Annotated in this window: 104 protein-coding genes, 9 pseudogenes and 1 riboswitch (2 of these 114 only partly in view); of the genes and pseudogenes, 47 read left to right on the plus strand and 66 right to left on the minus strand. The window is 64.9% G+C overall.

Annotation, left to right across the window (positions count from 1 at the left end; genetic code table 11):
- From ACLIVD_RS38075 to ACLIVD_RS38095, 5 genes and pseudogenes are all read right to left on the minus strand, one after another.
- Positions 1-168 carry the 5' portion of a transposase gene (locus ACLIVD_RS38075; protein ID WP_491933516.1) on the minus strand. 102 nt of this gene lie to the left of the window's left edge, so only the first 168 of its 270 coding nucleotides appear in the window; its start codon is at positions 166-168; its stop codon lies beyond the left edge, outside the window.
- On the minus strand, positions 102-410 hold the full coding sequence (locus ACLIVD_RS38080; RefSeq protein ID WP_491933530.1) for a hypothetical protein: 309 nt from the start codon (positions 408-410) through the stop codon (positions 102-104). The genes ACLIVD_RS38075 and ACLIVD_RS38080 overlap by 67 nt, the downstream gene beginning before the upstream one ends.
- Before the next feature lie 100 nt (positions 411-510).
- Positions 511-696, minus strand: a pseudogene (locus ACLIVD_RS38085) (hypothetical protein); the annotation flags it as partial.
- Positions 697-939: 243 nt separating this feature from the next.
- Positions 940-1401, minus strand: coding sequence for a DUF3237 domain-containing protein (locus tag ACLIVD_RS38090; RefSeq protein WP_005255880.1), 462 nt, complete (start codon positions 1399-1401; stop codon positions 940-942).
- On the minus strand, positions 1398-1880 hold the full coding sequence (locus ACLIVD_RS38095; RefSeq protein WP_491933160.1) for a nuclear transport factor 2 family protein: 483 nt from the start codon (positions 1878-1880) through the stop codon (positions 1398-1400). The genes ACLIVD_RS38090 and ACLIVD_RS38095 overlap by 4 nt, the downstream gene beginning before the upstream one ends.
- A gap of 277 nt (positions 1881-2157) precedes the next feature.
- Here ACLIVD_RS38095 and ACLIVD_RS38100 point away from each other — a divergent pair, with 277 nt between their 5' ends.
- Both ACLIVD_RS38100 and ACLIVD_RS38105 read left to right on the plus strand, forming a co-directional pair.
- The gene (locus ACLIVD_RS38100) at positions 2158-3192 is read left to right on the plus strand and encodes an NADP-dependent oxidoreductase (RefSeq protein ID WP_491933161.1); all 1035 of its coding nucleotides are present in this window, start codon (positions 2158-2160) and stop codon (positions 3190-3192) included.
- 572 nt (positions 3193-3764) lie between these two features.
- Positions 3765-3992 carry a hypothetical protein gene (locus ACLIVD_RS38105; RefSeq protein ID WP_491933162.1) on the plus strand — a complete coding sequence of 76 codons (228 nt, stop codon included), beginning with the start codon at positions 3765-3767 and terminating at the stop codon, positions 3990-3992.
- Positions 3993-4562: 570 nt separating this feature from the next.
- On the opposite strand, the gene ACLIVD_RS38110 is transcribed toward ACLIVD_RS38105, so the two are convergent.
- From ACLIVD_RS38110 to ACLIVD_RS38165, 12 genes are all read right to left on the minus strand, one after another.
- A complete protein-coding gene (locus tag ACLIVD_RS38110) occupies positions 4563-4904 on the minus strand; it encodes a hypothetical protein (RefSeq protein ID WP_491933163.1) in 342 nt (113 codons plus the stop codon).
- Positions 4905-5309: 405 nt separating this feature from the next.
- Positions 5310-5606 (minus strand): hypothetical protein, encoded by a 297-nt coding sequence (locus tag ACLIVD_RS38115; protein WP_491933164.1) that lies wholly within the window; start codon positions 5604-5606, stop codon positions 5310-5312.
- Positions 5607-6076: 470 nt separating this feature from the next.
- The gene (locus ACLIVD_RS38120) at positions 6077-7753 is read right to left on the minus strand and encodes a ribbon-helix-helix domain-containing protein (RefSeq protein WP_491933165.1); all 1677 of its coding nucleotides are present in this window, start codon (positions 7751-7753) and stop codon (positions 6077-6079) included.
- Positions 7754-7916: 163 nt separating this feature from the next.
- The gene (locus tag ACLIVD_RS38125; protein ID WP_491933166.1) at positions 7917-8159 is read right to left on the minus strand and encodes a hypothetical protein; all 243 of its coding nucleotides are present in this window, start codon (positions 8157-8159) and stop codon (positions 7917-7919) included.
- A gap of 74 nt (positions 8160-8233) precedes the next feature.
- A complete protein-coding gene (locus tag ACLIVD_RS38130) occupies positions 8234-9304 on the minus strand; it encodes a PDDEXK nuclease domain-containing protein (protein ID WP_491933167.1) in 1071 nt (356 codons plus the stop codon).
- 91 nt (positions 9305-9395) lie between these two features.
- The gene (locus ACLIVD_RS38135; protein ID WP_491933168.1) at positions 9396-9938 is read right to left on the minus strand and encodes an RNA polymerase sigma factor; all 543 of its coding nucleotides are present in this window, start codon (positions 9936-9938) and stop codon (positions 9396-9398) included.
- A gap of 138 nt (positions 9939-10076) precedes the next feature.
- A complete protein-coding gene (locus ACLIVD_RS38140; RefSeq protein ID WP_491933169.1) occupies positions 10077-10490 on the minus strand; it encodes a hypothetical protein in 414 nt (137 codons plus the stop codon).
- 175 nt (positions 10491-10665) lie between these two features.
- Entirely contained in the window at positions 10666-11574 is a 909-nt protein-coding gene (locus ACLIVD_RS38145) for a C39 family peptidase (RefSeq protein WP_491933170.1), read from the minus strand.
- A gap of 119 nt (positions 11575-11693) precedes the next feature.
- Positions 11694-12563, minus strand: a complete 870-nt coding sequence (locus tag ACLIVD_RS38150) for a hypothetical protein (protein ID WP_491933171.1) — start codon at positions 12561-12563, stop codon at positions 11694-11696.
- Positions 12564-12768: 205 nt separating this feature from the next.
- Positions 12769-14667: an Hsp70 family protein gene (locus ACLIVD_RS38155; protein ID WP_491933172.1), complete on the minus strand. Its 1899-nt coding sequence runs from the start codon at positions 14665-14667 to the stop codon at positions 12769-12771.
- A gap of 240 nt (positions 14668-14907) precedes the next feature.
- On the minus strand, positions 14908-16335 hold the full coding sequence (locus tag ACLIVD_RS38160; RefSeq protein WP_491933173.1) for a GTPase: 1428 nt from the start codon (positions 16333-16335) through the stop codon (positions 14908-14910).
- Positions 16332-18224: a dynamin family protein gene (locus ACLIVD_RS38165; protein ID WP_491933174.1), complete on the minus strand. Its 1893-nt coding sequence runs from the start codon at positions 18222-18224 to the stop codon at positions 16332-16334. The genes ACLIVD_RS38160 and ACLIVD_RS38165 overlap by 4 nt, the downstream gene beginning before the upstream one ends.
- Before the next feature lie 250 nt (positions 18225-18474).
- On the opposite strand from ACLIVD_RS38165, the gene ACLIVD_RS38170 reads away from it, so the two are divergent.
- Positions 18475-19743, plus strand: a complete 1269-nt coding sequence (locus ACLIVD_RS38170) for a DUF7373 family lipoprotein (protein ID WP_491933175.1) — start codon at positions 18475-18477, stop codon at positions 19741-19743.
- Between the two features lie 369 nt (positions 19744-20112).
- On the plus strand, positions 20113-20367 hold the full coding sequence (locus ACLIVD_RS38175) for a hypothetical protein (RefSeq protein ID WP_491933176.1): 255 nt from the start codon (positions 20113-20115) through the stop codon (positions 20365-20367).
- 311 nt (positions 20368-20678) lie between these two features.
- Here ACLIVD_RS38175 and ACLIVD_RS38180 read toward each other — a convergent pair whose 3' ends face one another.
- Positions 20679-21827, minus strand: a complete 1149-nt coding sequence (locus ACLIVD_RS38180; RefSeq protein ID WP_491933177.1) for an RNA-guided endonuclease InsQ/TnpB family protein — start codon at positions 21825-21827, stop codon at positions 20679-20681.
- A gap of 22 nt (positions 21828-21849) precedes the next feature.
- Between ACLIVD_RS38180 and tnpA the strand changes: the two genes are divergently transcribed.
- Positions 21850-22296 carry an IS200/IS605 family transposase gene (tnpA, locus tag ACLIVD_RS38185; RefSeq protein ID WP_491933178.1) on the plus strand — a complete coding sequence of 149 codons (447 nt, stop codon included), beginning with the start codon at positions 21850-21852 and terminating at the stop codon, positions 22294-22296.
- 41 nt (positions 22297-22337) lie between these two features.
- Positions 22338-22645: pseudogene (locus ACLIVD_RS38190) on the plus strand (helicase associated domain-containing protein); the annotation flags it as partial.
- Positions 22646-22764: 119 nt separating this feature from the next.
- Here the strand turns inward: ACLIVD_RS38190 and ACLIVD_RS38195 are convergent.
- Positions 22765-23037: pseudogene (locus tag ACLIVD_RS38195) on the minus strand (HNH endonuclease family protein); the annotation flags it as partial.
- 238 nt (positions 23038-23275) lie between these two features.
- Between ACLIVD_RS38195 and ACLIVD_RS38200 the strand changes: the two are divergent.
- The 3 genes from ACLIVD_RS38200 (at position 23276) to ACLIVD_RS38210 (ending at position 26968) form a co-directional block, all read left to right on the plus strand.
- A complete protein-coding gene (locus ACLIVD_RS38200; RefSeq protein ID WP_491930897.1) occupies positions 23276-24397 on the plus strand; it encodes a tyrosine-type recombinase/integrase in 1122 nt (373 codons plus the stop codon).
- Between the two features lie 151 nt (positions 24398-24548).
- A complete protein-coding gene (locus ACLIVD_RS38205) occupies positions 24549-26555 on the plus strand; it encodes a tyrosine-type recombinase/integrase (protein ID WP_197487936.1) in 2007 nt (668 codons plus the stop codon).
- A gap of 11 nt (positions 26556-26566) precedes the next feature.
- The gene (locus tag ACLIVD_RS38210; protein WP_061042815.1) at positions 26567-26968 is read left to right on the plus strand and encodes a DUF6262 family protein; all 402 of its coding nucleotides are present in this window, start codon (positions 26567-26569) and stop codon (positions 26966-26968) included.
- Positions 26969-27099: 131 nt separating this feature from the next.
- On the opposite strand, the pseudogene ACLIVD_RS38215 reads toward ACLIVD_RS38210, so the two are convergent.
- From ACLIVD_RS38215 to ACLIVD_RS38225, 3 genes and pseudogenes are all read right to left on the minus strand, one after another.
- Positions 27100-27555 (minus strand): annotated as a pseudogene (locus ACLIVD_RS38215) (HNH endonuclease); the annotation flags it as partial.
- 723 nt (positions 27556-28278) lie between these two features.
- Positions 28279-28524 carry a helix-turn-helix transcriptional regulator gene (locus ACLIVD_RS38220; RefSeq protein ID WP_105422118.1) on the minus strand — a complete coding sequence of 82 codons (246 nt, stop codon included), beginning with the start codon at positions 28522-28524 and terminating at the stop codon, positions 28279-28281.
- Between the two features lie 828 nt (positions 28525-29352).
- Positions 29353-29673, minus strand: coding sequence for a hypothetical protein (locus ACLIVD_RS38225; RefSeq protein WP_164061854.1), 321 nt, complete (start codon positions 29671-29673; stop codon positions 29353-29355).
- Between the two features lie 109 nt (positions 29674-29782).
- On the opposite strand from ACLIVD_RS38225, the gene ACLIVD_RS38230 reads away from it, so the two are divergent.
- The 4 genes and pseudogenes from ACLIVD_RS38230 to ACLIVD_RS38245 form a co-directional block, all read left to right on the plus strand.
- The gene (locus ACLIVD_RS38230; RefSeq protein ID WP_491930712.1) at positions 29783-31018 is read left to right on the plus strand and encodes an ISL3 family transposase; all 1236 of its coding nucleotides are present in this window, start codon (positions 29783-29785) and stop codon (positions 31016-31018) included.
- A gap of 613 nt (positions 31019-31631) precedes the next feature.
- Positions 31632-31955: an IS3 family transposase gene (locus ACLIVD_RS38235; protein WP_005563490.1), complete on the plus strand. Its 324-nt coding sequence runs from the start codon at positions 31632-31634 to the stop codon at positions 31953-31955.
- Positions 31955-32872 (plus strand): IS3 family transposase, encoded by a 918-nt coding sequence (locus ACLIVD_RS38240; RefSeq protein WP_491933067.1) that lies wholly within the window; start codon positions 31955-31957, stop codon positions 32870-32872. The genes ACLIVD_RS38235 and ACLIVD_RS38240 overlap by 1 nt, the downstream gene beginning before the upstream one ends.
- A 314-nt stretch (positions 32873-33186) precedes the next feature.
- Positions 33187-33546, plus strand: a pseudogene (locus ACLIVD_RS38245) (IS21 family transposase); the annotation flags it as partial.
- 47 nt (positions 33547-33593) lie between these two features.
- Here ACLIVD_RS38245 and ACLIVD_RS38250 read toward each other — a convergent pair.
- The 3 genes from ACLIVD_RS38250 to ACLIVD_RS38260 are packed head-to-tail and all read right to left on the minus strand — an operon-like array spanning position 33594 to position 37353.
- On the minus strand, positions 33594-35258 hold the full coding sequence (locus ACLIVD_RS38250) for a tyrosine-type recombinase/integrase (protein ID WP_491933180.1): 1665 nt from the start codon (positions 35256-35258) through the stop codon (positions 33594-33596).
- Entirely contained in the window at positions 35210-36115 is a 906-nt protein-coding gene (locus tag ACLIVD_RS38255) for a hypothetical protein (protein WP_491933181.1), read from the minus strand. Before ACLIVD_RS38255 ends, ACLIVD_RS38250 begins: the two co-directional genes overlap by 49 nt.
- Entirely contained in the window at positions 36112-37353 is a 1242-nt protein-coding gene (locus ACLIVD_RS38260) for a tyrosine-type recombinase/integrase (protein WP_167121235.1), read from the minus strand. The genes ACLIVD_RS38255 and ACLIVD_RS38260 overlap by 4 nt, the downstream gene beginning before the upstream one ends.
- A gap of 1215 nt (positions 37354-38568) precedes the next feature.
- Here ACLIVD_RS38260 and istB point away from each other — a divergent pair.
- Complete coding sequence (gene istB / locus ACLIVD_RS38265; protein ID WP_029537648.1) at positions 38569-39342, plus strand: IS21-like element helper ATPase IstB; 774 nt, start codon at positions 38569-38571, stop codon at positions 39340-39342.
- 191 nt (positions 39343-39533) lie between these two features.
- On the opposite strand, the gene ACLIVD_RS38270 is transcribed toward istB, so the two are convergent.
- Positions 39534-39842 carry a hypothetical protein gene (locus ACLIVD_RS38270; protein WP_491933182.1) on the minus strand — a complete coding sequence of 103 codons (309 nt, stop codon included), beginning with the start codon at positions 39840-39842 and terminating at the stop codon, positions 39534-39536.
- 180 nt (positions 39843-40022) lie between these two features.
- Between ACLIVD_RS38270 and ACLIVD_RS38275 the strand changes: the two are divergent.
- A pseudogene (locus tag ACLIVD_RS38275) lies at positions 40023-40983 on the plus strand (ATP-dependent DNA ligase).
- Positions 40984-41445: 462 nt separating this feature from the next.
- Here ACLIVD_RS38275 and ACLIVD_RS38280 read toward each other — a convergent pair.
- The 3 genes from ACLIVD_RS38280 to ACLIVD_RS38290 all read right to left on the minus strand — a co-directional run bounded on the left by ACLIVD_RS38280 (position 41446) and on the right by ACLIVD_RS38290 (position 43448).
- A complete protein-coding gene (locus tag ACLIVD_RS38280) occupies positions 41446-41631 on the minus strand; it encodes a hypothetical protein (RefSeq protein ID WP_491933183.1) in 186 nt (61 codons plus the stop codon).
- Positions 41632-42576: 945 nt separating this feature from the next.
- A complete protein-coding gene (locus ACLIVD_RS38285; protein ID WP_491933185.1) occupies positions 42577-42987 on the minus strand; it encodes a hypothetical protein in 411 nt (136 codons plus the stop codon).
- Positions 42988-43238: 251 nt separating this feature from the next.
- Positions 43239-43448 (minus strand): hypothetical protein, encoded by a 210-nt coding sequence (locus tag ACLIVD_RS38290; RefSeq protein WP_491933187.1) that lies wholly within the window; start codon positions 43446-43448, stop codon positions 43239-43241.
- 415 nt (positions 43449-43863) lie between these two features.
- On the opposite strand from ACLIVD_RS38290, the gene ACLIVD_RS38295 reads away from it, so the two are divergent.
- The 3 genes from ACLIVD_RS38295 (at position 43864) to ACLIVD_RS38305 (ending at position 46031) form a co-directional block, all read left to right on the plus strand.
- Complete coding sequence (locus ACLIVD_RS38295; RefSeq protein WP_491933188.1) at positions 43864-44253, plus strand: GNAT family N-acetyltransferase; 390 nt, start codon at positions 43864-43866, stop codon at positions 44251-44253.
- A 631-nt stretch (positions 44254-44884) separates the two neighbouring features.
- Entirely contained in the window at positions 44885-45511 is a 627-nt protein-coding gene (locus ACLIVD_RS38300) for a hypothetical protein (RefSeq protein WP_491933190.1), read from the plus strand.
- Between the two features lie 340 nt (positions 45512-45851).
- Positions 45852-46031 carry a YegP family protein gene (locus ACLIVD_RS38305; protein ID WP_005572760.1) on the plus strand — a complete coding sequence of 60 codons (180 nt, stop codon included), beginning with the start codon at positions 45852-45854 and terminating at the stop codon, positions 46029-46031.
- A 267-nt stretch (positions 46032-46298) separates the two neighbouring features.
- On the opposite strand, the gene ACLIVD_RS38310 is transcribed toward ACLIVD_RS38305, so the two are convergent.
- The 3 genes from ACLIVD_RS38310 to ACLIVD_RS38320 form a co-directional block, all read right to left on the minus strand.
- Positions 46299-46487: a hypothetical protein gene (locus ACLIVD_RS38310; protein ID WP_491933191.1), complete on the minus strand. Its 189-nt coding sequence runs from the start codon at positions 46485-46487 to the stop codon at positions 46299-46301.
- Positions 46488-46573: 86 nt separating this feature from the next.
- Entirely contained in the window at positions 46574-47155 is a 582-nt protein-coding gene (locus ACLIVD_RS38315; protein WP_491933192.1) for a transglycosylase family protein, read from the minus strand.
- Between the two features lie 8 nt (positions 47156-47163).
- A riboswitch (cyclic di-AMP (ydaO/yuaA leader) is annotated at positions 47164-47377 on the minus strand.
- Positions 47378-47985: 608 nt separating this feature from the next.
- Positions 47986-48144 (minus strand): hypothetical protein, encoded by a 159-nt coding sequence (locus tag ACLIVD_RS38320; RefSeq protein WP_166680860.1) that lies wholly within the window; start codon positions 48142-48144, stop codon positions 47986-47988.
- Positions 48145-48296: 152 nt separating this feature from the next.
- Between ACLIVD_RS38320 and ACLIVD_RS38325 the strand changes: the two genes are divergently transcribed.
- Both ACLIVD_RS38325 and ACLIVD_RS38330 read left to right on the plus strand, forming a co-directional pair.
- The gene (locus ACLIVD_RS38325; protein WP_491933194.1) at positions 48297-48956 is read left to right on the plus strand and encodes a pyridoxamine 5'-phosphate oxidase family protein; all 660 of its coding nucleotides are present in this window, start codon (positions 48297-48299) and stop codon (positions 48954-48956) included.
- 287 nt (positions 48957-49243) lie between these two features.
- A complete protein-coding gene (locus tag ACLIVD_RS38330) occupies positions 49244-49696 on the plus strand; it encodes a TetR/AcrR family transcriptional regulator (protein ID WP_491933195.1) in 453 nt (150 codons plus the stop codon).
- A 294-nt stretch (positions 49697-49990) separates the two neighbouring features.
- Here the strand turns inward: ACLIVD_RS38330 and ACLIVD_RS38335 are convergent, their stop codons facing one another.
- From ACLIVD_RS38335 to ACLIVD_RS38345, 3 genes are read right to left on the minus strand one after another with little or no spacing between them, the layout of a single operon-like run.
- Complete coding sequence (locus ACLIVD_RS38335) at positions 49991-50815, minus strand: GvpL/GvpF family gas vesicle protein (protein WP_491933196.1); 825 nt, start codon at positions 50813-50815, stop codon at positions 49991-49993.
- Entirely contained in the window at positions 50812-51177 is a 366-nt protein-coding gene (gene gvpJ / locus ACLIVD_RS38340; RefSeq protein WP_491933197.1) for a gas vesicle protein GvpJ, read from the minus strand. The genes ACLIVD_RS38335 and gvpJ (ACLIVD_RS38340) overlap by 4 nt, the downstream gene beginning before the upstream one ends.
- The gene (locus ACLIVD_RS38345) at positions 51174-51386 is read right to left on the minus strand and encodes a hypothetical protein (protein ID WP_491933199.1); all 213 of its coding nucleotides are present in this window, start codon (positions 51384-51386) and stop codon (positions 51174-51176) included. Before ACLIVD_RS38345 ends, gvpJ (ACLIVD_RS38340) begins: the two co-directional genes overlap by 4 nt.
- 347 nt (positions 51387-51733) lie before the next feature.
- Between ACLIVD_RS38345 and ACLIVD_RS38350 the strand changes: the two genes are divergently transcribed.
- The 3 genes from ACLIVD_RS38350 (at position 51734) to ACLIVD_RS38360 (ending at position 55443) form a co-directional block, all read left to right on the plus strand.
- Complete coding sequence (locus ACLIVD_RS38350) at positions 51734-52831, plus strand: ferredoxin reductase (protein ID WP_491933200.1); 1098 nt, start codon at positions 51734-51736, stop codon at positions 52829-52831.
- Positions 52832-52849: 18 nt separating this feature from the next.
- Entirely contained in the window at positions 52850-54244 is a 1395-nt protein-coding gene (locus ACLIVD_RS38355) for a fatty acid desaturase family protein (protein ID WP_491933202.1), read from the plus strand.
- Positions 54245-55110: 866 nt separating this feature from the next.
- A complete protein-coding gene (locus tag ACLIVD_RS38360) occupies positions 55111-55443 on the plus strand; it encodes a hypothetical protein (protein ID WP_491933203.1) in 333 nt (110 codons plus the stop codon).
- Between the two features lie 552 nt (positions 55444-55995).
- Here ACLIVD_RS38360 and ACLIVD_RS38365 read toward each other — a convergent pair.
- The 3 genes from ACLIVD_RS38365 to ACLIVD_RS38375 all read right to left on the minus strand — a co-directional run bounded on the left by ACLIVD_RS38365 (position 55996) and on the right by ACLIVD_RS38375 (position 57066).
- Positions 55996-56271 (minus strand): hypothetical protein, encoded by a 276-nt coding sequence (locus ACLIVD_RS38365; protein WP_491933204.1) that lies wholly within the window; start codon positions 56269-56271, stop codon positions 55996-55998.
- A gap of 255 nt (positions 56272-56526) precedes the next feature.
- Positions 56527-56919 (minus strand): hypothetical protein, encoded by a 393-nt coding sequence (locus ACLIVD_RS38370; protein WP_491933205.1) that lies wholly within the window; start codon positions 56917-56919, stop codon positions 56527-56529.
- Positions 56920-56934: 15 nt separating this feature from the next.
- Positions 56935-57066 (minus strand): hypothetical protein, encoded by a 132-nt coding sequence (locus ACLIVD_RS38375; RefSeq protein WP_491933206.1) that lies wholly within the window; start codon positions 57064-57066, stop codon positions 56935-56937.
- Positions 57067-57835: 769 nt separating this feature from the next.
- Between ACLIVD_RS38375 and ACLIVD_RS38380 the strand changes: the two genes are divergently transcribed.
- A complete protein-coding gene (locus ACLIVD_RS38380) occupies positions 57836-58084 on the plus strand; it encodes a hypothetical protein (protein ID WP_491933207.1) in 249 nt (82 codons plus the stop codon).
- Between the two features lie 48 nt (positions 58085-58132).
- Here the strand turns inward: ACLIVD_RS38380 and ACLIVD_RS38385 are convergent, their stop codons facing one another.
- The gene (locus tag ACLIVD_RS38385) at positions 58133-58444 is read right to left on the minus strand and encodes a hypothetical protein (protein ID WP_491933517.1); all 312 of its coding nucleotides are present in this window, start codon (positions 58442-58444) and stop codon (positions 58133-58135) included.
- A gap of 248 nt (positions 58445-58692) precedes the next feature.
- Between ACLIVD_RS38385 and ACLIVD_RS38390 the strand changes: the two genes are divergently transcribed.
- Both ACLIVD_RS38390 and ACLIVD_RS38395 read left to right on the plus strand, forming a co-directional pair.
- A complete protein-coding gene (locus ACLIVD_RS38390) occupies positions 58693-59340 on the plus strand; it encodes a TetR/AcrR family transcriptional regulator (protein ID WP_491933208.1) in 648 nt (215 codons plus the stop codon).
- A 202-nt stretch (positions 59341-59542) separates the two neighbouring features.
- Positions 59543-59839, plus strand: coding sequence for a hypothetical protein (locus ACLIVD_RS38395; protein ID WP_491933209.1), 297 nt, complete (start codon positions 59543-59545; stop codon positions 59837-59839).
- A gap of 87 nt (positions 59840-59926) precedes the next feature.
- On the opposite strand, the gene ACLIVD_RS38400 is transcribed toward ACLIVD_RS38395, so the two are convergent.
- The 8 genes from ACLIVD_RS38400 to ACLIVD_RS38435 form a co-directional block, all read right to left on the minus strand.
- Positions 59927-60337 (minus strand): PAS domain-containing protein, encoded by a 411-nt coding sequence (locus ACLIVD_RS38400; RefSeq protein ID WP_491933210.1) that lies wholly within the window; start codon positions 60335-60337, stop codon positions 59927-59929.
- Between the two features lie 318 nt (positions 60338-60655).
- Positions 60656-61105: a DUF4190 domain-containing protein gene (locus ACLIVD_RS38405; protein ID WP_491933211.1), complete on the minus strand. Its 450-nt coding sequence runs from the start codon at positions 61103-61105 to the stop codon at positions 60656-60658.
- Between the two features lie 338 nt (positions 61106-61443).
- Positions 61444-61671 (minus strand): gas vesicle protein GvpG, encoded by a 228-nt coding sequence (locus ACLIVD_RS38410; RefSeq protein WP_043791731.1) that lies wholly within the window; start codon positions 61669-61671, stop codon positions 61444-61446.
- A gap of 3 nt (positions 61672-61674) precedes the next feature.
- On the minus strand, positions 61675-62487 hold the full coding sequence (locus ACLIVD_RS38415; RefSeq protein WP_477955992.1) for a GvpL/GvpF family gas vesicle protein: 813 nt from the start codon (positions 62485-62487) through the stop codon (positions 61675-61677).
- Positions 62487-62852 carry a gas vesicle protein GvpJ gene (gene gvpJ / locus ACLIVD_RS38420; protein ID WP_005241539.1) on the minus strand — a complete coding sequence of 122 codons (366 nt, stop codon included), beginning with the start codon at positions 62850-62852 and terminating at the stop codon, positions 62487-62489. The genes ACLIVD_RS38415 and gvpJ (ACLIVD_RS38420) overlap by 1 nt, the downstream gene beginning before the upstream one ends.
- Before the next feature lie 311 nt (positions 62853-63163).
- The gene (gene gvpJ / locus ACLIVD_RS38425) at positions 63164-63580 is read right to left on the minus strand and encodes a gas vesicle protein GvpJ (protein WP_133988162.1); all 417 of its coding nucleotides are present in this window, start codon (positions 63578-63580) and stop codon (positions 63164-63166) included.
- Positions 63577-65049: an SRPBCC family protein gene (locus tag ACLIVD_RS38430; protein WP_491933212.1), complete on the minus strand. Its 1473-nt coding sequence runs from the start codon at positions 65047-65049 to the stop codon at positions 63577-63579. The genes gvpJ (ACLIVD_RS38425) and ACLIVD_RS38430 overlap by 4 nt, the downstream gene beginning before the upstream one ends.
- Positions 65050-65055: 6 nt before the next feature.
- On the minus strand, positions 65056-65652 hold the full coding sequence (locus tag ACLIVD_RS38435; RefSeq protein WP_133988164.1) for a hypothetical protein: 597 nt from the start codon (positions 65650-65652) through the stop codon (positions 65056-65058).
- A gap of 1386 nt (positions 65653-67038) precedes the next feature.
- On the opposite strand from ACLIVD_RS38435, the gene ACLIVD_RS38440 reads away from it, so the two are divergent.
- On the plus strand, positions 67039-67284 hold the full coding sequence (locus tag ACLIVD_RS38440) for a hypothetical protein (protein WP_491933213.1): 246 nt from the start codon (positions 67039-67041) through the stop codon (positions 67282-67284).
- Positions 67285-67452: 168 nt separating this feature from the next.
- Here the strand turns inward: ACLIVD_RS38440 and ACLIVD_RS38445 are convergent, their stop codons facing one another.
- Positions 67453-67935 (minus strand): SRPBCC family protein, encoded by a 483-nt coding sequence (locus ACLIVD_RS38445; RefSeq protein ID WP_491933214.1) that lies wholly within the window; start codon positions 67933-67935, stop codon positions 67453-67455.
- Positions 67936-67967: 32 nt separating this feature from the next.
- The gene (locus ACLIVD_RS38450) at positions 67968-68255 is read right to left on the minus strand and encodes a hypothetical protein (RefSeq protein WP_005562817.1); all 288 of its coding nucleotides are present in this window, start codon (positions 68253-68255) and stop codon (positions 67968-67970) included.
- Between the two features lie 144 nt (positions 68256-68399).
- On the opposite strand from ACLIVD_RS38450, the gene ACLIVD_RS38455 reads away from it, so the two are divergent.
- Positions 68400-68750 carry a hypothetical protein gene (locus tag ACLIVD_RS38455; RefSeq protein WP_491933215.1) on the plus strand — a complete coding sequence of 117 codons (351 nt, stop codon included), beginning with the start codon at positions 68400-68402 and terminating at the stop codon, positions 68748-68750.
- Positions 68751-69082: 332 nt separating this feature from the next.
- The gene (locus ACLIVD_RS38460) at positions 69083-69286 is read left to right on the plus strand and encodes a cold-shock protein (RefSeq protein WP_491933216.1); all 204 of its coding nucleotides are present in this window, start codon (positions 69083-69085) and stop codon (positions 69284-69286) included.
- A gap of 419 nt (positions 69287-69705) precedes the next feature.
- Here the strand turns inward: ACLIVD_RS38460 and ACLIVD_RS38465 are convergent, their stop codons facing one another.
- Positions 69706-69981, minus strand: coding sequence for a response regulator transcription factor (locus tag ACLIVD_RS38465; protein ID WP_491933217.1), 276 nt, complete (start codon positions 69979-69981; stop codon positions 69706-69708).
- Between the two features lie 264 nt (positions 69982-70245).
- Between ACLIVD_RS38465 and ACLIVD_RS38470 the strand changes: the two are divergent.
- Positions 70246-72122 (plus strand): annotated as a pseudogene (locus ACLIVD_RS38470) (RNB domain-containing ribonuclease).
- A 165-nt stretch (positions 72123-72287) separates the two neighbouring features.
- Here the strand turns inward: ACLIVD_RS38470 and ACLIVD_RS38475 are convergent.
- The 4 genes and pseudogenes from ACLIVD_RS38475 to ACLIVD_RS38490 all read right to left on the minus strand — a co-directional run bounded on the left by ACLIVD_RS38475 (position 72288) and on the right by ACLIVD_RS38490 (position 76183).
- Complete coding sequence (locus ACLIVD_RS38475) at positions 72288-73085, minus strand: hypothetical protein (RefSeq protein ID WP_491933218.1); 798 nt, start codon at positions 73083-73085, stop codon at positions 72288-72290.
- Positions 73085-74870 (minus strand): annotated as a pseudogene (locus ACLIVD_RS38480) (hypothetical protein). The gene ACLIVD_RS38475 and the pseudogene ACLIVD_RS38480 overlap by 1 nt, the downstream one beginning before the upstream one ends.
- Positions 74871-75140, minus strand: a complete 270-nt coding sequence (locus ACLIVD_RS38485) for a hypothetical protein (protein WP_491933219.1) — start codon at positions 75138-75140, stop codon at positions 74871-74873.
- A gap of 134 nt (positions 75141-75274) precedes the next feature.
- Positions 75275-76183 (minus strand): hypothetical protein, encoded by a 909-nt coding sequence (locus ACLIVD_RS38490; protein WP_491933221.1) that lies wholly within the window; start codon positions 76181-76183, stop codon positions 75275-75277.
- A 4424-nt stretch (positions 76184-80607) separates the two neighbouring features.
- On the opposite strand from ACLIVD_RS38490, the gene ACLIVD_RS38495 reads away from it, so the two are divergent.
- Positions 80608-80835: a hypothetical protein gene (locus ACLIVD_RS38495; protein ID WP_005262432.1), complete on the plus strand. Its 228-nt coding sequence runs from the start codon at positions 80608-80610 to the stop codon at positions 80833-80835.
- A 1535-nt stretch (positions 80836-82370) separates the two neighbouring features.
- Here the strand turns inward: ACLIVD_RS38495 and ACLIVD_RS38500 are convergent.
- Positions 82371-82541, minus strand: coding sequence for a hypothetical protein (locus tag ACLIVD_RS38500; RefSeq protein ID WP_317571566.1), 171 nt, complete (start codon positions 82539-82541; stop codon positions 82371-82373).
- Positions 82542-82875: 334 nt separating this feature from the next.
- Positions 82876-83905: pseudogene (locus ACLIVD_RS38505) on the minus strand (transposase).
- Positions 83906-86589: 2684 nt separating this feature from the next.
- On the opposite strand from ACLIVD_RS38505, the gene ACLIVD_RS38510 reads away from it, so the two are divergent.
- The 3 genes from ACLIVD_RS38510 (at position 86590) to ACLIVD_RS38520 (ending at position 89450) form a co-directional block, all read left to right on the plus strand.
- On the plus strand, positions 86590-88209 hold the full coding sequence (locus tag ACLIVD_RS38510) for a ParB/RepB/Spo0J family partition protein (RefSeq protein WP_491933222.1): 1620 nt from the start codon (positions 86590-86592) through the stop codon (positions 88207-88209).
- 115 nt (positions 88210-88324) lie between these two features.
- Complete coding sequence (locus ACLIVD_RS38515; protein WP_005571224.1) at positions 88325-89182, plus strand: ParA family protein; 858 nt, start codon at positions 88325-88327, stop codon at positions 89180-89182.
- Positions 89183-89255: 73 nt separating this feature from the next.
- Complete coding sequence (locus ACLIVD_RS38520) at positions 89256-89450, plus strand: hypothetical protein (RefSeq protein ID WP_005571223.1); 195 nt, start codon at positions 89256-89258, stop codon at positions 89448-89450.
- Positions 89451-89681: 231 nt separating this feature from the next.
- On the opposite strand, the gene ACLIVD_RS38525 is transcribed toward ACLIVD_RS38520, so the two are convergent.
- Complete coding sequence (locus ACLIVD_RS38525; RefSeq protein ID WP_491933223.1) at positions 89682-89918, minus strand: hypothetical protein; 237 nt, start codon at positions 89916-89918, stop codon at positions 89682-89684.
- Positions 89919-90843: 925 nt separating this feature from the next.
- Entirely contained in the window at positions 90844-91764 is a 921-nt protein-coding gene (locus tag ACLIVD_RS38530; RefSeq protein WP_043792356.1) for a ParA family protein, read from the minus strand.
- A gap of 213 nt (positions 91765-91977) precedes the next feature.
- On the opposite strand from ACLIVD_RS38530, the gene ACLIVD_RS38535 reads away from it, so the two are divergent.
- From ACLIVD_RS38535 to ACLIVD_RS38545, 3 genes are all read left to right on the plus strand, one after another.
- Positions 91978-92325 (plus strand): hypothetical protein, encoded by a 348-nt coding sequence (locus tag ACLIVD_RS38535; protein ID WP_491933224.1) that lies wholly within the window; start codon positions 91978-91980, stop codon positions 92323-92325.
- A gap of 1118 nt (positions 92326-93443) precedes the next feature.
- The gene (locus tag ACLIVD_RS38540) at positions 93444-94538 is read left to right on the plus strand and encodes an integrase (RefSeq protein ID WP_491933225.1); all 1095 of its coding nucleotides are present in this window, start codon (positions 93444-93446) and stop codon (positions 94536-94538) included.
- A gap of 254 nt (positions 94539-94792) precedes the next feature.
- Entirely contained in the window at positions 94793-95902 is a 1110-nt protein-coding gene (locus ACLIVD_RS38545; protein ID WP_491933226.1) for a site-specific integrase, read from the plus strand.
- A gap of 293 nt (positions 95903-96195) precedes the next feature.
- On the opposite strand, the gene ACLIVD_RS38550 is transcribed toward ACLIVD_RS38545, so the two are convergent.
- Entirely contained in the window at positions 96196-96702 is a 507-nt protein-coding gene (locus ACLIVD_RS38550) for a helicase associated domain-containing protein (protein WP_005564736.1), read from the minus strand.
- 648 nt (positions 96703-97350) lie between these two features.
- Between ACLIVD_RS38550 and ACLIVD_RS38555 the strand changes: the two genes are divergently transcribed.
- Positions 97351-97692, plus strand: a complete 342-nt coding sequence (locus ACLIVD_RS38555) for a histone-like nucleoid-structuring protein Lsr2 (protein WP_005564738.1) — start codon at positions 97351-97353, stop codon at positions 97690-97692.
- Positions 97693-97773: 81 nt separating this feature from the next.
- Here ACLIVD_RS38555 and mihF read toward each other — a convergent pair whose 3' ends face one another.
- Positions 97774-98091, minus strand: a complete 318-nt coding sequence (gene mihF, locus ACLIVD_RS38560) for an integration host factor, actinobacterial type (protein WP_005564740.1) — start codon at positions 98089-98091, stop codon at positions 97774-97776.
- Between the two features lie 397 nt (positions 98092-98488).
- On the opposite strand from mihF, the gene ACLIVD_RS38565 reads away from it, so the two are divergent.
- Positions 98489-98701 (plus strand): zinc finger domain-containing protein, encoded by a 213-nt coding sequence (locus ACLIVD_RS38565; RefSeq protein WP_477924802.1) that lies wholly within the window; start codon positions 98489-98491, stop codon positions 98699-98701.
- 540 nt (positions 98702-99241) lie between these two features.
- Here the strand turns inward: ACLIVD_RS38565 and ACLIVD_RS38570 are convergent.
- Positions 99242-99886 carry a ScbR family autoregulator-binding transcription factor gene (locus tag ACLIVD_RS38570; RefSeq protein WP_491933227.1) on the minus strand — a complete coding sequence of 215 codons (645 nt, stop codon included), beginning with the start codon at positions 99884-99886 and terminating at the stop codon, positions 99242-99244.
- 1071 nt (positions 99887-100957) lie between these two features.
- Between ACLIVD_RS38570 and ACLIVD_RS38575 the strand changes: the two genes are divergently transcribed.
- Positions 100958-102805 carry an RNB domain-containing ribonuclease gene (locus ACLIVD_RS38575; RefSeq protein ID WP_491933518.1) on the plus strand — a complete coding sequence of 616 codons (1848 nt, stop codon included), beginning with the start codon at positions 100958-100960 and terminating at the stop codon, positions 102803-102805.
- Positions 102806-103215: 410 nt separating this feature from the next.
- Positions 103216-103470: a hypothetical protein gene (locus tag ACLIVD_RS38580; protein ID WP_095869611.1), complete on the plus strand. Its 255-nt coding sequence runs from the start codon at positions 103216-103218 to the stop codon at positions 103468-103470.
- 506 nt (positions 103471-103976) lie between these two features.
- Here the strand turns inward: ACLIVD_RS38580 and ACLIVD_RS38585 are convergent.
- The 4 genes from ACLIVD_RS38585 to ACLIVD_RS38600 all read right to left on the minus strand — a co-directional run bounded on the left by ACLIVD_RS38585 (position 103977) and on the right by ACLIVD_RS38600 (position 108060).
- Positions 103977-104624, minus strand: coding sequence for an NUDIX hydrolase (locus ACLIVD_RS38585; RefSeq protein WP_491933228.1), 648 nt, complete (start codon positions 104622-104624; stop codon positions 103977-103979).
- Positions 104625-104631: 7 nt separating this feature from the next.
- On the minus strand, positions 104632-105924 hold the full coding sequence (locus tag ACLIVD_RS38590) for an adenylosuccinate synthetase (RefSeq protein WP_491933229.1): 1293 nt from the start codon (positions 105922-105924) through the stop codon (positions 104632-104634).
- 84 nt (positions 105925-106008) lie between these two features.
- Positions 106009-106995 (minus strand): hypothetical protein, encoded by a 987-nt coding sequence (locus tag ACLIVD_RS38595; RefSeq protein WP_491933231.1) that lies wholly within the window; start codon positions 106993-106995, stop codon positions 106009-106011.
- 6 nt (positions 106996-107001) lie between these two features.
- Positions 107002-108060 (minus strand): hypothetical protein, encoded by a 1059-nt coding sequence (locus ACLIVD_RS38600; protein WP_491933519.1) that lies wholly within the window; start codon positions 108058-108060, stop codon positions 107002-107004.
- 310 nt (positions 108061-108370) lie between these two features.
- Here ACLIVD_RS38600 and ACLIVD_RS38605 point away from each other — a divergent pair, with 310 nt between their 5' ends.
- A complete protein-coding gene (locus tag ACLIVD_RS38605; RefSeq protein WP_491933232.1) occupies positions 108371-108622 on the plus strand; it encodes a hypothetical protein in 252 nt (83 codons plus the stop codon).
- Positions 108577-109146 carry a carboxylesterase family protein gene (locus ACLIVD_RS38610; RefSeq protein ID WP_491933234.1) on the plus strand — a complete coding sequence of 190 codons (570 nt, stop codon included), beginning with the start codon at positions 108577-108579 and terminating at the stop codon, positions 109144-109146. Before ACLIVD_RS38605 ends, ACLIVD_RS38610 begins: the two co-directional genes overlap by 46 nt.
- A gap of 1049 nt (positions 109147-110195) precedes the next feature.
- Here ACLIVD_RS38610 and ACLIVD_RS38615 read toward each other — a convergent pair.
- A complete protein-coding gene (locus ACLIVD_RS38615) occupies positions 110196-110564 on the minus strand; it encodes a histone-like nucleoid-structuring protein Lsr2 (protein ID WP_491933235.1) in 369 nt (122 codons plus the stop codon).
- Positions 110565-111594: 1030 nt separating this feature from the next.
- On the opposite strand from ACLIVD_RS38615, the gene ACLIVD_RS38620 reads away from it, so the two are divergent.
- The 4 genes in view from ACLIVD_RS38620 to ACLIVD_RS38635 are tightly spaced (each overlapping or abutting the next) and all read left to right on the plus strand, a layout consistent with a single transcriptional unit that may run on beyond the window.
- Positions 111595-112710 (plus strand): thiolase family protein, encoded by a 1116-nt coding sequence (locus ACLIVD_RS38620; RefSeq protein WP_491933236.1) that lies wholly within the window; start codon positions 111595-111597, stop codon positions 112708-112710.
- Complete coding sequence (locus ACLIVD_RS38625) at positions 112700-113098, plus strand: Zn-ribbon domain-containing OB-fold protein (protein WP_491933237.1); 399 nt, start codon at positions 112700-112702, stop codon at positions 113096-113098. Before ACLIVD_RS38620 ends, ACLIVD_RS38625 begins: the two co-directional genes overlap by 11 nt.
- A complete protein-coding gene (locus tag ACLIVD_RS38630) occupies positions 113095-113883 on the plus strand; it encodes an enoyl-CoA hydratase-related protein (protein WP_491933238.1) in 789 nt (262 codons plus the stop codon). The genes ACLIVD_RS38625 and ACLIVD_RS38630 overlap by 4 nt, the downstream gene beginning before the upstream one ends.
- Positions 113868-114065: the 5' portion of an acetate--CoA ligase family protein gene (locus ACLIVD_RS38635; protein WP_491933239.1), read on the plus strand. 1956 nt of this gene lie beyond the right edge of the window; only the first 198 of its 2154 coding nucleotides appear in the window; the start codon lies at positions 113868-113870; its stop codon lies beyond the right edge, outside the window. Before ACLIVD_RS38630 ends, ACLIVD_RS38635 begins: the two co-directional genes overlap by 16 nt.

Raw genomic sequence — 114065 nt, forward strand, 5'->3', positions numbered from 1 at the left:
GCGGTCGGCCACCTGGACGGCGTCGGGGGCACCCGATCGTATGCCGTCGGCGTAGGCGCCGGCGCGGTCACGGCACACGATTTCGGTGCCGGGATGCTTCTTCAGCCAGGTAGCGACGGTCTCCGCGGTCCGATCGCCGAGCAGATCGATCGGTGTGCGGGTGGTGATATCGACACGACCGTTCCATAGATATGCCCGCGACGGATCGCGAAGTCGTCGATGCCCAGGACGCGGACGTCGCGGGCCTTCGAGTCCGGTATCGCCCGCACGGATCGGAGCAGGTGGTCACGGCCGACGCCGATCCCGCGCCGCGAGGCGAGGCGGGCCCCGGCCCGGCGAGCCCCGGCCAACCCGATCGCGGAGATCACCGCACCCAGCACCGGGGTTCTCCGCGCCCAGGGTTGGGTCAAACCGGGGATGTGCTCGGCGAAAGTCTTTTGTGCAGTCGGTGGTGTCGCAGAAGAATCGGCGGACTCGGATATCGATCGTGACCGGGTGCCCACCGATCGCGGTATCCGACAGCTGTCGGCGGTAGCGGGAATGCACCCGGGCGGACTCGCCGTCACAACGCGGGCACCGACCCCGCTCGCCTGTCGGTTCGGCAGCGACACGGATGGTCGAACCCACCCTCCGGACGCCGGCAATGACGACACCGACCAGACGGGGCCAACAATGCCTGCACACTCTCGAAATCACACGCCGATGATCCTCACCCGCCGCAGGTCAGCAGGCCGTGACGACACGCCCAGAATCTTCACGGAAAGTGCGCCAGATCCATCTTCAGCGAGCGCCGTCATCTGGGTCGAGCAACTAGTTCTAAGAGGCTGCGTGGCTTACTTGGAGGTCTCTGTCACGCCTTCCAACTTCGCCCGAAAAGCGGCGGGCCGCACATCACACTTACAGGCGATGTGCGGCCCGCCGGCTGCAGTCCAGATCCTCCTACTGCAGGGCCACGCGAAAGACCTGAAACTCGATGACGGGTCCGGGTGTCACTCGCCCTTGACCCACGAAGATGGTCTGGTTGACCCAGCCGTACCTAGCGTCCCCGCACTCGAGGCGCGGAGTAGTCACAAAGTAATGGTCGCCAAAGTTCGTGCTCGAGTCCGCGCCGGTCAAGGCGGCTGCAGCAGCTTCGGTCACCTCGACCAGGCCCTGGTAGCTCATGTAGATGACGGCACCGTCGTCGGTATTGAACTGAGCGCGCACATCTAGCCGCCCGAATCCGTCATCTCCAGCCAGGAGCCAGTCACCGCCGCCGATGGCTGCTGTACCGCTCAGTCGATCGCCCGTTACAGTGCCGCCAGTAACGGGGAGGACCTGCCGCACGCCGTACGGCCCAGGACCGACGACCTGCGGCGCAGCGAGTTCTGCGGTGTACGAGAATTCCGGGATGAGCTTCACTTGCTCACCTCCAGGCCTGCGGCTGCCATCACCTGGGACATACCCTCCGCAATGACTTCGACGCCGAAGGCTTGTTCGACGATGTTCGGATCGAAGTACTCGCGAATCATGACCACCTTGCCGCCTCTGATTCGCATGTGTGTGCAGTACGTGTTCGCGTACACGTTTCCGTTCTGCGTCACGGTCGCCTTCCCGTGTAGCTCGAGCACAAACAGCTCTGGATCAGTCGTGTCGTGCACAACCAAGGAGTCGATCCTCAGGTCGGGCACGGATTTGAAAAACCAGTCGATGAAGTGGCCGATGAGTTGGCGGCCGGGGACCGTCTTCGCGAGCGGCTCAGGGGCGAACGGCATCTCCCAAACAGCATCTTCGGCAAACCAGCCTTTCCAAGTCTCCAGCTCTTTCCCGGTCGGTGGCCCGCTCTCAAGGTCTCCCCAAAAACCATCCACTACCTTGCGATTCTCCGCTTGTGTACTCACAGCCGCCTCCTTGGTGGGCTCTGGCGACGACTGATGCGCCAGCCGCCGTAGCATCAAAGAATGCCCGTCCTGTCGGTGATAGTCAACAGTGTGTCGACACCATTCGGCGGTGTGCGCGCCAGGCCTTCATCGCAATTGTGGACGGTGTGTTGATTATCGACGACTGTGAGTCTAATCTCAGGGTGGTCGGCCCAAGGATCGACTGGACAGGGTGCCCGCGAAGCCGCATTCCGGCGAGCTCGAGAGGCATTCCGCATGCGCCCCTTAAGGAGATGTGATGAGTACTTTGACCAACCGGCTCTACCGATTGCGGAGTCGTCCGGAGGGGGAAGTAACTGCCGATAATTTGGAATGGCTGGAAGAGCCGGTTGCCGAGATCCTTGATGGGCAAGCGCTTATTCGAACGCACTACTTGTCGGTCGACCCCACAAATCGTGTGTGGATGAGTGCGATGCGTTCCTATATCCCCCCGGTCGAATTGAACGCCGTCATGCGCGGGGCCGGTGTGGGGCGGGTCGTCGCCAGCCGACGGGACGATCTTCCTGTCGGCTCGTTTGTTGTGGGATTGACAGGCTGGCAAGACTATTGCGTAGCTGATGCAGCGAGTGAAGACATGTCCTTCACAGTCCTACCCGATCCGCTACCAGCCCCCCTCCCCGCGTTCGTCGGAGTCCTGGGTCACACCGGAATATCGGCGTACCTTGGCGTTGAGTTCGGTGACCCTCGACCGGGAGAGACTTTCTTTGTATCCGCCGCGGCCGGAGCAGTGGGCTCTATTGCAGGTCAGCTCGCAAAGCGGCGGGGGGCCCGAGTGGTCGGTATCGCAGGTGGCGGCGAGAAATGTCGATACCTGGTAGAAGAGTTGGGTTTTGACGCGTGTATTGACCGGCATGCTGGTGACTGGCAGAAGCAACTCGACGACGCCACACCTGAAGGTATCGACGTGGACTTCGAAAATGTTGGCGGCGAGATCATGGACCACGTTTTCGGCCGACTGAACATTGGGGCACGAATCACGCTCTGCGGGCTGGTTTCCGAGTACAACGACTACAACGGAGATAACGCCCAACGCGGCCTACGTAATGTCAGTCAGCTGCTTATGCAGCGGGCAACTTTGCGAGGGTTCATCGTTTTCGATCACGTGGATCAGTACGCAGAGATCATTGGACAGCTATCCCTGGCTCTCAGCGCCAGCACCCTGCGCTCCGCCGAGACAGTGATCGACGGTCTGGAGCATGCCAGACATACTCTCAACCGCAGTCTCGCCGGCGAGAACAAAGGGAAGGTCGTGGTCAAGGTGATTACCGACTAACCGAACAACGTCAGACGGCTGGGCTCCCAGACAAGTCGCACCAGGCGCGCCTCATCGACATTTCTGGCGATGCCCTGCTCGGCTGGCGGTATAGCACCCGCACCCCCGGGGCCGCTTCGCACCAGTCCTCTCGAATGATCCTACAGTGCGGCACTCGATTACCTCAGCTTTATGGTGTTCTGTCGCTTGCTGATGCCTCACAGACTTGACTCGAAAAGTTGACCGGCCGCCATCAACCAGGGCCCCGATATAGTGGGAACCGTGTGCTGGGACTGACGTCCCACGCGAACACCCCTCCTCGTTCTTCTACCTCTGGGAGTGGACCCGACAACGGTTCGTAGAAGTTCCGCCGGGATGCGTTCGCTTTGTATCACGCAGGCGGCGGCACCCCGCACCTACGCAGCCGTGGCCTCGGACCTCGGCATCAGCGGCGAGACGCTGCGGACCTGGGAAAACGGGGACAAAACAACCACCGAGACGTTGACTGGTTCTTCTCCTCGAGGGACGCCAGCAGCCTGAGCCACGGTCGCCATCATTCTCGGCTTACCGAGATCGACACCACGGAGAACCAAATGGATACCTACGACCATGCGTTGTTGGGCTTTGCCCTACGGTGGAGACGCTATGGTGGCGGTGACTATTACATCTTCACTGAGTTCGGAATAACCCCAATAATTTTCTACCAACGCGTGCTGTGGATGGTGGAAAAGCGGCTCTCCTCCGGCCTCGACCTGACCATGAGACAGCAACTTCGGGAACACTGCCTCGCGAAGTTAACTTCGTTTCAAAAACCGCAATGACAGCGTAAAGCTCCCGATTGACGGACTTGCGGGCTTCCTCGGCGTCGCGTCGGCGGCGGTGACGCAGTCCACATGTCCGGGTTCACTATTCGTCCGATGTAGCCCTTGTAGCAGGAGCCGATCAACCGTTTCGTCGCCGTGTCTTCGGTGTCCACCGAGACCTTGCGGGACGGGTATAGGCCGACACATCGACGTTCCCGTCACGCAGAATGCACGGTCTCGGCGCGGGCGTTGATCAATCCAGTACGAGCGGTTGCCGACCCGGCCGGTTGGTTCGTTCAAAGCAATTCCTTCCCTGGAAAATCAGCGAGAGAGACCTGCAAGACTTCCTGATCACGCCAGAGAGGCGTGCAGCCCTTCTATTCGGTCGCGGCCAACCACCCTCATGACCCACCGCTGAATGGTGTTCGTGGCCATACCGGTCACCTCTGCCAGCTGCCGCACCGAACCCCCAGCAAGAAGGCCGGCCACGACAGCAGCGCAGCTCCATATCGACAACATCACGGGCATCCAACGCCGCGAGAATGCGCCGACGTTCGGCGTCCGGGATCACGCCTCGCTTTTGCGGGGTCATGCCTCGGGAAGGTGTATCACTGTGGCCGGCAGTGCGATCTCATCCGAAGGCTGCGGAGACCCCCGCCCCTGTGTTGCCTCGACCCACGACAGCGACCCAGCCTGGCCTTCTTGGCGCTCCCACACGCCGCCCTGCTCAGACAGAATGACAGCACCGTTCGGCAGAGCCTCTAGCCCGTCGGCGGTGACAATGGTGCGGGGTTTGCGGTAGCCGGCGGTAAGAAGCTCGTCCGCGAGGTAGTCGGCGGTGCCGGGGAAGATCATCGACGCCGCATCTGCGGTGGCAGCGAGAATCAGTCCGGCTAGTGCGTCACGGTCAACGCTCACGTCAGAACCCATCGGTCAATCGTATCAGTGATCGCTACGAATTCGACTGTGACACAAGGCCAACATTCTCCGCGCATTGAGCAACAGGCGTGTCGGCGTGCCTTACGCTTCGTCGGCCAATCCGGTGCACTCGCGTACCGCGTTCGCGGTACGACACGAAACCGGAGAGCGTCGGCCACCTCCTACCGTGCGGCGCAAGCACCTCCTGCGCCGTCGACCGCCCCGCGCCCTCAGTTCCCCACTATTGGATGGTGTTTCGTGGACATGCCGGTCACCTCCCACATCTGCCCCACAGATACTCCAGTAAGAAGGCCGGCCACGACACAGCCCGCTACTCCTCGGCAGCGTTACGGTTTTTCAACGCTATGAGGACGCCCTGGCGCTCGGCGCCCGGGATCACACCACCCTTCCGAGGATTCACGAACCCTCAGGGGTATACAGGGCTATGGCGGGTAGCGCCAATGCGTTCCAGGGGAATGGTCGGTCGTCTCCGAACACCACACCGTGCTCGAGGTCGAATCGGGCGGCGATCGTTCCGGCTTCCGAGCGGACGACCGTGCCAGCAGGTAGCGACTCCAGTTCGATGCTGGTCGTGATGATACGGGGCCTGCGGTATCCGGCGTCCAAGATTTCTTTCGCGGCGATTCGAGCATGGTCCCTCGATCGGGTGTACCCGCCGATCAGTTTCGCGATCTCGTCACGTTCGATGCTCACGTTGGCGTCCATCCGCCAAGTGTATTGGCAATCGCTGCACCGGTACTGCTGACGACGGCACCATGCGACCCCACTGCCGTCACAGCGCGCCGTTCACTTCAACCTGCCGATCTCCGCCGCGAATCAAAGAATCCGGATTCAGCTCTGCGGGTGTTTCGAGTCCGCCCGACGGCAGGGGTGTGGGCGCCTCCGGTCCCCGTACGGCAAAGTCCACACAGCGAATCCGCCGAGCAGGCGGCACACCATCTCCGCCTGACGGGTAGTCACCGAACCCGGGGGCAGACATCGACAGACCGCCGAGGACGAAGCTCTGCCATGTGCACCGTGTAGGAGCGGTCGGTGTGCCGTGTGCGGGGCGCCGCGGTCAGGAACAGTGCGGCGGCCGCTGTCGATGCGACGAGGGCGAGACACAGAAACCGAGACATGAGCCCTCCGGTGGTGCGGGGCCGACCGCAATCCATGCTCGCAGGTCACACAGTGTCGTCCCGATCTTTCCGACGGGTTCTCTCGCGGCGGGCATGTTTGGCCAGCAGGTGTTTCCGGTTGTTTTGAGCGCGGAACATCTCGTCGAGCATCCGGTCTTCGATGTTGTTGTGGAAGCGGAGAATGCGTTGGGCTGCCAGATACACCAACTCTTGGCGGTTCGAGCCGAGCCGGTCGGCGAGGGCGTCGAGGTGTGCGAGGAGTTCGTCGTCGAGGGCGACGTCGACTCGGGCCGTGCGCTCCGCCGGGCGCAGGTCGTGCACGGGCGCAATGTTTTCCAGGTCGCCGGCGAGGTCGGCGGGGTTGTCCAGGAGTCGACGCACCGCGACGCGCACCAACGCCGAGCTCAATCGTGTGCCGTGTCGGTCGGCAAGTTGCTCGATGTCGCGTCGGGCGGATGGGCGGAGGGACACCTTGAACTTCTCGTCGAGCCCGGAGGTGGCGGACTCGGCGATCAGGGTTGGCCGGTGGTGGCCGGGGGCGGCGAGAAGTCGGTGCACCGCGACCGCGACCAGGTCTCGCGGCGACGCCTCGTAGCGGGCGGCGAGTGTGCGGAAGCAGGCGGCCGTCGGAGAGTCGAGCTTCAGGGTGACCGGGTCGTGCGGGAGCGCGCGGGCCTGGGCGTCGGCCCGGCGTGCCTGCGCCAGAGCCTCATCGGCCGCCGGGTAGGCGATGAGCGTGCGAATCCCGACGCGGAGCAGCGCGGAGACCCGTCGGGGACCGTAGTCGTCCGCCAACTTCTCCAGGCGGCGTTTGGTGTCCTCGTCGAATCGGTAGACGTGCCGGCGCCCGAACGGGTTCCCCTGCGGACTCGGTGCTCGTGTAGGCGCGTGGGCAGGTTGGTCGGCGGCCGCGGCCTGCCGACGGCGGGTGTCCCGGGCGATCAGCAGGTCCCGGTTGGCGTCCCCGCGGTAGATCTCCTCGGTCACCGCCTTCTTGAGGTCGCGCGGGTTCGCCAGGAGCTGGCGGGCGGCCAAGCGCATGAGTTCGGCGCGGTCGGACTCGAGCCGACCGGCGAGGGCGTCGAGTTGGTCGCGCAGCTCGTTGTCGAAGTGCACGTTCGTGCGCGGGCCGAGAGTTTCCGGGGTCAGGTCGCGGGCGGTGCCGATCGTGGCCAGGTCGGCGGTGAGGTCTTCCGGGTCGTCGAGGAGTCGGCGGACCGCGACCCGAATGGCCGCGGCGGTGGGGGCGTCGCCGTTGCGGCTGATCAGCTTTTCGAGTCGGACCAGGGTGGAGCGGTTGAGGTACACGCGGGTGCGGGAGGTCAGATCGGTGCGGGCGTTTTCGCGGAGCACCGGGTGCCGGAATCGGCCTGCACCGGTGAGGAAGCGGTGCACAGCGACGCGGACGATCGCGCTGCGGTCGGTGTGGAACTCGTGGGCGAGTTCGTTGAGGCGAGTGCTGGTGGCGGGGTCGAGGTCGAGAGGTCTTTCCGCCCAGGGGATGCGGCGGGCGTCGGCGGAGGCGCGCCTGGCCTGGTTCAGGGCGTCGGGCACCCGGTCGGGGTCGGCGAGAAGTCGTCGTGCGGCGACCCGCACCAGTGCCCCGAAGCGGCGCGGGCCGATGTCGGCGGCCAACTCCTCGAGGCGTTGTTTGGTGGTCGGGTCGAACCGGAGCGGGATCGGATCCCCCACTGGTACGCGGCCCATGTTTGTCTCGCTCATCACCGGCCATTGTTCCGGTCCGGTCGGGGACCTCGATTCGCACCCCATGGCACCGGTCGCCGCCATACTCGGGCTGTGCGTCCCGGCGAGCCCGGTGGCTGCGAGATAGTTTGTGCCCCAGCACTCGGGGGGTGGGTGCTGGCGTCGCGGGCGTGTGACTGAATCAGGAGAGGTTGAGCGGTGTGTATGGGGCCGGGGGTGGCGGGGTGTAGTGGCTGACGGGGACGCCGCCGATGGTGCCGAACTGGTCGAGGTCCATGCGGAACACGATTCCGCGCTCGGGATCCCACTCGTAGGTGCCGAAGCCGTTTTCGGTGTGCTGCGGCGCGTTGTCTGCGGGCTGGGTCTGGTTCTCGGCGTTGTTCTGCGCGGGTTCCGTCGTGTCACCAACTTTACAATTTTGCATTGTTATGTTGCCATCCGGTTCGGATAGCTCATTCATGTCGCTGGCTCGTCTCCGGTCGGCCGGCATCAGCGGGTTCATTGCTCGGTGTCGGCGCGTGATGAGGGGGTTTCCGCCAGGTGGGTGAGGGTTTCCCCCATTGCGGAGGCGAGTTCGTCATCGGTGGGGACGAGTTCCCTTACCGGTGCGGGCAGGGTGTCGTAGGTGTAGTCGGCGACCGCCAACGGTGCGGTGGTTCCAGCCAGGGAGTAGCGGACGACGTTGTCGTTGCGTCCGGCGCACAGCAGGATCCCGATGGTCGGCGCGTGCTGGTTGTGGTCGCGCAGGTTGTCGTCGATCCAGGACACGTAGAAGCCGAGTTTGCCGACGTACTCGGGTTCGAACCGGCCGACCTTCAGCTCGACCACGACGAAGCGGGCCTGGATCCAGTTGAAGAACAGCAGGTCGATGTAGAAGTCGTCGCCGTTGACGTCGAAGTGGTACTGCCGGCCGACGAACGCGAAGCCGTGCCCGAGCTCGAGCAGAAATCGTTCCAATCGGGCCATCAGCGCGGCCTCGAGTTCGCGTTCCGCGACCCTGTCGGTCAGATCCAGGAAGTCGAAGACGTACGGGTCGCGGACCAGTTGCTGCGCCAGGTCGGAGTCATCGGTGGGCAGGTGGTCGGTGAAGTTCGATGGTGCTGCCCCGATCCGCTGGTCGAGTCGGTTGCGGATTTGATGGGTGAGGACGTTGCGGGACCAGCCCCGCTCGAACGCCGCGGCCGCGTACCAGTCGCGTGAAGGCTGGTCGTCGAGGCGGTCGATCAGCACGGTCACGTGTCCCCACGGGATTTGTCCAACAGCTTGTTGGACGAATGCGCTCCGGGGCCATGCCGAGGCGATCTTCCGCATGTAGTGCAGATTGCTGCGTGAGAACCCGCGCATCTCGGGGAACTCGGACCGCAGGTCGGCGGCAAGTCGGTCGATGACCTTGCTCCCCCACCCCTCGGCTGCCTGGCGGTCCAGGATCGCGCGGCCGATGTCCCAGTACAGCAGGAGCAACTCGGTGTTGACCACGCGTGTGGCCCGGACCCGGGCCTGTCGGACCTGGGTTTTGAGGTGCTCGAGGAAGTCGCGGTAGTCGTCGGGGAGCAGTCCGGAGTCACTCACCGGCCCATCCTCTCGTACTGACCGGAAGCACGAGGGTTTCGGCACGGGCCGAGGCGTACCGTGCGTTGCGGACGAATCATGTGTGGTCGGCTCACGGGTCGATTGCGGGTGCGAGGAGTGTGGCCAGTTGTTTGCGGGCGCGGTGGATTCGGGTTTTCACGGTCGCGACGGTGACGCCTTGGTGTTCGGCGATGTCGGCGTAGGGCAGGGAGGCGAATTCGGCGAGCACGATGGCGACGCGGAAGTCTTCGGGGAGTTGGGCGAGGGCGCGGCGGACCGCGTCGATGGTGGTGATTTGCTCGTCGAATCGGGGTGCGGGGTCTTCGAGCAGGATGCCGTAGTCGCCGTCGGTGTCGTCGAGGCTGTCGGTGGTCTTGCTGCGTCGGACGACGGCGAGGGCGGCGTTGACGGCGATGCGGTGCAGCCAGGTGTGGAAGCGGGCGTCGCCGCGGAATTTGGGCAGGTTCTGCCAGGCGGCGGTGAGCGTGTCCTGCAGGGCGTCTTCGGCGTCGTGGGTGTTGCCGGTGATCTGCAGGCACACGTGCCAGGCGTTGGTGCGGTAGCGGCCGGCGAGTTCGGCGAAGGCGTGGTGATCGCCGGCTCGGCACGCCGCGATCAGGTCCGCGTCGTCCATGTCTGGTCCCCCCGTGCCGTGATCACTGTCGTTGCCGCCCCCGGGCGCCGGGAGAATCGTACCCGCCGTCACATACAGCCGCCCGAGCCAGGATTTTGGTGTCCGACCGCGCCCGGGGTGGTGGGGGCGTGCTGGTGGTTAGAGCGGGTCGATGTCGTGGTGCCCGCCGAGGTCGATGCCGAGGTCGGTGGGGTCGTCGGCGCCGAGGGTGGAGGGGTCGGCGCTGTCGTCGCCGAGATCGAAGTCCTGTCCGGCGGGTAGGTCGAGATCGGTGTCGGTGTCGGCGTCGGTATCGAGTTCCGGGCCTGGGACGTTGCCGTCGTCACCATCGGTGTCGAGGTCGGTGTCGTCGTCGAGCAGGATGATGTCGTCGTCCTCGGGTACGACCGGTACGTCGTCCATGTCGGGGACGAGGTCGGTGTCGACGGGTGCGGTGGTGGGGTCGAGGGCGACCTCGAGGGCGCGCGCCCACACCTCGTCGGGCACGGGCGGCAGCGCGCCCGATACCCCCAGTGCTGCAAGGACGGAGTCGTCGTCCACTGCTGCTCTCACCTCGTTTCCCTCAGTATGTCGGCGCCGACACGGACGCTCACACTTGTTGGATGCATCGGACCGGCGAAAGGTTCCCGCCGAGCCGCCCGCATCTTTCGGAGCACCGCCACCCGATGTCGGTGATGGCCTCTCCAGTGTGCACGCCCAACCTGTTGTCGGTGGGTAGCGACTACCGCTACAGGTCGATCATCGCCCACCGGCGATCGGGTGCGGCCACCGACATTGTCACCGGGTCCGGGTGGTCGGCCAGGTCGGGATCGGGGGTGTCGGCGACCAGCATTTTGCGGCCCGAGTCCGCCCATGCGTCCTCGAACTGGTCGATGGGCACCTCGAGCTGGTTGCCGTTCGGGGCGCCGGGGTCGGAGAGGATCACCACTCCGCGGGTTTCGTCGATGCCGGCGACGATGAGGAAGTGGTCGGCCGTCTCGTCTTCCCCGGCTTCTTGGTCGGGGTTCCAGATCTCCCCGGAGTCGACCATCGCGATCACCCCGTAGCCGTCCTCGAGCTTGGTTTTCAGGTCGTCGATCGAACTGTCCTGCACGGTGCAGGGCACCCCTTGGTCCTCGAGGAGGATCTCGAGGTTCGGCAAGGTCATGCCCTGTGCGGGGTCGCCGTCCTGCATGAGTCCGAGTTCGAGGGCCCGGTCGACGAGTTGTTCGGGGTCGTCGATGACGACGCCGGTGTACTGGGCGATCATTTGGGCGGCGCTCGATGGCCCGCAGTAGCCGTCGACCTGTTGGAAGAACCAGTTCACCGACCATTCCACCGGGTCCCCGTACACCCCGTCCCCGCCCGCACCGTCGACCGGGGAATCCGGTGCGGTGTCCGGGTCGACCGCCGGTTCGGTCGCGTCCTGCGGCGGGGAGAGTGGCGGGGGCTCGGCGAGCTCCGGGTCGAGGGTGCTCAGGTCGATGACGGACAGGTCCACCGTTCCCGTCCCGTCGGCGACCTCGACGAACGGGTCGTCCTCGAAGACCGGTTCGGGGATCTCGTCGATCGGGACCGGTTCGCCGAGGTAGGTGTCGTCGTCGAGCGGGCTGGCGGACCAGGCTGCTGCGTCCAGATCCGCGGCGATGTCATCCATTCGTGCTCTCCCGGTGTGAGGTTCGGCCGCAACATAAGTCGGGTGGGTGCGGGGTGTACTGCACCCATCGGCCGGAGGAAGGCTGGTGGGCGCCGCCCGCGCGGCGCCCAGGGGTGGGGTCAGGCCAGGTCGGTGACCGTCTGGTCGGCCGGCGTCTCGGTCGGGTACGTGTCGGCCTGCTCGTGGTAGTGGTCCTCTGCGGGGATGAGGGCTTCGAACTGCTCGATCGACCCGAGGTGCCCGTCGGTGGCGGTGTCGAAGGACTCCTGGGTGCCGTCGTTGTCGGTGTCGGCGGTGCGCAGGTCGAAGGTGCCGTCCCCGGTGGTGTCGACCAGGGTGTCGTTGGTGATGCCGTCGAGGTCGGTGTCGAGGAGGGCGGTGTCGAAGCGTCCGTCGCCGTTGCTGTCGATCAGGTGCACGTCCGGGTTGCCGTCGGCGGTGGTGTCGAGCCGGGTGTCGGTGATCCGCCCGTCCTCGATGACGTCCTGGCGGACCGGTGCGCCGGTGGTCGGGTCGAGGTGGGTCGCGAGGTCGACGGTTCCGTCGTCGTCGAGGTCCTCGGCGAGGCGGATCCCGGTGGCGGTGGGGGCGATACCGGTTTCGTAGGTGCCGTTGCCGTCGGTGTCCTGCTCGACGAGGGTGATGGAGCCGTCTTCGTCGATGTGGGTGATGGTTTCGACCCCCTCGATGCGGGTGTGGATCAGGTCGACGTTCCCGTCGCCGTCGACGTCGCGCGGCGAGTAGTACTCCCCGCCGGTGCCGGCGCCCAGATCGGTCTCGCCGGCGGTGCCGGTTCCCGGGTCGGTGTCGGTGGCGATGGGGTCCGGAGCGGTACCGGCTCCGACTGGGTCGGCTGCCACCGGCGGCTGCTCGCTTCCGGCGGTGGCGGTGGTGTAGGTGGCGTCCTGCGGGTCCCCGGTCAGGTTGGGGCTGGGCGAGGTGGTGCCGGTGGTGGTCGGGTTGTCCTGTGCGCCGCGGGGGTTGCTCATCTCGAATCCTTGTCCGTCGAAGGTATTGGCCGGGAAGCGTGTTCCCTGTGCTGTCGAGAGTTAGATGCGGTGAATGGTCCGAAAGGTTCCCGGACTTGCTGAAAAACTTTGCGACCGGCCGCGACCTGGGGCGAAAGGCCTGCACAGACAACTGCGCCCGCCCCTGAAAGAAGGGCGGGCGCGGTCTCTGCGGCGGCGGTGGGAGTTAGTTGATCAGGCCGGCGCGGGAGAGGAACGTCTTTGCCCCGTCGAGGCCCTGGGCGTCGCTGAAGCTGGCCATCACCCCGGTTGAGCTGTTGGCGTACCAGATCGAGTAGGTGTTCGCGTAGCCCGGACCGTCGATGTGTGCGGCCGCGGTCCGCGGGATGTTCTCCACGATCTCGTTGTCGGTCGAGGTGGTGTCGTTCTGGAAGCCCTGCCGGATGCCGAGGACCCGTTTCTTTGCTTCGGCGGGGTCGACGCTGACGATGATCGATTGGTAGTCCTGGTCGGAGATCCCGGCGGTCAACGCGGTGCCCTCTTTCAGGGTGCATTGCATCTGGAGGCCACCGTTCTCGGTTTCCCCGTTGGTTTTGCAGTTCTCCAGATCTGTTCGCAATGCTGCCGGAAGGGCTGACAGTACAGCCTCTTTCGTGGTCGGAACCTGAGTGTTTCCGGTTCCGGAGGCGCCTGCCTGCTCGGCGCCTGCGGTGTCACCGGCGGCGGCTGCGGTGTCGGCGGGCGGCACCTGGTCAGCTGCGCCTTTGTCTCCGGTGAGGGCAATCGCTCCGATGACGCCGGCGGTGATCACCACGGCGGCGGCCGCGGCGCCGATCACCGTCCACTTCTTTCTACCCGTACCGGTGCCTGCCGGCGCCGGCGTGGGTGTGGGTTGCCATGTCGCCATGGTTCGGCCTGGACCGGACGGCGGGATGGGTGCCGTTGCCGCCGGGCCGTCGGGTCGGGACGGTTGCGACGGTGGGGTGGGATGGGTGTATCGCGACCCGACTCCGCCCGCGGCGGCGGTGTTGCCGAGGCCGCGGACGATCGGGGCAGCGGCCGCGATCGCCCCCTGCGCGACGACGGTCTTCGGGTCGTCGAGGGTGGCGATCGGCCCGAGTGCCTTGAGGTGTTCCTGCACGATCGGGATTCGGGAGGAGCCTCCGGTCAGATACAGCGCGTGCAGCCCGCTGGGGTCGGTGACGTGGGCGTCGGCGAGGGTTGCCCGGGTGAGGGTGACCGCCTTCTCCAATGCCGGGGTGATGAGCTCCTCGAACTCCTCGCGGGTGATCTGGAACTTCTCGGTGTGCCCGCCGCCGGCGACGGTGATGGTCGCGGACGGCGCTTCCGAGAGCAGTTCCTTGGCGCGGCGGATCGAATCGTCGAGGGCGTGCCGGATGTCGATCGGCGCCGATCGTAGGTAATCGCCCAGTTCGGGGTTGCGGGCGTCGAGTTGTTCGTCGACCCATCGGCGGATGTAGGCGTCGAAGTTTTTGCCGCCGAGGCCGTTGTCGCCGCGTGCGGCGACAACGTCGAATGTGCCGTGGTCGTTGGCAGCCAACACGGCGATGTCGAGGGTGCCGCCGCCGAAGTCGAACACTGCGATCTTTGCGCCTGGGGGCAGGGTGTTCGACCGCGAATAGTAGTGCGCCGCTGCCCGTGGTTCGGACACCGTGGTCACCTGGGAGGGGTCCAGCCCGAGTTGGGCGGCAGCGTCCAGGAGTACCTGGATCTCGCGTGGGGACCAGGCCTCCGGGTGGGTGAGCACCAGCTGGGCGGGTGCCTGCCCGGCGTGTGCGGCCCGGGCCCGGGCCATGACCGAATCGAGTACCGCGGCGACCGGCACCGACGATGCGATCGCGTAGCCGTTGACGTTCACCACGCCCTGGCCGATCACGCGCTTCGGTGAGGGCATGTAGGCGGCGGGGTTGGTTTCGGCGCGGTTGGTGGCCACGTCCCCGACCGCGATCTGGTGTGGCGATTCGACGAACACCGCCGAGGACATGGTGGTGCGGTTGTGGCTGAGTTGCAGTGCTTCCACGGCGCCGCTGACCGCGCCGGTGTGTGCGGCGGCGGTGTTGGAGGTGCCGAAGTCGATCCCCAGCAGCCAGTCCGGCCTAGACATTGATACCCCTCGTGATCGAGCCCCACGGATTACGACCGGCGGCCTGTGCAGCGCGGCCGCGCCCGGGCATCATGTCACGGCGACGCGGGGGCGGTGGCTGCGGCGTTCGGTAGAACATCACGGGTTGGTCCTTCCACAGGGGTGTGCGTCGGCGGTTGATAGTTCGATGCGCGTCGCAGGCGAAAGGTTCCCGCCCCACCCCCACTGATTCGCATGGGGCTGCCGTCACGGGGGTTCGGGTCAGGTGGCCGCGAGGGTGCCGTAGGTGTGCGCCAGCACGATCAGGGCGGCGTCCTCGGCCGCGGTCATCGTCGACAGCGCCTGCGTGTGCGCCCAGCTCAGCTTCTGCTGCGCCGTTGCCCGCACCTGGTCCGGGCCCGCGCTGTCCGGGAGCCCGAGCTGCCCGGCCGGGGTGTGATGTTCGAGGAGCCTTCGCAGTTCGGTGGTGACCGGGGAACGGGGATCGGCCTCGAGCATGGACTTGAGGTGTTCGAACAGCACCACCGTGTGCAGGGCGGGGTCGCGGCGCAGGTGGTCCACGACGCCGCGGATCTGGTCCCGGGCGGGGTGGGTGAAGGCGAGTTGGTCGAGTTCGCGGATGATCCGGCTGGCCCGGTGCACGGCGGCGAACCGGCCCAGATGCTGCGAGAGCACTCCCCGCAGCTGTGGGATCCCCGAGTGCGCGGTCAACCACTCGTTCAGGGTGGCGGCCCCGCGGGCGGCGACGTCGCGGCCATGGACTATTCCGTATTCGCCGACCAGATCGAGGAGCCGATCGCGCACCGCCGCGGGCACCACGGTGGGGGCATCGGTGTCGAGGAGGTCGAGCACCTCGAGCGGCCCGTACCCGGTCAGCGACGCCAGCGCGCGGGCATCGGCCTCGGTGAGGGCCCCGGTGTGGGAGGTTTCGGCGAGCAGCCCGGCGATCGGCATCACCGTCATGACGGTGTCGGCGAGCCGATCCGCCAGGACCCGGGCGTGGGCGATCGCGTGCTCGAGTGGGTTGCGCTGCCCCAGTGCGCCTTCCGCGAATCCGTCGGCGCGGGAGAGGACGCCGAGGGTGTTCAGCGGGGTGAATCCGAGTTGTTTGAGGAAGGAGATTTCGTCGGCGCGGGGCGCGGAGTCGAAGAGGAACACCGCGGCGTCGGCGTCGACGGACGCGGTGCGGGTCTGCTCGAACCCGTCGATGAGTACCCGGCGGGTGCGGGCCTCGTTCTCGGCGGTCAGCGTGGCCAGACCGGGTGTGTCGACCAGGGTGAAGTCGCGGATTGCCGCCGAGGGTAGCCACCGGTGCAGGTAGGCAACCTGTTCCGGGTCGACCCCCAGGTCGGCGGTGTGGCCGCGGGACAGGTGCAGCGGGCGGCGGGAGCCGTCGAGTAGGACCACCTGGGCGCGGGAGGGGGCGCCGTCCTGGTAGACGGCGACGATGCTGGTGGCCTCGAGGGCGGCGGTTTCGGCGACCGGCGCCCCGATCAGGGCGTTGACCAGTGTCGACTTGCCGGCCTTGAGTCGGCCGACGATCACGATCCGTGGCGGGGACCAGAGGATCTGGCCGATCCGGTTGGCGTGCGCGGCCAGATCGGGGGCCAGTCCGGCGAGTGCGTGCAGCGCCCGGTCCAGGCCGGCGCGCACCGGATCCCAGGCCGGTGCGGTGGGGGTGGCCGTCACCGGGGATCACTGCCCGCGTCGGCCGAGGGTGTGGTGTGCGTGGACAGTTCGGCGATCAGGGATTCGGCGCGGGTGATGTTGTTTTCGACCACCCGCAGGTTGTTCTGTAGGCGGGTCAGCTTTTTCTCCCGGGTTGCCTTGTCGGCCCGGGCGGTGTCCTCGGCGTCTTTGATCTGCGCCTGCAGGGTTGCGATCGAGGCTTTCACGTGTTCGCGGTAGCGGATGACGATTTCCGGGCGGGCAAGCGCCAGGGTGGATTCGAGCATCCGGGAGGTGGTGGTCTTCGTGGTCGCGATCGTCTCCCGCAGCCAGCCCAGCAGGTTCGTCTTCCCGGTCCGCATCGCCTTGAAACCGAGATTGAATCCCACCCAGGCGACTCCGACGACTGCCCCGACGCCCATCATCGCCGAGACCCCGATCAGACCGCCGAGCATCGACGAGCCCATCACTCCCATGGTGATCATCGACGGATCGAGGAGCCCTTGCCGTTTGCCGGCGACCTGGTGGGTTTCGAGGGTGCGGTTCGACAACGTCGCGAGGACCTGCTCGGAGATTTCGTGCCAGATGACCTCCGAGGCGAATCTCGGTTGCACAATCTGGGTGTAGAGCTGCTCGAGGAACAGGTTGACCGACCCCGCCATCGCGGCCTGGAAATCGCGCTCCATTTCCGCGGTGAAATGTTGCGGGTTCCGGCGCAGCACCGCCATCCCGTTCTTGTTGATTCGGGTGGTCCACTTCTGCCGGATGTCGTCGAGGCGGCGGTCGAGGTCGTCGGTGGCGTGCTGGCGGATCAACGTCAGGTCCCGTTGCAGGTACTGCTCCCACTGCGTCGAGTGGTCCTTGAGGCCCTGCAATTCGGCCAGCTGCGCGGTCAGATCCGGGATGACCTCGCCGCTGCGGGTGATCGCCGCGATTTGGGTGCGCAGATCCGTCGCCAACGTACGCAGCCCCTCGACCGCGGTCCGTAGACCGGTGATCGCCGGGAGATGTTCGGCGATGGCGAGTTTCGAGTCGATCAGGGTGCGCAGCTCGACGATCCCGGACCGTGCCTCGGCGTGGTCGCGCTGCGGGCCGGGTGCCATCTCGGCGGCGATCACCGCACGCAGACTCGATACTCCGACCACCGGAATCTGCCGGCCCAGGTGCCGGACCAAGAGTTCGCGGTCTTCGTCGACGATCGGACGCCAGCGGCGGATGTTCTTGTCGGTCTTGGTGACCACCACGATCAGTGATTCCACCGCGGACCCTGTCTTGTCGATGAACGCCATCTCCGGCGCCGTCAGCGGGGTGGTGGCATCGCACACGATCACCAACACGCATGCCTGCGACGCGGACGCTTCCGCCAGGACCGCGTAGGACGGGTCCAATCCGCCCACCCCGGGGGTGTCGATCACGGTGACGTCACCGAGCCGGCTGCCGGCCACCGGGACGATCGCCCGGGTGGGCAACTCCTCGATCCGGCTGTCGGTGACATGGGCGCCCTCGCACGAGACCCAGTCCGCCAGCTCGGCGTGCGGGATTTGCTCGGTTCGGTCCGGGAACAGGATCTGCGCCGTGCCGCCGGGTTGCTCGGCGGTGGCCTCCCCGAAGCTGATCGTCGTCGATGTCGTCACGTCCACCCCCACGGGGGAGGCGCCGCGCCAGCCGACCAGCGCATTGACCAAGGAGCTCTTTCCCCGCTTGACCTCGCCGACCACGACCACCGAGCGGGTCTGTTCCCTGCTTTGGGCGCGCTGTTCGGCGAGGTCGCTGATTGCGTCGTACCCGAACGGGCGCAGGATCTTGTCGGTGATCGACGAAAGCAGCACCTCGGCGCGCTCCCGCGGCGGCGTCTCGGCGGCTGGGGAGGCAACGGTGGCCGGTTGCCCGGCTTGGGCTGCGGATTCCACGCCCTCTCCCCTTCCCGTCGTCGATCTGTGTGCGCCCGGGTGTGGGCGCCGTCGAACCCTAGCGTGACCGGGCCTGGGCCTGCATCGCCAACCGGCCACCTCCCCCCACGGCGGGTGGGTGTGACGAAGGCCACCGGAAGGGTGTGGGAACCTTCCAGGCGGTCGCGCCCTCCAACTACCAAGACCACACGCTCCCGCCCGGCGACGCCGACACTCGCGGGGGTGAGACAGGGAAGGGATAAACAAGACGATGAGGACAACCACGTGGATGCCGGCGGCCGTGCTCGCCACCGCAGTGCTGTTGGCCGGCTGCAGCAACGCCGACACCACCGCCGAACCCACCGGTAAATCCGGCGGAGACCAAACTGCGACCGCGAGTGTCGATCCAGCCGCCCTCGACACCGGCAGCTACCCGACCAGTCCGGCCCCCGAGTTCGGGCGGGCCACCCAGGAAACCATCCTCGACGTCGACGGGCAGCGGCTCGCCGAGTTCACCGTCGTTCCCTTCGAGATCGACCCGGAACTGACCTCGGTGAAGATGCCCACGATGGTGATGCGCAGCGGCAAGAACCTCGGTGTCGTCCTCAGCGACGCCGCCGGGGACATCGCCCACAACCACCAGATGCTCTACGGCTACGTCTCGACCGCCGCCACCCCCACCACGAAGACGACCGACCCGTCCCGGTCCGTCGTCCAAGCCGTGATGCGGTTCAACAACCCCGAGGACGCCGACGCAACCGCCCGCGAAATCCACCAGAACCTGCTCACCGTCGACGACGGTACCGGCCTCGAGACCGCCGAAAACATCGACATCCTGCCCAACACCCTAGTCTCGACCGGACAGACGAACTTCGATGCCGGACCCGAGGTCTCAGTCAACGCGCTCACCCCCCACGGGGACTACCTGCTCTACACATGGGCGAAAGCCCCCGCCGCCGACAAGGACTGGACCGCGAAGGCCGTCGCGAAGTCCCTCCAACTGCAAGAACCGCTGATCGACCAGTTCCCGGCCACCCCGACCCGCGCCCAGAACGGTGGACAGTCCGCGCAGCTGCCCATGATCGACCAGGACAAGGTCCTGATCTACGCCCTCCCCGAAGAAGACGCCCAAGCCCAACTCGGCGACGACATGGCCGCCTACGGCCCCCGCGGGATGGCACACCGCTCCACCAACCCGCCGCTGACCTACAAGATCCTCACCGACGCCGGATCCGACCACAACGCCGTCTACAAGACCACCGTCTACCGGGCCAAAGACGATGCCGGCGCCGAGACGATCCTCACCGAGTTCTACAACGACCTTCTCGCAGAAGGCTTCACCGCAGCCCCCACCCCGCAGGGCCTGCCCGACGCGAAATGCGCCACCAAGGACACCGTCAACGGCACCCAGGACTACTGCATGGTCGCCAACGGGCGTTACGTCGGCGAAGCCAGCGGCACCGACAACAAGAAGGACGTCGATCAGCAGATCTCCGCTCAGTACCTGATCCTCGAGCACGCTGACCAGAACGCCGAATAACCAACGCTGGATACAGCTGACACCGCACCTTTTGGCTGTGGCCTCGCCGACGATGGCGAGGCCACAGCCACACTCATCTGACAGGCGGTCGTGAAACGAAGTCAACAGCGGCGAAGACTTCCGGACGCTGATCGCCGGCGAGGACGCCCACTGGCCACGGTCTGACCGGGGTCAGGCCCGATGCGCCGAGAAGTGCACCGCCCCCATACCCCGTCACCCCCGCCGACCAGGACCGCTCTCTTCACATCCCCTTGCTACCGTCGGACAGTGCGCTCATATCTCAGCAGTCGTGGCCCGTTGTACTGGAACCGGATCCAGCAAGAAGCCTGCGATCGGTGGCTCACCGACGGCAGCCGCGGATTACGAGGCATGACACGCACACCGCCACCGCTGAGCGACCATGAGTGCGCAACCCTGGTGGCGGCGCTGGTCGAAACAACGGGCGGCAGGTGGCCAGCCACGCAAGCTCGGATCGCCCGACTCCTCACCAGACTCGACATCGACGGCAACGCACCGGAAATGGCACGAAAAATCCACACGTTGATCGCCGATCCCGACTGGCCCGCCCACGCTCTCGAAATCGAATCCAGCGCCACCGAGTGGTGGCTTCAGACGCCCTTCTGATGTGAAAGCCCGCCACCAGGATTCCCGATGGTGGGCATGTCCGTCGTCTGAGCGAAATCGTGGGAATGCCTAGGTTGAGGTCGTCGCACGACTACACGTCGGTACGAGCCGAGTTCTTGCCGATGCACTGCCCCGCCATGACTGAGCATATTGGCAGTAGGAATTGTCGGCCGTGGCCACGGGTCTGGCCGCTGAATCGATGTCCCAGTTCCGGCTGTTTGACGTCCTCCCGGCTGTGAACGACCGGGATTCCTTCTGCGCCGCTGCGCGCCGCTTGGGTGGGTTCCTGTTTCACTGGGGCCCGCTTCCCTCTAGGAGGGAAGGCTGACGGCCCCTCCGCAGGCGTTTAACCACTCCGCACGTCCTGCGGCGTGGATGTTCTTCGCGGCGTTGACGTCGCGGTCGTGAACCGCTCCGCACGCCGTGCATGACCACTCCCGGATCGAAAGCGGTTTCGGGCCGCCCCGGACCCCACATTGGGAGCAGATCTGCGACGACGGAAAGAACCTGTCCACCTTGACGAAGGTGCGCCCGTAGCGGGCGGCTTTCTCCTCCACCATGCGGGTGAACATTCCCCACCCGGCGTCGTGGACCGATTTCGCCAACCGTGTCCGCGCCAGCCCCCGGACGCACAGATCCTCGACGAACACCGCTTGGTTCTCGCGGATAATCGCCGTGGAGTGCTTGTGCGCCCAGTCCTTGCGAGCGTCGGACACTCTGGCGTGGGCCTTCGCGACGCGAATACGTGCCTTGACCCGGTTGTTGCTGCCTTTCTCCTTGCGCGACAGAACTCGCTGCGCCTTGCCGAGCTTGCGTTCTGCACGGCGCAGGAACCTCGGCGAGCTGATCGTCTTGCCGTTCGACAGGACCGCGAACGTTGCCAACCCGAGGTCGATACCGACCTCCGCATCGACCGGCGGCAGAGGTTCGTCGGTGGTCTCGACCACGAACGACGCGAAATACCGGCCCGCTGCATCCTTGATGATCGTCACCGAGGACGGTTCCGAGGGCAGATCGCGGGACCAGGCGACCTCCAACTCGCCGACCTTCGCCACGTACAGCTTCCCGTTCGGGCGAATCGAGAACCCGTTGCGGGTCAGCCGGATCGCCTGCCGATTGTCCCGGCGGGACCGGAACCGTGGCGCGCCGACCTTGCGGCCCTTCCGTTTCCCGGAGAGCGAGTCGAACCAGTTTCGGTACGCCCGCCGCGCGTCCTGACACGCCTGCACCAGCACCACCGATGCGACCTCGCCCAACCAGGCCCGCTCCGGAGTCTTCTTCGCTGCGGTGACTACCTGCTTCTGCACGGCGGTATCCGACAACTTCACCCCGCACGCATACGCGTCCTGGTGGATGCGCAGGCAGTCGTTGAACACCACCCGCGCACACCCGAACGACCGGGCCAGCATGTCCTGCTGACCGGGCGTCGGATAGACGCGGTACTGGTATCGCAACTGCACACCCAAACAATAAAATTGGTCTATGGTTTCTGAACCTGAATACAGACGTGGCCGCTCCGTTGTTTCCGCCCTGCACGTCCACTTGGTCTTTGTTACCAAGTATCGGCGCGGAGTCCTCACCGACGAGATGCTGACCACCTGCGAACAGGTGATGCGCAGCGTGTGCGACGACTACGGTTCTCGGCTGGTCGAGTTCAACGGGGAGGGCGACCACGTGCACCTGCTGATCGAATACCCTCCGACCATCCAAATCTCGAAGCTGGTGAACAGCCTCAAAGGCGTCTCCGCACGCCGCCTGCGCGACCAGTACCGCGGATGGGTGAACCGACACTCGCTGAACGGACACCTCTGGTCCCCGAGCTACTTCGCCGCATCGTGCGGCGGGGCACCCATCTCGATCATCCGGCAGTACATCGAGCAGCAGCGGCAACCGCCCCGCGCTCCCGGTAGGCCGAAGTCGATGCGCTAACCCGGCCCTGAAGGACCGGGCTTGCGCGCTACGCTCCGCGGTCACGTGCCGACAGCAAGCAGCGGCGAATGCTCACCGAAATCGCTGCGTACCGCGAAGAGCACGGCAACGCGCTGGTGCCCACGAACTATGTCACCGCCGACGGCGAACAGGTAGGTCAGGTCAGTGGCTGTATCGGGCGGTCAAAAAATGACGTGCCGGCGCATTGCCCGACGAGGAGCGTCGTCCGCTCGCCGCTCTCGGGGTCTCCCCCGGTCCACGGCCGCGGGGTCCACGAACGTCGGCACCGCACACCGGAGCGGGAGTCCATCGCCGCACCCGGCGGCTTTCGGCTCAGGCGCGGAGTTGAGCGCGAATCCGCTGGCTGCACATCCGTTCCCGCAGATGAACTAGCGCTCTCTTACGCCGGGGGCAGCGATGGTGTCCACCACTGCCCCCGCGGCCCGAACCCAGGGGTGGGTGTCGTTAGCAGGAGTGCAGGACCTGGCTCATCGCGTCCTTCTCAGCCTGAGTCACCCATAGCCGGTAGAGCGCTTTGACGTCGATCTGCCGCGAGACATAGGTGCAGCGGTAGCTCTTGTTCGGCGGCAACCAGGATGCGGCGTCGGAATCGGACTTCTGCGAATTCGTGGGGCCGTCGACCGCCTGCAGGTTCCGTGGGTCGTTGGCCAGGTCGCGGCGCTGCTCCGGGCTGAGCTGCTGGGCACCCTTCTGCCACGCATCCGAGAGTGCGACGACGTGGTATCCGGTACTAGGAGTGTTGTGCCGTTCACATCATCGACATGGGTGTAGTTCATTGGCCATCCTCGTCACTGGTACGCGTATCGGACATTGGCATGCGATGCCGACGACATCGCTGACACACCGGACGGCAATCCCGAGACCGAGGCGTTGAGCGCGTTAGCGTGGTCACGTCGAAGGAGACCAGATGGCGTCCACTCAACGTGTGATGACCGGTGGAGAGACGACGTGGACGGTGGTGTCCGATTCCCACACACTCGTCGAACCGATCGAGCAGTATCTGGAATTCGCTCGTCAATCGGAGTTCTCTCCAAACACCATCAAAACGTACGCGCGTGGTCTAGCGCTCTGGTGGTCCTACCTGGAGAAGTCCGATCGGCAGTGGGATACGGTCCAGCTCAGCGACTTCGGCCATTTCCTGATGGCCGTGCGCACCGGCCAGTTCGACCCGTTCGTCCGGCAACTTCATCCGGAAGCGACTGTCACAGAAGCGACCGTGGCGATCCGCATACGACCGGTGATGAGCTTCTACCGATACCATGCCGCGTTCGGCGTCGATGCCGCATCGTTCCTCTACGAGCACGTGCGATCACGACCGGCTAGGTATATGCCGATTCTCGAACATATTGCTCGTCGAAATGCTCAGCGACGGACAGCTATCCGCGTGAGACTCCGAAACCGGCAGACTCCACTGCTGGAGCCGGACTCCATCGATGCCCTGATCGCAGCCGAGGCATCTTGCGCGCCGACCGGCGACTGGTCAGGAGATCTGCGGTACCGATTTCTCTGGACCTTGCTGGCCGAGACCGGCATGCGAATCGGTGAAGCACTCTCACTTCAGCATCGAGACTGGAACACCAGCCGTGGAGACACGGCATCGGTTGCCATCGTGCCACGACCACACCCCCACGGGCTGATACCGAAATCCGGCTACCGCAAGGTCTTCGTCGGCAGCCGCCTCGACCGCCTCTACGGCGATTTCGTGTGGTGGCTCTGCGAGCACGGCGCAGACGGTGTAATCGACGACTGGGACAGTGGATACATCTTTTGCAACACCCGACGCGAACCGCTCTACGCACCGCTGCGCGGCGAAAGTGTGTATGCGCACCTGCGGGCGATGAAGCGGAAGGTGCCGCAGCTACCGGAGGCGATGACGCCGCATTGGTTCCGTCATTCCCACGCCACCGCACTGCTGCTCGCGGGAACACCTCTGCATGTGGTCAGCAGGCGCCTTGGGCACCGAGACGTGCAAACCACGATCAACAGGTATGGGCACGTCACCGAGGACGCTGAGCTGGAAGCGCTGGCGAACTGGCGCGACGTCGTATCGGGATGGGAGACGAAAACCGATGTCCCGTAGCCCAAGACGCGAGCCCGGGCCAGAACCTAAACGTCTCGAAGGCCGCGACCTGCGGCTGCCTGTCTCGGAGATGTTCGACCCCCTTCGGGCACGGCAGCTGTGGGATTCACTGCCCGAGCCATGCCGCAGCGATCATTTCGACAAGAAGAACATGCCCGACATCTACGCCCCCGCGGTCGCCGAGCGCAGTGTGGGAGGAGGACCATGGACGTCGGTAGCCCTGAACTTTCGCTCGCTGCCGGAACCGATGACCTGGGAGCTGGCCTGGCTGATCCACCGGGAGGTGGAATTGGGCAGAATTATCCACCCGACGCACTTCAACGCCACCACAGGAATCCTGCGCGCCGCTACTGGCTATGGCGGGAAGACTGCCCGGTCAGCGGAGTCATTGCTGCACCTCACCCCCGAACAGTGGCTGAGAGAGGCGCAGCGGGCGCAGTTGCGCGGCCTGCAGCGCGGGACCAGCAACGACAGCAAGGCTCTCCACCGTTTGCGTCGCCTGCAGGACATTCTCGTCTACCCCTACCATCAGGGCCCGTGGTGGCAGCTGAACCTGTGGAATCCACAACTCGACCCCCGCGTTCCCCAGCGTGAACACGAACCGATGAGTCACCACAGCGCCAACTTCAGTCGACTGAGCAGTGACTGGCTCCGTGAGGGAGCCAAACTATGGCTCTCGGAGAACCTCGAGAACGGCCGCTACAGCTGGAGCACGATCAAATCGCGTCTCGACGCACTCAAATGGCTTCAACGCCATCTCGACACGGTCGGCGACGCCGGCCCCACCCTGACCAGCGACCCCTCCGCTTTCCGGCCGTTCGTGCGGGGATTCTGCGAGATGCTACGCACGCACACCGTCACCACCGGAAAGAACAAGAACCAGCTCCTGGGCAAGAATCCGCGCCGAAACATCATGACCGCAATCGAGCAGTTCTACCAATGGATGTTTGACCATCGCGACGAAGCGTCCCACACGCTGGGCCAACCCGAATGGCGGCTGCTGCGCCCCGAGCACTGCGTGTTGTTCCGGCCCGAAGACAAACCACGCCTGACCAACAAGCGACACGACGATGACATGGTCCTCGAAGACGCGGTGGTCACCAGAATCGCCGCCGGCGCCGAACTGCTCGCGAAGCCACGCACCGAGGGTGGCCTCGGTGACATTCAGGCCTTTCACATATTGATGCTCCTCATTCGCACCGGACGCCGAGTCAACGAGATCCTCATGATGGACTTTGACCCCTTGATCCCACTCCAGAGGACATCGAAGTCGCCTCCCGACACGGTCGACAGCGCAGACTTCGTGGCCCGCCTGCGCTACCAACAGACGAAGATCGAATCCGCACACCCCGCCTCGATCCCGGTCGACGCCGAAATCGTCACCGTCATCAGGGCTCAACAACAGGTCGCCCGAGAGCACATGGCGCGAGTCGGCAGACCAGATCAGACCCCCAGATACCTTTTCCTGAGACGTATTCAGAACCGCAACGGCACCGCGTCCTACCCGATGCCCACGTTGCATACGCACCTGGCCGCACTCGCGGATCGCTTGGCGATCACCGACAGTGCCGGACACCCGGTAATGATCAGTAAGACACACCGCTTCCGACACACGGCCGCCACCAACCTGCTCAACGCGGGCGTTCCATTGCACGTGGTGATGAGATACTTCGGACACGTCAGCCCGGAAATGACCATGCATTATGCGGTGACGCTGTCGGAAACCCAGGAGCGTGAATTCCTGCGCTACAAGAAGGTCACCAGCGACGGCCGAACCCCGGGGATCGACACCTCGGATCTCTACGACTTCCTCAAGCTCGACAGCCGGGCCGATCGCGTTCTGCCGAACGGTTGGTGCACCCTCCCACCGAGGCAATCCTGCGACAAGGGAAACGCGTGCTTGACCTGCCCGAAGTTCGTCACTGATGCCACCCACGCCGCCGAACTCTCCCGGCAACTCGAGGAAACCCAGCGGCTCATCGAGATCCGCAAGGAGACATTTGCGGCCCGCTACGGAACGCAGATGAGCGAGGACAACGTCTGGCTACAAGGCCGCACCGACGAGGTCACCTCACTCAACCAGATCCTGCTCGCGATCACCGACACCGCCGACCAACACGGAATCCGCGGCGCCGGAGTCCGAGACCAGACCGCCTGATAGGAGTCGACATGTCCGAACACCTCCAGCGAGCTGCGCGCCTCCGACACGACCAGGCCATGGCACGCGCCACCGACGCACTCCGCGAGCTCTCCGCCGCGGGCCAGCAAATCACCTTCGTGAGTGTCGCCCGCAGGGCGCATCTCTCGACCGACTTCCTCTACAAGCACAGCGACCTCCGCCGAAAGATCGAAGACCTTCGCACCTCGACCGGTCACCGCAGCACGGGCCCCGACGCAGCACCCGACGAGCAACCGACCACATCCTCCGCAGTCCGCGCACTGGCCACCCAGCTGAAGGAAATCCGCAGCCGCCACCACGCAGAAGTGCTGGCGCTCCGCCAAGCCCTCGCCGCCGCCCACGGCGAGAATCTCACACTCCGCCGCGAAATAGCCCAGCTCAGACCGCTCTAACTACACGGCGGTCATACGGCCCCCATCGGCCAGGGCAATGCCTCGATGCCGCGCTTACCTACGACCGGTTCCGGCGTCATCGGCATGTCGATGACACTATGACCTGGGCTTATTCGGGGATATATCGTCGAAGTGACGGATACGACGTGATCGATCTGCACCGCGGTGGAGGTGTCCTGGCCGCGGACGAACGCGATGGTGGTGCCGGTGTAGGTGTCGTGCAGGGTGCCGGTCGCCACGACACAGTCCCGCGTACTGGTTTTGTAGGTCAGGTCGACCAGGTCGCGGCGGAGGATGTCGTTGCGGGTGTCGCAGCCGTTGCGGCCGCCCTCGACGCTGTCGTCGTCGGACCACGGCGGGCCGAACTGTTCTCGCGTGTAGCCGGTCTTGGGGGCGCGTCCCTTGACCGCCAGGGTGTCGAGCTTCGCCAACGCCGGTGCCGCATCGAACGCCGGCGCGGGGGTGGCCGGGGCGCCGCCGAGTGACCCGGTTCCCGGATCCGCATCGGCGATGGCCGAGCACCCCGACAGACCGAGGACGGATACCGCGGCGAGAGCGAGGAAAGCGGCCCGGGGGCGATGACGCATTTGTCTGTTCTCCTGTTACCTGTGGGGCTGTTGTGATTGCAGTATTGCGGGTGCCTCTGACAACTGTGCGAGTGCCACCGATTGAGGCGCACCCGGTGACGGAGTGGTATGAAGCCCGTCGATGATGCCGGATGTTGCACCCCGAGCCGCCAGAGTAGGAGGGTAGGGCAGGAAATGTTCGAAATTGTCCGGCAGCCTGCTGGACAATTTCTACAAGGCTGGAACCAGCTTGCTGCTACTCGCGTCCAAGCGAGTATGACGATGCGCCACGATGACCCGAATCTCGACGCCTGATCCCGGCCCGGTGCTCGCCTATGTCTACCGGACAAATCATTAGCACTCCACCATGGAGAGTGCTAAATTCGTTATACTCGGTGACACGACCAGTGAGAAGCCGCTGGGCCCAGTCACAGTCGCCGGTTACAGGTGCAGTGCACTTGCTACCGGGTTGGTGTAATTCGAGCGCCGCCGCCGTAGCGCCCCTTCGGGCGCCCACGACCTGCGGCCGACCAATGAAGTCGCGGAAGCACTCTCGACCTACACGTGCGGCAGCAATGCCATCTCTCGCGCCGGATGCACGTAGAGCATGCGCCCACCTCCGCCTGTTCAGACCACCACTCCCCGCGCAAGGCTCCGCTGGAGTAGTACGGCCTAGCCTTCAGCTGTGGGCGAACTCCCGCGGACCGGCCTCCAGGTCTTCGACGTCGCAAGAAGGAAACGCGCTCACTCGGCGCGGCGCCGGCGCGGTTTGCGGATATCGGTGCGCGCGCCCTGACCCGGCCTGTTGTTCGCCCACTCAACGATTTCCGAGCGCTTCCACAGCGGGGTGCGGCCGATCTTCTCCACCGGCGCCGGCGCTTGCCCTCGGGAGACGTACCCGCGGAACGTCGAGACCGACAGCTCGGTACCGGTTTCCTCCTTGATCAGGTCGACAACCTGATCGGTGGTCAGTCGATGCGGGTTGGCCATCTAGCGAGAGCCCTTCCTGTTCATCGCCCGTCGACGATGCGGCGAGTAGTCCGGTTGCAGCCCGGCGGTCGACCCGGCAGACCGACTGCGATACGACGCCAGGCGGTGCGGAACTTTCCTCGGAATGACCCTACAACGGCATGCTGTAATGCCCACGCACGCGTCCGGGGGTCCGGTATCGGTCCATACGACCGGATCCCACTCGTGGGACGGATGTTTTCGTAGTCGCTACCGCAGGGGTGTGGCCCGGCATCGGGGGGTGATGCCGGGCCACAGGGGGTGTTCTGGAAACAAAATTGGGGGGATGTTCACCAGAACGCCCATCAGTCTAATGACCGCCCGGGACGATTACGTCGCGGGGTCAGGCGGATCCGGGACAGCACGCTTCCCGAGGTTGCCCGTTCTCCCGGACGAGGAGATGGCAGGCATCTCGCGTCCCAAGTCACGCCCGGCTGCACCTCCGTGCGGCTGCGGACTCGACGCCGAGCGCGACGAACGCCAGTCGGGATCATCGAGTGGATCGTTCCTGCCATATTTGGCTGCGCTGCCGTCGATGTCGAGTCGAGCCAGGGGGCGTTTGATTTCGGATCCGAGTGACCAGCCCCCTGCCGCTGTTGCTTCGACTGTTGCTTCGACCAGCGCGGCATATCTGGGTTGCGCACTCGATGTCCATTGAGTGGTGGAGACGGTCATTCATTCCCTTGCAGTCCGCGGCTGGCCGCGATGCGGAGCAGGTCGCCGCTTCTCACTGGATCCGAGTGCAGCGCATTGGGCCACGGGTACCTCACGCGATGACCACCGCCGGGCGGTAGGAACACGGTGGATGGGTCAGTCCTGGTCGGCGGCGGTGACGGCCGCTGCGGGGCACCAGTGGGTGACCTCGAGACTTCCCAGCTTGTTGCCGGTGGGGATGGTGAAGGTGCAGGATGCGAGCCATTCGCCGCGGGAGGTGCGTGCCCAGGCATGGAGCATCCCTGGGACTTGGACGTCGAGGTCAAGCCCCTCTGCGCGGACTCGGAGGGGAAGGTCGTTCGCGGCGCGGCCGCCGTGGTGTGCCATTGCGGCAGAGACGTCGATGGTCACCGGCCGCGGTGGGCGCACTTCCCGCCACGGTTTCGGGTCGTACACGGCTTTCCATCGTTCGAACATATATGGCTCTTCTGACCTTTTGATGGGTGATCTCCGCGAGCCTGATAGACGCAACGCCCTCCCTCGCATAGGTTTTGGTTTGCGAAGACAAGACCTAAGGGAGAAGGCGTTGCGCGCTGCCAGAATACTGCAGAAACTGCTAGGAATCGACAAGGCCCGGATAATCGGTATCGAATTCACGGACGACGAACGAGGGCCGGTGATCCTGGTGACCCTCGAGCCGCACGCCTCGGTGCGATCCCGCTGTCCGCATTGTGAACAGCGCTGTCCCGGATACGATCGCCCGAATCGACCTCGACAGTGGCGTCATCTGGATATGGGCGGCACGCGGTGCTTCGTACAAGCTTCGGTGTCGAGAATTCGATGCCCCGAGCACGGCGTGGTGACCGAGATGGTGCCGTGGGCACGGCCGGCTGCGAACATGACCAGGGCATTCGACGACAACGTGGCGTGGTTGGCCGCGCACAGTCCAGCTACGTCGGTGTGCGAGTACGCCCGAGTGGCGTGGCGATCTGTGACCAGGATCGTCACCCGCGTCGTCGGCGACGCTGTCGGACGTACTGATCGGCTCCAAGGGCTGCGGCGCTTGGGGATCGACGAAATCGCCTACCGGAAAGGTCACCGATACCTCACCGTGGTGGTCGATCATGACACAGGCCGACTCGTATGGGCGGCCGAAGGGCACAACGAGAGCACCTTGAATCGATTCTTCGACGAGTTGGGTGAAGAACGCACAGCTCGTCTGACGCATATCAGTGCTGATGCTGCGAAGTGGATCGCCTCGACCGTGCGCAGTAGGGCGCCGCAGGTGAAGCGGTGTATGGATCCGTTTCATGTGATTCAGTGGATGACGCGGGCTCTGGACCGGCTGCGGTCGCGTGTGTTGTCGCGGTTGTGGGGGTTCACCGACCGGGATCGACGGCACCTGCGGTGGGCATTGTTGAAGAACGTCGAGAATCTCACCCCCGCGCAGATATCAGTCCGAGCAAAGATCCTCGAGGATAGAAACAGCGAACTGTGTCGAGGATATGTCCTGAAAGAGCAACTGCAACATGTCTATTCCGGATCGAAGAAGAGGGCCTCGGTACGACTGCGAGTGTGGGTGCAGATGGCCCAGGATAGTGGGATCCCGGAACTTGTAGGCCTGGCTAAGAGCATCGCTCGCTATCGGCGCGAGATCCTCAACGCAATCGAATACGACCTGTCCAATGCCCGCGTCGAGGCCAACAACACCCACCTGCGGTCGCTGACGAAGCGATCCTACGGATTTCACAGCCCAGAGGCCTTGATTGCGATGGCGACACTTACACGAGGAGGGGCGTGCCCACCTCTTCCGCAACGTTAATCGCCCACCAAAGGGTCAGGACGGCCACATATATTCGACTCTAGTGTTACCTTTGGTTGTGCCGCCAGCGGTTGGTGAGGGAAGCGCCGACCGCTGGCCGGCCAGCCTGCGGACTCCCTCCGAGGCTAAATGTCGGTGGGACGATCTACTCTGACGACCGCGACGAGCAACAGGTCGCCACTCACTGCCCAGACCGGTGATCCGATCACGGTCCTGATCTGCGGTATTCCGCGGATCGGCGCGTGTGTGGCGGCCTGTTTCTCTTTGCGATCTGCGGGTGAACCCGCCATCACTCGGCCCGCACCTAAAGGGCCCACTCATTGGGTAGCTGTACCGATCCGCCTCCGGCAGGCGATACACAGCGCAGGAGGGGGTTGCTTCCATTCAACTGAGCCCGTTTCCGACCAAGGAGTTCGCCATATGTTGGACCTGGGATTTTTCTCTTCCTTCCCTCAGTTCACCGACGCCTGGGTGGCAATAAGCATGTGGTGGCAGTCGCTTCCATTCAACTAACCCCGGAGGTGATGACGGTGATTACGATCCCCCCTGAGGTTCCCCCCGAAAAGTGGACACCGAGTTAGCGGGACTCCAGTCCCGCTGGAAGGATGTCCGTATGCCTCCTCGCAAGCGTCGGTCGTTCACGGCCGAGTACAAGGTCGAGGCCGCCCATCGTGTGATCGATTCCGGCCGTACCATCGCAGAAGTGGCCCGGGAGCTGGGCCTGAACGAGAGCCTGTTGGGTGAGTGGGTCAAAGTCGAGCGCCGCAGGATCGCTGCCGCCGAGGTCCATGGAGAAAAACCTCTGGACACGGCCGAACGCGCCGAGTTGCTGCGACTGCGACGGCAGGTCGGCGAGCTCGAGAAAGACAACGCTTTCCTGGTAAAAGCCTCGGCGTACTTTGCTGCGATGCAGAAGAATCGACCCGGTTCGATCTGATGGTGAAGTACGCCGGCCCCGACGACATTGCGGAGACCGCCGGTACCGCCGCACCGGAAGGTGAGCGCTTTTCGATCACGCGGATGGCGCGACTGCTGACAGTGTCCACATCTGGCTACTACCAGTACATCAAACGCAGAGCTACCACGGTGCTGACGCCGAGACAGCAGCGTCGCGCCGACCTCGAAGTCAAGATCGTCGAGATCCACAAGGATTCGAAGGGAACCTACGGGTCTCCGCGGGTCACGGCCGAGTTGCGTGCTCACGGCGAGGTGGTGAACAAGAAGACGGTGGCCAAGATCATGGCCTCGATAGGCATGGAGGGCATCAGTCCGCGCACGTTCAAGGTCAAGACGACGGTGGTCGATCCGCAGGCGTCGTTCCCGCCGGATCTGATCGAGCGGCACTTCGACCAGGGCCGACTCGATGCCGTCTGGCTCACCGACGTCACCTATCTCACCTCCGGTGAAGGAAACATGTTCTTGTGTGCAATCCGGGACGGCCATTCGCGGAAAGTGTTGGGATACAGCATTTCTGATCACATCGGTGCCGAGATGGTCACGACAGCCATCGACCGCGCCGTGGCTGCGCGCGGTGGGTGGTGTCGTCAGACGATCCTGCACTCGGACCGGGGTGGGGAATACACGGCTCACCTGACCGCGGCCGCCTGTTTCCGGCACGGGTTGCGTCGGTCGATGGGTGCGACCGGGATCTGCTGGGACAACAGTCCTTCCGAATCGTTCTGGTCGACCTTCAAGCACGAGGAATACTATCGGCACGTCTTTGCGACGAAGTCTGATCTCGTTGCCGCAGTTGACAGCTGGATCATCTTCTACAACACTGTCCGACGACACTCGGCAGTGGGAATGCAAAGCCCCGACAGCTACGAGAAGTCACTTCGGGCGGCAGTCGCCTGAAGCAGGTAACCCCCTTGTCCACCGTTCGGGGGGAACCTCACCCGTACGGGTTGGGCGACAGCTGGATGGTGTGGACACCTTGGCTGGTGCCCATCGTTCTCTGGTGGAACTTGCCAACGGACACGTCAGACTCCTTGTAGGCGGTCAGTTCGCTCCGGTTGGGCGGACACGGTTTCTCCGGATCAGTGGACACGAGAATTCCGGGTCGGCGGCCGCGAAACAGCTGATTGACACGCTGGCGTAAATACCGGACGGGGTTCCTTCGCCCGAGTTGGCTTGGTTTGCCGCGCAAACCAACCGACCGAAGGAACCCCATGACCAAGTGTGCCAGGGAAGTGATGGAGATCTTGGAAGCCTACGACCTGACCCAGTGTGCGCATTCGGCGGCGCAGCTGGTCGGGTGTGACGAGAAGACGGTGGCCCGGTATGTCGAGCTCCGCGACGCCGGCCGCGACCCGGCCGAGCGTGCGCGTCGCGCACGCTCGATCGACCCGTTCCTCGGGAAGATCGAGGAGCTGGTGGAGGCCTCACAGGGCCGGATCCGGGCGGACGTGGTGCACGACAAGCTCACCGCGATGGGCTTCGATGGCACCGACCGCACCACCCGCCGCGCGGTCGCCGAGCTCAAGGCGACCTACCGGGCCGGGCACCGCCGAAAGTATCGGCCCTGGATCCCTTCTCTGAACTAACGGCCAGGCGCCGTTCCTGCTGTGGGTGGCGACTATTGGTCATGTTCCTGGCTGGTGGGAGTGGTCGGGTGGTGTGGGGTTGTCGCGGTGCGGCCGGCGAGTTCGCGGAAGCCGGGGATACCGAGTGCGACTGTGGCGTTGCCTCTGGCGATGGCGGTGCCGATCTCGGCGAGTTTTTCCCTAGTCGCGGCGAGGCTGACCCGGAGTCCTTCGGCTTCCCCGACCCAGCCTTTGTGCTCGGCTTCCGCGATGCGGGTGATGAGGTTGTCGCGGATGTCGACCAGGCGGTGTCGTTGGGCTGGATCGACCCTCAGCAGTGGACATCGAACGCAACTGTGCTCGTGAATGCAGCCGGTGCCGTATGCGCGGCCGCAGTCGCCCAGCGCCAGTCGTCGCCGCTCGAAGTGGCCAAGGAACTCCTCCCATTCGGCGTCGGTGGGTCTGCGGTATTCCTCGCTGGGCCGCAGGGCTCGGCGACGGGCGATGAAGGCGCGGTGTCCATCGATAGCTTCCTCGGGATAGACGGCCTTGTAGCCCATGGTGGTGTTGATGTCGCGGTGGCCGAGTATCAGCTGTGCAATGTGGGGCGGCATCCCGTTCATCACTGCGTCGGTGGTGAACAGGCGGCGGAAGTCGTGGGGCGCGAAGTCCAACGGTCGGCCCGCCGTATCGGTGAGCCCGGAGCGGGCCAGGGCGCCGCTGATCAGGTCGCGGACACCGCCGATGGGGATCGGCCGGGTCTCGAGGCCAATGGCGCGTTGGAATAGCAGCGGCATCGGTGGGTTCCAAACCTTCTCGTGGTGGTCGTAGGCGACCACCAGAGGGACACTGCCGTCGCTGCCGCGGACGCGACAGACGACCGCCGACAGCACATCGGCCAGTTCCGGTGAGATCACCAGCAGGCGTTCCTGATCGGTCTTCGACGGCGGAATCTGTAGTAGCGGAATGAGTTCCCCGGTGTGAGGTGTTCGGTATTGGACCAGGCTTGGGTGGGTCAGCTCGGTGAGCTCCTCGACCCGGATGCCGGTCATCCGCAGGACTTCGATGGCGGCCCACGCCCAGAAGGCGTTGTCCTCTTCACGGTTCAGGTCACGTCGTCGACCGGTGTCGGGTTCTTCGGCCCAGGTGCGGGGCGAGTGCCGTTTCAGGCGTGCGCGCCGCAGTGTGAGGCCCTCCACGGTGAATTGCTCGCCAGGCTCGACCGTCCGGGCTGCCTCGAGGCGGGCCGCGGCTGCCTTTCGTTCTCGTTCGACGACAGTGGCCAGCGCGGGCAGTGCGGGCAGGCGTTCCCTGGTGCGCTGGTCCATGCGGGACTTGCGGCGAGAAGTCATCTTCCGGTGCTGCACGTCGGCGGCCCGGATCGGGCACGGCACCGCCCACGGTCCCCAGCGGGCTGGGTCGTCGACGGCCCATTGCGCCAGGTCGAGGTAGAAGCAGCGCACGGTGATCAGGATGTCGGCCGCGGAGTCGCGTTCGACCGTCGTCTCGATGACATCGCCGTGTTCGTTTCTCGACCGCACCGTGCGGGTGCGGATTCGTTGTTTCCACCCGGCGGCGACCTCGGGGGTCAGCTGCAGCGAGTCGATTCCCGGGTGGTGTCGTTCCAGGTCCTTCCAGAACCACAGGGTCAGCGTGGTGGCCAGGTTGGTCAACGTGCTGTAGTCGACGGCGGGTTGCCGTTCGCGCAAGTAGTCCACCAACAGCTCACGCACCGGGCGACAGGCCAGGTCGTAGCGGTCGACAAGCTGCTCGACCGACAGCCTGCCGACGAAAAGGCGCTGAACATGCGCACCGTTGGCGGCGCATCCGCGGGGAAGGCCCCGATCGAATGCAGCAGCTGGTAGAAGAGCGGGCTGTGCCGACCGGAGCGGTTGGGTCCGGGGAACACCTCTCGGCTGGTCTGCATCAATTCGATGCAGTCGCCGGGGGTGACGTCGGCGACCGTGCCGCCCTTGGCGGCCATCATCAGCGCCACCCGCTCGATGGCCGGGACCATCGTCGCATCGCCCACCGTGCTCGACGTGCGGACCGCCCGCAGCTGCGCGAGGCCATGACGATCGCGGACTTTGGCCATCTCGTTGGCGATGCGCAGCGGCGAGGACGTGGCCATCAGCCAGCCCAGCGACGGGCGCACGTAGTCGCCACCGATGAGCTGGATCAGCCCCATACCCAACAGCCTGTGGACCGAGCGGGGCTGCTCGCCGAGCAGCCCCGCCTCGTCCAGGTCGGCGAGCAGCTTGACGCGCCAGTCCCGGTGACCGTCGATCCCGGCGCCGGTGGCGTTCCACCGCTGCTGCCACGACGAGCCCGGATACAGCTCAAGCCAGTCCAGCACCGTCTGCAGCGACTTCTTGCGGTGGTAGCGGGCGTTCGAGTCCTCGGCCCGAAATGGTCCGCCCGCCAGTCGGGCTTCGACGGTGTCGCGGCTCTGCCGGGTTGCCGTCCACGAGGTCGGCGCCGGCCGGGGCGGAAATTTCTCACGCAGCACCTCCGCTTCCCGGCTGAGCTGCCATGTTCTCATGTTCCCGGCGCTGGAAACGGTTGCCGTCGTCATGACGTCCCCCGCCCGAACAGCACGTCCAGGCTGTCCTGCCGATATCTCAGCAGCGGTTGCTCGGGTGCGGGTAGCGGCTCGGTTCGTCGTCGGTGGTGGGCCAGCACCGCCTCGACGACGTCTTCGGGAGTCGGATTGACGTAGATCTGAGTTGTGGTCAGCGACGAGTGGCCAAGCACCCACTGCACGTCGGTGATCGGCATCTTCGGGTCGCGGGCCAGCCGGTAGGCCGCGGTGTGACGCAGGTCGTGGAGCGACCAATTCGACCCCAGCAGCGCGTTCGCACGGCCGAACATCGCCCGGGCGGCGTGGTAGTTCAACGCACGATACGGCCGTCTCAGCGTCCACCACACCGGGTCATCCGGTCCGGCGGGCACCACGCCGTGTGTCTGCTGCTGGTAGAGCCGCAACCACACGAACGCGTCCGGCGACGCGGGGACCTGTTGCATCGCCCGTGACCCCTTGCGCACCACTGTGATCAACTGCCCGCCAGGATCGACGCCGCCATGCAGCACTCCCAGCAGTTCCGACGCTCGAACGCCGGTGGATACCCAAAACGCGACCAACGCCCGGTCCCGGTCACACGACAAGCGAGCGAACAACTCATTGAACAGCGCGTCAGGAATCTGCCGAGGGATCCGCTTGACCTGCCGGGGCCGATACAGACCGGCGCGCTGCCGCTGAAACGGGTCCATCTGGTTGTGATGCGCATTCGGGCGACCGGACCGGGCCAGCGGAAACGGATTCGCCAACGGCCCGGTACCGGCCTCCACGTGGAACGCGTAGAAGCCGCGCAGCACCGTTTCGGAGTGCGCCACGGTCGCGACGGCGTAGGTGCGACCCGGCGAGCTTTTGCCGGTCACCGGGTTAAGCGTCGGTGTCGCCGCCGGTGCAGGTTTGTCGGAGGAACGCCAATGCGGCCGAACGGGTTTGGTGCTCATCTGAATCCATCGGGAGAAGTCTCGCGCCTCGGCCCTCGTCGCCTCCTGCCACGCGACCTCCACTGCCGACAGGAAACGGAACCACCGAAGCAGGTCCATCCCGTAGGAACGCTGCGTTGCCGTCGACCGGCCCGCCGCCTGCAGTTCGGCCAGATACGCCGTCACCGCGCCCACCGGCTCACCACAAGCATCGACCAACCGAAACGGCTCCCACGGATCGCCGGTGGACACCAACGACCCGACCAGCTCGACCCTCAACGACTCCAGATTCCGATTTCCATCTCGTGATTCAGACATGGTCAGGCAACATAGCCGGGCCTCACAGCGACCAGCTCGAAGAACACGAACCCACACTCCGGTAGTTCAGTCAACACACCGGAGCCGGGGATGTGGCTGCAGTTCGATTGGGGCGAGGGCCCGCGGGTCGGTGGCCGGCGAACCCAACTGTTCTGCGCATGGTTGTCGTGGTCGAGGTTTCGGGTGGTGGTGCCGGCGTGGGACCAGCAGCTCCCGACGTTGATCGCCTGCCTGGACACCACGCTGCGCCGGATCGGTGGGGCACCGACGTATCTGCTGACCGACAATCCCCGAACCGTCACGATGGACCGGATCGCCGGCGTCCCCGTCCGCCACCCCGACATCGTCTCCGCAGGAAAGCATTACGGCTGCGTCGTGCACACGTGTGAACCGTTCGACCCGGAATCGAAGGGCGGCGCCGAGCATACGGTCAAGATCGCGAAGGCCGATCTGGTGCCGACCGAGGCGAACCTGCTCGAGGAATACCCGAGTTTCGCCGAGCTCGTCGACGCATGTGAGCGGTGGTGCGAGAAGGTCAACGCCCGCCCGCATCGCGCCGTCGGGGCCGCCCCGGCCGAGCGGTTGGCCACCGAACACGGCCGGCTGCACGTGCTGCCCGAGGATCCGCATCTGCTTGCCCTCGGTGAGGAGCGCCTCGTCGGCTTCGACCAGACCGTCAGCTGGGGCAACGTGCGGTACTCGACCCCGGACGGGCACCAAGGGACGAAGGTGTGGTGCCGGGTCACCGGCGACGAATTGGTGATCGTCGCCCGCACCGGAGGCGGTGTCGCGGAGATCGCCCGCCACCGACTGTCCACCCCGGGGAACCCAAGAATCGTCGCCGCGCATTACCCGCATCACCCCGATGACGGATCGGTGCTGCGCCTGCCCAAACCCCGCCCGCGCACCGCGGCCGAGATCGACTTCCTCGCCCTCGGCGAGGGTGCACACCGCTGGCTGACCGAGGCCGCCGCCGGAGGGGTCGTCCGGATCCGCCACAAGATGGCCAGGGCAGTCGAATTCGCCCATGTCCTCGGCGCCGGACGGGTCGATCAGGCATTGGCCGTGGCCGCGGTGGCGGGCCGGTTCGGCGACGGGGATCTCGCCTCGATCCTTGACCACCTTGCCGCCGCCGTCCAGCCCGGACCTGTGGTTGTGGTCGACGAAACCCACACCACGTGGGCCCGGCACCGCCGGATGGGGCCGGGTGGGCGCATGAACAGCAATTCGGCGCCGCCCCTCCCGGACGAGCTGGCCAAGATCTGCACCCGCATGAGGCTGCCGTATCTGCGCAAGGCCGCCCCCGACGTGCTCGCGACCGCCCGGGCCCAACGCTGGGACCCGGCCGAGGTGGTGCGGGTGCTGCTGCAGGAGGAAGTCGTCGGCCGGGACGCCGCCACCCGGCGGATGCGCCGCAAGAACGCGAAATTCCCGACCGGCAAGACGTTCTCGTCGTGGCGCCCGGAGGAGTCCTCGATTCCCGAGGCCACCCAGAACGCGCTCACCACGCTCGAATGGGTGCACCGCCGGGAGAACCTGGCCGTGTCCGGAGCATCCGGGACGGGGAAGAGTCATTTCGTCGAAGCGCTCGCGCACGCGGCGATCGAGGCCGACCTGCGGGTGCTGTGGTTCACCCTCGAAACCCTCACCCAAACGGTGAACAAGGCGAAGGCCGACGGATCCGTCGCCCGGACGGTGGCGAAAGTCTGCTCCTGCGATCTCGTGGTGGTCGATGACATCGGCATGCTGCCCGCCGGGCAGGACGCCGCCGAGGCGTTCTACCGCATCGTCGACGCCGCATACGAGCGCCGCTCGGTCGCCGTGACGTCGAACATCCACCCCTCGGGATTCGACACGATCATGCCGAAGACCCTGGCCACCGCTACTGTCGATCGGCTCCTGCACCACGCCCACGTCATCGTGACCAAGGGCGATTCACACCGCCTCGCCGACGCCCTCGCCGGCAAGGGCGTGCACCCACTCGACTAACGACGCGGACCAACGGCACCGGCCGCCACCGGTCTTCAACGACCGCACATCCGGAACTTTGACGTCCACAGATCCGGAGATCTCATGTCCGCCCGCCCGGACTTCCTCGTGTCCGTTGACAGAACTCCTGGCAAAGGTGAATAAGTAATGGACTGGAACTACTTCATCCACCCGGACATCTATCAGTGGATCTACTGGCTGGACAGCATGGGTCTGTTGTGGTGGTTGCCGTGAGCATCCGTCGGCGCTAACCCTCTCGCGAGGGTTCTTCGAGGGAACGGTGACTGCGACCAGGGCCCCGGTTGCAACGATCGCGATAACGACGGCCAGCAGCAAGGGAGCGAGACCTCGGACGCGGTCACCGCCCCGACAGCCGCGGCCGCGAAGGCGAGCACGGCGAGCACCCAGAGTGCGCGGGCCGCCACTGCCTGGTCTTTGAGCAGGGCTGCCGAGCCGCCGACGACCAGCAGGGCGCCGAGCCAGAGGGTCCAGGTGGTCATGGGTGGCGCGGGTCCTTCCGACGTTCGGCGATTCTCATGGGACAGGGTGTCATGCCGGCGGTGGTCGAGCAGGCCGGCGGGTGGAGATGAACGAGCCGCATTCTCGGGGTCCGGAATCGTAAAGGTCGCCCGAGCTGCGCAAATGGGCGCACAATCGGCCCATGCGGGCTGATCGCGCCGATGTTGGCCACCCCGGGTGAACCACCGGAGCAAATGGACGGTGCCTGGGCCGCGGAAATGAAGTACGACGGCTGCCGTCTCTTGGTTGCGGTCGGCGGCGATGAGCCACCGGGGTTGTGGACCCGCAACCTCAACGTGGTCACCTCCTCGTACCCGGAGGTGGCCGAGGCGTTGACCGACGTGTTCGGCGGTCGCGGCCGCATCGTGCTCGACGGCGAGGTCGTGGCCCTCGTCCAGGGTCGGCCGTCGTTCGCGCGTTTGCAGAAGCGGATGAATACCCTGCGCCCGTCCACGGCCGTGCGGCGGCAGGTGCCGGTGACATACCTTCCGTTCGACGTTCTCCGGCTCGACGGTGGAAATCTGATCGCGGCCCCGTACCTGGAGCGCCGCGCCGCTCTCACCGACCTCGGCCACGAGTTGCACGGCGCCGGCCTGCCCCTTCAGGTCCTCCCGCACTGGGTGGGCGTGGAGAGCGCTGTCATTCTGGAGGCCGCGCAAAATGCGTCGATGGAAGGTGCGCTTTTAAGAAAGTGTCGTCGACGTACCAGCCCGGCAAGCGCGCCCGGTCGTGGCGGAAGGTGTTGTTGCGCACCAGAAGCTCTGCCCTGGTGATCGGCTGGATCCCTGGAGGCGGTGTACAGCGCCACATGGTCGGTTCTCTCGTCCTCGGCGCCTACGATGACCAGGGCGTCATTCGCTACGTGGGCAATGTCGGAACCGGATTTTCGATGGCCGTGCGCCGCCAGCTGAAGGAGAAGCTGGCCACCCTCGAACGCCGCACCAGCCCACTCGAAACAGAGGCCGCGGCCGCGGAGGAGCACGGGATCGTGCGCTGGGTCGAACCGGTGATCGTCGTGGACATCGCGTACCACGGCTCCAGTAATTCGGGCGGGCTGAGGCATCCCAGCTCGGGCAACGAGGAGACCTGGATCCTGGTTCGATCACCCGGGATTCACTGTGACGGAGTGTATCCGGGAAAAGGGAAGCCGCCGGCACCTTCCCCGGCGTCAGCGGCTCCTCATCCCTTTCCGGGAACGCTACGCAATGTAGGTCTTACCCGGTTCGGGGTGACAGTGACGACATATCGCCTCTCGGCAAGTGGTCGCTCGCAGCGACTTTTCTGGTGTGGTACCCGGGGCGTGAGCGCCACCGTCAGCCTCTTCAACAGCGGACGAGGTGGTGGGTATCCCGACGGGGGCCCGGCCACTCCCACGGGCGACCGGTCACCACGTCACCGGCCGCGGCGTGCTCGGCGCGGCACCACCGTGCGAGCAGGGCGCGGGCCTGCGGTTCGGTCGCGACGACGGCCACCCGGTCGAGGACACCCTCGTCGATCCCGGTATCTCGCCTCGCTCGACCATCACACCGGGCCCACCCTGCGGCAGCATGACCCCGACGAACTTTCGACGAGGACCGACTCGGTTCACGCGTCGACGCGGTGTCGGGAGAGCAGGGGACGGAAGACATTCGCCGCGAAGACGAGGAACACCACTGCGACGACGCCCAGCACGACGACCTGACCGACCGAGCCGGCCGGATCCGAACGGGCCACCATGACCGCGGCCATGGACACCACGGACGGCGGAACCAGCACGAACCAGCCGAGCACCGCGTACAGCGCCTTGGGGGCGGACGGTGTCCGGCGGAAGAGGGCGACCGCCGAGACGATGGTGGCCGCACGATACCGAGGTCGAGCAGCACGATGGACCAGAAGAACGTGCGCGCGTCGGCGAATTCGGCGGGCATCGTGCCGCCGAGGATAGGGCCGAGATATCGCGACACCACGAAAGCCCCAGCGCGAGCAGGATCACGCCGTAGGTACGTTGCTTGGCCGGTGTGGTGTCCGGCAGCGAACGGGTGTCGGTGATCGTCCAGCCCCCCACGGCGAGCACTGTCCCTGCCGCGAAGACGCCGAGGTCGAACAACACCACGGCATTGAAGGCCGGTATTCGGGGCCGAGCACGTACTGAGCGAACATGTAGGCGGTGTAGGCGGCCGGGCCGAATGCCATAGGGCCGGCGGCGCGGTGGCCCGCGCAGCGCCAGCACTGCGGCGGCAATGCTCAACGGGGCAACCAGAGCGAGGGTGACGATCTCGAGGCCGATCAGCTGGTTCTGCAAGGTGGTCGAGATCGGATAGTCGATTAGGCCGAGGCCGAGTGGTCCGAGAAGCGAATTGAGGACCAGCACACCAGCGAGGAGGAACATCCCGGTCCCGAATACGGCGTGCCGGCCCGGCGGCGCCGGGCGTGAGCCGGTGTTGCCGCCTGCCGAACGAATATCTGTCAACGTGTGTGACCTTCCGGACCCGAGTGTTCGCGTCAGTATGCCCAGCCGGTCTGCCAGCCCGCACCGCAACGTGGGATCGGACAGGTCGATGCGGTCAGGGAGTGGGCGGCTTTCCTGAAGCAGCGAGGACCACGCTTCACAAGCGCAACGCGAGGAATGGCCCATCCTCGCACCTCGAGAACCGGTCACCAGAAGATGCGCCGAGTTGGCGACTGTGTCGCAGGCTCGAATCCTGCTCGCCGGCCGCGCGGCGATCTTCGGGTCGTTCAGAGGTTCTCGGCGTCACGACCGGCGGTGCTGTTGCGCAGTTGCGGGGTCGGTGGGGTGCACCAGATCACTGCGGCTCCGGTAACGAGGTAGAGCACCTGCAGGAAGTGAAACCCGCGAATAGAGGCGATCTCCGCAACGATCCACACCACCATGATCACCCCGGAGAGGATGCCAGCCGCCTGCCATCCCACGCTTCGTTTGATCATCGCCGAGGCGGCGAACAACGAACTGCCTCCCACAACGGCCAGCAGAATCACCCCGGGGAAGTAGAGACTGTCGAAGTCGGTGTGCTCAATCCATGAGGGTTGTTCCGGGATCGTGCCGGTCATCAGTGCGATTCCCCCGCCGACTGCCGAGAGGCCATTGAAGAGCAATAATCCGAGAACGAATTTACCGACTGTGCTCATACGCGGCCATCGTATGCCCGGAACCGCAACACCGCCTCCCACCGGGTTGCTCATTCGATCACCCCATCGAAGACGTCACCGTCGTTGACGTTGACCCGCAGATGGAACGCTTCCGTGTTCGGGGTGTCAGCGATTGATGAAGCCGTTCAGGTCACCCCGTTGAGTACCCCGGAGCTGCACTCCGATGGCGGCAAGCACTCCGCGGGTGTGAAGGCACAAACCCCCGAAGGGCAACGTGCCCCGGGGACGAGCTAGGTAGCGGCACCGCGGCCGCCGGGTTGCCGCCGTAGTTCCTCGATCGTCTGCTCGGCGGCGCGCAGCGCGGTGGTTAGAGCATCTGCGCGTTCGGAGGCTGATTGCCGGACCTCGGCCAGTTGTGCGGCATGATCGGCGCGCGCTTGTTCGCGGTCCGTGCGGGCCTCGGTGCGCAGGTCAGCGAGTTCGCTACGAAGACGGTCCACGTCCGCGCGAGCTTCCTGCGCGGATGTGTGCGCTGCCGCGGTCTGCGTTTCGGCGCGGGTCTGTGCGAGCTGAGCTTCGGCGGCCGCCTCTTGCGCAGCGTCAACGGCCGTCCCCGCGAAGGTCCTCCGCCCCGGGGATCACCGCACAGATCCCCGTGCCGTGTGGGGACGGCCCGGGGAGGTCGCACAGGTCGTGTGCACTTCCTGGCCGCAGACGCCTCCTCGACATCACCGGACAGTTCAACGGGCGGCATGTGATCGTGACCCAACCCGACAGATCCACCCCTGGTCCAGCCTCGGTGAGGCGAGGAAAATAGGGACGATGGTCGACATCTATGAGGTACCCGCAGGAGAGCCACGCCTGACGTCATTCCTCCAGGCGCAACACACCACCCAGATCGCCCGGCGCGGCGAGTTGGTCGACGCACGCGACCGCCCGGCCCTGATCGCATCGACCGACGACGAGACGGTCGGGGTGCTGATCTACGACATCGACGGCACGAACTGCGAAATCGTGAACATGCGCGCATCCGGCCAATGGGGCGGCGTCGGCACGGCACTCATCGAACGCATCGCCGAAGTCGCCCGTGCACAAGGTTGTTCGCGACTGTGGTTGGTCACGACGAATGACAACCTCGACTCGATGCAGTTCTACCAGCGGCGCGGCTTCCGCCTGTCGGCCGTTCGATGCGGCGCAGTGGACCAGGCGAGACGGAACCTGAAGCCGGACATCCCCGACGTGGGCTACTACCAGATCCCGCTTCGGGATGAAATCGAGTTCGAGCGCGACCTCGAGCCCGCGTAGACGAGCTCGCCCCCACTCAGCCCGGCCGAGGAGGCGAAGCGGGCTGAGCGCCACTGCATCAGATGACCGATCCGGCCCCCACGATTGGTTCCTTGGTGGGTGGCTGTGTTTCCGAGGGAATGATCGCGATGGCCAACCGCATAGTCGGACCATCTGCCTTTGTGCGGTTTACCGGCACGACCAGCTCTCCGCAGCGAGCGTTGGCCAGCAGCGGCACCGGTTCCGGTGTCTTCGCGCAGGGCCCCTCGACAAACTGCGCCAGCGGATGGTCCACGGTGGTCGGCGGCGAGCTGGACGGCGAACTCGAACATGCCGCCTGAATGGCGACCGCCCGAACCTTGTGTTCGGGCTCGGGCCGAGTATTTACCCAGATAAATCCTGGCACACCCCCATAGCAATACCGGAAGTTTTGCTGAGCGCCGTTCTGCGGTCACCAGGGTCCGTTTTGGCCATGGCCATACCGGAAACCTCCAGATGGCACGGCAACCCGGCGATCACCATCAGTGGCCCGGCGGCAGGCTATCCGTATGCTGCGACACGACCATCGTTCGCCGTGCGCGGGGGCTGGTAGACAGACCAGGTGGTTGAACGCTCAGATCAGGAGGCCTCGATGCCGCGACGATCATCGTGGATGAGTACGACGGCGGCCGCCCTGGGTGGAGAGCTGGCACGCATCGGGCTGACCGTCCCCACCGACCAACTCGAGGTCCTGCTCACCGAACGAGTAGCTGCCGTAGCGGAGCAGATGCACATCACCGAACGCTCCGCCCGCCAGTACTTCGACCACGACACACTGCGCACCCTCGCCCGCGACCTGGCCCTGATCATCAAAGATGAGGCGCCCGGCGCCGACCTACTGGCCCTGCCCCGCACCACCGCCATGCCTCTGGCCACCCTCGGTGCGACGATCGCCGCCCTCGTCGAAGTCACCGCCCTCGGCGGCGGCGACAAAGATCCCGACGAGCCGGCAACGGCGATGGCACTGATCTCCACGCTCGGCGTCCTGGCCAGAGACCACGACGGGGACCTCCCCGCCGTCTGGGTGCCCGAGTCGCTCCTCATGCGAGCGGCGCGGCTCATCGAGAACACCGCCGACCTCGTACGCCAAGGCTGCCCACTACCGCCAGACGTCGCCGAAGGTCCGACCCCACCTGCAGAAGACACTCCGCGAAGACGCCGCCGGGCTCCGGGCACTGATCCCCGACACGGGCCGACGGTCCAGCTCCGCCTGTGGGCGGTTCCCGACGATCCATCGTGACGGGCGCGGGCGCATTCGTACCGAGAGAATCGATAGAAGCGCAGACCTTCTTCGCGAAGGGCTGATCCTTGATGCGGCACCCCGCAGCGATCACGACCATTTCGGCAGCGCCATCTACCAAATAGGCTGGCAAACAAGCATTTTCATAAAGCCGATAATTTGTATTATGCCAACTAGACCGCTCCGTATTTCATCAGATGCATCATTTCCGGGCACTCAATGGCCATGCCTGGTAGCTGACCTCCGTGGGGGAATCGTGTATTTCGTTGTCGATGCGTGTTCGATCGGCTTACCGTGAGCATGGTCCGCGTCCGCCGGGGACTCATCCAGAGGAGGAGCGATGACTGCGAAGTTCGAGCTGTTCAAGGACACCGCCGGCCAGTTCCGGTTTCACCTGAAGGCGGCTAACGGCGAGATCATCGCGGCCAGCCAGGGCTACACCTCGAAGGCGGCGGCTCAAAACGGGATCGATTCAATCAAAGCCAATGCGGCAACGGCTCCAACCGCGGACCTAACCTGACCTGGAGGACGCATGCCTTGCGCTGGAAGGAACGCTCCGGCGGCAGGCTATTCGGTTCGGGCGGCGCAGACCCAGCAACCCTTGGCCCGCCATTTCGGTAGCGGCCATTCGGTGGGATCGAAATGCGGCTGCTGCTCCATCCCCCGCGTGGGCCGACCACACACCGCTTTCACCTCCGGCCACTTGACGGTGTGCGCGTCAGCGACCAGACCGAACACGCAGTTGCCGCCCAACGTGGGGTGCTAAACACCGCGGTTATCGACTTGCTCAATCCGGATACGAACATTCACCGTAAAAGGCTCCGCCGATGCCGTTTTCGGGCAGCGTTGTCAGGTGGTTCTCGTAGAAGTTGAGGTCCTGGCGCTGCGGCAGGACCTTGACGTCGTGCGCGATGGGTACCACGGTTCCGTTGTCAAGCAACGCCAATGAGAAGGACACCGCCTTGATCAGCACCATGCCTCACCGCTGACCGCTGACCGAAGACAGAAGAGGGGCCCTGCACCGGATCGGTGCAGGGCCCCTCTTCTGTGAATTGCGGGGGATTACTGCGGGAGCAGTACCTTGTTCGCGTCGATGAGCTGCAGGATCTGGGGATCGATCGCGATGCCCTGAGCCTTGACGGCCTCGATCGCGGTGTCGACGACACCGGCATACTGCGAGGTGCCGCTGGTGCTGGGGACGCCGCCCGTGAGGTCGGGCAGGGCCGGCGCCGCGGGGGCCTCGGGCACGGTTGCGGGGGCGGTGCGCTGGGTGGGTGCGCTGCTCAGGCCGAGGCTCGAGGAGCAGGACGGCCATGCGCCCCAGCCCTGGGAGTCGAGAACCTTCTCGGCGACGACGATCTGCTCTTCACGCGAGGCCTGGTTGGCGGTGGCCGCGTACTGGGTGCCACCGTGTGCGTTCCAGGTGCTCGGGGAGAACTGGAGTCCACCCTGGAAGCCATTTCCGGTGTTGATTCCCCAGTTTCCGCCGGACTCGCACTGCGCGAGGCGGTCCCAGTCGGAGTCAGGTGCCGCGTTCGCGGTGCCCGAGAAGGCTGCTCCGGCGACGCCCATGATGGCGCCGGTGACGGCGACCTTGGCGACGGTGCGGCCGGTGGTGGTGGGCTTGCGATGGCGTCCGCTCATAGTGGTCGAGATCCTCTCCACACGCGCCTGCGAGGTCAGCTGTCGGGTTCGGGCTGAGAGGTCGCCCGGCCTCGCCTCTCCTGGCTGGAGAGGGTCTGGCTTCACCCCAAGATCCGAGTGTGCGAGGCACATTCGGGCCGGTGTCCGTCTGAGAACTTGCGTTCCCTGGAGGACTTTGGGTCCCCCGTCCTCGTCCCTGGAATGCTTCGTCGGGACTCCGGTACCCGCGGGACGAGGTTTGGCGCGGCGGGCCGGATGTGGCCGATGTTTCCTCGGCCGGTGACGACCGTAACGGGCCCAGGCCGCAATGTCACCATTTGATAACGCGGAGTGTCTTCGCCTGTTGCGGGGCCTCATTGGGCGCGCAGAGACCGTGCCCAGCTAGTGGCGACAAGACGCGCGTATCGCCGAGCCGTAGCCCTTCCGTTACCGGGCCGTTATGTGAGTAAGCTCACGGCACCGGGGTGCGTCGACGATGTCCTTGGCCGTGCCCTGAGCGGAGATGGGGATGGGTGGGATGAGTGGATGACACTCAGGTCCGATCGGTGGGCATTGTGCGTCTTCGGCGCGGCGATGGCGCGGCAGACAGTGGAGGGGCGACATCGATCAGCTGAGGAGGAAGGCGGTTGCGATGGAGGGGATTGGGCGCAGGGCGTGCGAAACTCCCGGGCCGGCCGTTGACCGGTCCCGGCCCTGCGGGCCACCTCAGGGCAGCCGCGCTCCCGCAGGAAACCCAGGACGAGAGCGCTGAACTCGTCGGTCCGCTCCAGCATGAGCGCGTGGCCGGTACACACTCCCACATCAGTCGTGCTGCACGCCCCGGAGAAGTGCTACTCGATGTGCCCGGACGAGTCGATCTCGGCGGATACCTCGTCGAGGCGGCGTTTGGCCCTCTCCAGCCGGCCCTCGAGTTCGAGGACTTCCACCACTAACTCGTCCCGCTCGGCCAGCCGGCGGGCAAGCTCGTCTCGAGGGGATTTGGTCTTCATCCATTCACGGTACGCCCAGGTCACCGACCGATGCCTGCCCCGGGATCTCCCGCGTCGCAGCCCTCCCACGGTGTTGTTGCGCGGCGCGACGCACCCGCGTGTGTCCCGTAGGGTGAACCAGCCAATGATGCCGAACCGTAATGGAGAGACAGATGAGGCAGCTCGGTAGCGCCGGAGAACGAGACCTCCAGCATCGATACGGCACCGTCGAGCGTGCCATCCGGTTCTACGCCGAACAGGTGCTCGACCATCTCACTCCGGCCATGATCGACTTCGTCGGCCGCCAGGAGATCGCGTTCGTCGCCACCGCGGACGCGGCCGGCGAATGTGACAACAGCCTGCGCGCCGGCGCACCCGGATTCCTGCACGTGATCGACCCCAAAACCCTCGCCTACCCCGAGTACCGAGGCAACGGGGTGATGGCCAGTCTCGGCAACATCGCCGAGAACCCGCACGTCGGACTCGTGCTCGTCGACTTCGTCCACGATCTGATCGGGCTGCACATCAACGGCGCGGCGCGGATCGTCGAGGACGCGGTGCTGCGCTCCGAACTCCCGGATCTACCGGGCGACTGCGCGCCGGGACGAATCCCGCAGCGGTGGGTGATGGTGGAGGTCGAAGAGGCATACATTCACTGCCGCAAACACATTCCCCGCATGGAGCCCGTTCCGCACCACCGGGACTGGGGAACCGACGACGCGAAACGCAAGGGCGGTGACTACTTCGACGCGAAAGACACCCGGCGCTACGACAGAGCGGCGGCGACCGCACCGCCCGAATCGACTCCGGCCTTGCCGTCGAGGTGTTTCTGACGTGGCTGAGCGTCACGGTCGCCGGCCGCCGCTGACCGACGGGGGCACGCGAGAAGAGCCGGTCTCGTGACCCAGAGACGGGCACAACTGACCCGAAGCGCGCTACTGCAGCGGGCGGCGGAAGAATTCGACGGCCACGGGTATGTGCACGCGACGTTGAATGCGATCTCCGGGAAGTCCTACACCACCAAAGGCGGCCTGTTTTCCATTTCCCCACGAAGGAGCACCTTGCCCGCGCAGTGATCGACGAGGGCTTCCGAAGATTCGAGCAGGCCTGCGCACAGCGGATGACCACACATTCCCGTGCATTGGAAGCCCTCATCGATCTCTCCTATGTCCTCGCCGACTACGGCCGCGACGATCCACTGGTTCGGGCCGCGTTCCGGCTGCTTTTCGAGATCGGCGACTACCGCGGCGACCATGCGGCGCCGAGAATCTTCGAGACCTGGACGCTGCACTGCCGAAACCTCGCCCTTCGGGCCGGCGAAGAGGGGGATCTGCGCGCCGGCATCGACCCGGACGAGCTCGCCGAAGTCCTGGTGGAGATGGCCTTTGGGGCCCGGGTGCTCGCCACGGCGACCGGCGCCCTCGACAGCCCCACGCACCGGGTCACCACCGGATGGACACTGCTGCTGCCGACCCTCACCGACCCGGCCGCCGAGACGTATTTCCGGCAGTTCGCCGCCCGGCGCACATCCTCCACGGCCTCCCCGCCGGGCATGGAGCCGACCGCGTCCTGACTTGGCCCCGCGGGGTCGGCGGCCTGCCCTCGCGGGGCGCACGAGATCGCTTCATCACAAGCGGTTGATGCCCGCAGGTGCCCGTCTCATTCATCCTGGTCATCCCCCGGCACTGTCGAAGAGGGCAGTGCGAGAGCGACGGAACCCACGGGTGCAACGCGACTCGTCCTGACCCGAGGGGATCAGGCATCTGAGGCAGGCGTGGATGGAAGCATCTCCTGCTCGAACCAGCGAGATCACCCCCTTCACCTGCTGGAGGGGCAGCGGGACGAGGACTGACAGCAGACCCCTCGGTCAGTCCTCCGGCTTCGGTGCCACCACGAAGTCGTAGGGTGCCATCGGGCCGACGAGGCGCATGGTGACCCGGTCGTCCCAGCGCGCGGCGAGGTCTCCGACCGTCTGCTCAAGTTCGCCTTGCCGGTCCACCTCAAGCAGGACCGCGATCTGGACCGCGTCCTCGTCGTGGGTGGGTTCGCGGACGGTGACGGTGTCGGTCAGCGGTGACAGCACGTCGAGAGTGGTGCCGGTGTCCGTCTCCCGCTTGGCCTCGAGGGCGTGGCCGATCATCTCCCCCAACGCCATCCGGTCATCCCGGGTCAACTCCTCGGGCTGGTCGCGGATCGCCTCGAGCAGGGAGGAAGCCTCCGGGCTCTCGTCGACGATCTCCCGGATGATGGCCTCCTCGACGTAGCGGCCCCTGACCAGGTACTGGGCGCAGCCCTCCAGTTCCTCGAGAGCGGAGAAGAACTCGTCCTCGTGTTCGGCGAGCAGTTCGTTGACCACCGCGTCGCGGTCGGACACGACGGCACCGAACCGCAGCGGCAGCACCGGCGCGACGTGCGAGGTGCCGTCGAGGATGCGGGCGTGAGCCTGCAGGTCCGCGGGGGTGCCGAGTCGTTGGTCCGGGTCGATCTCGCTGACCAACGCCGCGATGTCGCCGTGGGTGACGATCTCGATCGGGGCGTCGTGGATGCCGGTGGCGTCCTCTTCGGGTTGCACGTCGGCCGGCACGATGCCGTACACGTAGATCACGGCCATCGGAGCACCCTCGTTGTTGTCGTTGTTGTCGTTGTTGTCGTCGGCGTCGGTGTCGGTGTCGGTGTCCTCCGGGGAGGTCATTTGTGCCTACGTCGGGGTGCCGGTTCGTGTTCGCTCGAGGATCCTCCGAGTAGCTCACCGAGCGTCTCCCCCACGCCCTCGAGGACACCCTTGGTCTTGGACTTCGTGCTGCCGCTGCCCTTGACGTCGGAGAGGAGGTCGGACAGGCCTTTCGGTTCGCTGCCGATCGCGAGCCGGTTCGCCGCCTCGGCGAACCGCAGGTAGGTGTCGACGCTGGCAACGACGATGCGTGCGTCGATGGTGAGCAGTTCGATGCCGACCAGCGAGACCCGCACGTAGGCGTCGATGACCAGGCCCTTGTCCAGGATGGTGTCGATGACGTCGGCCAGGCTGCTCGAACTCGGGCCTCCTGCGGTGGTCATCGCTGGACTCCGCGCTTCTGGCTCCCGGAGGTTTTCGCCGGGACGCTCCGCTTGCGGGGCGGCGCGTCACTGCGCCTGCGGGGCGGTCGCCGCGCCGGCCGTTCCTCGACCTGCTCAGCCGTCTCGTCGCCCTCGTCTTCGTCGTCTTCGTAGCGGTCGTCCGGCGGAGGTGCCTTCTCCGCTGCAGCGACCTGCAATCGGGTCATCATCGTCGACTCCCTTCACCCGGATCGGCGATCATCGGTCGACGCCGGGCACCCAGGAGCGGGCCGCCCCGCGTACCCGAGATCAGCACGCGCCGGTGCGAACCACCCCGAACCGGACTACCCCCAACGACGAACCTTCAATCGGTCAAAAGCCTGAAGTGACTGGGAAATTCGGCACGTGCGATCGAGGGCCGAAACGGGCCGACCGGTCGCTCCCCAGATACGGTCCGGCCGCGCCGCCGCCCGAACACAGGGAGCCCGCGGCGTTCCGTCGGCGCCGATGCTGATGTGGACGGCGGGGAGGGCGAGGTTCGCCTGTCGGTGAAGGCGCCGTCCTCTACGGTGGATCCATGGCGGAGCGTGGTGCGCGTCCCAAGGTTCCCAAGGCGCAGAAACGCTTCCTGCGCGCGATCCGGCACCTGTTCAGTCCGTTGCGGCCGGACGACTACCTCGAGCTGATCAACCCGCTGTGGACCACGAGGGAGCTGCGCGGACGGGTGGAGAGGATCGAACCCGCCGGCGAGGCCGCGGCCACGGTGGTGATCCGGCCGGCTCACGAATGGGCGGGACACCGGGCGGGACAGTACGTGCGCCTCGGCGTGATCATCGACGGCGTCTACCACTGGCGGGCGTATTCGTTGACGTCCGACCCGCACGCCGACGACGGTCTGATCAGTGTCACCCCGAAGGTGGTGCCCACCGGCACGGTCTCCCCGTACCTGGTCCGCGAGCTCGCCCCCGGCGACATCGTGCGGCTCGGCGAGATCGAGGGCGTGTTCACGCTGCCCGAACCGCTGCCTGAGCGCCTGCTGTTCGTCAGCGCCGGCAGCGGCATCACCCCGATCGTGAGCATGATGCGCGATCTCGACCACCGCGGGGGTCTCCGCGACGTGGTGGCCGTGCATTCCGACCGGACCGCCGACCAGATCATGTTCGACTCCACGCTGCGCGAGCTGGACCGCCGCCACGACGGCTTCCGGCTCCAGGTGCGGCTGACCGAAACGGAAGGCCGCATGACACCGGCCGAGCTGGACACGCTGTGCCCCGATTGGCGCGAGCGTGAGGCGTTCCTCTCCGGGCCCGGCGACATGCTCGACGCGATGGTCGAGCACTGGGACAAGCACGGCGACCCCGACAAGGTGCACCTCGAGCGTTTCCAACCGATCATCGGCGGATCCGCGGGCGCCGGTTCGGGCGGACGGATCCATTTCCTGGAAAGCGAGATTGAAACCGACTGCGATGGGGGTACACCGATCCTGGTAGCCGGAGAGGAAGCAGGAGCCACACTCCCCTACGGATGCCGGATCGGGATCTGTCACACCTGCACCGGGACCCTGCGGTCGGGGCAACTGCGAGACCTCCGCACCGGTGAGGTGGCCGACCTCGCGGGCAAGGTGGTGCGGACCTGCGTCAACACCGCGGAAGGCGACATCGAGATCGAACTGTGAAACGAAGGGACCCCCAAGGTGAGCATCGATACCGAAAGCCCCCTCGCGCACTTGAGTGCGGACACCATCGAGGCGCTGGCCAAAGAGTTCGATGCCATCCACGCCCAGGTCTACGCGGACCTCGGCGAGCGTGACCGCCGATACATCAAGAACGTGATCGCCGTCCAGCGGCAGTTGGCGGTGGCGGGCCGGGTCCTGTTGCTGGGGTCGGCCTCGAAACCCGCATGGCTGGCGGGCACCGCCTGCCTGGGGATGGCCAAGATCCTGGAGAACATGGAGATCGGTCACAACGTCATGCACGGCCAGTGGGACTGGATGAACGACCCGGACATCCACTCCTCGTCGTGGGACTGGGACACCGCGTCGACCGCGAAGGCCTGGAAGCACTCGCACAACTACATCCATCACACCTTCACCAACATCCGCGGCAAGGACAAGGACCTGGGCTACGAGATCATGCGGATCGACCCGCATCAGAAGTGGCACCCGGTCTACCTGGCGCAACCGTTCTACAACGTGCTGCTCATGGCCTTCTTCGAATGGGGAGTCGCCCTGCACGACATGGACCTCGAGGCCGTGCGGGCCGGCGAAAAATCCTGGCCGGAGGTCTGGGAGGACCTCAAGGGCATCGCGGGCAAGGCGCGGGCGCAGGTCGTGAAGGACTATGTGGGCTGGCCGTTGGTCAGTGCCGGCGCGTTCGGCCTGGCCCAGCTCGCCTTCCGGGGCCGGCTCGGCCAACCGACCTCCTCCCGCCTCGGGCGGCGGCTGCGGGCCCTGCGCTCGACCGGACGACTCTCTGTCGTCGCCGATGCACTCGATCGGACCATCCCGGGAGTCGAGCGCACGTTCCTGTCCACCCTGATGGCGGACGCCACCGCGAACATCATCCGCAACGTCTGGGCGCACGGGATCATCTTCTGCGGGCATTTCCCGGACCAGACCTACACGTTCAGTCCGGACGAGGTCGAGAACGAGACCCGAGGAGGCTGGTACGTACGCCAACTCGTCGGTGCGGCGAACATCGAGGGCAGTCCGCTGTTCCACATCATCAGCGGGAACCTCGGATACCAGGTGGAACACCACCTCTACCCGGACATGCCCAGTACCCGCTACGCCGAGATCGCGCCCCAGGTGCGAGAGATCTGCGAACGGTACAAGCTGCCGTATAACTCCGGGCCGCTGGTCCAGCAGTGGTTCATGGTGCACCGGACCATCCTGCGGCTCGCGTTCCCCGGCGGAACAGCACGCCCGAAGCCGGGCCCGTACCACGGTGAACTCGACCACCACGGCACACCCGGGCCGAGTGAGGCGGCCCGGTTCCGGGAACGCGTTCCCGCCGGCGGCCCGGCCGCGGGCCCCGAACACGACACCGGAGAGGTGCAAGGCTCACCACCCCCGCACGGGCAGGACTAATTCCCCTTCCGACCAGGCCTGCGCCTGCCCGGTGGTGGTCAGGGGCATCGCTGAGATGATCGTGCACTGCATCGAAACCGGACGGGAGCTGACCTCCGACGACGCCGGTCACCGCAGAGGGTCCTCACCGTGCCCGTCGCTCGAGGGAACACCATTTCACGGTGGTCGCGGCACCTGGCCACCGTGATCACCGACACCGCATCCACTGCCAGTGATGTGCTTGTCGAGGAGGGCTTCTACGAAGCGGCCCTCGCGGTGCTCACCGACATCCTCAAGGCGACGACGCCGAAGCCCACGATCAACTGCTCCCCGGCTGGTATTGCCGTGACTGGTACGACCCCGATCCTTCGCCGGGCCACGGGAGTCGTGTGGGACACCCAGCGCACTCGCTCACCGGAATCCTCGACGCCGCGGTCACCGAACTCCTCGACACCCGCACAGTCGGTTCGCTGCCGCAGACGTAGCGCGGCTCGCGGCCACGCCCTACCCCAACAGGGCCTCGGTTCCGCCCAAGTTGGCGAGAATCCGGGAGTGACACCAATTGAGGACTGGGCGGTTCAGCAATCGTGAGACTGGGCAGTTCAGCGCGCTGTCGCTATGACACGTTCCGCGAGAACCCCCATACTGGTGTCGGTGCGCAGCCTGCCCCCGGCTGTCCTGCATTCGGAGTTGAAAGAGCAGATTTTTGAGCGTGTAGTAGGAAGTGGCGTCGCTTCTCGGCGGCGCACCCGAAGGAGATTCGCTGAAGCGACCAGGATTCGAGCTCGACTGAGCTTGGTCGGTTTCGCCCCTTTCGAAGACGGCTTCGCCTGTTGAGGACGTGGACCCCTTACCTTGATCTCTTCGGCTCCACGGAAGGTATGATCGTGCTGAAACACGCGAAGAAGAATGACCCGCAGCGTCTGCTGGCGAAGATCGTCATCCTCGGAGCCCTTGCTGCCGTTCCGATGTCCGCGGTGGCAACACCCGCTGCGGCCGCACCGGTGTCGGGGAGTGTGCAGGTCGATCGGGACTGGCAGCAGCCCCGAGGCTGGGACGAGGACCAGGACGAACAGCAGGACGAGAACGAACTCAATCCGTTCGGTTTTGGTCTGTTCGGCCAATCCATCCCGTTCGGCGACATGTTCGGCGGAGCCAATCCGTTCGGTGGTCTGTTCGGCCAATCCATCCCGTTCGGCGACATGTTCGGTAGCAGCTGAGCCAGCTGTGCGGTGATGTTCGGTGACCGAGACTTCATCGGATGCGAACCTGCCCCGGCCTACCTCGACGTAGGCCGGTTCGATCGAGACCTGAATCCGCCCCGGATCGCGGGACTCTTCCGGGGGCGAACCGGCAAGACTGCGCGTCCTCGGCCGGCTGGCCGGCAAGCCGCTCTCCGGCCTCAGCTCGGGCCTGTCCGGGATGAAGTGGTTGAGCCGCACCGCCCTGGTCGCCCTCGTCCTCCTCATCGTCCTCGGGCTATTGCTGGGTCCGGTTCTGCTCGTGATCGCCTGCTGGCCATGCTCGTGGCCGGACTCGTCGCGGCCGTCCGCGCCGTCGCACGGTGACCCGCCCGCGCCGGGGCCACCCCCACACAGGGTTGTGTGCGTCCGGCCGTCGGGACAGGCACTTCGGGAAAAGTGACCCGCCTCCGGCGGCCGGACGCAGGGCCCGGGGCGTGCCTCGGCCGCCGCGGCGGCGTTCGAACCGCACAAAGCCCTCGTCGATCACGCCACCGGCAAGGTCCGCTTGCGAGGTGGTGGTCGGCGCTCTCATCCGACAACGATGAGTACGCCGACCACCGCGACCGCGCATGCCGAGGCGCCGACGCAGGTCATCCATGCCGGCACTGCAAGCCGGTGCCAATCGCGAACCCGGGACGCCGCGTCGACGGTGCGCAGCGGTGACTCCGGATCCGCGGCGGCAGGGTCAGCTGATCGGTGCACTCGGCGGCGAGATACCGCGTCCGCGGTGACCGCGACGCCCACGGACGCGACGATCACCACCAGCGTGGCCACCAGGACCACGACCATCCAGGGCATGTTCATACCAACCACTTTTGATCTCCTGTTTGCGTGTGGTGTCCGCCGCTCACCACGATCGGTTCCGCCCCCGTCCCACCGCCTCGTGCATCGCCGAGACAACCTCCCGTGTTGCACGGCGTCCACGCTCCATCCCACTCGTCGACGCCCGAGACCACCATTGAGCAGGAAATTCGCCGGGGCGCGAGGAGATCAAACCTCAATGCGTGATTCGGATCACTGGCCATCCCGGACCGGTAGGGCCCGATGAGCGCAACCCGTTCACAGCGGTGCACCCGGGGACTTGCGTTCGCGGCGGCGACGTTGGAAGCGCTCCCGCTGTTCGTCGAGAAGCAGAACCCCTCGCCGCTGAATCTCGTGAGAGTCCCGGGCGATCACCGTCCGGACCAGCACGATGTGCCGATCCAGGTCGTCGGCTCGCCGGGCCGCCTCCTCGTCGTCGAGTAGCCGCGCAGCCAGCCGGTCGCAGTCGATGAGGAGTTGCTCATACGCAAGCCGTGTCGAGGCCTGCTCGTCGAGCCGGGACAGCACGCCCCATTCCGCCAACTGCAACGGTATGCGGGCCAGGTGGTAATTGAACCGCAGAAGGGCCAGCGCCGGGCCGCGCAAGGTTGTCACGATCGGCGACGGTAGCCGGTGTCGATGAACACTCATGGCCGAACGCGTGCCTTACCCGGCCGCTATCCGGCACTCGTGCACGTTGCGCAGCGCCTGGAGCACGGCCACATCCCGGGGTGTGGCCGCGTCGCCGAGTGGCGGATCGGCCGCGGCGGCCGTTGCGGGGTCGAGTCCGATCGACATAGCGGTCCTCTCCGAAAAGGAAATACCGGCCATCTTTAGTGGAAGCGAAATGCCTGGCGACCGCATCCAAAGTCGCTTTCTTATAGACCCACATTCCGCCACATGCTGCAATCGTGCATTTCGGTTTTGGGTGCGCCCGAAATCCGGGTCACGGTATCGACCCTTCCCGCCAGGCCCCGTCGACATGTGGGTACCCCCCGGCGAGGAGGTCATGGTGAGCTGCTGCGCCCGAGTCTCCGCCACGGTGTGGATTCGCCGGTGGCGTACACGTACGTGCTGATCAGGGCGGTAGCCCGGCTGCCCCCAGGCGAGTCGGGCCACCGCTGTCCCGGATTGCTCCGTCGGTCAGCTCAGCCCGATGCCGCCGCCGAAGGTGACGCTCAGCCACTTCAAAAACGCCTCGAACGCGACGCTGAAGTCGATTCCTGCAGAACCCATCAGAATTCACTCCTCCACTGGTGATGAAAATCCACGGGATCGTCGATCGCCGCTTACACCATTTATCGCGTTCGCAATCTCGGAATGTTTCACCAAACCCGAGAAATTCTCACATATTGAAATTTAACAACCGTCCACATTGCTGGACAATTGATCAAAATCGCCATTCCAGTGAGAGTTCGTGTGTTTCTCGTGTTTATTCGAGCGAATTGTGAGCAACCAGAGAGACCAGAGGCGGGTGAGCGGCGCACCGTCCCCTGGGAGCGCCGGATGAGGTTTCGCCGGCGAGGTGCTTATGATCCGGGTCGTAGCGAGCGGAAGGTGCAGACCGATGCCCGAGAAAAAGCACAAACCGACACCCGAGCCCGGCCCACTGGGCACGGGCACACGAGTGCTGGTGCGCCGACCGTCCGAAGCGGACCAGACCGGGCAGATCATCGAGGACTACGCCGAGCTGACCGACACCGACGAACACGGGCACGCCTGGGCACCGGTGCACCGGTGGGCGGTCGCCCTCGACGACGGGCGGCTGGTCTTCGCCGACACCGACGACCTGACCGCGGAACCGAGCACGCAATGATTCAGAACAACCAGCCAGGGGCCGTGCCCCCGGGACCGACCAACCGGGTTACCTCACCGCCACGCTGCCGGTGAAGAAGAACGGCGCCGTGCCGCCGAAGCAGAAGACGGTCGCGTTACCTCTCACGAAACCGCTGAGCTTTCCCGCAGCCCCGGGTCCGAACGCACCGGTCTTGAAGTTGAAGCCCGAGTCGAAACCGAAGCAGGTCCAGTTCTCACCGGCGGGGACCGTCACCACCACTTCCCCGGTCGCCCCGGCGCTCAGCGCCGGTACCGCGGCGGCGGTACCGCCCGCGAAAACCATCGCGGGCGCGATGACCGCCGACGCGATGGCGGTGCGTACCGCGATCTTCTTCATGATGCTCACCTCATTCTGAGAGTCCCCGACTCTTGCAGCGAACGGGTGGCGGAACGGCCCCCACAGCACCTCCGGGCGCCGATTCGGGCACCCGTTCTTGTGAACACATCAGGATTGCCCCGAAAAACAGCAGGTGAAACGGCGAACGGCGTCGAAGCTCGAGTACGCAGCAACCTCTCCGGCGACGGCTGACGGTGCCGGGTCGTCCGATTCGTCTGCTGGTGGGACGTGCGAGCGCATACGATCCGCTGATGCAGTGGCTTCCCGCGGAGGTCCGCCGTGGACAGCTCATCGATGCCGCGCTCGTGCTCGCCGCGCAACAGGGTGTCGCCGCGTTGACCATCCGCCGCGTAGCCGAGGCCGGCGGGGTGTCGCTCGGAGTGGTGCACTACCACTTCGAGGACAAGGACGAACTTCTCACCGAGATGGCGGGAAGCCTGATCCTCACCATCAGCGAGTCGATGCGCACGGCGTTCACTGACCTCATCGGAACCGCGCACCCGCGCGGTATCGAGGGCCTTCGTGAACTCCTACGGGCCGGCATCGGGGGCCTGTGGCCAATCATCGAGGCCACCCCCGACCACCAGTTGCTCACCTACGAGATCACCGCGCAGGCCCTCCGGCAACGCGGGGCCGGCCACGCCGCGGCCGGGGCGATCGCCGCCCGGCAGTACCGCACCATGGACACCGAAGCGGTGGCATTCCTCGACCTGTGCGCACACCGGGCCGGCGTCACCTGGAGCACGTCCGTGGATCAGGTCGCCCACTTCGCCCTGGCTGCGCTCGACGGACTGGTGCTGCGCTGGCTCGTCGACCGGGACGGCGACGCCGCCCTCGCCGCACTCGACGACCTGGTACAGATCATCGCCACCAAGGCGGTTCCGGATCGGCCCGGATGACCTGTAAACCCTCGATCCCGATGTTCGAACACACGCCGGCAGCGTTCGATGGGTGGTAGGGAGTGATCATTTCCGATCACCTCCCGGGCGCCGAGGACGGTCCGGGCATGATGGTGTGGATGCGTTGTGCTCGCGCGTTTTCGTGGTCGACGATCGCGTCCTGCCACTGACGGTCCGAGCATGCGCGGTCCGGCGCGCAGGGATGAGGAACCCCGAGCCGGGCGCCGATCTGTGCCCAGGACGCGCCCTGTGTCAGGGCGGCGGTCACCGCCCGGGCGAGGAGTTCCTCGCCCAGCTCCCCGGGCGGGGCGAGCTGAGTGCAATCGTCGTCTCGGTGCTGTCGCCGCCGATCCTGATGGTGGACTGGCGCCATCTTCGGGACTGTATCGGACCCCCAGCCGGTGACGAGGCAACGTTCGCCCGCGGCGAAGTCGGAACGCCGGCCACCCCAGTGAAGGACGTGTCGTTCGAGACCGGCGTGCCGCTCCCGCAGTGGTAGTCGACATCGAGCGGGCTCGCTCATCTCCGTGCGCGGCGGCGCCCCGCCGCATCGGGCACAGGCCAGTAACCGACGCGATCGCGGCCTTTACCCGAAGGTCGGTGCGTGTCCGCCGTCCCACAATTGCTCGGTCACGTCGTGGAAGCAGACGAGCAGCACCGGGTCGTCCGCCCGTGTCAGCACGGACTTGCTGATCGCCGCCCGCACGGCAGAACCGTCTCGGTGCGTGAGCCTCACGATCGTCCCCGCCGACTGTTGCAGATCCTCTGCGACCGGCCGCGGAGGGGACGTCATCGGGAGCAGATCGCGTATCGATCGCCCCGAGAGCGCATCGTGCGGATACCCCATCATCGCCTCGAACGCGCGATTGACGTGCACGATGTGACCGTCGCGGTCGACGGCGAGCACCGGCACCGGGAGCCGTTCCAGCAGCACCAGCGCGGGAAGTCCTTCGAGGTAGCCCAGTGCGGTATCGGGATCCGCACGTCGTCTCTCCATAATGATGTATCGAGGGTGCGGCCTCGCTGTTACCCCCGACGCTGGAACACTGGCAGCGGCGGCGACCCCTCGATCGGACCACATCGACACCCCGGCCGCCCCGGTCCGTCGTCGCGGCCGAGGGTGTGAGGAGCGACTCGGGCCCGCCGGGACGTCATGCAGCGTCGTCCCGCCGCGCGACGAAGCCCCCTTCAGCGGCCTATTTGGGGAAATTGCTCTCGCAGTCAACATATTTTACGGCCATCTCTCCCGATGAGTCCCTGCTCATCGGTGGACTGATCGAGACGTTTCTCGTGGCGCTGGGTGCCGTGGGTGCTGTCAGGGCTGCGGGACCTCGACGTGGTCGGGGAGTTTGTCGCGCATCTGGTCCACCTGCTGCTCGATCCGGTCGACGGCACTGTCGTTGTTAAGGACGGTGACCACGCCGGCGGCGAAGGCGATCGAGATGACGATCGCCAGCGCGCTCAGCACCAGGCCGGCGATCGCCACACCCTTCCCGGTGATCCCTACCCGGCGGGCCGCCCGCACACCGAGGACACCGAGGATCAACCCGATGATGCCCAGGACCAGTCCGATCGGGGACAGGATCACGATCAGCACACACACGAACGCGGCCGTCCCGACGGCAAGCGCGAACGCCGCGGCCGCGCTGGTGCGGGCGGGCTTGGTCACCACCCGCTCCTCCACCGCGACCGGGCGGTCGTCGACCCCGGGCTCGATCCGCCGCGGGTCGTCATCGTGTCCCGGTCCGGTCAGTGGTCTGCTCATCGCTTACCTCCGTGTCGTCGATCCGCCGCATTCGGTGCGGGCGGCACACCCCTTCGCTGCTCGGTATGCCACCCACAACGCATGCCCAGCTCACGGGTGTTCCAATCCGACGAGCCGGCCACCGGGCGGCCGTCACCACGGGCGGCGGTTTCTACGGGGCGTGGGAGGATGCCACCGTTGCGGCGATCAACCGATCCCTGAGTCGACGACGTACGCCGCGCAGCGGGTTGCTGCCCTACGGCTGCGGGAACCGCGGCAAGCGCTCCTGCAAAAGACAGGACAGTGGGGTGCCGCGGAATCGGATGGACCCTGCCCCCACCGCCCCAGCGGCGTAATCCCTAGGGCGATCCCGTCATCCGGTCGATGAGCGCCTGTTGGGCCTGCTCCTCCTCTTCGGCCGTGATCTTGCCCGCAGTGCGGGCCTCGTCGAGTTCCTCGAGTGCGCGGCGGATTGCCGCCGGGTTGTGCATTTCCTCCTCGACCTGCCGTTGGATCAACTCCGCCAGCGAGATCACACCCTTCACCGGTTGGAGTGGCAGCGTGACGATGGATGACAGCAGTCCTATGGTTCAGCCCTGTCCGGCCGGATTCTGGGTGACCACGAAGTCGTAGGCGGCCATGGGGCCGAGCAGCTTTATCTCGACCCGGCCGTTCCACTCCTCGGCCAGTTTTCCCACAGCCTCTTCGAGTTGGTCCTGCCGGTCGACGTCGGCGAGGACTGCCACCTGGACGGCTTCTTCCTCGTGCGTGGGTTCGCGGCGGTTGACGGAGTCGGTGAGGTCGCCTAGGGCCTCGACCGTCTTGCGGGTGTCTTCCTCGCGCTTGCCGGCGATCGCGTTGTTCACCAGTTCCCCGAGTGCCATCCGCGCCTGGCGGCCGGCGTCCTCCGACTTGTCCCGGATCTCATCACGCATCTGCGCGGCCTGCTCGTTCTCGTCGAGGATCTCTTGCAGGATCGCTTGCTCCACGTAGCGGCCCTTGACCACGTACTGGGCCTTACCTTCCAGTTGTTCGAGGGCCGCCGCGAACTCGTCCGCATGTGCCGAGAGCAGTTCCTCCTTCACGGCGTCGGTGTCGGTGAGTACCGCCCCGAACCGCAGCGGCAGCACCGGCGCCACCCGGGACGTCCCGTCCAGCACATTCGCGTGGGCTCGGAGGTCTTCGGGTTTGCCGAGTGGACGGTCCACGGACATTGCGCTCACCAGGGCGGCGATGTCACCGTCCGTGACGATGTCCACCTTCCCGCCGGAGACCCCGGTCGCGTCGTCCCCGGGTTCGACGTCGGCCGGGACGATGCCGTAGACGTACACCCCCGCCGTCTGCTTCTTGTCCGACTTCTCTGTGTTCTCGCTCTTCTGGTTCTTCGTCTGCTCTGTAACCATCACCTGTCACCTCGAGTCGACTTGCGCGACACCCGTTCCCGTTCCGGTTCCTCTTGCCCGCCCAGTAGGCCGCCGAGCTTCTCTTCGATGGCGCTCTTCGTCTTCGACTTCGCAATCTTTTCCGTCCCGCCCGACACCAGATCGGACAGCCCCTTCGGTTCGCTGCCGATCGCGAGCCGGTTCGCCGCCTCCGCGAACCGCAGGTAGGTGTCGACGCTGGCGACCACGATGCGGGCGTCGATGGTCAGCAGTTCGATGCCGACCAGCGAGACCCGCACGTACGCATCGATGACCAGGCCCTTGTCCAAGATGGTGTCGATGACATCGGCCAGGCTGCTCGAACTCGGCCCACCCGCGGTAGTCATGCTCGTGCTCCTTGCTCCCCCGCTCTCGCCCCACCGGGAACGCCGGTGTGCGGGCGGGGCGGCGACGTGTGGCGGTACCGGTCGTTCCTCGGCCCGCTTTGCGCTCTCGCCGTCGCCTCGTCCAGCTCGCCCCTGTGGCATACCCGAAGTGGAGATGTACGTGCGGACTACCGGACTACCCGGATCGGCAGTTGTTCAATCGATCAAAGACCTTAGGGGACTGAGCAATTCGGAGCGTCCACCCCTGCCCGAAACGGTCCGACCGGTCGGCTCCTCGGGTGTGTCGTTGGTCTTCCGTTCCCACGTTGACATCACCTATCCTCGCGCGTGGACTTGCGTGAAACCCGTTCGCGCTGAGGTTCTTCCTTCCCGCCGCCGAGGAGGTCGCCGAGTTTCTCACCGGCGGCCCCGAGTGCGCCCTGGGCTTTCGATTCAGACTCGCTCTCGCCGCCGCCCCCAGCCAGGTCCGTCAGGCCCTTGGGCTCGCTGCCGATCTCGAGCCGGTTTACCGCTTCCGCGAACCGCAGGTAGGTGTCGACGCTGGCGACGACGACGCGGGCGTCGATGGTCAGCAGTTCGATGCCGACCAGCGAGACGCGCACGTACGCATCGATCACGAGGCCTTTGTCGAGGATGGTGTCGATGACGTCGGCGAGACTACTGGAGCTGGGCCCGCCGCTGACTCCCCCGCCGCCACCGCCACGACCTGCGGGTTGTATCGACGTCATCGCCGCGCTCCTCGCTTCGAGGCGGCCGACTTGGCCGCAGTCTTGCGCGGGCGGCCCCGGCGTGCCGGAGGCTTGTCCTCACTGGCGGACGCCGTCTTGCGCGGGCGGCCACGGCGTGCCGGAGGCTTGTCCTCACTCGCAGACTTCGCCGCGGTCTTGCGCGGGCGGCCCCGGCGTGCCGGAGGCTTGTCCTCACTGGCGGACGCCGTCTTGCGCGGGCGGCCACGGCGTGCCGGCGGCGGCGATGTTTCCTCCCCCTCGTCTTCGTCTGTCTCCTCCGGCTCCTCAGCCTCGTCCTCGTCCGTCTCTTCCGGCTCCTCCTCTGTCTCCTCCGGTTCCTCAGCCTCGTCCTCGTCCGTCTCCTCCGGCCCCTCCTCTGTCTCCTCCGGTTCCTCAGCCTCGTCCTCGTCCGTCTCCTCGTACTCTTCCTCGTCTGTCTCCTCCGGCTCCTCGGCCTCGTCCTCGTCCGTCTCTTCGTCCTCGTCTGTTTCGGTGGGCTCCTCGTACTCGTCCTCGTCGCCCCCGTCCAGCTGCGCGTCGTCCTGCTCGTCCTCGTCGGGCTGGGCTTCGTCCTCGGCCGGTTCCTCGTTGTAGTCCTCGGACTCCTCGGGTTCGACTACCTTGCCGTCCCGGATCTCCCCGCGCCAGCCCTCCACCTCGTCAGGATGGAGAACGGCCTGTGTCATGACATGGCGTCCGAAGTGCTTCAACTCCAAGCGCGTTCGTCGTCCTTGTGCACGCCACAGGTTTCCCGTCTTCTCGAACAAGCCCTTCGGGTGATACTCGAGGATCAGAACGATGCGGGTGAGATCGGGAGTCACCTCGTGGAACGTCACCGCCCCGTCGATGAAACCCTTGGCACCCTTCGAACGCCACACGATCCGCTCATCCGGGACCTGCTCGATGATCGATGCTTCCCAGGTCCGGTGCGACAAGAAGATCTGAGCCTTCCACTCGAGCTTCTCGTCCGCCTCCTGCTCCACCCGCTCGACCTTCTTCATGAAGGAGGGAAAGTCGGCGAATTGGGTCCACTGGTTATACGCCAGTTGGACCGGGACACCGACATCGATCGTTTCGACGATATTGGTCAACTTGAGCTTCTTGCCCTTACCGCCACCGCCACCACCGGTGACCGCGTCCTTCACATCCGACGCCGTCTCCTTCACCTTGTCGGTCAGCCCGGAGAACAGTGACTTGCCGTCGCCCTTCTCGTCCCCGTTGCCGTCACCCTGCTGCTCTTTGCCGGTGACCGCGGACAGCAGGCTGCCGCCGCCGCCCTCGGCGTAGTCGGTGAGCCGGCCGGACGCACCCTGCACCTTGTCGGACACGGTGGACATCGCCTTGTCGGTCACGGTGCCGAGCAGGCCCTGCGCCGCCTTCTTCAGCGGTGACAGCGATGCGGCCTCACCGGACGCACCGGACACGTTCTGGCGCAGCTTCTTCGCCGCGCTGTCGAGATTCGAGGTCATCGCTGATCACTTCCGGGTGCGTCGTCGTACGGGTACAGAATCGGTCGTCGCCTTCGCGCGCGTCCTGCGGGCCCTGGCTCGGGCCAGATCGTCTTCCTCGTCGTCGTCCTTCGACGACCGCGACCGGGACCGGGTGGGCCGGGAACTACCGCCACTCGACGAGCGGCGGCGCGGGGCCGGGCGCTTGCGGGCGCGGGGCGCCTCCTCCTCGGCTTCGTCCTCCTCGGCGGTCTCGTCCTCCGTGTACTCGTAGTCGTCCTCGGGCTCCTCGTGACGTTTGCGCTTGGACCTCTTCCCGCCCGAAGCCTCGTCGCCGCCCGATTGCAACCGGGAGTTGAGCGAGTCGATGCGATGGCTGGCCGCGGTCACCGCGGCCGTCTTCGCCGCGTTCATCAACTCCTTCCGGACCGCCCCGCCGAGCTTGGCGACCTCGGGCGAATCCCCGAGCAGCTTGCCGGCCTGACCGAGCACACCCAGTGAGCCAGAAGGAAACCGACTGGATGCTCCGGCGCCCGCGAGCATCAGCGCCAACTTCATCTTGTGCGTGCGGCCCAGCATGTACCCGGCACCCACGGCCAACGCCATCTGACCCTTGCCTGCCATCGCCCAACCCCTTTGTCGAGAAGATGTGGTGCACCTCGGCGCCGGCGTCGGCGAAAAGGGTGGGGGCCGTGGTCGGTGGGTGGTGCCTTCGTTCCCGCCGACTACCCCGCGTCGGCGACGCTCAATCCGGCCGCACACCACATCCCCAATCCGAAACAGCCACCGCACGAAGCAGGCCGAGGCCGGGCTTTCAGGGAAACCCGCGTAGCGCAGTGGCAAGCGGGTACCCGCTTGATACGCTGCCCGCCCCGCAAGCGGTCCGGGCAGCCAGCCCCGCTTCGGCCGTTGAACCCCTCGGCCCGCGGGGCGCCCCGCCGCGCGGGGCCGAGGTCAAGCGTTCGCCCACCCCACCTCAGCCCGCACGCGGCCCCACCTCCGTAACCTCGTGGATCACTACACACGAGGAACAAATGCGCCGATCAATTTCGAATTCACCTTACTTGGTAACCGATTTCCCAGAACATTATGGGCGGTTGTTATTTTACCCCGAACATTATGGGCGGTTGTTAATTTCATTATGTGAGAAATTCGGTTTTTTGCGAAACACTCCACGCCCCCGAGCGCGATAGGCACGGTAAGCGGTGATCGACGATCCCGTGGATTCATCACCAGGAAAGGCGTGAATTCCGATGGGTTCTGCTTCAATGCCCGTTCGAGGCGTTCCTGAAGTGGCTGAGCGTCACCATCGGCGGCGGCATCGGCCTGAGCTGACCGACCGAATCCGCGACGGCGGTGGCCCGGCCCGCCTGAGGGCAGCCGGTCCACCGCCCTGATCAGCACGATCACCGGCCAGGTCGCCGCCTACCCCTACCACCGTCCTCGGCCGGGAAGCGAGCTCGGTCCACGGGGTGCCCGGTCGGCAGGCGACCGGGGCCGATGAGTCGATATCGTCACCCCGAAATCGGGCCAGTCGACCCGGAATAACTTTGCGCGAAGCGCGGCTCGAGAATGTGGGTCTCCCCGAAATAAGCGCGGCTCGAGGAAGTGACGCTTCGCAATGTACGCGCGTTTTTGCCGACACGGAAACTCTACAGACCCGTTGCCGTATTTTCATCTCACCTGGCACGAGAGTGACGGGTTTCGGAACTTCACGAGCGCGCAGCATGCGCAAAGGGCACCCGGGGAGACGACGCGAATGAACACCAAATGCGGCGTCGTCATCAGCATCGCCCGCACGCCCGTGGATCGGTAGGACCGCGGCATGGGGCATGGGGCATGGGACATGGGACATGAGGCATCGGATGGGAGAGGCCGTGGAGATGTCGCCTCGGCATGTCGCCGCCGCCGATTCCGCGACTCGGGAGCCTTCTCGTGAAACGAATGCGGTAGCCGGTGCGACATAACTATTCACTGAAAGTTGTTGTGCAAGAATGAAACCGACCAGTCGTGACTGAATTATTCAAACCGTACCGGGCGCCGGAGGGCGCCGCACAATCCGGGTTCCCCGAAGAGGTGACCCGATCCGGGTTCTCCGAAGAGGTGACCCAATCCGAGACGGGATCGTTCCCGGGCGCGGCGATGTCGGCGCAGCTGGTCGCCGCGTTGGAATGCGCGCCCGCCCCGGGGGCCAAGGCCACCGGACCCGGCCAATATGCACTGCACCATCCCGATACCCACGGAACGGGCCTCTGAACCGCGCACACAACGCGAGAACTCCGGGACCAGCGTGGTCGGGCTTACCGCACTACACCCAGGGTCGCGTAGAGCTGGGTGGCTGGGCATATGCCTAGTCTTCCCTGGTTGTGGGCCGCGAGCCGCGCCACATTGCGCCTGCCGTTCAGTTACTGCCCTTTGATGTCCTCATTCGAACGCGCGTCGGCAGCGGTCGATCATGTCCTCGGCACGGCGCCGGAAATCGGTCACCTCCACCCCGTCGAGGAGTTCGCCGAGGACGTCGAGCTCGGTGAGCCACCAGCCCATCTCTTCGATTCCGTCCTGGCGGCGGGGGCAATCGTGGCTGAACTGCAAAACCGTCCGCGAGTGCCCGTCGCCGGTGATCTCCCACCGCAGCACGCTCTCCCCGCAGGTGAACTCGAGCAGGCTGGGCGGCCGGACCCGGCACGCCATGCCCGTGCCTGCGCACGCGGGATGCAGCAGGCGGAGCACCCGCCACACCTCGTCGCAGTCGTGGTGCAGCCGGCGCTCGAGATGCAGCCGGTAGCGCCCGTTCTCGTCGACGGTGACGAGATATCGGTCATCGGCGACATCCTCCGGCGCCCCGACCTTCGGATCAACGTGGTCTTTCGCGGAGGCTACCCAGGTACGCAGGCGCGCAACCGACACCTCCCCACCGCCCGTTGGGCACGCCGCTTACGTCAGGGATGGATCCCGCCGTCTCGGGGCACGAGTTCGAACCACGCACTCGCTCCACCCCGCAGATGCGGATCCGGGTAGCACAGGGCAAGGCCTTGTGCATCGAACGCGGTGAACCACTCCTGCCAGGAGATGTGCTCGAGCTCGCCGGGGCGGACCGCGGCAAAGTCGATATGCAGGGCGCCGACGTCGTCGGTTTTCGCCGCCGTTCGTGCCGGTACGCCGTGATGCGCCTGAATCCAACCGCGGATCTCGTCGTGATCGGTGGTGATGTGCCGGTGTGAGGTCATCGGATCGGTCCTGGTTGGGGGAGTCTCGGATTGGTTCTCGGGTTACCCGCGACAGCGCGACCTGAACCCAACGTGCGAGCCGTTGGCCGACCCCGATTCCGCATCAATGTCCCCAGGGGCATCGAGAGGGCTACGATCCGCGGTGTGGCGCTCGGCGGTCTCACGATGTCCCTTCTCCGCTTCCCCTATCGGCTGCTGCGGGTACCCCTGCAGTTGATCGAGGTGATCGCGCAATCCCATCTCGACGAGCAGGCACCCACGCGGCTCGCCTACGAGCGGTTCCTCATCGCCGGCGACCGCGCCGCCTACCTACTGGACGACGAGAACGCGGCCCGCCGCGCCGTCGCCCTGACTCGACACATCGTCGCCGTCCACCTGCTGATCGCCCGCGAGCACCAACGGATCCGACACCGGGGCCTGCTCCTGCTCGACGAGCAGCGGGACCGCTTCTACGCGCGACGACACCACCGGCCGAACGGACACGCTCCCACCTGAGCTCACCTTCGGTTCCCCCGACACCGTCGCTAGCCTGGGCACCGGTCAGCGCCGTCCGCGAAGGGGAGCCGACCGCCCGGGTGGTGCGTAGCGCAATCTCACGCAGCCTCAGGGACGTGTTGGCGGCGCTGGCCGTACGAATCGCGCTCGCGTGCCGAGACGGATGTTGTAGGACCTTCGCCCCTACACACAGGGTGCTCGTTCTGGCATCCTCCGATCGAGGACACCAGTTGTTCGACCCTTCGGCCATCCGCGGTACGGGGACGGTCAGGGTGTCGAGATCGGCCCTCGGTGGGAGGCGCCGTCTCCTCGGCTGCAGGGAGTGAACGACGATGGCGCAGGGCACAGTGCAGTGGTTCAACGGCGAGAAGGGCTTCGGATTCATCAGCCCCGACGACGGCAGCGCCTACCTCTTCGTCCAGTTCTCCGAAATTCAGGGCAGCGGGTACAAGTCGCTCGAGGAGAATCAGCGGGTGGAGTTCGAGGTCGGCCGAGGACCGAAAGGGGTTTACGCCCAGAATGTGCGCCCCGTCTGAGCCGATCGGCGCGTCTGTCGGGATGAGCCCGATGCCGGAAGCCACCAACGAACCGATTCATCGCTGGACGCCCCTTTTGTGCGGGTCGAGGCGGAGGAACGTTGCCGGACTAGCAAAGCTCTGACCTGACAAACGAACATGACCGAGGCATCGCCCTTCCCACGCCCCGGGGGCGTCGGACACCGACCAGGGGTGGCGGTGGCAGGTGCTCGAAGGCGAGCTCGATCACCGAGACGAATACCTGACTCCCGACCAGCAAGACGCCAGCGAGATAATGATGATCTGCGTGAGTCGCTGCAAAGGAAGAAAACTCGCACTCGACTTGTGACCACGCGCCCTCAGATCTGCACACTGGGCCAGGCCGACGGGCCAGCCCCTCGGCCGCTCTGACCCACTAGGCCATGGAGTGGACCGTCGCGTCAGAGCTCAGCGAGAGACACCAGTTCATCCTGCAGCGCCCGGATCAATAGGCCGGACTTGTCGGCAATGGGGCGGCCTGCGGCAGCGTACTTCGCTCGGATCCGGATCAGGTGGGTGTTGATCGTGCCCAGGCTGATTCCCAGGTCGGCTGCGGCAACAGTCTTCGATTCACTGCGCAGCCACAGGCGGAGGATCTCCAGCTCGCGTGGCGTCAGCGTGGGCCGCCGTTGTTGTTCCCCGCCAGTGTCGGGCGTGGGGTCAGGAACAGAAGTCATCGCGATCTCACCTTCTCGAGCCGCCGCGCTTGCGGCTGGACACACACTGAGTGGTTCGATGCCGCACGCCACCCGGATGGGTCAATACGCGCACCCGCGACAGAAGCAATGTCCGCTTTGCCGCTTGTTCACCGCGGTGAACATGTCGTGCCCGGAGCCGGTTTCAAGGACTCGTAGGTCATGCTCACCAGGCGCGTCGCTGACGGCTCATGGTGGAGATTGGTTATCGTCGGACCTGCGTAGAAACAAGGGGGTGCGGCGACCATGACATCTTCGACAGTCACCAACGTGTCAACGCTGCTGATGATCGATTCGGCGTCTGCGCAGGACCGGGACGACGCCTTCTCCGTCACCCCGCTCGCCGACGGCCGCGGGTGGGCGGTCGAGGTCCACATCGCCGGCGTCGCCGACGTCGTCGAACTGGGGTCGGTCGCCGACGAACAGGCGTTCCTGCGAGCGGAGACCCGGTACCTGCGCAGCCGCACCATTCCGATGCTCGGCGACGCCGCCGAGCAGGCTGCCACCCTGACCCCTGAATCCCGGCGCACCAGCCTGCAGGTCACCGGCACCGTCACCACCGACGGGCAGTTGGTCGACGTCACCGTCGGGCGTGGACAGGTCGCGTCGGGTCGGTGTGTGGCGGTCGATCACGCCGAGGTGCCCGGCATCCTGACCGACCCGGCACATCCACTGCACCCCCAGCTGGCCGCGGCGGATGCGGCCGCGCAGGTCCTGCTGACCGCCGTGACGGCGGTGCCCTCGCGTTCTACGACCTCACCCGCGGCTGGGCAGCGAATGAGGACGGGGCCATCGTGGCGATCGCCGCCGAACTGCGGACCGTCGCCTACGTCATCGTGCAGGAGATGATGATCGCCACCAACGAGGCCGTCGCACTCTGGTGCGTCGAGCAGGGGTTGCCGATCCTGTTCCGCAACCACCGCGCCAACCCCGTTGCCGGCAGCACCGACGAGCTGATGCATGAGATCGCCGCTGCGGCCGGAGACCCGGACCTCTTCGCGAAACTGCGTGGCCGACTGCTGTCGACGCTGCGGGCCGCGACCTACGATCCGACGGTCCACGGCCATTACGGCCTCCGGCTGAGCGCTTATACCCATGTCACCTCACCGCTGCGCCGGGTGGCCGACCTGATCAATCAGCGGATCATCTTCGCCCACCTCGACCACTCCTCCGCCCCCTATACCGGTGAGCAGCTCGCCGCCCTGGGCGCCGATTTGAACCGGCGCACCCGCGCCGCCCGGGAAGCGAAGAAGAATCACTTCAAACACGCCGACCAACGCATCGTCGCCGAACAGGCGGCCACCGCCGATCACACCGCCCTCGACAGTCGCCGATTCCACAAGGTCCTCAAAGCCGAAGCCACTGGACCACTTCGGGCCGAACTCGCCGCCGAACTCGCCCGCCGCCTCGACGCCGACCTGATGACCGCCCCGGACGCCGCGGTCCTGATCGACGCCGCCAACCCCAGCTGGCTTCCCCTTCAACTCCGCGTCCTGGACACCCTCGCTGATACCCATCCGGAGATGGGCCCCAGCGTGGCGTCGGTATGGCGGCAAGCCCACCCCAACCAACCCCCCACCGACGTGGAGATCCGGCGCAACGGTGCCGACCACAACCCACTGTTCGCCGCCCGCGCCACCCACCGCAGCATTCGCGGACCGTGGGCCACGGCGGCCGCGAAGAAACCGGCCGAACAGGCCGCCCTATGGGCGGCGGTACGTGCGCAGCTGACCGGCACCGACCACCCCGACGCGGAACCGGACTGGCCTGCCACCGCGCCATCCCCGGAGCCCACGACTCCCCCACTGGTCTCTGAGGATCCCGGGCCTGCTCCATCCGCGGAACCGCACCGTACGACCGCGCCGGTCGCCCTGAATCTGGACGGGGCGAAGAAGTCCAAGGCTCTGTCCAACCCCATCGCCTGGTTGATGAGTCTCGCCCAGAACAACAATCAGCCCCCACCCGTATGGGAGTTCCACACCGACGGGCCCGCGCACGCACCCCGATTCACCGCCACCGTGCACCTCGCCGGCCACGTCACCACCGCCGATGCGACCACGAAGACGGCGGCGAAGACCGCATCAGCGGCCGCGCTCATCGAGGCATTTTTCCGACAGCGCTGAAGATGACGGGTGTCTGCGCGAGGGGTGCCTGCTATCCGCGCCCATCGAGTACTTCCGGCATTGCGAGAAGTGCTGGATGAGATAGCAGCACTCTGCGATAGCACCGATTCCGCGATTCTGACCTGCGGAAACGACTTGTCCGCGCGTGGTTCGGTCCGGCTGAGATCAGATCCAGTCGATGTGGACGGAGTCGATGTGGTCGAAGTGGAATCCGAACTGGTCGCTGTACGTGTCGAAGCCTTTGTTTTCGGGGTAGTCGAGGGTGGCGTGCCGCTCGAGCAACGCGACGACGCGGGCGTGATCGTCGCCTGCCAGTGCGGCGGCGAGTTCGCGGGACTCTTCACTGGTGAACGGGGTGTCGGAGTTCGCGAAGTCCAGGGTGCGGATGCGGTAGTCGTAGCCCTCGTCGGCGCCGTTGCGGACCATGACGCCGCCCTTGACGCGGATGACCGCTCTTTTGGGTGTTCCGTCGGGGCGCAGTACGCCGGCGCGTTTCATGATGTCCTCGGCTTTGACGTTGCGGAGTTTCTTGCTGGCGTCGGCGCGCAGCTCGTTCGTTTCACCGGACCGGTATCGGGAGACCGCGGAGCGGGATCGGCCGATCTTGGTGGCCACCGCGTCGATGCCGCCGAGGCGTTCGATCGCGGCACGGCGTTGCGCTCGCTCGAGGACATCGGCATGCGGAATGCGGCCTTGTCGGGCCCACCGGCGCAACGTGCGGGCGGACGGCGGTGTGCGGCCGGCATCGATTGCGGCCTGCCGCAGGCCCTCGTTGCCGAGTTCCTTACGCAACTGTTTCACCGAGACCTTGCTGGTTAAACCCGCGAGTCCCCCGCTTTTGACCTGCTTCGACTTCTCCACACCGCTGGTCGCGGCGCTGGCGACGGAAACCTTGAGGCCATCGAGACCGACCGCCTGCTGCGGCGGCTTCGTGGTGCGGGGCTTCGGAAGATGCAGGGCCATCAGTCCTCGTCTTCCTCGGCGAATGCCGCTTTGATCGTGAGTTTCACATCGTGCATGTCCTGCGCCGACGCCAGGTCAGACAGAAGCGTGTCGGTGAGCAGTGTGTCCTTCTCCACCGACATCTTCCCCAAAGCGTCGCTCGGGTCGGCGATGTCCTCACCGCCGGAGAGCAGGTACACCCAGGAGTCGGTGATGGTGCGGACCGGCCAGTGGCCGTGCTCGCGGGCGATCCGCATCGCCACCCGCCGGCCGCGCCACCGGCAGTGGGCGATGATCGCCGCCCGCCACAGCGGTTGGTGGTGGTGGTGCATCTGCTTGGCAGTCCACATGTCCGGGTTGACCATCCGCCCGATGTAGCCCTTGTAGCAGGAGCCGATGAAGCTCTTCATTGCGGCGTCCTCGGTGTCCACAGCGCTCTTGCGGGCCTCGCGGAGGATCTTCGCCCACTTGTCCAGTACGCGGCCCTGCTGCGGATAGACCCAGGCCTCGGTGATGTCCAGGTCGTCGAGATCCGCGCCGATCCCCCATCCGCGACCGGTGAGCACAACCCGTCGAGGCTGACCGAGGTGACCCACGTCTGCACCGGCTGATCCGCCCGCATGTGCGGATGCGGGGGCGGCAGCTTCTCGGGCAGCGACAACGTTTGCCCCGCGGGCAGGGTGATCCGCCACAACCCGAACGGGGCACCCTTGTCCCCCGCCGCCGCCGCAGCCGCCGCCCCACCGGTCAGATGTGAGGGTTGCCCGTAGCCGAATTCGAGCATCCCGGCCGACGCCAGGTAGGCGGCCCGTTGGTCGATGGACACCAACCGGCGTACACCGTCGAGATCCTCCGCGTCGGGCACGCGGACCCAGCCGACCGCGGGTTCGGGTCCTTGCGGGGAGCACCATCGAGCGGTGGTACCGGGCCGGCGGTCGCCACCACAATACCCTTCCCCGATCGGGTGCGTTCGCGCTTGATCTTGTCGAGGATCGCGGCGCCGGTGCGGGCCGGTGTCGGCCCGGGCAGTACGCCGAGGTGTTTCGCGGACCACGCCAACCGTCGGCCGAGTTCACGCGCGGCCGGGAGGTCGTCGTCGGGGAGATACGTTCCGGCGGTGGGTGAGCCGAGGATGCCCATCTCACCGACCCGGTTGTTCCAGCCGAAGTCCTTGTTCCAGTACGTCCACACGTACGGCTCGATCACCACATCGACCATGGAGGTGAACTTGCCGATGCTGCGGGACAGGTGCACCACGTGTCCCGGATCGCCGCGCAACTCCCACCCAGCGCTGAGCATCGGGGTGAGGGCGGCCTGCAGGACCGCGGTCAGCTCGGACGCGGCGCGGGTGCGCAGCGCCTCCATGTCGTCGAAGTCCTCTTCGTTGCCCGGGTCGATCACCCACCGCAACGCCTCGCACGCGCCCTGTCCGACGATCCACACCTGCGGTGGCGCGCCCAACGGCTTCAAGGAAGCCCAGCGAACCAGTTTGTCGAGCTTCTCCACCGAATCGACCGGACCGGTCAACTCCCGCTCGGACGGCGTATACGTCCCCGCGGCGGTCACGATCAGCGCATGCTCATCCGCCTCGACACCCACCGGCAGGCTCTCCCACGGCGGCGGGTTGGTTGTGTCACGATCATCCTCGGCAGGTTGCGCGGTCGAGATTTCTTCGGCGCCGTCCGACGGTTCGTCGGAGATGGATTCGGAGGGAACAACATCTTCGTCCACTTCTGAAGTGGCGTCATCGAATTCGAACAGTGCGTACTGGTCCTCACCCGTCATCGATCGCCCTCCCCGGTTCATCTATTCGACGATCTCGCCGTTTGAGTCGATGTTGGGAACGCCGTGGCGCGCGAAGAGTTCCTGCAGCGCGACATCGACGACATTGGTGACCGTGTACTCGTAGTGCTTGGTGAACCACTTCAGGCGCCGAGCAGTGCTCGCCGGCACGCGAGTATTTAGGGCCTCCTTGTCCTCTCGCGATAGGGGCTCCAGCGTGGCGGCAACAGGAGGTGTAGTCGCCTTCCCTCCGGGAGGGGAGTCTTGGGTGGCAGGCGACAGCACGGATGGCATGTACGCGCCCTCGGGCCTCTGAGAACCACGGGGATTGGGCATCGAGAGTTGTCCTTTCCGCGTTGAGGTGTACCGACCAGGCCACTGAGTCATCGGTCTCGGTTACCACGGCGAGCAACTACTGCTCGTGGCCATCAACCTACGTGCTTGCATTCTTGCTCGCAACCATGCGAGCAAGAGTGCAAGCAGACTGCGGACAGCCAGCCCTTCGCAGTTGGTCGGCGGTTACCCGAGGGCAGACCAGTGCCATTTCGCATCGGTGACGGGCGAGGTGGCGGTCGGACCAGATTCACTTCTGAATTCAGGTCAGGTCGCTGGTAGTAGCACCGGTGTGCGACGGGATGGGTGCATGTACGGCGGCGCAACCCCATCCACCCTTTCCCACCCACACGGACCTTTTCCCCGTCGTGCAGGCAGACAGCAGGGATAGTGCGGCCGAGGCTGCCGTCCGGATGCAGGTGCGCGAACGCCCACGAATCGGCGGCTGGGTGTTCGATGAGCTCCCAGGACAACACGTGGCCGTGCCCGCTGCCGCACTTCTTCCCGATCGAGATGATGGGTTCGAGCAGTGCGGCGACTGCAGCCGGGTCGCCGACCGCACGCCACACCAAGGTGCGGCACACCGTGAGCGGGAGCGGCATCACCCGGGAGCGGTAGCGTCCCTGCCGTTCGGACACCTGCGACGGCAACTCGACCGCCATCTGACTCAGGGCCTGTTGGTCGGGGCGGGCGGACCAGTACTGCACGTGCGGGCCTGGCACCTCGTCCTCCGGGTAGGCGAATGTCGCTGCCCAATGCCACCGGTCGGCGACGTCGCCGGGGCAGCGGGCCAGCGGCAGCTCCAGATCCTCCGGAACGGTATCGATACGGTAGGGCGGATAGTCGGTGCCCGCATCCCTGGAAACAGCCTTCATGTTCTCGCGGATCTCCGAGGCGAGGAGGCCGTCGAGGCTGGTTCCCCACGGCACCGCGTGTGCGACGCCGGCGGCCATTTTGGCCCGGATGACGAGCCGCACCATCCCGGCAGCGGCGTGGAGGGTCATGCGGGGAGCGAGACAGGGTTTCCAGGGCCTCATCACGCCGGGAGGCGACGATCTCCCGCCAATCGACCACCGGGCCACCTCTGGCGGGGGCGGCAAGTGCGGTGGCGATCTGGCCGTGCGCCCGCCGAGCCATCCGGTGCGGGTGAACTCGGCCAGGACGTCGGCGGTGAAGGCATGGTCGAGGTCAGAGCCTCGGTTCACCGCGTGCGTCATCTGGCGACCAAACCATCAACAACGTTCACGTGCGGGTCACCATGCACGCCGGATAGCCGTCACCGTTCCGAAAGATCTCGCGGACCAAAACTCCGCGGTGTGGGCCGAGCTCCAATCTGGCGCCGAAAATGCAGCGGCCCAGCCGCTCTCGTGGACATCGGTCGATTATCGCCTCGGCTGTCGCGGCCTCAATCGTCGACCACATCGTGGGGTTGATCGGCGATGCTCCACCGGCGATCGTGCCGGTAGCAGGGCCTGGATCTCCTGCGCTCTCACAGACAGATCCGAGTCTCGGTCAGCGGATCAGGCCATCCGCTTCTTGTATGCCTCTCGCGAAGGGCGTCGGCTGTGTGTGGCCGTAACGCCGAGAGCGCTTTGCAGATCGTCATTCTTTGCATTCACCCGGTTGGTCATTCTGATCTTCGTCGCGCGACCGAGGGTCAGCCTGGGCCGAAGAACGTGAGGATGCCGTTGCTGCGACCACCGCGCGTTCCTTCTGCGTGTAGCTGAGAGCGATCGAGTTGCGAGAGCACGAAAGTGATTGGTCTGCAAAAACGTTCGTGGACGTGGCTTTGAACTGCAGAAGCCACTCGGCCCACAGGCGGTCAGCTGTCAATTGGTTCACCATGCTCGGCTGGGTTCCGGATGCGCGACGAGACGTCTGTGCGCGCCCAAGAAATCGTGTGTGGCGTACGACACACTCTTGGGGATCGGCGGTTTCGGCATCATACGATCTGGATTGCACCGGCTGACCCGATGTGCAGGCCGCTGGTGTCGCAACACCGTGAGTTGAATCCTGTTCAGCCAGTACGGTTCGCGCTGCTTGACCGATCCTCGACTGCCGGTGTCGCGGCCCCGCCGTCCGCCAGCTCCGGCGGGGTTCCGCGTGGTTCGACTTCGAAGCGGCTCGATTCGGCCACGGTGCGACGCGGTGACGCCAACGAGCCCATCCGCATCCGATGCGTGAACTCTGGCAACGTCCAAAGCTACAGCCTCACGGTGATCGGCGGGTGCGGAGCACGGGTTCTTCGTCGTCGAATTTCATTGCAGTAGAAGTGTTTTGAATCGTTCTCAACGCGACTACCTCAGCGCGCACTTGGTCGATCATATATAACCGGCGACCAGCCGGACACGTAAATCTTCATTCGCGCGACTCCTGACCTGCCCGATTTCCGTCTGCAAGGGCTAGGGTCGTCGCCCCGACATGCAATCTGCTCACGAAGGCCCGGCAATTGCCTCAGTCCCCGACAGTCTCTTTTTGGTCGCACACGTGGTCCACCATCTGCACGTTCATAACGAAGCGGGAAGTGTCGGACCCGTATTGAACATCTCAACCAGATTGGCTTTCTCACGACGTTGCGCATCCACCCGCATCTTCGGGTGATGCACGGTGCATCACCCGAAGGCAGTTCCGAGGAAGTTGCGAAGGTCCCCGTGCAGTAGGCGTAGACCTCTGCATCGAGCCGTTCCGGTACATCGCCGAGAAACTCGATACGTTGTGGAATACATGCCGACGTACGTGCCCTCCGTAAGATCGTTGGGCGTTCGCTCGACACCCGGTCAATCCTGCAATCTGGAGAGGAAGGCGGGCTGCCTTTCCTGCCCGACACCATTCTCCAAAACCTCGGATGCTTACCCGGATCCGGTTCACCTCGCACCGAAGCAGTTCTGCACCCAGCATCGAGTGTCCCGGATGGCGCAGGCCGGTCGGGCACCGCCCCCAACCGGCCTCATTTCCGACGGAGGCGGGCCACACAGGTAGTGGATCACTGACGGCCGCTCCAACAGAACTCGGGCATTTCCCACGAATTCCACACCATGCAGCCAACGTCCGTACCCGGCCGGCTCGCTCGGAGCACCATAACGATGACACGGGCCGCATCCGGTTCCGGCGAAAACGGTTAGCATTCTTCGCCGCCCATTACGGCGAGGCACGAGCGACGTTGACTGAAACTAAGCCAGCTACCGAGCATCCGGCCTCGCAGCGCTGATCGAGCCGAAGTCGAGCACCCCGTCGGTCAATGGAATGTCCAGGCTTGGAGCATAAGGAAGGCGTGACCACACGCTGAGGCGTATCCAACCGACGACGCGTGTTCAGTGACCTCATGGTCCCTGCTCCGTCGAAACGGTCGTCACCCCCTCGCGAAATCACGGCAACTCACCAATCCATCGCATCGGAGTCGCAACACTACGACGCCCTGAGGATGGACCCAACTCAGGCGATGCACCGTGCATCACCTAAGGCGTACACCACCCCGGCCCGGGTCAGGTCGATCCACCTGATCGACGCGAGGTCCACACGTACCCGTGATGCACGGTGCATCACCGCAGTGGAGTTGCGGTCAGGCCAGCTCATCGCCTGCTTGACCGATACGCGCGCGGGTTTGTTGTCGATGCCCTCGGTGATACACGGTGCATTACCGAGGGCGTGACACAACCGGTTCCAAGCCGCAAGTGAATGTGACGGCGAAAGGTCTCGGCACCGGGCGAGGTGAGCTGGGCACCCCACCGGTGATGCACGGTGCATTACCGAGGGCGTGACACAACCGGTTCCAAGCCGCAAGTGAATGTGACGGCGAAAGGTCTCGGCACCGGGCGAGGTGAGCTGGGCACCCCACCGATGATGCACGGTGCATCACCGCGGTGGAGTCGCGGTCGCGCTGGCTCGTCGCCTGCTCGACCGATGCGCGCCAGTCCGTTCGTTGTCGGTGCTTCGGTGATGCACGGTGCATCACCTGACCTCCGGGTGATGCACCGTGCATCATCATCTATTCCCCATTGGGACCAAGACCGGTGCACCAACATTCGCTGCGGCGCGCAATTCGTCGCAGAGAAGGGGTCGGCGTCACTATCTTCGGCCTCCAGCAGGCCTAAATGCTGAACTGACCAAAGATGCAACCCGTCGAGATCTGGATGTTGACGAAGTTGCGCGAGTAGCGGCGCGAGTAACGAATCCGGGACTGCCCAACCGCCTTTGACGACGCGATCACGTCTTCGTATCGCCTCTAACCGCACCGCCCCAGCTACTGTTGCGTATCGTTCCGTCAGCTAGCGGCGCTCCCGCCCGAAGCGATAGTCGGCCGGTCACCGACAATCCCGACAACTTCCTGTGCCGCCAGATTGCATGTCTCACAATTTGCCGTCGGTCGGGGGGTGAATACATTCTTGTCCACGCGAGTTCCCCGTCTCTTGACTGGATAATTCGGCGGACGACTGAATCGTGAGGTATCGAACTTGCGTCGTGCATTTGTGCTCGGGTCGCCAGTGATCATTTCGCAGATACTCGTTGCCCCGGCCCAGGCCGACGAGGACCCGACGAGCCCAACCACCTTGACGGCAATGCTTGCTGCGTGAAGTGCAATCCGCGTCTCTGGCGTTGGGGGCTCAACAGTATTGGGCACGAGACATCGCGGATGGTTCGCTCGTCTAAATAGTAGCCGTCCCGGTATAAGTCAGGATCGCGTAGACCTGAACGTCAAGATGGTCGAGAGCCGAACCCGCGTCGATCATGATGACCATGAGATGGCCGCGGCTCACATGGTTGAGAGGCCGGCAAAGATTCTCGGTGAGTTGCGGCGTTCATCGTGCGCATTTCCACTACTTCGTCCTAAGTGGGTCTGTGTAGCGCGTCGGCAGAAGGCAAATTGGGATGTCGGTGTCACCCGCCTGATTGAAGGTCGTCGAGGCGAGGTGACTCTTTTCGATGGCGCCACAGAATTCAACTCGTGCGAGGAACCCTTGGCAGTCGGGCTGTGATTCGTCCCAACGATTCCACGTCTCGCTCAAATTGCTTTCTCTCTATTTCGCTGACACGCCGATAACGGATGGGCCAGAAGTCCTGCAAAGAGGTCGAATTTGCGGATATTGCGACGTCAGAGATTCGTCTATGGGGAGGGTCGGTGACATCCGTGGTGGGAAGGTGTTGTGAGCGGCTCTCGATCTCTTGTTGTCGCGAAGCAGAGTAATTGTGCGTAAATCGCTGTACCACACAGATTTTGATTCATCACGTGACGTTTCTTGGGTGGTGTGATTGCCTACGGCCGCGCCGCAAGATTTGATCAGATATTTCTTCAGTAGGCAGGGTCGCGATCGCATACGATTCGGAGCCAGATTCACGCCTGGAGGAGGTTCCGACGCGTCATTTTCGAGTTTTATTTAACTCGGCGTGTCGCTGCGCGGTTTAGTTAAACCCAAAGAGCAGGATTTAAGGCATGACAACTCGGAAAAGTCGGGGCGGGCGCCCAGCCCGCGACGTCGCCGTTCGCCATATCGGGGTTGAGTTCCCCGCGGAGATCGCCGACCGGATTCTCGCACCGGTTGACGATGGTCGTGTGAAGACAATCACCGATCGAATGATCGCGCTTGTTCAGCTGGCACTCGAGAACGAGCCAGCGATTCCGGCGCAAGCCAGACAGGAAGAGTTGCCAATGACGGGCTGATCAGAGCCCAAAAAAGGCGAAACCCCCCTTCGCTCGCCAGCTCCGGGGGTTCCGCTCGTCGTACAAACCGCCACGCAAGGGAGGAGGTCTGCCTTCTATGAGTATAGGACGCGCGATTCGTCGTGCGCACGCGACACGACGTGATATCGGTGTCCGCAACGTCTCATCTCAGCGCCAACGTGACAATTCCGTGTACGCAGACCTAATGTCGCCGGCCCTTCCGGCGTTCACGCATGCCGTGAGGGGGTGTCGATTCCACTAGCGAAAACGTCGGTGGGTCCCACCGTTTCCGGATGAGACCCACCGCCCATATTTGGCCGTTCCAACACGACCGCTCCTGTGATTGGCAGTCCCGCGAGCAGTCGTGTCGATACCGTGCGCTCTTGTCAGGGTAAGCCATGTCCTGCTGGTGATGCCAGCGACTCACGGCAACAACCTGGTTAAGGGCGCGTGAAAGGCGCGTCATGCACCCCAATTCTGCGGCTCAAGCGGCCGCATTTTCCGTCGACGCTGTTCAGATCACCCCTGTTGGCGAGGTTTCTACGACCAACGACCCAGAATGGGACGCTCTCGTCTCGGCCGCTGTCGAGCGGGTCAATGAAATCGAGCGACTCAACGCAGAGAGCGAGCAGCGTGGCCGGTCCTGGTCGTTACCCGTCGATCCCGGCCGACAAGCCTCAACACCAGCATGGACCGGACGAACTGCCTGGCAGCTCCAGGTCCGCAATGTGTTGAACTCCACCACCGGACGTGACGTTTGCCGGCGATTCAAGGTGAGCACAGAGTTTGTCTTCGCCGTGGCCGTAACCATGGCCTCGTTCGCAGAGCGGTCGACGGGCCGGCGCGTATGCGCCGCGCGGGACACGATCGCCCACCGCAGCGGAGTCAGCGTGTCAGTTGTAAAACGCGCGAGAAGGGCACTTCAGACACTTTCTGTCGCCCGCGAGATGGTACGAGGGAGGTACCTGAGAGCTGACGAATCGTATGCTGCTGAATCTCATCACGGGCGGATTCAACGTCGTGCGGCGTCAGTTTGGGCGCTGACATCACCGAAATCCCTGGTCATAGCCGCTGGACGCGCGGGGAAAAAGCTCTCCAAGAAGGTCCGACGCTCAAAGAATGCGGCTCGCTCGAGTTATCCCCAATTGCTCGCTCGTGGCCCCCTATCCCCTTCCAGGGGATTTAAGTTGTTATCTCTTGTTAGAGAGTTATCACCAAAACGCGCGCAAGCGCGCGCGGGCCAGCAATCTAAGAATCCTAAGTCCCTGGCACAGCAACCTCGACCGATCGGCCTGCAGCGCACAGCCGCAGAGCTGCTCGTTCATGCACCAGCATTCGAATCGGCTGGGCACATTGGGGCAATCTGCGAAGTCCTTGCGAGTGCCGGCGTTGATGGGAATCGCTGGTCCGGGCGTGACATCGCCGCTGAGCTCACGCGCGATACCCAACAGCGGGGCTGGATTTGGCCGCAACATATCGAGAGGCCTGTTGGATACCTCCGGTGGCGGTTGACTCAGATCGATTGGTCCCGTCCCTCACCATCTGAGATGGCCCAAAAATCGGCCCAGGAAGCCCGTCAGCGCATCGCTGACCGCGACGCGCGTCTCGGTTGCCGTGATCACGTCGTGGCGACTCCTGGCCACCGTGAGCGGTGCAAACAAGCCCTTAATTCGAAGCTGTTTGAGCGTCGAAAGGCTGATGCGCATACCTGAACACTGATGATCGACTTAGGCAGAGGCCGATGGCCAGTTCTGGGGCAGCCAATTCGCGAAGGGTCCTGGGTGCAGGTACATGCGCTGCGTAGGCGATGGTTTAGGGCGTCATGGTCCCTCAGCGAATGGCGATCGCTGTGGCCGAGCGTGATTTTGCAGTCCAAGTGCATGGGCCCACTCCTGCACTGCGCGTCAGAGCTTGGCGCCGGGCGCAACCGTCGCCGGGCCGGTGGCCGGTTTGTATTGCCGTGTCTAGTTGCGTCCTTGGTCCATCGTTCGTCTAACCGGGTCAAGTCTCGGGGCGTGGTGTACGAAGGTTGTTGTGTGCCTACTCGTTGGTGAGCAAGGCAGTCAAGGCCGGTGTCACCTCCTCGTGAACTCGCTGGTGCTGTCGGTGGGATGTCGCTGCGGGAGCGGGCCAGCGCGTTCAGGCTGAGATAGCGGCGCTCTTCGATCCACTCGTCGTGTTATTCGGCGAGGACCGCTCCGACGAGCCGAATCCGGGCGGTGCGGTCGGGGAAGATTTCAACCACATCGGTTGTCCGGCGGAGTTCCTTATGGAGGTCCTCCTGCGGATTGTTCGTCCAGATCTGCTCGGGGAATCCGGTGAACGTGCCAACAGGTCCGGCCGGCGTCGAGGTGATCGGCGACCTTCGGCAGCTTCTCGGCGGCGGCACCTCGGTCACAAAGCGCTCGGAAGGGTAGCGCCGATCGCAACCACCGGGACGGCGTGCGCGTCGGAGGTCACCAATCGCACCCCGGGACAAGCCGCGGGCGACCAGGGACCGGCAGAACGCCAGCCGCTCGGCCCCGTCCTCGGGCTAGGTCACATCCACGACCAGGGTATGCACGTTGACCACCCGCTCGTTCTCCCGCACCGTGAGCACCAGTGCGTCGGCGGCGACAAACGTGTTAAGCCCGCCATCGAGTGGCTGGCTGCGGAACGCCTCGACCTGGGTGTCGAGGTCCTCGGCCATGACCGATACCTGCGACTTCGACAGCGAGGTGGTGCCCAGCGTGTCGACGAGTCGCTCCGTCCGCCGGGTGTAGACGCCGAGCAGGTAGCAAGTGACAATCACGGTGGCCTGTGCCTTTCGGCGCTCTTGCGGCGCCGCAGCAACCAGATGCTCCGGGAAGTACGAACCGGATCGCAGCTTGAGGATCGCTACTCGAGGGTGTCGAAGCCGTGGTGCAGGTAGCCGTTCCGGCTGTTGCCGCGCTCGTCGGAGCGTTGTTCCGTAGTCGGCGCCGCACCGTGCGTCGGCCTCATCAGGATGTGGATGAACCGTCAGTAGCTAGTGCAGCAGGTCGGGGGTTGCGCCGGCGAGTTGGTCCGTCCGGATCTGCTGGAGGTCGATATCGTGGGCCCATGCACCTGGCTACGACAGGCCGGTCAGACGCGGAACCGATCGGTCTGCGGCCGACGAGCGCGGCGGCGGACACAGACCGCCGTCTTGACCCAAGTCACGTGCACCCGTAAACGTTTCGTCTCATGACCTACCCGGAGTTTTGCGGTGGCGTCGAGACGCGTCGGCTGGCACTCCCGAGCCGGACTTTCAACCGGTGAGTGGATGCATAAGCCGACCGGTACCCGGTCAAATCGCTAGAAAAATCAACGGCCTCAGTCATGTTCGATTGCCATCCGGCGATCCTGGACTAGCGGTTGACGGCGCTGGATGTGCGACGGCTGGGTGAGTCGACTGGAACTCGCTCAAGCCCTCGGATTTGTGGTCTCAAGCCCTGGAACCGACCGCATCGGGGTGATGCACCGTGCATCACCCCGATGGATTGATCAGACGAGGTCGGGGGTGATCAGGCGGAGATGGAGGGGACGTTGACTGAAGGGATCACCCAACTTCCCGTCGGGTTGGTCTAGCGGGAAGGCTGACCCGTGCGCCAGGGTGCTTCACCGCTCGACGGATCACGAGACGTTTGCACGCAGTATTAGAAATTTGGCCTCGCCTGTTGGATTGTGACAGGCGAGGCGGGTCGCCGCGTCATGATGGTTGGCGCTCAGTCCGAGCGTTCGGGACAGAAACGAATTCGACTGGGCGGCAGACCGTGATCCACAACCTGATCGCCATATCTTACCCAGGGCCGGGTAGGGAAGGTGTACTGAGCACTCCATAAAGCCCCGGCCAGATGGACAGCATTCGGTCAGTCAGCGGCACATTGGACGAAGGCGGGTCGTGGGTGATGCACCGTGCATCACCCACGACTCGATCGAGCGACGCTCCCGTGAGCGCTAGCTGGTCAACTTCAAGTCCCATCCTCCTGTTCCTTGCATAAGTCGTCACACGCCCACTCCCCCGGTGCCGTCCAGGCCCGGTTGCGCTGCCTTGGGGGGACGGCCTCGCCAAGGTGAACCAAGGCAGTGGACTCGGGAGAGCGTCAATATGCCGGAGCAACAAGGATGCAGCGCAACGGGATGCCCCGCCGATCGCTAGAGCGAAACCGACATGCGCGCGGGGCCGTCCATCGCATCTCAGGACCCAGTTAGCCGGCGACCGGTATGACGCCACTTCCAATTGGCCCCAGCCCTCAGCGGAGATTTCCCACGAGGCTCATCAAGTGGAATGGCCTCGATGCTGATACGGCCCCAACAAGAGCGTGAAGGTTCACCGCCTCGACGTGACTTGCAACCCGTAGAGCAAGATCCGCTTCGTAACGAACGCCCCATCGATCGGTCTGGCAATGACCGTCCTACCCGGGCGTGAGACTCTTGTCGCCAGCGCCTACCGCGGCTTCCAACCTCATCCGACTGCCTGTGCGGTGATGCACGGTGCATCACCGGCGGGTTGCCACCTCCCTGGATCCTGGCGCATTGGTTTGGTCCCATTTGGATCGGTCATGCCGCCGTGATGCGCGGTGCATCCGGCCAGATCCCGTGAGGTGGTGTGTGAAAGGTCGCGACTCCTCGGGGTATACGGTCCGCGCTGCGGGCGCCCCCTCTTCGGGTTCTGCAGTGGCGATGTTGCCGCCAACGGAGTGGGCCAGATCGTCGCGGCCCGTCACAGGCACGGTGCTGACCTGGTCCGGCCCGAGGTGGGTCGCGCCCGCGGTGATGCACGGTGCATCACCGGTCGGCAGTGGAACGCTCACCTGGGCGTGAGACTCTGTGTGGCCACAGCCTCCCCCGCCTTGCATCTCTCATCTGACTGCCCGTGCGGTGATGCACGGTGCATCACCGCCGACATGCCACCCGCCTCGCTCCTGCGGTATTGATTCGGCCCGGTTCGGGGTGGGATAGGCCTTCGGTGATGCACCGTGCATCACCGAAGGCCTCGACAACGGAAGGACTCGGCCGCGCGGGCGGTCAATTAGGCGACGAGCCGCGCTGAGCGACTCCCTTGCGGTGATGCACCGTGCATCACCGCGAAGCGTGTTGTGTGGACCTCGCCTCGCCCCGGGGATCTTGACTTGGCCCGGCATGGGGTGGATTACGCCGACAGTGATGCACGGTGCATCACGGCGAGATCCCGTGAGGTGGTCTACGACATGTTGCGTTGACTCCTCAAGGCATGCGGTCCGCTGCGTCCTCTCCGTTCGGGTTCTGCCGTGGCGGTGTTACTGCCAAGGGGGCAGGTAAGAACGTCGAGAACCATGACCGACGCGGTGGGGCGCCGCCGCTTCGCACCGGCGGTGTTGACTTGGGAGGGGGTGCGACTTTGGTGATGCACCGTGTATCACCAAAGTCGTCGACAGGGAGTCGGCAGGGAAGCGACTCGGCCACGCCTAGCGGTCAAGTGGACGACGAACCAGGCTGATCGCGAATCCTCTACGGTGATGCACGGTGCATCACCGGTTGGCAGTGGCCCGCTTACCCGGGCGCTGGGACTCTTCGCCGCTGAACCCACCCGCGGCTTGCAACCTCATCCGACTGCCTGTTCGGTGATGCACCGTGCATCACCCGGTGTTCAAGTCGATGTGATGCACGGTGCATCACCGTATGGGCGACACGCCGCCGGAGATATCAAAGGCGGCGGATCGATCCCAGTACGCTCCATCTAAATACATGCAAAGCATGCGCAGAGAATGGAGGATGATGAACGCCGGAGTGACATCCGAAATGGTGGCCACCAGCTCATCGACCAGTCCGGCCGCGAGCAAACGCAAGCCGGCCGCACGTAAACCGGCAGGCAGGAAGACTGCGAGTCGGTTCCGAAAGTACGCCGGCGGCGAGGATAGCGAGGAGCTCGCGACCGCCGCCTCCGGCGATGTAACTACTACGCAGGCGAATGGTGATGCAAACACGGGCGGCATCACCGCCGCACTTGCTGGATTAGCTGCCGCCGACGGCCAAACCGTTGTGCAGGTTCCTGTTCTCCAGACCGCCCCGCATCCGTTCAACGACCCGGACAGGTCTAAGCCCCAGGCTGGCGACCCAAAGTGGGATGAGTTGGTCAACGGCGCCAGGGCGAACGGCATCAAGGTTCCCGCGCTGCTGGTAACACGCGAGGGTTTCCTCGCGCAACGGCCCGACCTCGCCCACGCTATTGGTGACGATGCCGAGTATGTGGTCATCTACGGGCACCGCCGGCGCGCGGCCGCCATTGCCGCCGGGCTGGCGACGATTCCGGCGGTGATTGACGACGCCGTGATGGACGATCACGGCGACCTCGACGCCATGACGCTGGAGAATCTCGGACGCCAGGACCTTTCGGAGATCGCCGAGGCCCAGATGTTCGCTCGGTACTCCGAGTTGGGAATGGGCCAGCGTGCCATCGCGGACAAGCTGGGCGTCGATCAGGCGACGGTGTCCAGGCGGCTGTCGCTGTTACTCCTTGCCCCCGAGGTCCAGGCTGCGATTGCGGAGGACGCGATTCGAAGCGCCGAGGGCGCCGCTTTGGCGGGCGCGCTCCCCTACGGTCCCGCACGGAGCTGGCAGAAGAAGCCAGACCCGGCGCAAAGCTCGGATACCCGTCGTTCCGAGCAGCTTGCGGCGTTCACGTTGATTTCTGATCGCGGAATGAGCCCGACGCGCGCGGCTGAACGTGTGCTGACGGAACGGAAGTCCCGAGAGCAGGCATCGGCTGCGGGACTCGATATCGTGGATCCGCGCGAGCGGTTCGGTGAGAGCTTCCATGAGCATCGACTGTTCGAGGTGTCCGATATCGATCTCGCGAGCACCAAAGTCGTCGGCGCGATCGACCCCGGGCAAGGAACGCTTGTCTACTACGCCGTCGACAAACCCGCTCGAGCCGAAGACAATGCCGACGAGTTGGCCGCGAAGCGGGAAGCGGAAGCAGGGGCGGCGGCAGCGAAGGCGCGTCGAGAAGCGGGCAAGAAGCTCGCGGCCTCCGTTCCGTCACGTGAGAGGTTGGTGACCTTCTTTATCGACCAATACGCCTATGGCATCTCCGCTCTGGCGACGAGCAAGGAGGGGTGGAGGCTGGCGCAGGCATTTGTTGGATTGGAAGGTCTCGACTCCACCGAGTTCCGGGTGAGTGTCGAGAACGGCGACGAGAAGCGCCGCGGTGAGATCGCCTGGGCATGTGCGGTTGCAGGTTACGAACTCGCGGCAGCCGATTCCTCCCGGGAGTGGGGCCGTTCTGATCTCGCGTACTTGGACTTGCTGTCCGAGCGTGCCGGTTACAAGCCGACCGCGTGGGAGGAAGCCCGCCTCGACGCCACGCGCCGCGCACTGTCTCTCGCCGATTGACGTCGGTGATGCACGGTGCATCACCGAGTTCGCCCCGGCCGCGGGGTGATGCACCGTGCATCACCCATAAGCGGACACCAACGAATTCAGAACCTTCAAACCGCAAGGAGTTCCCGTGGCTACCTACGCAGTAGCAACCCTGTCCGGCAGTGCCGGCAAAACCACAACGGTCACCTCGACCGCCACGCTGCTCGCCCAGGACGGATACCGCGTCCGAGTTCTCGACATGGACAGTCAGGCAAACGCAAGCACCTGGCTCGGATACCCGGAAGCCTCCGGCAAGACCGCCGCCGACGTCCTCCGGCGCAACGCTTCGATCAAGGAAGTCGAACGCCCAGCGCGGGTGCTGCGGGGGTACGACGAAGCCGACCAACCCGTGTACGAGGAGATCCCCAACCTCACAATCGTCCCCGCCGCTCGTGACACACTCGACAAGCTGATCGTGGAGCTGCCCGCAGTAACCGGTGGTGTCCTTCATCTGCGTGACGCCCTCGAGGAAGCGGATCCTGTCGACGTCACCTTGATCGACTCCCCCGGCTCCTTGAATGTTCTGGTGATCGCCGGCATCCTCGCGACAACCGTCGATGAGGAAGGGCCGTACGGATCGTGGGGCCTGATCACATGCACGAAGCCCTCCGGCAAGGAGAACGAAGGCATCCCGGCGTTGGAGCAGGAACTGCGGAAGATCAAGCGGACCTACCGCGTCGACGTTCCGCTGCTGTCCATCGTCCCCTGCGCAGTCCCCCCGATCGGCGACGTTTACCGTGAGCAGATGGACGATCTGCTGAGCGAATACGAGGACAGGGTGACGCCCCCGATCCGTCGCGCGAGCATCGTGGATGAGGCCTACACGAACTATGTTCCGGTGCCGATCTACGGTTACAGGGCAAAGACGGTCACCAGCGACTACCGAGCTGCGCTGACTCACATGCAGAAGCTGGGGCTGTTCGGACAACGGGCAGTGGTCGCGTAGGGACTGGAGGCCACCTGTGGTGAACGATGTTGGGCGGCACATGAGGCCTTCACGTGGGACGAGCACAGTCAATGTGCCCCATGATCTGCACGCGCTCGCCCGGGCCGCGGTACGCCTCGTGCGTCGCAAGACCGGGCGACCGTACTCGCTTATGCAGTTCACGCAGGAGGCGTTCGCAGCGCAACTGAGAGTGATTGCCGAGACCTACAACGATGGTCGCGCGATTCAGCCCGACGCCGAGCCGTTGGAGCCTGGTAAGGCGGTGTGAGGCAAGGCGGGTGGCGTGGAGAGCTCTAGAGGTAGGCGGAAGGGCCTGTGACAAGCCGTCGATGCAATCGCCGCGGCGGTAAGCCCTCTGCTGGATCGTCTTAGCAAGCGAGGGCTACCAAGCGAGGGTCGCGAGCCAATTCGGTGTGGCGGCGGCGCGGTTCCGGCGCCACGATCGATAGGGCTGGGCTGTCCCCTTCCCGCGTTGATCGTGCCGTGCCGGACGGTGCAGTCAATCGTGTGTTGGACGACGGAAGCGGCTCCAGAGTCCACGGCATGCGTACGCCGTTGCCGCACTGCCGCCGAAGATCAGAAGGATCAGAATCAAGATCGCCGTAACCGACGTGCTGCCCTGGCCACTGACCCATTTCCAGCCCAGCGAGAGGCCGGGCACCAGTGCCGCGAGACCGACCGTGAGGAGTGCGACCAGACCCACGATCGTGTCTCGGGAGAACGTTGTTTCGGCCACCGCGTCACCATATCGGGACGGGTGTCCGCAGTGACGACCTTTTCCCGGAGGGTCCGCGTGCGATCTGGTGTCCGATGGGCTGGGGACGCCACCGCCACTTTGTTGAGGCGACGATGGCTCTCTCCACGACTGGACGCCCCTCCCCCGGTTCCCCGCTCCGTTCGATTATCGATTCGCGCGTGTCCTGGTGCGGTTGCCGTTATTCAGTCTGGTCTGACGTCCAAATAGAGGCGGAGTGCGTGTTCGACCAGCGCGCTACGGCTACCTGCGGACCACTCTTCGGCTAGAGCATCGAGTGTGGCGGTATCGGAGGCGATGATCCCGGCAAGAGGCACACGAGCTTGAATCTCGCTGTGCCGTCGGCGGCGCGGTTGCGCACCTGCCTCGCGCCGTTTGAACAGTCCAGCGCTTGCTTGAGGTTCTGCGGCGCTCCAGTGGCGTTGAAGTTCGCCGGCGTGCCTCTCAACAGCGTCGAGGACTACTTGCCCATAGGGACGCGCCGTTGCGCGGTCACGCTGTCTTTCCTCGAGCGTGAGTTGGCGCAGTGCGGTGTATACCGCCGGGGGGAGATAGACCTCAGGAGGGGCGGTCCGGATCGGCACCGTGCTGCTGTCGCTGCGTGTTTTGGGTTTCCGACGGGGCGCAACGACCGGCTTCGAAGCCTCGGACTGCAGTTGGGGGGCTTCAGTTTCAGCGTTCGGCAATTCTGGCGACGCGTCGTCCGACTCGGGGGGATCGGGCAACGCTGCGGGTGACGGTTCCGGTACGGTGGCCGCTGCATCGCTTTCTGGGTCGTCCGATGAGGGTGCGGACTGCGGGGCAGTCGTTTCGTCGACCGTTTCGGTGACGATGCTCAGCGTGGGGAGCAAATCGTCGAGATCTCCAAGAGCTCCGGGATCGAACGCGGCCTTCCGGCGTCGTGCACTCACGCCACTCCCCCGGAGACTTCGTCCTTCTCCGCCGACGCCAACCGGCTGAGAACTTCTCGGGTAAGGGATTGGTAGTCACTCGCGAGACCGGACGGGTCTCGGGACCACAAACGCTCTCCAAGGCGCTTCTTGTCGCGCAGCCGCTGGATCCGATTCTTCAGTTGATCCTCGGCGGCGGCGACCAGTTCCGCGGGGGTCAGGTGACGGATCCGGAGATCGACGGCGGCTGCACGATCAGAGCGAATGAAGGTTTCGAACGGAGCAGCGCCGCTACCTTCGAGCAGGTCCTCAACCTGCTCGAAAACTTCACGGTTCCGCGCTGTCGCGCGTGGGTTCGCGTCAAAGAGAACGACACCGAGAAGTTGGATGAGGGAACCGTTCTCCCGTGCGCGAAGGTAGCGGGCCGCGAGGAGCTCCACTCCCGACAGGCTTGCATCGTCGTCCTTGGTCGGCACGAGGAGGTACCGCGCGGTACCCAGCAGTGCGTCGAGCAGTGGGGCGTCTCCGGGGCCCGAGTCGATCAGAATCAGGTCGTAGTGTTCGACGGACTGCAATTCGGTGAGGGTGGACACGAGGTTGCCCCGCAGATCCATTCCTGATTGGGCGGCGGTCGCTGCGATCGCGCCGATCACCGCGAGTGCCGGTCCTCCGGGGATGAGATCGAGGTTCGGTCGGACCTCTCGGGTGGGTTCGAGCGGGTGCGCGTACTGAAGGGCCATGCTGAGGCCCTTCCCGCGGTCTCCCTCAACTCCGAGATCGGAGGCTGTGACGTTTGCCTGCTGGTCCGCGTCAACGACGAGTACCCGGCGTCCGGCGGCTGAGACCATGCCTGCGACCGCTGCGACGATCGAGCTTTTGCCGACACCGCCCTTTTGGTTGGCGATGAGCACACTGCGCGGGGGCTGCGTTGGTGACATGCATAGCACGGTACGGCTGGCCGGTCTCCTAGATGGCCAACGACACGCCCCTGTCTAAGGGGGTGCAACACGTCATGAGTATCGCCGTTTCTAAGGCTATTACCCACGCCTGTTCAATGGTGGTTGGAAAGGTTGCGCAACAGGTCTTGGTAAAGGGCTTTGTGAACGGTGTTGACAGTGGCCTCATGGGCCGTCTTGCGAAAGGTCGGGTTGATGTTCGTGTACAGGGCCTATTCGAGGGCGGTGTATCTGGGCATGGTTAAGGTGGTTGCGGTGGTGGTAGTACAGGGCATAAACAAGGTGACTGTGACGATCATGTCACCGGCGGTTATCACGGTGTTTGTTAAGGACGTTGCCAAGGCCATATTTAAGGCCATAGATATACGAGCAGTTCAGAGGGTATTTTGTTCTTTCAGATTGGCAGACGTGAACGGTTCACCAAGTGGCGAAATTAGTTCTCTTGTTGCCGAATCTGCGCGGTGGGGGAGTGGTCTCTGCCTGCTCGACACCGACCATTCGGTGCCACGGTGGGTCGTTCCCCGACACGGAGTGGCGAGGTAGGAACCTGGTCTTGCTGTCAGCCGAAGGTGGCCTGGCGCCTCTCGTGAAGCGCGGAGCCATAAACCTCCTGTTCAGAGGGGGAAATAGCTCTCGTTGCTGCATACCCGGGCCGGGGGAGCGGGGGGCCCGGCTGGCCTTCGGTGCACCACCAAGAGCGCGATTGGCGTCCATGTTCAACTCCTGGATTCAGCTGCCATGAACAACTCATGTAAGGCCATATGCAAGGCCATACCAATGGCCATTAGCATGGTCGCCACTGCGGTCTCTGGTTGGCCGGGGCGATCGGTGAAGAGTGTCGCCGAGTAACGCCTGGAATCCGCTCTTAGGTGCGCGGCCACGCCTGGAACCAGCCCACATTTAGCCCGCCGGCACACCCACCCAGTGTTACGTCACTTGACGAAACGCCGGGAAGGGGCTGTCCTATCACTTTCGAGATAATTGACGGCCCCAGTCTCGGTAGAAGGGACGCCTGCAAACGGGTCTTGATAGCTCGGAGCGAGAAGCGGGGCCGAAGGCATTCGTCACGTCATCGTCAATGAGCGCAAAGCCGTCGGCGCAGTGCCTCCAACCAGTTATCGCGTGCCGGCGCAAAATGGGGAACCGTTGCACAAGTCATGCTGACCGCAGCCATCACGTCTGATGGCAACGAAATGCCTGGTCAAGCGGTTTCGGTGTGGTTTCTAGCAGCGGGATCTAGGCCCGTCTGCCCCTCGGCGAGCGGTAAGTATTCTGCGGAAACGGCGAAGGCAAGTAGCTAGGTCCAGTCACTTCCACAATCTGTTATCAGACCCACGCTAAAAGGAGCTCAGCACTCGATGTGAGGAAGAGTCCCCAGGTCAGGACCTCTTCCAAGAGTATAGGCGCCATTCGAGCAATGGAAGTTGCGATCGACTGTTGCGGGGAGCTGCCTCGGGTTGCATCACCCGCAGGAGGGAGCGTCAGGGGTGGTCGTGTGAGGGTGTGGGGAGCGGGGTCCGCTTCAGTCGGCCGCGCGACCGGGGTGATGCACCGTGCATCACCACATCCGGCAAACGAGAACATCGCGTCCGCAGCTGTGCCAGCACGGCACGGCGTGGCGGATCCACGAAAACGACCGCTACGCCTGGAATGATGTGCACGTGAGCAATCACGATGTGTCACGCCCTGCAAGCTCGACGTCAGCGGAGGCCATGCCTACCGTTCCGTCGGGCGGTGACGCGACGGAGTCGCTGTCGGGAGTTGACGATCGAATCGTCGCCGAACTCGACCGGCTGCAATCTGCAAGCACTGCACGAAATTACCGGCAGGACTGGGTTAGGTTCGCGAGTTGGTGTGCGCCCCGTGAAATTTCATTGATGCCGACCGATCCTCGTGCTGTCGCCGCCTATGTGCGTGAGAGCGCGGAGACGCGGTCCGAGGTGGGCGATCGGATGTACTCCATTGCGACATTGAGTCGGTGGGTGGCGTCCATCAACTATTGGCACCGCGCATCTGGATTGCCCCTGCCCGGTCGGTCGCAGTGTGTCAAAGACGTGCTCGCGAACGCGCGAAGGGCGTACAAGCAGAACGGTGACCGCCCAACCAAACGGGCGCACCCACTTCGTATCGGCGAGCTCGAAGGAATTGTCGATGCGAGCCGTCGTGACGCGACGACATGGGTCAAGCGTGCGCGCGAGCGCCGTGACAGCGCACTGTTGCTCATGGGTTTCGCGGGGGCACTTCGGCGCTGCGAGCTGTCCATGCTCACCATTGCCGACGTGGCCCAGTGCGGAGACGGGGATCTTCGCGTCCAGATTCCAGGTCCGCACGGGGGTCTGGTCGATGGCTTGATCAACCATGTCGAGTCATCGCGGGATCACACAATGTGCGCGCCGTGTGCCTACAGGCGCTGGCTCGAGGTGGTTTCGGCTGTCGACGGCTTCGGTCGTCCAGGTGTGATTCGGTTGCTCCACCAACACGAGGAGTTCGAAGGCCACGTCTGCCTTTCCGCAGCGCCAGTTGTCCAGGATCCGGCGTTACCGGTTTTCCGTGCGATCCGTGCGAACGGCAACATAAACTCGGGCGCGCTCTCGGGCGCTGCAATTCATGCCGCGATACGGCGGCGCGCAGCCCTTGCCGGCCATTCCCACGAGTTCGTCGAAAGGGTAGGGGGAGAGTCGTTGCGGGCCGGCTCTGCTGCGGAGCGCCTGGACAACGACTCGCAGCGCTGCCGATCTTTGCGCCGCACGGCTTAGTGTCGTGAGTGGTCTTGGGAGCGAGCGTAAGAAGAGTTGGGCTCCGGGCCCGATCTCGCTATTGGGAGCGAAGGTGACAGAGGGCGGGGCTTTGGTGAGCACGCGGTTGCAGTTCTTCGTCCGTTGCGCGGCTGGCCCGGGGGACGAGGCCGAACGTGCGGCGGGGGCAGCAGGCCGACTCGGGAAGAGAACTCTCTGGGGGACACATGGCTCGGGCGCGTGATCGGCGGCATCGTATTGCATAGCCTCGTACTGTGACGTTCGCGCAGTCGGAAATCAAAGGCGTGCAGGATTTTTCTGCGCTGTTTCCCCACCAGGGTCAGGGTGCACAGTACCGATACGATTGGGCTCTGTTCGCTGATTGGTGTACTGCGCTGGCGGCGTCGGCGCTCCCCGCTGATCCCCTTGCCCTCGCGAGCTTCCTTGACGAGCATCCGGCGGCTCAGTCCACCCAACGGCGCCGTGTCGCAGCGATCAATTGGGTGCACAACGCCAGTGGGTACCCCACGCCTGGGTCTGCTCGAGTGATCCGCCAAGTTCTGTCAGCACGTGCAGGTAGACGCGACGATCTCTCTCGCACCGTACGCAGGGCGTTGTTGACGCTGCCAACTGTCGGTTGGCCACAAGGACTGTTTGGTCGAAGGGATGCGCTCATCCTGGTGCTCAACTGCATTGTTGGGATGTCCGCGGCCGAGGTGGGGGACCTTCAACGGAGCGACGTCACGTATGACGGGAGTATCGTGACCGTCGGCGCCGGACACGCTGTGGAGCTGCACCCATTAGCGGACGACCCTCAGTGCTGCCCTGTCGCGATCTACCTGAGATGGGCACGCCTTCAGGCGTTCTTCGATCGCTACCCCTCGAACCGAGTGCTCGCTCGAAGTCTTGCCAGTGTTCATGAAATCGCCGATGACACAGTGGAGCCCTACGGGAAGCTGCCGGGTCTGCGGGAGGGTCACGACGGGCCCCTGCTGCCGAGCTTCGATCAGTGGGGACATTTCGCCGCACTCCGCCGCGATCGCCGCGGGGTGTCCGGCAAGTCGGTCACGGCGATCGTTACTGCGCATCTGACGGGAGCCACTTCGGCGAGTCATACCCGCTCCGATCCGACGGACAGGCTTGCCGATGTCGAGGTGGAAGATGAGGTGTCCTCGTCTTGTGTCGACGGCTCCGAGAACGGGATGGACTTCACATCGTTCGGCCCGGACACACTTGCCGATCAGTATGAGGCGGCTATCGCTCGGAAGTATGCGGATGTCCGGGCATTGGGAGACCTCGCCGAGGCGTTCGAGGATATCGATCGGAAGGCCGACGCGATCCTAAGTCGCACTGAGGAGCTGCTCGCGCAGATGGGCCTGGTGTAGTCGCGGGCGGTGCGACCGCCGGGAATGCACAAGACCCTGTAGGGCAGTCCTGTCCCAGTGAGTGAACGCTGAACAGTGTCCTTCGCCGAGAGGTTTGAGGGTGGGTGAGGATTCCGCCGTGCAATACGGGCGTACGTATTGCACGGCGCGGGAACGTCCGACCGCGCACGCGGATGGCGTACGACCATTCCCGCACCTGGATTTCTAAGGACCTCCGCAATGGGCATACTGCGAAGATGCAGAGACTGCTCTATGTCCGTTAGACGGAGGGACTGTTGGGTCGGGATCGGTGGCTAAGCTGCGGTTCTCGGTCCGCGCGGGCGGGGACCGGGAGAGACTCCAAGTGCGGCGAGTGGGCCACGCTCTTCATCTGGTAGCGCATCGGCTCTCCACTTCTTCACTGCCCGGTAGAGCCACTGACCGACCTGCTCGCCGTCAGCGTTGACATAGTTCGCGGGAACGAGTGCATTGCCATGCTGCTCACGGTAAGCGGCGATCTCGGCCAGCATTCGACGTCGCTTGCTGTCTGTCCGGGTGACCGCGGGTAGTGGGGCGTCGTCTTCGCTCCATACGAAGCCGATTGAATCGAGTTGGTGAATGCGCTCTGCCGGAAGAGTGCCGAGCATTCGCGCGACGCGCTGGCGGTACTGCCAGCGACCGAGCTGGAAGCCACATTCAGTTACGTAGTTCTCGGGTATCGCTGTGTGAGGATGTTGTTGCCGGAACGCTGAGTACAGCTCCAGCGCCGAGGCTGCGGACCGGTGAGTACGCATCGAGATCAGTCCTTCTGTGGAATCCATATATTTGTAAAGTACATAGCTTCTTCTTCAGCGATGTCAACCACATCGACCGCGTGTCATGAAAATCACCCAGATCGAGGTGAGGCGACCACCGGACTGTCGGCGAGCATCTGTTCACCAGATTGTCCGATCGTGTCCTTTTGCAGTCGTCCTCAGTGAGACGGCCGAAGGCATTCCCTCCGTTCGCATCAGCGGGATGGAAGTGTCGCATTCATTTAGTTCGGGGTCCTGTTGAGCTGTGTGGACATCCGAGGGATCCTCGCGATGGCCGCATGTTGTTGCTCCTCGCGGGCTCCGAAGGTCCGCGCCCGCCGAGAATATGACATCTCGCTATCGGGGATTAATTGTCGCGGTTGGTGTTCAGGCCGCGTAGGTCCAGGGGCATCAGCTGGCGGTGGGGCATCATGGTTGCGCGCATGCCCGTGAACCAGAGGCCCTGCCGTCGGCGGGATGTGGACTGCTTGAATTTTCGCGGCTCCAGTGCAATGCGAGTTGTGAGCCGGGACCTATGCCGAGTGGGCAGTGACCGCGCCGCCCTACTCAACGCTGGAATTATCGGTGTTCTGTTCGAAACCTGTCACGGAGTGGCAGGGGAACATTACTTCGCAGTAGTGTTCCCCGGGTTATCGACGATGAAGGAGTGGAATAGTGGCGCGCAAGATTGTTGTCGAATGCATCGACGACATCGACGGAACTCCGATCAAGAACGGTAACGGGGAGACGATTGCGTTCTCTGTCGACGGCGTCGACTGCGAGATCGACCTGAAGGACAAGAACGCCAGGGAATTCCGCAGTATTCTTACCTACTACATCGAGCACGCAACTCGAGTCGGCGGAAGGAAGCGTCGGTCGACTCCTTCAGTAGAAACGTCGCAGGGGCGCAAGCGGGCAAAGGAAATTCGGGAATGGGCGACCACGGAGGGCTATCAGCTGTCCGCGCGCGGACGTATCCCCGCTCAAATCGAGGAAGCGTACAGCGCCGCTCACTGAGTCCACGCCTTTGCGCGAATTCGACAAACAGCCTCCAGCCAGCTCACTTCGAGTTGGTCGGAGGCTGTGGCAGTTCCAAGGTCAGGAGGCGGACGATGCTTCTATCAGTGCCTGGCGCTGGTTGGCTCCGAGTCCGCCGATACGACGGGTCTCGGCGATCGACAGTTCCTCGAGGAGCTTCGCGGCCTTCACGGATCCGACGCCGGGGAGAGCCTTGAGCAGCGCCGAGACCTTCGTCTTCTTCACGATTTCGTCTGTTTCGGCCTTCGTGAGTACCGCTTCGACGCTGAGGTCTCCAGCTTTCACTGCGGAGAGGAGTTCGCTACGCGCCTTGCGTGCTTCAGCGGCCTTCGCCAGTGCTTCGGCGCGTTGTTCGGGTGTTAAGACAGGCAGTGCCATGATGGTGCTCCTTGTTGCGTTGTTCGGCCAGATCGTGCGGCTGTCCCTTGCCATCGTGCCAGGTGGAACGGACATGTCCGCGTCTTGAGCGGTTGGGACCGACCTCCGGATGGCTGTTCTTACGTCTACGGATGTGGGCGACGGTGTATTCGAAGAATACGTCGTCTGGGTGGTCATCGTCGCAGAGTCGCTTCTCGATACTTCGGCGGCATGAGCACGGGGGCGGCGTGCTACCCACATCCGTGCCGGCGTTAGGAGGGGCGGCCGAAGGTTCCTCAGTTTCGTGCGCTCGGATGGATTGCGCAATGGTGTCGGTGGTGGCGTGTGTGTCGGTGCGGCATGATTCGCCATGGTCGGTCGTAGTCGTCATACGAGGTAATGGTCGTGGAGGTGAGTGATGGATCCATTCGAGTTCGTTGCTCATATCCCCTGTCCGCACTGCCGCGTAGGCATTGGTGAACGGTGTGTCACCAAGGACGGGTACGTGCGGAAGATCCCCTGCCTTCACCGCGTGAAACTCGCTAAATGGCCTGACCCGGAGGGGCTTCCAGATAGTAGTTCCGAGTCGAAGCGTGATGATGGCGAGCTTGGGGGCTCCCGCGACGGGTGAAATGCGCCCCTCAATCCGACGCGGCGGCTGGTGCAGAGGATCCTACGACCAGCATGCTCCGACCATCTGGCTCCTGCCTAGTACGGGCCGCTGGAACAACGTCGTCCGCTACTGGCCGGGGCCACCGCTCCGTTGGCGATGGCCAAAATACACCTACGAATCCTGCACGCGAATGTCCGCGAACTCGTCCCCACCGAGAATCGACTGGCGTCCGCCTCACCGACTTGAAGGAAAGGGCGTTCATCGCGCGGCGACGCAGCCGCCAAGTAACTACCGTGCAGACTGCGACGACATGCTGGTTACCCTACCCACGTATTTGTCCAACACGCTGTTGGACAAGTATGGAACTGTCGGCACGCATGGTTGCGACAGCAGCCATCCGGCGATGGCGATGCTTTGCCGCCCATAGCGTCTCGACGAGCAGATGCTCGGGGCGATGGTCCTAATTGGGCACCCGGGGTAGGTCGGGCGCCGTTGTCCCTTTCAGTGGACGGAGGTGGGGTTCGGGTCCGCACCTGGTCGACCGGGTGACGCGTTTCGCTAGGAGGGCACGAGGTAGGAGGATAGCCGACGAGCGGCGAACTGGGAGAAGTAGTCGACTTTCGCGTCGTCGACTAGCCCGGGCAGGAAAACCTTCCACGCGGTGGTCATACGCTCAGGCAGTTCCCTCAGTGTGTCGGTTGCCGCTGCCAGTAGACGCGTGCCGAATGCCATCTCCAGCAGCAGACGGCCCGCCTCATCCGGATTTGTGTCCGCGCGGAAGTCGCCTTCTTCGACTGCCCTTGCCGCCAATGCCTGGTAGGTCGAGATCCATTGATCGAAGACCACGTTCCCGGTGCCCCGGAAGTCGCCCATCTCGTTGAGAAGGCGGAATGCGGCCAATACCAGGTCGTCGTGGATCGACGGGTCGATCATCACATACGAGATCCCGATCAACGTTTCCAGAGCTGGTGTGCGGGAGTCGAATTGTTGAGAGCATGCCGATTCGAGGTTTGCGCAGCCCTCGTCGATAACTGCCCGTGCCAACTGTTCTTTCGAGCTGAAGTGGAAGTACAGTGAACCCTTCGTCACCCCGGATTCGGCGATGATCTCCTGTAGGCCCGCCTTCACGTAACCCAGGCGGTTAAACACCTCAGCCGCGGCGGCCACTACAGCCTGCCGCGTAGCGATTGCACGCTTCTGCAAGGCGTTCCCTTCTGCATTTCCCACTGGTTCATATCAAACCTACAGGTTGGTATTAGTTTGTAAAACTGGACAAATGTCCTATTTTCGCTGCGCAAGGGATTCTCCGGCAAGGCTGTCTCCGGTGCGCGGGTGGCGCCGACTCGCCCAGGGACGTCGCCGGGCGAGTCGGCTTCGTTGCCGAGAAGTCGGCAAGATGTCGGCACGGGCGATTTGATCAGTCGGCGTCCACCTGCCGTCGAGGCCGAGGAGAGAAGCGTGTCAGCCGGATTTGGTGGGGGAGGATGGCCACACAGGGAACCGAGTTCCGTCCTTGTCGTAGCGGTCGATCTGGGCGATGCCGCGCCGGGGTGGATGGGGCCGGTGCGTCTCGTTAATCGCGTGAAAGTCTGATTCGAATGTCTTCTCGCTCGATGTTCCATCATCGAGCGTTACCAGGTACCTGGGCATACTCAGAAATATGCCACTGCGGCTCGCGGTTCGGGCACATTCGTAGGATCCGCCGATAAAACAGTCATGACCGACTTCGATTCAGCGACAGCATTTTCCATCCGCGGTGGCCAGCGGCCAGCCGGGCGGAGGAGACGGTGACGGGGCGCAGGGTTGGGTGGACCTCGGCCGCGCAGGTCCACTGGCAGGTAGGGGGCAATGTGAACTCTCACCGAATACACGGCGCGCCTCGCGTCAGGTTGTCGGCCCGGGTGTTAGACCAGATCTACGCTTTTGAGCGAGGTGATCGTCTTGTTCGTGCTGGTCGGGCGTGTTCGTGCACGCTGGAGACGCTCCCGTACAACGCGGCCCCCGTTTCGGTGGTCGTCAGATCCGGAAGCAACGGGTACTCAGGGGCACGAGACCGGCACCAGGGGCGTGGGGGACACCACGGTGGGCGGGGACAAAGCTGCCTCAACAGGGCGTTGGCGGCGTAGCCGCAAGTCCGCTGGATCGGTGGGCGTGTCGAAGGGAAGAGGTGATCGACACTGATGTCCGTCGCTGGTACTGATGGTTTCTGGTGCAGTGTCGCTGCCGATTTCTGGTTGAGGAGGCGCAGTGTCCAATAGTGGTGTGCCATTGTTGATGGTGGATCGGTCCGAGGCCCTCGATCGCGATGATGCGTTCGCGGTGACCGAACTCGCCGACGGTTCGGGTTGGAAGTTGGAGGTGCACATCGCCGGGGTCGCGGACGTCGTGGCCCTAGGTTCCGACGCCGATGCGACGGCATTCCTGCGCCGTGAATCGAAGTATCTGTCCCGTCGGACGGTGCCGATGCTTGGCCGCGACACCGAGCAGGCGGCGACATTGACCGAGACAGCGGAGAGGTCCACGCTGCGGGTACTAGCAGATCTGTCCGCGGACGGGGTGGTGTCCGGGGTGAGCGTCGATCGCGGGCGGGTGCCGGCCGGTAGGTGCATCGCGGTCGATCATGCGCAGATCACCGAAATCCTCGGCTCGGTCGACGACCCGCTACACGAGGGCGTGCGAGCCGCGAATGACGCCGCGCAGGTGCTGCTCCAGGGACGTCGCAGGTCCGGTGTCTTCGCCCTCTACGATCTCGCGCACGGCTGGGGCTCCACCGAGGAAGGGGGAATCGCGCCGATCCCACTGGACGTGCGCACGGTGGGATATGTCATCGTGCAGGAGTTGATGATCGCAGCCAACGAGGCCATCGCCATGTGGTGTGTGCAAGAGGACCTTCCGGTCCTGTTCCGCAATCATCGCAGCGCGGTGACCGCGGGCAGCACCGAGGACCTCGCGGCGGAGGTCGCGGTGGCGATGACCGATCCAGTGCTGTTCGAGAAGCTGCGTTCGCGTCTGCAATCGTCGTATCGTGCTGCCACCTACGCCCCGACGGTGCACGGCCATCACGGGCTCCGGCTGGCGGCGTACACGCACGCAACGTCGCCGCTGCGCCGGGTGTCGGACCTGATCACCCAGCGGGTGATCTTCGCCCACCTCGACTCCGCTCCGGCCCCGTACACGAGCGAGCAACTCGGCAACCTCGCCGCCGATATCAACCGGCGTATCGCAGCGGACCGGGAAGAGAAGGCAGCGCACTTCAAGGCACGTGATCGAAAGGTGACCGCGCAGGTCGTCGCCGCCGGCGAACTCGCGGTACTCGACTCGAAGCGGTGGGCGAAGGTGCTCGCGGCTGCAACAGCACGTGACCCGATCGGTGACGTGGTCAACGAGTTGCGCCGCCGAGTGCAGACCGACGACGTGACGGTGACCGCGATCGTGACGTTGCTCGAAGCCGGGGAGAATTGGGCGCCGATCCGACGTGAGGTCTTCGACTGGGCATCGCGGGCGCATCCGGAGTTCGGGCCGAGTGTGGTGTCGATGTGGCTGCAGGCGCACCCGGACCTGCACCGGCCCGAGATCGACGGCGATCACCGCGGGCCCTCGCACACACCGGTGTTCGCGGCCCGATTCCGGGTGGGTCAGGTCTGTGGGCCGTGGGCCACCGCGGGCAGTAAGAAGCGAGCCGAGCAGGACGCAGCGTGGGGCCTGACGATGGCCGTCGCGGCAGGGGAGAGCCATCCGGAGGTCGGCTCCCCGCTGCGGGACGATCCGCAGCCGGTGCCCCCGAGCACCACGCATGCAGGGGTACGGGCGCGGCCGGCATCAGCGCGCAGCGGACCCATGGACTTGGATTCGGGCCAGGCATCGAGACGGCGGGAGCGAGCGCAGAAGAACCCGATCGCCTGGGTGATCAGCCATGCCGAACACCACGGCCATCCCTCCCCACAGTGGGCCGTGAGAATGGAGGGCGCCGCCCACGCGCCGGTTTTCACCTGCGAAGTCCGCTACCTGGAGCACACAGCAACCGGCAGCGGGACAACAAAGAATCTCGCAAGAACCACCGCGGCAGCGGACCTTGTCGATTCGCTTCTCGACGAGACGTCTCCAGCCCGATCACACCGGTAAACCGAAGCTCACCCACCCGGTCAGTGTCCGTTTCGATAAAGACTTTGTGGGCGCCGCCGTGGCCACGGGCGGGGCGAGTTCTTGATGCCTCGGCGGCGAGCGGCCCTCCGGCCAGCGAAAGGGGAGCGCTGGTCGTTGGGCCTGGCTGCCACCGGGACCGTCGAGCCCGCTGTGCAGCGTAGGTCGGGAGTACCCGCGGAACATCGAATTACCCTGCGCGTCGCCCCGGAGAAATCCGACCGCAACGCGGTCCATGGGCGAGCCGCATGCCAGCTCGCCACCTGCGCGGCGGGCGCAGGTGTGAACCCACATAGCCTGAGCACAGATCGGCCGGTGGTTGTGAGTTCGTCTGGTGGGCGCGGATAGGTCATGCTTATGCTCCGAGGGGCAGCCGAAGAAAGGTGCAGTCCATGAGTGAAGAGAGCGAGAAGAAGTCGGCGTCACCTGATGCGATGCGCGTGGGCACCCGGGTGCTGGTGCGTAGGCCGTCTGAGGCAGCGACAGGCGTGATCGTCGAGGACTACGCCGAACTGACCGACACCGCTGGACGCGGCCACGATTGGGCACCTGTCCATAGGTGGGCGGTCGCCCTTGACGACGGCCGTCTGGTCTTCGTCGACACCGAGGACCTCACGGTCGATATCGGCACGGCAGACTCCGAATAGCCGGCAGCACCACTGACGAGGTGGTCGGGAACGGTCGCACCGGCGAGTCGGTGCTGCTTCCCCAAGATCATCCCGAACCACGACGGGGAACGTTCCGACCCTCCATACGCCCTCCCAACCACCTCGGGATCTGTCGTCACCGACCCACCCACGAACCTGAGAAAGATTCGTTGTTCGACTGAATTTTCCAGCTCCTCCGCGATGGCTCATTTTGTCGCAGTAGACAGTTCACGGGAACGAGTGCGACACGGCGCTTTCGAGGGCGCACAGATGGTATATGGACCAATCCCGACTGGTACTACAAACGGGCGTCACCGCATGCGGCAAAGATCGAACGAGACACCGAGCAGTACCCGGTGACAGGGTATGAGGTGTCGAATCCGAGCCCTGACCCCGAACAGCTGCGACCAGACTCGTTGCTACGTCTATGCTCGCGTCAGCGACCGACGTCAGGGACGGTAGCCCCGCTCGGTGCGCAAGTGGCACGGCGTCCGTGAGAGTGTCAATTATGTTGTTTTCCAACGCCATACGACTGCCGGTCGGCCGGTGGCCTGCACGCGGACGCGCTCGTCAGTACGTTCGAGTCCAGGTATCGCCTTGAGCGTGCGATTGAGATTGCCTTGATCGGGCCGGCTGCCGGTGAGGGCAGAGGTGACCGTGACGGCGTGGGTGGCGGGAAATTCTGCGCCGAGGAGGGCCCGGGTGAATGTTGCGTCCCGCCAGAGGAGGCTGGTGGCGAGGATGCGGCGTCCTGCCGCGACGATGCGGTCGTGGTCGAAGGCGAGGTTGCCGTGTTCGTCGAAGCCGCGCCACTGCGTCGCGGCGGGCGGGTCCGTGGTGATGTTGTCGGCGGTGATGACGGCCCACATGGCGATGGACAGGGTCGGCCCGCGTGGGTCGCGACTGGGTTCGTCGAACACCTCGAGCTGTCCCACGGCCAGGATCGCGTCGTCCGGGATACCGAGCTTGATGGTGACGGCGCGGCGGGCAGCCGTCTCGAGGCGTTCACCGGCGCCGAGAAGGACACCGGGCAGGGCCGTCTGCCCGGTGTACGGCTCCCAGCGGCGGGGCGCGACGCCGTAGCGCAGCGAGCCGGGTTCCGGATTGCCGAACCGGAGAGCGACCACGTCGACGGAGACCGATGACTGTTCCATACGGTGATCATGCGACAGCAGGCTCTCGGACGCGACGAGCGGCCCGACTGGGACCGTCGGAGGTGAGCACCACCAGTGCGCCGACCAGCGATCCGAGGTGCGCCGCGACGTCTGCCGGATGTGTCGGCAACTCGACTGTGTCGGGCGTGAGTGCGGACAGGACGTCGGTGAGGTGTTGTTGATGCGTGAGGTCCTTCCACGGCCCGAGCGGCAGCAGGTCGCCGACGCCGGGGTACCGGCGTGCGCTACGGAGGGGGATGCCGGCCGCTGCGGCACGGGTGACGGCGTCGAGGTGGGTGACGGCGAGACTGTCCACCCCGCCGCATACCTTTGTCGCGTACCGCATCAGTACCTCGTCGAGGTCCCCGATCCGGAAGGTGCCCTGGTAGCTGCCGGTGCCGTTGTGCAGTTCGGGCAGGACCGCACCGAGTGTCGGGTTCTCGGTGGGCATCGGCCCTGCACCGTGCCGGGTGGTGTAGGTGCGGGTGACGCCGAGCACGTGGCTGTCGCGGCCGTGCTCGGCGGAGAGTGCGCGCGCGTTGCTCGGTTCCACGGTGGACCAGGTGGTGTGTGGGTGGAACCCGCGCCACTCGTCGAGTAGCACTCCTTGTGCGCCCTCGTAAACCAGGCGCCCTCCGTCCGCGAGGGCGGCGAGATCACCGTCGTCGGTGATCCGGACCGCGGCCACGAATTCGGAGTACATGATGACCATGTCGTCGAGGTCGGGCCACCGGTGCACGCTGGGGGAGACCAGGTGACGGTAGTGGTCGGCCATCGCGGCGAGCTTGGCGCGCAGAACCGCTGGGCGGTGGCAGTCCCCGACGGTGGGTGCGTCCGGGTGGTCGAGGGCGTAGGCGGCGGTCTCGCCGATACCTTTGCCGCAGGAGCCGTGCCTGCCGTCGCCGCGGGCATCCTCGCGGGCGCGGTTGGCGGCCACGTGGATCGGGGTGGTCAGAAGCGCGTGGGCGTCGATGTGCAGTAACTGGAGCGGATTCGGCACACCCAGCGCGGCCAGGGCGCGGGCCTCGGCGGCGAGGGCGATCGGTTCGACGAGGACATGCTTCGACAGCACCGTGGGAACGCCGGAGAAGGTCCCGGACCCGAACTGGGAAAAGGTGTGGTGGCAACCGTCAACGACGACGTTGTGCGCGGCCTGTGCGCCGCCGTTGAACCGGACGACGGCTGCGACGTCGAGGCCGGCGTCCGGTGCGCAGAGCCAGTCGACGGTCGCGCCTTTACCGGCGTCGCCGAAGCCCAGGTCGACGACGATGATGTCGCGGTCACCGAACACCGTGGTCATGGGATCTCCTGTCGTAGAAGGGGGCGTCGGGAGGCGGGGCTCGCACCCGAAGCGGGATCGAATGCCCCGCCTCCCGAACGGGTGTCAGGTGAAGGACACGTCGTCGCTGCCGGCCGGATCGATCGGCAGCGGACTCACCGCGACGGGGGCCCGCGCCGCACTGAGGACGGCGAGCGCGTGACCGACGGTGTCCGCTTCGGCGGCGGATCCGACGTCACGCAGGTCCGCCAGACCCTCACCGAGGTCGATGCGGTCCTCGCCCATGCCGACCGTCAAAGCAATCAGCTCGCACACCGCGCCCGGGTCGTCCAGCTTGAGGAACCGTTCCCCGAATAGCTGCCGCCAGTGGTCCGCGATCTCGGGATCGTGGTAGTACGCCGACTGATTCGGCAGTACGAAGTAGACGTTCCACCGCCGTTCGAGTTCCCGGTACACCGACTCGACGGTGACATCGCGGTCGAGGTCGTCGCCGATCACCGCGCGCACGTGCCGGGCCGACAGTCGGGCCTTGTTCAGCTCGTCGCCGATGATGAACAGGTACCCCTTGTGGCCGCGTTTGTCCCACGCGTCGGTGGCGGTGTGCCGCGCCATGAAATATGCGGCCAGCTCGTAGCTTTCAGACTTCTGACCGCCACCGTTGCCTTCGAGGAAGATGGTGCGGAGTTGCTCATCCATAGCGTTGCCGGACTCGAATTGACCGACCTGCAGGGGCACTCGGTCGGAGTCGGCGTCCCCGATGCCGCCGAACAGGATCTGCGGGTCGTCGGCATACCCCTTGCGCTGCAGCAGTCCGTGCAGTTTACCGAGCTTGTCCTGCATGATCCGCGGTACCGCGCCCATCGAACCGGTGACGTCGAAGAGCACGGCGATCGGTAGCGACTCGGGGTGCCCGGCCGAATCCCGGCATTCCCGCACGGTCACACCCAGCGGATCCAGGGTCGGATCGGCCTTCCACTGGTCTCTCGGCCGTGCGTACAGGGCGCTGGTGTAGCCGAAATCGTCGACGCCGCGGGCGGCGCGGAACGTCTTGGCCGCGGTGTAGGTGTCGTCATCCCACTTGCCGTATCCCATGGTGGATCACTGTCCTTTCGTGGTGGGCATGGTGAACGGGCGGAAGCGTCGCCGCCCGTAAAGCGTGTCGAGCAGGTCGTCGAACTCGTCGAGCAGATCGACGGCGTCAGGTCGCAGACCAGGTTGTGGTTGCATGCAGCCGCATGCGAACGCGCGCAGGCGGTCCGGGGCCGTGTCGGCGAGCATGGTCAGCATCAACTGATGGGCCATGAATACATCCCAGGCCGGGGTTGCGGGGGAGCCGGCGGAACTTTCCGGTGGATAGTGCACCCGCAGAGAGGGGATCGCCGCCAGCGGAACCGTGCCTGGGCGGGTGGCGAACGACCACCCGGCCAGTACCACTCCATGCCGCTCAGGGTGAATGAGCACGTTGTCCGCGGTCACCGCGGTGTGCACCCACCCGGCGCGATGCGCGGCGGCAAGAGCCCGAAGCAGACGCCGGTGCATCCACACCCAATCCCGCGGATCGAGCCCGCCCGGGTATGCAGCCCGGACCTCGGCGAGGGTGACGAATCCAGTGGTCAGCGAGTCCAGCACGTTCACCTGCCGCCGGGCGCCGGTCACAGGGTCTGCGTGGGTGAGGTGGTCGATCAGCTGCGGGAAGTACGCGCGCAACCAATCATTCCCGCCCTCGGCGGACGCCGCGATCTCAGTGAGCGCCGCCCGTTCCGCGTCGATCAGAGCGTTCGAGGCGACACTGCGGGGAACCTTGATCACCACGCCTGCGCCGCCGCTGTCGGTGGCATGGTGCAGGTCGGCGATCGAACCACGGGCATGTCGAGTCCCGATTCGGTAGGAGCCGCGACTGCCGTTCAACACGATCGCCGTGGCCGAATTCATGCTGGACGCAGCAGCTTGCCAGCGGCGGTACAGGTCGGACGCGTGCGTGAATGCTGCTGCGGCGCGGGAGGCGTACGCGGGATCAACCCGATCCGGGTGAATCAGAACCGACAGCCGGTGGAATCGCCGACGGGCAGCGCGCTGAGCGGCCGGGTCGTGGGTGATTGGGCCGAACAGGTCGCTCGGCACGATCGCCGCGCCGACGACCCCGAGCGCCTCCGGCATCGTTTTCATACTTTTAGTCTATGTGACTAAAACAAGGAATTGCAATCCCCATCTGAGTGGGCGGGGATCGGGGCGACGCAACTCGTGAGTTCCACCGACATAGGCGGCCATCGATCGACATTGCTTGTGACCGATTCCAGCTGTCTGGAGTCGTTCTCGGTTGGTGTGAACTAAACGAGTTCTTCACCGTCATTGTTCGTTCGGATAGCCCATACTGGGCAGCGACTCAGGCTGCTTCCCCTCTGGGGAGGTGACGGTAGAGGTGAAGTTGACTCGCCAACTGCGAGCAAAGCGATTCGGAGGTCAACCGGTGACTGCGCTCCAGGACATTTTCGAGCTCGATCGCGCCGATCAAGGATTGGCCGTCGTTGCGACACTTCGTGCCGACACAACTATCCGGTCGAGCGTCGTCAATACCAGCGTGCTCGCGCATCCTGTCACGACCGAAAGTGTGCTGGCGTTCGTTGCCCACGGCAAGGTCAAGCTGGCGAATCTGCGGCCGACGCCCGGCCGGTCATGGTCTTCCTCCACGGCGGCGCGTTCAACAGCGGTGCGGGCCTGATGGACTGGTATGACGGCAGCTCGATGTCTGCGGAAGCCGGCGTCGTAGTGGTCAGCGTCAACTATCGACTTGGCGTGTTCGGGTATTTGTCCCTGGACGGTGTCAGCAGTGGCAACCTCGGGCTCTACGACCAGGTGGAGGCTTTACGTTGGGTGAAGGCGAACATCGCGGGGTACGGAGGCGACCCGGACAATGTGACTGTTTTCGGCCAGTCCGCCGGCGCGGTCTCGATCCGGCTGCTGATGAAGATCCCGGATACGTGCGGGCTGTTCACCCGCGCGATCATGCAAAGCGGTCCGGGACCGGACGTCGTCCGACCGCGGGAGTTGGCCGAGGACGTCGGAAGGATGTTTGCAGAGAAGGTGGGGCAAGATCCTCGAACTGCCAGTGTGGCTGCACTTCTGGATGCGCAACGCACGACCGCGGCCGCATGGGCGGAACAATCCGGTGCGGTCGGGGCGCCACCCTTCTATCCAGTCTCGGGCACCGATCCCCCTCCCGGTTCTGGGAGCGAGCTTCGGTGAGAACCTGCAGGATCTGGGTGTGATCTGCGGCTGGAATGCTGACGATGTGTCGGCGTTCACGGGCCCCGGGCCCGACACGGTCGCGATGACGCACCTAATGCTTGCTGTGCCGCTGAGCGAATTCCGAGATCGCCTGGCCCAGGCAGGCGCTCGGGCGTGTACCTACCGCCTCGATTGGCGGCCCCGCGGGTCTCGCTACGGGGCAACACACTGCGTGGAGCTGCCGTTGCTCCTCGGAACAAGAAAGGCATGGGAAGGCTCTCCGATGCTCGGGGATGCTGAGTGGGGCGAGGTCGGCTGCTCGGCAAGAAGCTGCGCAGGATTTGGGGACGGTACGCGCACACTGGCGTGGTCGAGCCCGACCCGGGGCTGCCTATGGCCTGGGACCCGGCGATTCCACACTCCGTGTGATCGACTCGGGAATTGGCAAACCGGTCGCGGCCTCCCCGGGTGACGCCCGTCAGGGTCTCGTCGAGGCTCCGACGATCGGGCTGTGGTTCGAAAGTAGCTGGGGGAGTGGTCGGTTCGGCTGGCGTCGCCCCTGTGCCCTGTGCGGACTACGCCTCGCGAGACTGGCCGGTCCGAGGCTTGCCCGTGGCCGTGGACGGACTCGATCCGTCGTTGCCGACCACCAGAACGCGGTCTGCAGATGCCAGGGCTCGCACTGCCCGGTCGAACGCTTCCTGGTTCGGAGACCAGGGGGTGACGTGGTGGCGGGGGGTGGTGTAGACATGTGGACGCTAGAACAACGCCGCTGATTCGCCGAATAGGCATCACAATTATATTTGTCGATAACGCCAGTCAGAAGTGGCCGAATTCGGCGAGAGGCCGCGAAGGAGATCGGGGCCCTTGATGGTCTTGTCATTCCTCGGGAGGGAAGGGATTGGTCGAGGTTGCTCCAAGACCTGGCATTCAGGTCGATGACAGGTCATGGAGCAAAATTTAGTGCAGGGACTCTCGTCGACACGCCACTTGCGAATGCCGCTTGCCCCTCAGTCTCCATTCCACTCACTCGACCGTGGAACTCAAATAACAACGGCGCTCGGTCGTCAATGAGCAGCGTCATACGCCTCCGCGATCTCGGTAGGAATGCGCCCGCGGACACCAATGTCATAGCCCTGTTCCTGAGCCCATTCCCGCACGGCCCGCACATGGTCACGGTCCCGCCGCGCAGGCTTCCGCTTGACCTCACCACCTGACGTGAGTGTGCCCGCGGATCGATTCTTGCGGCCACCCACCTTCGTGGCGTGATCGATGTAGTGATCGAGTCTCTTGTGGAACTCCTTCGCATTCTTCGCCGATAGGTCGATCTCGTAGTCGATTCCACTCACAGAGAAGGCGATCGTCTCGCCCTTTCCCTCCGCAATGGGCGTTCCGTCGACATCGTCGACGTGTTCGACAACTATTTGGCGCGCCATTCCAACTCCTTCGTCACTTTTACGCACCCCACTCTACGTCCGTTGCACATTGTTTGCTTCAGTCAAGATGAGGTACTCCACCCGGCATGCATCGAAAATGGTAAATCGGACGGAAATTCTTGGCGGAAAGAACCTCGTACGTCATGGGTCAGCTCGAATCCAAGTCGGGGTGTTGGAAGTAGCCGAGGCCAGGGAGGCGATTCTCAATGCCCACGCGCGCTGCACATCGCGACGAGCACACTCGGAGTTCAGGCCGGAATTGAACGCGCAATCCGGTTGACGTCGGAGAAATGCCTTCGTTGACCCGGTCGGGGTTGGCGGCAATCGACGAGGACGGATGACCCACCGGGTGTGGGTGATACGGGACTACTGCGCTTCCCGTAACCTACGCGAACACGCCTGCGCCGACCATCTCATTCTGGCATGGTCACGGGCGGTATGAGTCAACTCCGCTGGGTTCACCAGCGTGCCGTGTGAGAAATGCATCTTCTGTTGGCGAGTGGTGAGGTTGATCGAGGTGGACGACAACCGGCTTGGTATCGAACGTTCCACAGGTGCAATTGACTCGCATGTGGATATGCAACAGTTTCCGATGCTTCCGTGTGCTTGGCGCACCGTAGTTCTCATGCGTCCTGGCTGTCATGCAGTTGTTGGTGTCACCGCGTATGGCGATCATCTGCGCGGGTTCCGTTGGGAGCAGCCCGGTTCCGCATTTGCCCGTTGGGTTTCGGCTGAAGGATCGCCATGGCAATGCAGAATGCTGCGTCGCCACGATCGTATCGAGCGCATGCCGTGGTGACAGTTCTGTCGCTGTGCGGACGCGATTCGCGCGGCAGGTGTCGTCGTGGTGGCATCGGCGTGAGGACGTGATCCAGTCGCAGTGCTTCCAGTTCTCGGCGCTGCAACCCACACGCGTTACTAAACCGAATTCAGTTTGACAGCTCGGGTTAGCTGAGTTACGTTCAGCCGCGTGACTTCGCATCGGAGATGGTCGGGGAATACCGCAGTAGTGGGCTTAGGCGTAACTGCCATGGGAAAGATCTATGGGCGGACTACCGCGGACTTCGCCGCCGAGGCGATCGGTCTAGCCCTCGACGATGCGGGACTGCAGAGGACCGATATCGACGGGCTGCTGCTCAATGGCAACGGAAACCTCGATATGGATCCGCGTCTGCAGTTCTCGCTGGGGTTCGAGGATCTGTCGATGATGAACTCGATGAGGGCATTCGGCTCGACAGTCGGCTCGATGGTCCAGTACGCCAGCCTTGCTTTGGAAGCGGGCTTGGTCAACCATGTGGTCCTGGTATTCGGCGACACCCCACTAAAGCCGGCTGTCGGTGCGGGTGCCGCGTACGCAGCTCGCGGGGTCTGGGACGGGATGAACGTCCTCAAGGCGGCGTATGGCGAGTTCGGTGGCAATGTCCCCTATGCGCTGGCGGCGCGTCGGCATATGGAGCTCTTCGGTACCACGAGCGAGCAGCTCGGCGCGATCGCCGTCGCCCAGCGCGAGTGGGCACGAATGAACCCGCACGCGCAGATGCAGAAGCCGATGACGCTCGAGGACCACCAGGCCTCACGCATGGTGGCCGACCCGTTCCACCTGTTCGATTGCTGCTTGGTCTCCAACGGTGCCGTTGCCGTCGTGATGACGACCGCCGAACGTGCGAAGGATCTGCGGCAGCCACCAGTCCACCTGAAGGCTGCAACGCAAGCCGCGCCCGGGGACAACCAGATATCCGGACGCGACCCGGGGATCGTCACGGGCGCGCGGCAGGCCGGCGAGCAGGCCTTCGCGCTTGCGGGGATCACGCGCGACGACGTCGACATTCTCGAGCTTTACGACTGCTACACGTACACGGTTCTTGTGACGCTGGAGGACTACGGTTTTTGCGAAAAAGGTGAGGGCGGTGCGTTCGTCGCGGACGGCAAGCTCGGTCCCGGTGGCTCGCTGCCCACCAACACCGGTGGCGGGCAGCTGTCGGGCTATTACATGTGGGGTTTCACCCCCCTGTCGGAGGCCATCATGCAGGCACGGGGACAGGCCGGAGAACGCCAGGTGGCCAAGAACGACATCGTCTTGGCCAGTGGCAACGGTGGCGTCCTCAACTTCCACTCGACAATGATCTGGAGCAAGCATGCCGACTGACGCCCCAGCGCTCACCTACGACGACGCCAGCGCCCCGTTCTTCGAGGGCGCGGTCCGTGGCGAGCTCATGCTGCAGTTCTGTGAGTTGTGCGATGGGTACATGTGGCCGGTGAAGTACCGCTGCCCCTATTGCTTCGCGCCGGCCGTTGTGTGGCGTGCAGCGAGCGGTCGGGCGACGTTGTACAGCCTGACCGTCGTACACCAGGCCCACCCGGGGTTCTCGAGTCCGTACGTCCTCGCAACGGTCGAAACGCAGGAGGGTGTCCGGTTCAACGCCTCGCTCGTCGGCGAGAACGCCGCGAGCACACCGATTGGGTCGGAGCTGGTTGCCGTCTTCGACCGCACCGAGAAGCCGTTCACCGTACCCAGATTCCGGAGAACCTCATGAGCTACCAATTCATTACCTACGAGAAGTGCGACCGTGTCGCGGTCGTGACCCTCAACCGGCCGGAGTCGATGAACGCCCTGCATCTCGAGGCACACCTCGAGCTCACGGAGGCATGGGAAGATTTCCGCGACGATCCTGACCTGTGGGTCGCGATCCTGACCGGTGCAGGTGATCGCGCCTTCTGCGCGGGGAACGATCTCAAGGTCACGGCCGAGCGTACGGCGCAGGGTGGCGACGTTCAGGGCGAGGCCCGCCCCCCGTTCGGGCGCATTACCCGTGACTTCGACTGCCCGAAGCCCATCATCGCGGCGGTCAACGGCGTCGCCGCCGGCGGCGGTCTCGAGCTCATCCTGGCCTGCGACATTGTCGTGGCCTCGGAGCACGCCCGCATGGGACTTCCCGAGCCGAAGGTCGGCCTCTTCGCCGGTGCCGGAGGCGCTCACCGACTCGCACGTCAGATCCCCTTCAAGCTAGCCATGGGGATGCTCCTGACCGGCGACCTGATCGATGCGCCCGAGGCCCATCGGATCGGGCTGATCAACGAGATCGTTCCCCACGACGAGCTGATGACAACGGCGCAGGCGTGGGCCAACCGGATCATCAGGTGCTCGCCGTTGTCCGTGCAGCTCACCAAGGAGGCGGTCTTCGACGCCCAGTTCCTGAGCATCGACGAAGCCTTCCGCAAGGACAACGGCCGCCGCGACCGGTTGCTGGCCTCGCACGACTTCGTCGAGGGGCCAAAGGCCTTCGCGGAAAAGAGAGAACCTGAATGGACGGGACGCTGATCGACATGACCGGGACCCACTCCCTGAGCGCGCTGCTCGCGCCCCGCAACGTCGTCATCGTCGGGGCGTCGGAGCGCTCCGCCTGGTCCGCAGGGTCGTTCTCCAACTTCGCCCGGCTGGGGTTCGAGGGTCAGGTGTATCTCGTCAACCGCAAGGGTGGCACCGTCCACGGACAGCCGGCG

This window comes from Rhodococcus sp. G6(2025) (assembly GCF_058628105.1).

Bases quoted from the DNA above. Each gene is read 5' to 3' on its own strand.
- ACLIVD_RS38100 (WP_491933161.1), top strand. From the start codon at position 2,158: ATGAGTACTTTGACCAACCGGCTCTACCGATTGCGGAGTCGTCCGGAG.
- ACLIVD_RS38105 (WP_491933162.1), top strand. From the start codon at position 3,765: ATGGATACCTACGACCATGCGTTGTTGGGCTTTGCCCTACGGTGGAGA.
- ACLIVD_RS38110 (WP_491933163.1), bottom strand. From the start codon at position 4,904: ATGGGTTCTGACGTGAGCGTTGACCGTGACGCACTAGCCGGACTGATT.
- ACLIVD_RS38120 (WP_491933165.1), bottom strand. From the start codon at position 7,753: ATGAGCGAGACAAACATGGGCCGCGTACCAGTGGGGGATCCGATCCCG.
- ACLIVD_RS38125 (WP_491933166.1), bottom strand. From the start codon at position 8,159: ATGCAAAATTGTAAAGTTGGTGACACGACGGAACCCGCGCAGAACAAC.
- ACLIVD_RS38135 (WP_491933168.1), bottom strand. From the start codon at position 9,938: ATGGACGACGCGGACCTGATCGCGGCGTGCCGAGCCGGCGATCACCAC.
- ACLIVD_RS38145 (WP_491933170.1), bottom strand. From the start codon at position 11,574: ATGGATGACATCGCCGCGGATCTGGACGCAGCAGCCTGGTCCGCCAGC.
- ACLIVD_RS38150 (WP_491933171.1), bottom strand. From the start codon at position 12,563: ATGAGCAACCCCCGCGGCGCACAGGACAACCCGACCACCACCGGCACC.
- ACLIVD_RS38155 (WP_491933172.1), bottom strand. From the start codon at position 14,667: ATGTCTAGGCCGGACTGGCTGCTGGGGATCGACTTCGGCACCTCCAAC.
- ACLIVD_RS38170 (WP_491933175.1), top strand. From the start codon at position 18,475: ATGAGGACAACCACGTGGATGCCGGCGGCCGTGCTCGCCACCGCAGTG.
- ACLIVD_RS38175 (WP_491933176.1), top strand. From the start codon at position 20,113: ATGACACGCACACCGCCACCGCTGAGCGACCATGAGTGCGCAACCCTG.
- tnpA (WP_491933178.1), top strand. From the start codon at position 21,850: ATGGTTTCTGAACCTGAATACAGACGTGGCCGCTCCGTTGTTTCCGCC.
- ACLIVD_RS38205 (WP_197487936.1), top strand. From the start codon at position 24,549: ATGCCCGACATCTACGCCCCCGCGGTCGCCGAGCGCAGTGTGGGAGGA.
- ACLIVD_RS38210 (WP_061042815.1), top strand. From the start codon at position 26,567: ATGTCCGAACACCTCCAGCGAGCTGCGCGCCTCCGACACGACCAGGCC.
- ACLIVD_RS38220 (WP_105422118.1), bottom strand. From the start codon at position 28,524: ATGGCCAACCCGCATCGACTGACCACCGATCAGGTTGTCGACCTGATC.
- ACLIVD_RS38225 (WP_164061854.1), bottom strand. From the start codon at position 29,673: ATGTTCGAACGATGGAAAGCCGTGTACGACCCGAAACCGTGGCGGGAA.
- ACLIVD_RS38235 (WP_005563490.1), top strand. From the start codon at position 31,632: ATGCCTCCTCGCAAGCGTCGGTCGTTCACGGCCGAGTACAAGGTCGAG.
- ACLIVD_RS38240 (WP_491933067.1), top strand. From the start codon at position 31,955: ATGGTGAAGTACGCCGGCCCCGACGACATTGCGGAGACCGCCGGTACC.
- ACLIVD_RS38255 (WP_491933181.1), bottom strand. From the start codon at position 36,115: ATGACGACGGCAACCGTTTCCAGCGCCGGGAACATGAGAACATGGCAG.
- ACLIVD_RS38260 (WP_167121235.1), bottom strand. From the start codon at position 37,353: ATGTCTGAATCACGAGATGGAAATCGGAATCTGGAGTCGTTGAGGGTC.
- istB (WP_029537648.1), top strand. From the start codon at position 38,569: ATGAACAGCAATTCGGCGCCGCCCCTCCCGGACGAGCTGGCCAAGATC.
- ACLIVD_RS38270 (WP_491933182.1), bottom strand. From the start codon at position 39,842: ATGACCACCTGGACCCTCTGGCTCGGCGCCCTGCTGGTCGTCGGCGGC.
- ACLIVD_RS38285 (WP_491933185.1), bottom strand. From the start codon at position 42,987: ATGAGCACAGTCGGTAAATTCGTTCTCGGATTATTGCTCTTCAATGGC.
- ACLIVD_RS38300 (WP_491933190.1), top strand. From the start codon at position 44,885: ATGAGTACGACGGCGGCCGCCCTGGGTGGAGAGCTGGCACGCATCGGG.
- ACLIVD_RS38305 (WP_005572760.1), top strand. From the start codon at position 45,852: ATGACTGCGAAGTTCGAGCTGTTCAAGGACACCGCCGGCCAGTTCCGG.
- ACLIVD_RS38310 (WP_491933191.1), bottom strand. From the start codon at position 46,487: ATGGTGCTGATCAAGGCGGTGTCCTTCTCATTGGCGTTGCTTGACAAC.
- ACLIVD_RS38315 (WP_491933192.1), bottom strand. From the start codon at position 47,155: ATGAGCGGACGCCATCGCAAGCCCACCACCACCGGCCGCACCGTCGCC.
- ACLIVD_RS38320 (WP_166680860.1), bottom strand. From the start codon at position 48,144: ATGAAGACCAAATCCCCTCGAGACGAGCTTGCCCGCCGGCTGGCCGAG.
- ACLIVD_RS38325 (WP_491933194.1), top strand. From the start codon at position 48,297: ATGAGGCAGCTCGGTAGCGCCGGAGAACGAGACCTCCAGCATCGATAC.
- ACLIVD_RS38330 (WP_491933195.1), top strand. From the start codon at position 49,244: ATGACCACACATTCCCGTGCATTGGAAGCCCTCATCGATCTCTCCTAT.
- ACLIVD_RS38335 (WP_491933196.1), bottom strand. From the start codon at position 50,815: ATGACCTCCCCGGAGGACACCGACACCGACACCGACGCCGACGACAAC.
- gvpJ (WP_491933197.1), bottom strand. From the start codon at position 51,177: ATGACCACCGCAGGAGGCCCGAGTTCGAGCAGCCTGGCCGACGTCATC.
- ACLIVD_RS38345 (WP_491933199.1), bottom strand. From the start codon at position 51,386: ATGATGACCCGATTGCAGGTCGCTGCAGCGGAGAAGGCACCTCCGCCG.
- ACLIVD_RS38350 (WP_491933200.1), top strand. From the start codon at position 51,734: ATGGCGGAGCGTGGTGCGCGTCCCAAGGTTCCCAAGGCGCAGAAACGC.
- ACLIVD_RS38365 (WP_491933204.1), bottom strand. From the start codon at position 56,271: ATGAACATGCCCTGGATGGTCGTGGTCCTGGTGGCCACGCTGGTGGTG.
- ACLIVD_RS38370 (WP_491933205.1), bottom strand. From the start codon at position 56,919: ATGAGTGTTCATCGACACCGGCTACCGTCGCCGATCGTGACAACCTTG.
- ACLIVD_RS38375 (WP_491933206.1), bottom strand. From the start codon at position 57,066: ATGTCGATCGGACTCGACCCCGCAACGGCCGCCGCGGCCGATCCGCCA.
- ACLIVD_RS38380 (WP_491933207.1), top strand. From the start codon at position 57,836: ATGCCCGAGAAAAAGCACAAACCGACACCCGAGCCCGGCCCACTGGGC.
- ACLIVD_RS38390 (WP_491933208.1), top strand. From the start codon at position 58,693: ATGCAGTGGCTTCCCGCGGAGGTCCGCCGTGGACAGCTCATCGATGCC.
- ACLIVD_RS38395 (WP_491933209.1), top strand. From the start codon at position 59,543: ATGAGGAACCCCGAGCCGGGCGCCGATCTGTGCCCAGGACGCGCCCTG.
- ACLIVD_RS38400 (WP_491933210.1), bottom strand. From the start codon at position 60,337: ATGGAGAGACGACGTGCGGATCCCGATACCGCACTGGGCTACCTCGAA.
- ACLIVD_RS38405 (WP_491933211.1), bottom strand. From the start codon at position 61,105: ATGAGCAGACCACTGACCGGACCGGGACACGATGACGACCCGCGGCGG.
- ACLIVD_RS38415 (WP_477955992.1), bottom strand. From the start codon at position 62,487: ATGGTTACAGAGCAGACGAAGAACCAGAAGAGCGAGAACACAGAGAAG.
- gvpJ (WP_005241539.1), bottom strand. From the start codon at position 62,852: ATGACTACCGCGGGTGGGCCGAGTTCGAGCAGCCTGGCCGATGTCATC.
- gvpJ (WP_133988162.1), bottom strand. From the start codon at position 63,580: ATGACGTCGATACAACCCGCAGGTCGTGGCGGTGGCGGCGGGGGAGTC.
- ACLIVD_RS38430 (WP_491933212.1), bottom strand. From the start codon at position 65,049: ATGACCTCGAATCTCGACAGCGCGGCGAAGAAGCTGCGCCAGAACGTG.
- ACLIVD_RS38435 (WP_133988164.1), bottom strand. From the start codon at position 65,652: ATGGCAGGCAAGGGTCAGATGGCGTTGGCCGTGGGTGCCGGGTACATG.
- ACLIVD_RS38450 (WP_005562817.1), bottom strand. From the start codon at position 68,255: ATGACCTCACACCGGCACATCACCACCGATCACGACGAGATCCGCGGT.
- ACLIVD_RS38460 (WP_491933216.1), top strand. From the start codon at position 69,083: ATGGCGCAGGGCACAGTGCAGTGGTTCAACGGCGAGAAGGGCTTCGGA.
- ACLIVD_RS38465 (WP_491933217.1), bottom strand. From the start codon at position 69,981: ATGACTTCTGTTCCTGACCCCACGCCCGACACTGGCGGGGAACAACAA.
- ACLIVD_RS38475 (WP_491933218.1), bottom strand. From the start codon at position 73,085: ATGGCCCTGCATCTTCCGAAGCCCCGCACCACGAAGCCGCCGCAGCAG.
- ACLIVD_RS38485 (WP_491933219.1), bottom strand. From the start codon at position 75,140: ATGCCATCCGTGCTGTCGCCTGCCACCCAAGACTCCCCTCCCGGAGGG.
- ACLIVD_RS38490 (WP_491933221.1), bottom strand. From the start codon at position 76,183: ATGACCCTCCACGCCGCTGCCGGGATGGTGCGGCTCGTCATCCGGGCC.
- ACLIVD_RS38495 (WP_005262432.1), top strand. From the start codon at position 80,608: ATGACAACTCGGAAAAGTCGGGGCGGGCGCCCAGCCCGCGACGTCGCC.
- ACLIVD_RS38500 (WP_317571566.1), bottom strand. From the start codon at position 82,541: ATGCGCATCAGCCTTTCGACGCTCAAACAGCTTCGAATTAAGGGCTTG.
- ACLIVD_RS38510 (WP_491933222.1), top strand. From the start codon at position 86,590: ATGATGAACGCCGGAGTGACATCCGAAATGGTGGCCACCAGCTCATCG.
- ACLIVD_RS38530 (WP_043792356.1), bottom strand. From the start codon at position 91,764: ATGTCACCAACGCAGCCCCCGCGCAGTGTGCTCATCGCCAACCAAAAG.
- ACLIVD_RS38535 (WP_491933224.1), top strand. From the start codon at position 91,978: ATGTTCGTGTACAGGGCCTATTCGAGGGCGGTGTATCTGGGCATGGTT.
- ACLIVD_RS38550 (WP_005564736.1), bottom strand. From the start codon at position 96,702: ATGGATTCCACAGAAGGACTGATCTCGATGCGTACTCACCGGTCCGCA.
- mihF (WP_005564740.1), bottom strand. From the start codon at position 98,091: ATGGCACTGCCTGTCTTAACACCCGAACAACGCGCCGAAGCACTGGCG.
- ACLIVD_RS38565 (WP_477924802.1), top strand. From the start codon at position 98,489: ATGGATCCATTCGAGTTCGTTGCTCATATCCCCTGTCCGCACTGCCGC.
- ACLIVD_RS38575 (WP_491933518.1), top strand. From the start codon at position 100,958: ATGGTGGATCGGTCCGAGGCCCTCGATCGCGATGATGCGTTCGCGGTG.
- ACLIVD_RS38580 (WP_095869611.1), top strand. From the start codon at position 103,216: ATGAGTGAAGAGAGCGAGAAGAAGTCGGCGTCACCTGATGCGATGCGC.
- ACLIVD_RS38585 (WP_491933228.1), bottom strand. From the start codon at position 104,624: ATGGAACAGTCATCGGTCTCCGTCGACGTGGTCGCTCTCCGGTTCGGC.
- ACLIVD_RS38590 (WP_491933229.1), bottom strand. From the start codon at position 105,924: ATGACCACGGTGTTCGGTGACCGCGACATCATCGTCGTCGACCTGGGC.
- ACLIVD_RS38595 (WP_491933231.1), bottom strand. From the start codon at position 106,995: ATGGGATACGGCAAGTGGGATGACGACACCTACACCGCGGCCAAGACG.
- ACLIVD_RS38600 (WP_491933519.1), bottom strand. From the start codon at position 108,060: ATGCCGGAGGCGCTCGGGGTCGTCGGCGCGGCGATCGTGCCGAGCGAC.
- ACLIVD_RS38610 (WP_491933234.1), top strand. From the start codon at position 108,577: ATGGTCTTCCTCCACGGCGGCGCGTTCAACAGCGGTGCGGGCCTGATG.
- ACLIVD_RS38615 (WP_491933235.1), bottom strand. From the start codon at position 110,564: ATGGCGCGCCAAATAGTTGTCGAACACGTCGACGATGTCGACGGAACG.
- ACLIVD_RS38620 (WP_491933236.1), top strand. From the start codon at position 111,595: ATGGGAAAGATCTATGGGCGGACTACCGCGGACTTCGCCGCCGAGGCG.
- ACLIVD_RS38625 (WP_491933237.1), top strand. From the start codon at position 112,700: ATGCCGACTGACGCCCCAGCGCTCACCTACGACGACGCCAGCGCCCCG.
- ACLIVD_RS38630 (WP_491933238.1), top strand. From the start codon at position 113,095: ATGAGCTACCAATTCATTACCTACGAGAAGTGCGACCGTGTCGCGGTC.